The 112,147-nt window shown below is 71.4% G+C and carries 103 protein-coding genes, 1 tRNA gene and 3 pseudogenes; 62 read left to right on the top strand and 45 right to left on the bottom strand.

Annotated features, from left to right (window positions below):
* Positions 1-91: 91 nt before the first annotated feature.
* Entirely contained in the window at positions 92-481 is a 390-nt protein-coding gene (locus AC07DS_RS11765; protein WP_479144290.1) for an STAS domain-containing protein, read from the top strand.
* A gap of 146 nt (positions 482-627) precedes the next feature.
* Complete coding sequence (locus tag AC07DS_RS11770) at positions 628-1,140, top strand: EF-hand domain-containing protein (protein WP_479144292.1); 513 nt, start codon at positions 628-630, stop codon at positions 1,138-1,140.
* Here the strand turns inward: AC07DS_RS11770 and AC07DS_RS11775 are convergent.
* Positions 1,124-2,647 (bottom strand): class I adenylate-forming enzyme family protein, encoded by a 1,524-nt coding sequence (locus AC07DS_RS11775; protein WP_479144294.1) that lies wholly within the window; start codon positions 2,645-2,647, stop codon positions 1,124-1,126. The genes AC07DS_RS11770 and AC07DS_RS11775 overlap by 17 nt on opposite strands.
* Before the next feature lie 37 nt (positions 2,648-2,684).
* On the opposite strand from AC07DS_RS11775, the gene AC07DS_RS11780 reads away from it, so the two are divergent.
* The 4 genes from AC07DS_RS11780 (at position 2,685) to AC07DS_RS11795 (ending at position 6,886) form a co-directional block, all read left to right on the top strand.
* The gene (locus tag AC07DS_RS11780) at positions 2,685-3,929 is read left to right on the top strand and encodes an amidohydrolase family protein (protein WP_479144296.1); all 1,245 of its coding nucleotides are present in this window, start codon (positions 2,685-2,687) and stop codon (positions 3,927-3,929) included.
* Positions 3,929-5,062: an acyl-CoA dehydrogenase family protein gene (locus tag AC07DS_RS11785; RefSeq protein WP_479144298.1), complete on the top strand. Its 1,134-nt coding sequence runs from the start codon at positions 3,929-3,931 to the stop codon at positions 5,060-5,062. The genes AC07DS_RS11780 and AC07DS_RS11785 overlap by 1 nt, the downstream gene beginning before the upstream one ends.
* A 2-nt stretch (positions 5,063-5,064) precedes the next feature.
* On the top strand, positions 5,065-5,937 hold the full coding sequence (locus tag AC07DS_RS11790; protein WP_479144300.1) for an acyl-CoA dehydrogenase family protein: 873 nt from the start codon (positions 5,065-5,067) through the stop codon (positions 5,935-5,937).
* Between the two features lie 484 nt (positions 5,938-6,421).
* Positions 6,422-6,886, top strand: a complete 465-nt coding sequence (locus AC07DS_RS11795) for an ATP-binding protein (protein ID WP_479144302.1) — start codon at positions 6,422-6,424, stop codon at positions 6,884-6,886.
* Between the two features lie 233 nt (positions 6,887-7,119).
* On the opposite strand, the gene AC07DS_RS11800 is transcribed toward AC07DS_RS11795, so the two are convergent.
* Positions 7,120-8,046 (bottom strand): cyclase family protein, encoded by a 927-nt coding sequence (locus AC07DS_RS11800; RefSeq protein WP_479144304.1) that lies wholly within the window; start codon positions 8,044-8,046, stop codon positions 7,120-7,122.
* 86 nt (positions 8,047-8,132) lie between these two features.
* On the opposite strand from AC07DS_RS11800, the gene AC07DS_RS11805 reads away from it, so the two are divergent.
* From AC07DS_RS11805 to AC07DS_RS11820, 4 genes are all read left to right on the top strand, one after another.
* Positions 8,133-9,047, top strand: a complete 915-nt coding sequence (locus tag AC07DS_RS11805; protein ID WP_479144306.1) for an SDR family NAD(P)-dependent oxidoreductase — start codon at positions 8,133-8,135, stop codon at positions 9,045-9,047.
* Between the two features lie 42 nt (positions 9,048-9,089).
* On the top strand, positions 9,090-10,238 hold the full coding sequence (locus AC07DS_RS11810) for an acyl-CoA dehydrogenase family protein (RefSeq protein ID WP_479144308.1): 1,149 nt from the start codon (positions 9,090-9,092) through the stop codon (positions 10,236-10,238).
* The gene (locus AC07DS_RS11815) at positions 10,238-11,287 is read left to right on the top strand and encodes a Zn-dependent alcohol dehydrogenase (protein WP_479144310.1); all 1,050 of its coding nucleotides are present in this window, start codon (positions 10,238-10,240) and stop codon (positions 11,285-11,287) included. Before AC07DS_RS11810 ends, AC07DS_RS11815 begins: the two co-directional genes overlap by 1 nt.
* A gap of 111 nt (positions 11,288-11,398) precedes the next feature.
* Positions 11,399-12,622 (top strand): MFS transporter, encoded by a 1,224-nt coding sequence (locus AC07DS_RS11820; RefSeq protein WP_479144312.1) that lies wholly within the window; start codon positions 11,399-11,401, stop codon positions 12,620-12,622.
* A gap of 40 nt (positions 12,623-12,662) precedes the next feature.
* Here AC07DS_RS11820 and AC07DS_RS11825 read toward each other — a convergent pair whose 3' ends face one another.
* Positions 12,663-13,796 (bottom strand): GlxA family transcriptional regulator, encoded by a 1,134-nt coding sequence (locus AC07DS_RS11825; protein ID WP_479144314.1) that lies wholly within the window; start codon positions 13,794-13,796, stop codon positions 12,663-12,665.
* A gap of 71 nt (positions 13,797-13,867) precedes the next feature.
* On the opposite strand from AC07DS_RS11825, the gene AC07DS_RS11830 reads away from it, so the two are divergent.
* Complete coding sequence (locus AC07DS_RS11830; RefSeq protein WP_479144316.1) at positions 13,868-15,166, top strand: MFS transporter; 1,299 nt, start codon at positions 13,868-13,870, stop codon at positions 15,164-15,166.
* A gap of 13 nt (positions 15,167-15,179) precedes the next feature.
* Here AC07DS_RS11830 and AC07DS_RS11835 read toward each other — a convergent pair whose 3' ends face one another.
* Positions 15,180-15,788 carry a flavin reductase family protein gene (locus AC07DS_RS11835; protein WP_479144318.1) on the bottom strand — a complete coding sequence of 203 codons (609 nt, stop codon included), beginning with the start codon at positions 15,786-15,788 and terminating at the stop codon, positions 15,180-15,182.
* Positions 15,789-15,868: 80 nt separating this feature from the next.
* Between AC07DS_RS11835 and AC07DS_RS11840 the strand changes: the two genes are divergently transcribed.
* Positions 15,869-16,792: a hypothetical protein gene (locus AC07DS_RS11840; protein WP_479144320.1), complete on the top strand. Its 924-nt coding sequence runs from the start codon at positions 15,869-15,871 to the stop codon at positions 16,790-16,792.
* A 3-nt stretch (positions 16,793-16,795) separates the two neighbouring features.
* On the opposite strand, the gene AC07DS_RS11845 is transcribed toward AC07DS_RS11840, so the two are convergent.
* The 3 genes from AC07DS_RS11845 to AC07DS_RS11855 form a co-directional block, all read right to left on the bottom strand.
* Positions 16,796-17,590: an enoyl-CoA hydratase/isomerase family protein gene (locus tag AC07DS_RS11845; RefSeq protein ID WP_479144322.1), complete on the bottom strand. Its 795-nt coding sequence runs from the start codon at positions 17,588-17,590 to the stop codon at positions 16,796-16,798.
* On the bottom strand, positions 17,581-19,800 hold the full coding sequence (locus AC07DS_RS11850; protein WP_479144324.1) for an acetate--CoA ligase family protein: 2,220 nt from the start codon (positions 19,798-19,800) through the stop codon (positions 17,581-17,583). The genes AC07DS_RS11845 and AC07DS_RS11850 overlap by 10 nt, the downstream gene beginning before the upstream one ends.
* Before the next feature lie 95 nt (positions 19,801-19,895).
* A complete protein-coding gene (locus AC07DS_RS11855) occupies positions 19,896-21,083 on the bottom strand; it encodes a flavin-containing monooxygenase (protein ID WP_479144326.1) in 1,188 nt (395 codons plus the stop codon).
* A gap of 251 nt (positions 21,084-21,334) precedes the next feature.
* Here AC07DS_RS11855 and AC07DS_RS11860 point away from each other — a divergent pair, with 251 nt between their 5' ends.
* Genes AC07DS_RS11860 through AC07DS_RS11870 form a run of 3 tightly spaced genes read left to right on the top strand, consistent with a single transcriptional unit; the run spans position 21,335 to position 23,080 of the window.
* Positions 21,335-21,781, top strand: coding sequence for a DoxX family membrane protein (locus AC07DS_RS11860; protein ID WP_479144328.1), 447 nt, complete (start codon positions 21,335-21,337; stop codon positions 21,779-21,781).
* Positions 21,781-22,170, top strand: a complete 390-nt coding sequence (locus AC07DS_RS11865) for a Zn-ribbon domain-containing OB-fold protein (protein WP_479144330.1) — start codon at positions 21,781-21,783, stop codon at positions 22,168-22,170. Before AC07DS_RS11860 ends, AC07DS_RS11865 begins: the two co-directional genes overlap by 1 nt.
* Positions 22,171-22,186: 16 nt before the next feature.
* Positions 22,187-23,080 carry a GNAT family N-acetyltransferase gene (locus tag AC07DS_RS11870; RefSeq protein ID WP_479144332.1) on the top strand — a complete coding sequence of 298 codons (894 nt, stop codon included), beginning with the start codon at positions 22,187-22,189 and terminating at the stop codon, positions 23,078-23,080.
* Here AC07DS_RS11870 and AC07DS_RS11875 read toward each other — a convergent pair.
* Together AC07DS_RS11875 and AC07DS_RS11880 are read right to left on the bottom strand one after the other, a co-directional pair.
* A complete protein-coding gene (locus AC07DS_RS11875) occupies positions 23,049-23,750 on the bottom strand; it encodes a hypothetical protein (RefSeq protein WP_479144334.1) in 702 nt (233 codons plus the stop codon). The two genes, AC07DS_RS11870 and AC07DS_RS11875, sit on opposite strands and share 32 nt — an antisense overlap.
* An 18-nt stretch (positions 23,751-23,768) precedes the next feature.
* Positions 23,769-24,446, bottom strand: a complete 678-nt coding sequence (locus AC07DS_RS11880; protein WP_479144336.1) for a pyridoxine/pyridoxamine 5'-phosphate oxidase — start codon at positions 24,444-24,446, stop codon at positions 23,769-23,771.
* A 121-nt stretch (positions 24,447-24,567) separates the two neighbouring features.
* Between AC07DS_RS11880 and AC07DS_RS11885 the strand changes: the two genes are divergently transcribed.
* The gene (locus AC07DS_RS11885; RefSeq protein ID WP_479144338.1) at positions 24,568-25,566 is read left to right on the top strand and encodes a CorA family divalent cation transporter; all 999 of its coding nucleotides are present in this window, start codon (positions 24,568-24,570) and stop codon (positions 25,564-25,566) included.
* A 9-nt stretch (positions 25,567-25,575) separates the two neighbouring features.
* Here the strand turns inward: AC07DS_RS11885 and AC07DS_RS11890 are convergent, their stop codons facing one another.
* Complete coding sequence (locus AC07DS_RS11890) at positions 25,576-26,742, bottom strand: thiolase C-terminal domain-containing protein (protein WP_479144339.1); 1,167 nt, start codon at positions 26,740-26,742, stop codon at positions 25,576-25,578.
* A 118-nt stretch (positions 26,743-26,860) separates the two neighbouring features.
* On the opposite strand from AC07DS_RS11890, the gene AC07DS_RS11895 reads away from it, so the two are divergent.
* Positions 26,861-28,129, top strand: coding sequence for an acyl-CoA dehydrogenase family protein (locus AC07DS_RS11895; protein WP_479144341.1), 1,269 nt, complete (start codon positions 26,861-26,863; stop codon positions 28,127-28,129).
* Positions 28,129-28,605: a nitroreductase family deazaflavin-dependent oxidoreductase gene (locus AC07DS_RS11900; protein ID WP_479144343.1), complete on the top strand. Its 477-nt coding sequence runs from the start codon at positions 28,129-28,131 to the stop codon at positions 28,603-28,605. Before AC07DS_RS11895 ends, AC07DS_RS11900 begins: the two co-directional genes overlap by 1 nt.
* Positions 28,606-28,608: 3 nt before the next feature.
* Here the strand turns inward: AC07DS_RS11900 and AC07DS_RS11905 are convergent, their stop codons facing one another.
* Positions 28,609-29,229 (bottom strand): LysE family translocator, encoded by a 621-nt coding sequence (locus AC07DS_RS11905; protein WP_479144345.1) that lies wholly within the window; start codon positions 29,227-29,229, stop codon positions 28,609-28,611.
* Between the two features lie 82 nt (positions 29,230-29,311).
* Between AC07DS_RS11905 and AC07DS_RS11910 the strand changes: the two genes are divergently transcribed.
* The 3 genes from AC07DS_RS11910 (at position 29,312) to AC07DS_RS11920 (ending at position 34,449) form a co-directional block, all read left to right on the top strand.
* Complete coding sequence (locus tag AC07DS_RS11910; protein WP_479144347.1) at positions 29,312-29,773, top strand: Lrp/AsnC family transcriptional regulator; 462 nt, start codon at positions 29,312-29,314, stop codon at positions 29,771-29,773.
* A 120-nt stretch (positions 29,774-29,893) separates the two neighbouring features.
* Positions 29,894-30,283 (top strand): CU044_2847 family protein, encoded by a 390-nt coding sequence (locus tag AC07DS_RS11915; protein ID WP_479144349.1) that lies wholly within the window; start codon positions 29,894-29,896, stop codon positions 30,281-30,283.
* Positions 30,283-34,449: a trypsin-like peptidase domain-containing protein gene (locus AC07DS_RS11920; protein ID WP_479144351.1), complete on the top strand. Its 4,167-nt coding sequence runs from the start codon at positions 30,283-30,285 to the stop codon at positions 34,447-34,449. The genes AC07DS_RS11915 and AC07DS_RS11920 overlap by 1 nt, the downstream gene beginning before the upstream one ends.
* 48 nt (positions 34,450-34,497) lie before the next feature.
* On the opposite strand, the gene AC07DS_RS11925 is transcribed toward AC07DS_RS11920, so the two are convergent.
* The gene (locus AC07DS_RS11925) at positions 34,498-35,133 is read right to left on the bottom strand and encodes a TetR family transcriptional regulator (RefSeq protein WP_479144740.1); all 636 of its coding nucleotides are present in this window, start codon (positions 35,131-35,133) and stop codon (positions 34,498-34,500) included.
* A gap of 134 nt (positions 35,134-35,267) precedes the next feature.
* Between AC07DS_RS11925 and kbpA the strand changes: the two genes are divergently transcribed.
* The 3 genes from kbpA (at position 35,268) to AC07DS_RS11940 (ending at position 39,182) form a co-directional block, all read left to right on the top strand.
* A complete protein-coding gene (gene kbpA, locus AC07DS_RS11930; RefSeq protein ID WP_479144353.1) occupies positions 35,268-35,990 on the top strand; it encodes an AfsK-binding protein KbpA in 723 nt (240 codons plus the stop codon).
* 190 nt (positions 35,991-36,180) lie between these two features.
* Positions 36,181-38,523 (top strand): protein serine/threonine kinase AfsK, encoded by a 2,343-nt coding sequence (afsK, locus tag AC07DS_RS11935; protein WP_479144355.1) that lies wholly within the window; start codon positions 36,181-36,183, stop codon positions 38,521-38,523.
* 131 nt (positions 38,524-38,654) lie between these two features.
* Entirely contained in the window at positions 38,655-39,182 is a 528-nt protein-coding gene (locus AC07DS_RS11940) for a hypothetical protein (protein WP_479144357.1), read from the top strand.
* A 4-nt stretch (positions 39,183-39,186) separates the two neighbouring features.
* Here AC07DS_RS11940 and AC07DS_RS11945 read toward each other — a convergent pair whose 3' ends face one another.
* Genes AC07DS_RS11945 through AC07DS_RS11955 form a run of 3 tightly spaced genes read right to left on the bottom strand, consistent with a single transcriptional unit; the run spans position 39,187 to position 41,529 of the window.
* On the bottom strand, positions 39,187-39,963 hold the full coding sequence (locus AC07DS_RS11945) for an enoyl-CoA hydratase/isomerase family protein (protein ID WP_479144359.1): 777 nt from the start codon (positions 39,961-39,963) through the stop codon (positions 39,187-39,189).
* Complete coding sequence (locus tag AC07DS_RS11950; RefSeq protein ID WP_479144361.1) at positions 39,960-40,367, bottom strand: Zn-ribbon domain-containing OB-fold protein; 408 nt, start codon at positions 40,365-40,367, stop codon at positions 39,960-39,962. The genes AC07DS_RS11945 and AC07DS_RS11950 overlap by 4 nt, the downstream gene beginning before the upstream one ends.
* A 7-nt stretch (positions 40,368-40,374) precedes the next feature.
* Positions 40,375-41,529 carry a lipid-transfer protein gene (locus AC07DS_RS11955; protein WP_479144363.1) on the bottom strand — a complete coding sequence of 385 codons (1,155 nt, stop codon included), beginning with the start codon at positions 41,527-41,529 and terminating at the stop codon, positions 40,375-40,377.
* Positions 41,530-41,612: 83 nt separating this feature from the next.
* Here AC07DS_RS11955 and AC07DS_RS11960 point away from each other — a divergent pair, with 83 nt between their 5' ends.
* Positions 41,613-43,205: a FadD3 family acyl-CoA ligase gene (locus AC07DS_RS11960; RefSeq protein WP_479144365.1), complete on the top strand. Its 1,593-nt coding sequence runs from the start codon at positions 41,613-41,615 to the stop codon at positions 43,203-43,205.
* An 89-nt stretch (positions 43,206-43,294) separates the two neighbouring features.
* Here AC07DS_RS11960 and AC07DS_RS11965 read toward each other — a convergent pair whose 3' ends face one another.
* Positions 43,295-43,462 carry a hypothetical protein gene (locus AC07DS_RS11965; RefSeq protein WP_479144367.1) on the bottom strand — a complete coding sequence of 56 codons (168 nt, stop codon included), beginning with the start codon at positions 43,460-43,462 and terminating at the stop codon, positions 43,295-43,297.
* Between the two features lie 203 nt (positions 43,463-43,665).
* On the bottom strand, positions 43,666-46,632 hold the full coding sequence (gene afsR, locus AC07DS_RS11970; RefSeq protein ID WP_479144369.1) for an SARP-family global regulator AfsR: 2,967 nt from the start codon (positions 46,630-46,632) through the stop codon (positions 43,666-43,668).
* Between the two features lie 189 nt (positions 46,633-46,821).
* On the opposite strand from afsR, the gene AC07DS_RS11975 reads away from it, so the two are divergent.
* From AC07DS_RS11975 to AC07DS_RS12000, 6 genes are all read left to right on the top strand, one after another.
* Positions 46,822-48,072, top strand: a complete 1,251-nt coding sequence (locus AC07DS_RS11975) for an amidohydrolase family protein (protein WP_479144370.1) — start codon at positions 46,822-46,824, stop codon at positions 48,070-48,072.
* On the top strand, positions 48,069-48,992 hold the full coding sequence (locus AC07DS_RS11980; protein ID WP_479144372.1) for an LLM class F420-dependent oxidoreductase: 924 nt from the start codon (positions 48,069-48,071) through the stop codon (positions 48,990-48,992). Before AC07DS_RS11975 ends, AC07DS_RS11980 begins: the two co-directional genes overlap by 4 nt.
* A gap of 9 nt (positions 48,993-49,001) precedes the next feature.
* A complete protein-coding gene (locus AC07DS_RS11985; protein WP_336110327.1) occupies positions 49,002-49,772 on the top strand; it encodes an SDR family NAD(P)-dependent oxidoreductase in 771 nt (256 codons plus the stop codon).
* A gap of 86 nt (positions 49,773-49,858) precedes the next feature.
* Positions 49,859-50,977: an LLM class flavin-dependent oxidoreductase gene (locus tag AC07DS_RS11990; protein WP_479144374.1), complete on the top strand. Its 1,119-nt coding sequence runs from the start codon at positions 49,859-49,861 to the stop codon at positions 50,975-50,977.
* Between the two features lie 13 nt (positions 50,978-50,990).
* Positions 50,991-52,721 (top strand): N-acyl-D-amino-acid deacylase family protein, encoded by a 1,731-nt coding sequence (locus AC07DS_RS11995; protein WP_479144376.1) that lies wholly within the window; start codon positions 50,991-50,993, stop codon positions 52,719-52,721.
* The gene (locus tag AC07DS_RS12000; protein ID WP_479144377.1) at positions 52,718-54,169 is read left to right on the top strand and encodes an aldehyde dehydrogenase family protein; all 1,452 of its coding nucleotides are present in this window, start codon (positions 52,718-52,720) and stop codon (positions 54,167-54,169) included. The genes AC07DS_RS11995 and AC07DS_RS12000 overlap by 4 nt, the downstream gene beginning before the upstream one ends.
* Before the next feature lie 6 nt (positions 54,170-54,175).
* On the opposite strand, the gene AC07DS_RS12005 is transcribed toward AC07DS_RS12000, so the two are convergent.
* Positions 54,176-54,574: a nitroreductase/quinone reductase family protein gene (locus AC07DS_RS12005; protein WP_479144379.1), complete on the bottom strand. Its 399-nt coding sequence runs from the start codon at positions 54,572-54,574 to the stop codon at positions 54,176-54,178.
* A 169-nt stretch (positions 54,575-54,743) separates the two neighbouring features.
* On the opposite strand from AC07DS_RS12005, the gene AC07DS_RS12010 reads away from it, so the two are divergent.
* From AC07DS_RS12010 to AC07DS_RS12025, 4 genes are read left to right on the top strand one after another with little or no spacing between them, the layout of a single operon-like run.
* Positions 54,744-55,118 (top strand): hypothetical protein, encoded by a 375-nt coding sequence (locus AC07DS_RS12010; RefSeq protein ID WP_479144381.1) that lies wholly within the window; start codon positions 54,744-54,746, stop codon positions 55,116-55,118.
* Positions 55,119-55,128: 10 nt separating this feature from the next.
* Positions 55,129-56,706, top strand: coding sequence for a peptidoglycan-binding protein (locus AC07DS_RS12015; protein ID WP_479144383.1), 1,578 nt, complete (start codon positions 55,129-55,131; stop codon positions 56,704-56,706).
* Between the two features lie 11 nt (positions 56,707-56,717).
* Positions 56,718-57,209, top strand: a complete 492-nt coding sequence (locus tag AC07DS_RS12020; protein ID WP_479144385.1) for a protease inhibitor I42 family protein — start codon at positions 56,718-56,720, stop codon at positions 57,207-57,209.
* 31 nt (positions 57,210-57,240) lie between these two features.
* Complete coding sequence (locus AC07DS_RS12025; protein ID WP_479144386.1) at positions 57,241-57,639, top strand: hypothetical protein; 399 nt, start codon at positions 57,241-57,243, stop codon at positions 57,637-57,639.
* Here the strand turns inward: AC07DS_RS12025 and AC07DS_RS12030 are convergent.
* Complete coding sequence (locus AC07DS_RS12030; RefSeq protein WP_479144388.1) at positions 57,636-58,940, bottom strand: carotenoid oxygenase family protein; 1,305 nt, start codon at positions 58,938-58,940, stop codon at positions 57,636-57,638. The genes AC07DS_RS12025 and AC07DS_RS12030 overlap by 4 nt on opposite strands.
* Positions 58,937-59,497: a hypothetical protein gene (locus AC07DS_RS12035; protein ID WP_479144389.1), complete on the bottom strand. Its 561-nt coding sequence runs from the start codon at positions 59,495-59,497 to the stop codon at positions 58,937-58,939. Before AC07DS_RS12035 ends, AC07DS_RS12030 begins: the two co-directional genes overlap by 4 nt.
* Positions 59,498-59,616: 119 nt before the next feature.
* Between AC07DS_RS12035 and AC07DS_RS12040 the strand changes: the two genes are divergently transcribed.
* The gene (locus AC07DS_RS12040) at positions 59,617-60,129 is read left to right on the top strand and encodes a PadR family transcriptional regulator (protein WP_479144391.1); all 513 of its coding nucleotides are present in this window, start codon (positions 59,617-59,619) and stop codon (positions 60,127-60,129) included.
* On the opposite strand, the gene AC07DS_RS12045 is transcribed toward AC07DS_RS12040, so the two are convergent.
* Entirely contained in the window at positions 60,122-61,588 is a 1,467-nt protein-coding gene (locus AC07DS_RS12045) for a CehA/McbA family metallohydrolase (RefSeq protein ID WP_479144393.1), read from the bottom strand. The genes AC07DS_RS12040 and AC07DS_RS12045 overlap by 8 nt on opposite strands.
* A gap of 105 nt (positions 61,589-61,693) precedes the next feature.
* Here AC07DS_RS12045 and AC07DS_RS12050 point away from each other — a divergent pair, with 105 nt between their 5' ends.
* From AC07DS_RS12050 to AC07DS_RS12060, 3 genes are read left to right on the top strand one after another with little or no spacing between them, the layout of a single operon-like run.
* The gene (locus AC07DS_RS12050; RefSeq protein WP_479144394.1) at positions 61,694-62,548 is read left to right on the top strand and encodes an LLM class F420-dependent oxidoreductase; all 855 of its coding nucleotides are present in this window, start codon (positions 61,694-61,696) and stop codon (positions 62,546-62,548) included.
* A gap of 40 nt (positions 62,549-62,588) precedes the next feature.
* Entirely contained in the window at positions 62,589-65,174 is a 2,586-nt protein-coding gene (locus tag AC07DS_RS12055) for a bifunctional FO biosynthesis protein CofGH (protein ID WP_479144396.1), read from the top strand.
* Between the two features lie 60 nt (positions 65,175-65,234).
* The gene (locus tag AC07DS_RS12060) at positions 65,235-65,804 is read left to right on the top strand and encodes a hypothetical protein (RefSeq protein WP_479144398.1); all 570 of its coding nucleotides are present in this window, start codon (positions 65,235-65,237) and stop codon (positions 65,802-65,804) included.
* 19 nt (positions 65,805-65,823) lie between these two features.
* Here AC07DS_RS12060 and AC07DS_RS12065 read toward each other — a convergent pair whose 3' ends face one another.
* Positions 65,824-66,360, bottom strand: coding sequence for a DUF2165 domain-containing protein (locus tag AC07DS_RS12065; protein ID WP_479144400.1), 537 nt, complete (start codon positions 66,358-66,360; stop codon positions 65,824-65,826).
* A gap of 82 nt (positions 66,361-66,442) precedes the next feature.
* Here AC07DS_RS12065 and AC07DS_RS12070 point away from each other — a divergent pair, with 82 nt between their 5' ends.
* The 5 genes from AC07DS_RS12070 (at position 66,443) to AC07DS_RS12090 (ending at position 70,993) form a co-directional block, all read left to right on the top strand.
* Positions 66,443-68,968, top strand: coding sequence for a tetratricopeptide repeat protein (locus AC07DS_RS12070; RefSeq protein ID WP_479144402.1), 2,526 nt, complete (start codon positions 66,443-66,445; stop codon positions 68,966-68,968).
* A complete protein-coding gene (locus tag AC07DS_RS12075; protein ID WP_479144742.1) occupies positions 68,958-69,320 on the top strand; it encodes an ATP-binding protein in 363 nt (120 codons plus the stop codon). The genes AC07DS_RS12070 and AC07DS_RS12075 overlap by 11 nt, the downstream gene beginning before the upstream one ends.
* A 228-nt stretch (positions 69,321-69,548) precedes the next feature.
* Positions 69,549-70,343, top strand: a complete 795-nt coding sequence (locus tag AC07DS_RS12080) for a helix-turn-helix domain-containing protein (RefSeq protein ID WP_479144404.1) — start codon at positions 69,549-69,551, stop codon at positions 70,341-70,343.
* A gap of 30 nt (positions 70,344-70,373) precedes the next feature.
* Entirely contained in the window at positions 70,374-70,631 is a 258-nt protein-coding gene (locus tag AC07DS_RS12085) for a hypothetical protein (RefSeq protein ID WP_479144405.1), read from the top strand.
* An 8-nt stretch (positions 70,632-70,639) separates the two neighbouring features.
* Entirely contained in the window at positions 70,640-70,993 is a 354-nt protein-coding gene (locus AC07DS_RS12090) for a DUF6247 family protein (protein ID WP_479144407.1), read from the top strand.
* On the opposite strand, the gene AC07DS_RS12095 is transcribed toward AC07DS_RS12090, so the two are convergent.
* Positions 70,951-71,142 (bottom strand): hypothetical protein, encoded by a 192-nt coding sequence (locus AC07DS_RS12095; RefSeq protein WP_479144408.1) that lies wholly within the window; start codon positions 71,140-71,142, stop codon positions 70,951-70,953. The two genes, AC07DS_RS12090 and AC07DS_RS12095, sit on opposite strands and share 43 nt — an antisense overlap.
* Before the next feature lie 6 nt (positions 71,143-71,148).
* Entirely contained in the window at positions 71,149-72,174 is a 1,026-nt protein-coding gene (locus tag AC07DS_RS12100) for an alpha/beta fold hydrolase (protein WP_479144410.1), read from the bottom strand.
* 106 nt (positions 72,175-72,280) lie between these two features.
* On the opposite strand from AC07DS_RS12100, the gene AC07DS_RS12105 reads away from it, so the two are divergent.
* Both AC07DS_RS12105 and AC07DS_RS12110 read left to right on the top strand, forming a co-directional pair.
* A complete protein-coding gene (locus AC07DS_RS12105; RefSeq protein ID WP_479144412.1) occupies positions 72,281-73,021 on the top strand; it encodes a TetR/AcrR family transcriptional regulator in 741 nt (246 codons plus the stop codon).
* A gap of 95 nt (positions 73,022-73,116) precedes the next feature.
* Entirely contained in the window at positions 73,117-74,232 is a 1,116-nt protein-coding gene (locus AC07DS_RS12110; protein WP_479144414.1) for an ADP-ribosylglycohydrolase family protein, read from the top strand.
* A 12-nt stretch (positions 74,233-74,244) separates the two neighbouring features.
* Here the strand turns inward: AC07DS_RS12110 and AC07DS_RS12115 are convergent, their stop codons facing one another.
* Together AC07DS_RS12115 and AC07DS_RS12120 are read right to left on the bottom strand one after the other, a co-directional pair.
* Positions 74,245-75,804, bottom strand: coding sequence for a sodium:solute symporter family protein (locus AC07DS_RS12115; RefSeq protein WP_479144744.1), 1,560 nt, complete (start codon positions 75,802-75,804; stop codon positions 74,245-74,247).
* A 104-nt stretch (positions 75,805-75,908) separates the two neighbouring features.
* Positions 75,909-76,697 carry an SDR family oxidoreductase gene (locus AC07DS_RS12120; protein ID WP_479144416.1) on the bottom strand — a complete coding sequence of 263 codons (789 nt, stop codon included), beginning with the start codon at positions 76,695-76,697 and terminating at the stop codon, positions 75,909-75,911.
* A 92-nt stretch (positions 76,698-76,789) separates the two neighbouring features.
* Here AC07DS_RS12120 and AC07DS_RS12125 point away from each other — a divergent pair, with 92 nt between their 5' ends.
* Positions 76,790-77,638: a hypothetical protein gene (locus AC07DS_RS12125; protein ID WP_479144418.1), complete on the top strand. Its 849-nt coding sequence runs from the start codon at positions 76,790-76,792 to the stop codon at positions 77,636-77,638.
* 9 nt (positions 77,639-77,647) lie between these two features.
* Here AC07DS_RS12125 and AC07DS_RS12130 read toward each other — a convergent pair whose 3' ends face one another.
* Positions 77,648-79,591, bottom strand: a complete 1,944-nt coding sequence (locus AC07DS_RS12130; RefSeq protein WP_479144420.1) for an MFS transporter — start codon at positions 79,589-79,591, stop codon at positions 77,648-77,650.
* Between the two features lie 186 nt (positions 79,592-79,777).
* Positions 79,778-81,961: a D-alanyl-D-alanine carboxypeptidase gene (locus AC07DS_RS12135; RefSeq protein ID WP_479144421.1), complete on the bottom strand. Its 2,184-nt coding sequence runs from the start codon at positions 81,959-81,961 to the stop codon at positions 79,778-79,780.
* Positions 81,962-82,156: 195 nt separating this feature from the next.
* On the opposite strand from AC07DS_RS12135, the gene AC07DS_RS12140 reads away from it, so the two are divergent.
* The 3 genes from AC07DS_RS12140 (at position 82,157) to AC07DS_RS12150 (ending at position 84,394) form a co-directional block, all read left to right on the top strand.
* Positions 82,157-82,912, top strand: a complete 756-nt coding sequence (locus AC07DS_RS12140) for a GOLPH3/VPS74 family protein (RefSeq protein WP_479144423.1) — start codon at positions 82,157-82,159, stop codon at positions 82,910-82,912.
* Between the two features lie 241 nt (positions 82,913-83,153).
* Positions 83,154-84,011: a helix-turn-helix domain-containing protein gene (locus AC07DS_RS12145; RefSeq protein WP_145876332.1), complete on the top strand. Its 858-nt coding sequence runs from the start codon at positions 83,154-83,156 to the stop codon at positions 84,009-84,011.
* 191 nt (positions 84,012-84,202) lie between these two features.
* Positions 84,203-84,394, top strand: coding sequence for a DUF397 domain-containing protein (locus AC07DS_RS12150; RefSeq protein ID WP_145876334.1), 192 nt, complete (start codon positions 84,203-84,205; stop codon positions 84,392-84,394).
* A 122-nt stretch (positions 84,395-84,516) separates the two neighbouring features.
* On the opposite strand, the gene AC07DS_RS12155 is transcribed toward AC07DS_RS12150, so the two are convergent.
* The 3 genes and pseudogenes from AC07DS_RS12155 to AC07DS_RS12165 form a co-directional block, all read right to left on the bottom strand.
* Entirely contained in the window at positions 84,517-85,383 is an 867-nt protein-coding gene (locus AC07DS_RS12155) for a MerR family transcriptional regulator (protein WP_479144426.1), read from the bottom strand.
* Positions 85,384-85,447: 64 nt separating this feature from the next.
* On the bottom strand, positions 85,448-85,954 hold the full coding sequence (locus AC07DS_RS12160) for a glutathione peroxidase (protein WP_479144428.1): 507 nt from the start codon (positions 85,952-85,954) through the stop codon (positions 85,448-85,450).
* Between the two features lie 73 nt (positions 85,955-86,027).
* Positions 86,028-86,879, bottom strand: a pseudogene (locus tag AC07DS_RS12165) (slipin family protein); the annotation flags it as partial.
* A gap of 223 nt (positions 86,880-87,102) precedes the next feature.
* Between AC07DS_RS12165 and AC07DS_RS12170 the strand changes: the two are divergent.
* A complete protein-coding gene (locus AC07DS_RS12170; RefSeq protein WP_479144429.1) occupies positions 87,103-88,299 on the top strand; it encodes a M23 family metallopeptidase in 1,197 nt (398 codons plus the stop codon).
* Between the two features lie 49 nt (positions 88,300-88,348).
* Here the strand turns inward: AC07DS_RS12170 and AC07DS_RS12175 are convergent, their stop codons facing one another.
* A complete protein-coding gene (locus tag AC07DS_RS12175) occupies positions 88,349-89,416 on the bottom strand; it encodes an alkene reductase (protein WP_479144431.1) in 1,068 nt (355 codons plus the stop codon).
* Positions 89,417-89,629: 213 nt separating this feature from the next.
* On the opposite strand from AC07DS_RS12175, the gene AC07DS_RS12180 reads away from it, so the two are divergent.
* Positions 89,630-90,142: a MarR family winged helix-turn-helix transcriptional regulator gene (locus AC07DS_RS12180; protein ID WP_479144433.1), complete on the top strand. Its 513-nt coding sequence runs from the start codon at positions 89,630-89,632 to the stop codon at positions 90,140-90,142.
* A 68-nt stretch (positions 90,143-90,210) separates the two neighbouring features.
* Here the strand turns inward: AC07DS_RS12180 and AC07DS_RS12185 are convergent, their stop codons facing one another.
* The 5 genes from AC07DS_RS12185 to AC07DS_RS12205 form a co-directional block, all read right to left on the bottom strand.
* Complete coding sequence (locus AC07DS_RS12185; RefSeq protein ID WP_479144435.1) at positions 90,211-90,420, bottom strand: hypothetical protein; 210 nt, start codon at positions 90,418-90,420, stop codon at positions 90,211-90,213.
* Between the two features lie 38 nt (positions 90,421-90,458).
* Positions 90,459-90,962, bottom strand: coding sequence for a hypothetical protein (locus AC07DS_RS12190; RefSeq protein WP_479144436.1), 504 nt, complete (start codon positions 90,960-90,962; stop codon positions 90,459-90,461).
* 661 nt (positions 90,963-91,623) lie between these two features.
* A complete protein-coding gene (locus tag AC07DS_RS12195) occupies positions 91,624-91,926 on the bottom strand; it encodes a DUF4145 domain-containing protein (RefSeq protein WP_479144438.1) in 303 nt (100 codons plus the stop codon).
* A 224-nt stretch (positions 91,927-92,150) separates the two neighbouring features.
* Positions 92,151-92,558, bottom strand: coding sequence for an NUDIX hydrolase (locus AC07DS_RS12200; protein ID WP_479144440.1), 408 nt, complete (start codon positions 92,556-92,558; stop codon positions 92,151-92,153).
* 407 nt (positions 92,559-92,965) lie between these two features.
* Positions 92,966-93,616: a TetR/AcrR family transcriptional regulator gene (locus AC07DS_RS12205; protein ID WP_479144442.1), complete on the bottom strand. Its 651-nt coding sequence runs from the start codon at positions 93,614-93,616 to the stop codon at positions 92,966-92,968.
* A 137-nt stretch (positions 93,617-93,753) separates the two neighbouring features.
* Here AC07DS_RS12205 and AC07DS_RS12210 point away from each other — a divergent pair, with 137 nt between their 5' ends.
* Positions 93,754-94,893 (top strand): FAD-dependent oxidoreductase, encoded by a 1,140-nt coding sequence (locus AC07DS_RS12210; protein ID WP_479144444.1) that lies wholly within the window; start codon positions 93,754-93,756, stop codon positions 94,891-94,893.
* A gap of 378 nt (positions 94,894-95,271) precedes the next feature.
* Here the strand turns inward: AC07DS_RS12210 and AC07DS_RS12215 are convergent, their stop codons facing one another.
* Entirely contained in the window at positions 95,272-95,667 is a 396-nt protein-coding gene (locus tag AC07DS_RS12215; protein WP_479144446.1) for a hypothetical protein, read from the bottom strand.
* Between the two features lie 571 nt (positions 95,668-96,238).
* On the opposite strand from AC07DS_RS12215, the pseudogene AC07DS_RS12220 reads away from it, so the two are divergent.
* From AC07DS_RS12220 to AC07DS_RS12240, 5 genes and pseudogenes are all read left to right on the top strand, one after another.
* Positions 96,239-97,044, top strand: a pseudogene (locus tag AC07DS_RS12220) (tyrosine-type recombinase/integrase); the annotation flags it as partial.
* An 86-nt stretch (positions 97,045-97,130) separates the two neighbouring features.
* Positions 97,131-97,898, top strand: a complete 768-nt coding sequence (locus AC07DS_RS12225) for a class I SAM-dependent methyltransferase (RefSeq protein WP_479144448.1) — start codon at positions 97,131-97,133, stop codon at positions 97,896-97,898.
* A 448-nt stretch (positions 97,899-98,346) separates the two neighbouring features.
* Entirely contained in the window at positions 98,347-98,703 is a 357-nt protein-coding gene (locus AC07DS_RS12230; protein ID WP_479144745.1) for a hypothetical protein, read from the top strand.
* A 533-nt stretch (positions 98,704-99,236) separates the two neighbouring features.
* Positions 99,237-99,455, top strand: a complete 219-nt coding sequence (locus AC07DS_RS12235) for a hypothetical protein (protein ID WP_479144450.1) — start codon at positions 99,237-99,239, stop codon at positions 99,453-99,455.
* Between the two features lie 327 nt (positions 99,456-99,782).
* Complete coding sequence (locus tag AC07DS_RS12240) at positions 99,783-99,992, top strand: hypothetical protein (protein WP_479144452.1); 210 nt, start codon at positions 99,783-99,785, stop codon at positions 99,990-99,992.
* A 973-nt stretch (positions 99,993-100,965) separates the two neighbouring features.
* Here the strand turns inward: AC07DS_RS12240 and AC07DS_RS12245 are convergent.
* Positions 100,966-101,724 (bottom strand): GntR family transcriptional regulator, encoded by a 759-nt coding sequence (locus AC07DS_RS12245; RefSeq protein WP_479144454.1) that lies wholly within the window; start codon positions 101,722-101,724, stop codon positions 100,966-100,968.
* Positions 101,725-101,732: 8 nt separating this feature from the next.
* Here AC07DS_RS12245 and AC07DS_RS12250 point away from each other — a divergent pair.
* Positions 101,733-102,404 (top strand): annotated as a pseudogene (locus AC07DS_RS12250) (tyrosine-type recombinase/integrase); the annotation flags it as partial.
* Positions 102,405-102,494: 90 nt separating this feature from the next.
* Here the strand turns inward: AC07DS_RS12250 and AC07DS_RS12255 are convergent.
* The 4 genes from AC07DS_RS12255 to AC07DS_RS12270 form a co-directional block, all read right to left on the bottom strand.
* Positions 102,495-102,567 (bottom strand) — tRNA-Arg (locus tag AC07DS_RS12255).
* An 87-nt stretch (positions 102,568-102,654) separates the two neighbouring features.
* The gene (locus AC07DS_RS12260) at positions 102,655-104,295 is read right to left on the bottom strand and encodes a glutamate--tRNA ligase (RefSeq protein ID WP_479144456.1); all 1,641 of its coding nucleotides are present in this window, start codon (positions 104,293-104,295) and stop codon (positions 102,655-102,657) included.
* Between the two features lie 171 nt (positions 104,296-104,466).
* Complete coding sequence (locus AC07DS_RS12265) at positions 104,467-106,080, bottom strand: IclR family transcriptional regulator domain-containing protein (RefSeq protein ID WP_479144458.1); 1,614 nt, start codon at positions 106,078-106,080, stop codon at positions 104,467-104,469.
* An 80-nt stretch (positions 106,081-106,160) separates the two neighbouring features.
* Entirely contained in the window at positions 106,161-107,435 is a 1,275-nt protein-coding gene (locus tag AC07DS_RS12270) for a M6 family metalloprotease domain-containing protein (protein WP_479144460.1), read from the bottom strand.
* Between the two features lie 294 nt (positions 107,436-107,729).
* Between AC07DS_RS12270 and AC07DS_RS12275 the strand changes: the two genes are divergently transcribed.
* The gene (locus tag AC07DS_RS12275) at positions 107,730-108,371 is read left to right on the top strand and encodes a TetR/AcrR family transcriptional regulator (RefSeq protein WP_145876398.1); all 642 of its coding nucleotides are present in this window, start codon (positions 107,730-107,732) and stop codon (positions 108,369-108,371) included.
* A 145-nt stretch (positions 108,372-108,516) separates the two neighbouring features.
* Positions 108,517-110,055, top strand: a complete 1,539-nt coding sequence (locus tag AC07DS_RS12280) for an MFS transporter (RefSeq protein ID WP_479144462.1) — start codon at positions 108,517-108,519, stop codon at positions 110,053-110,055.
* Between the two features lie 34 nt (positions 110,056-110,089).
* Here the strand turns inward: AC07DS_RS12280 and AC07DS_RS12285 are convergent, their stop codons facing one another.
* Entirely contained in the window at positions 110,090-110,599 is a 510-nt protein-coding gene (locus AC07DS_RS12285) for a MarR family winged helix-turn-helix transcriptional regulator (protein WP_145876402.1), read from the bottom strand.
* A 146-nt stretch (positions 110,600-110,745) separates the two neighbouring features.
* Here AC07DS_RS12285 and AC07DS_RS12290 point away from each other — a divergent pair, with 146 nt between their 5' ends.
* Positions 110,746-111,534: a dioxygenase family protein gene (locus AC07DS_RS12290; RefSeq protein WP_479144464.1), complete on the top strand. Its 789-nt coding sequence runs from the start codon at positions 110,746-110,748 to the stop codon at positions 111,532-111,534.
* A gap of 30 nt (positions 111,535-111,564) precedes the next feature.
* On the opposite strand, the gene AC07DS_RS12295 is transcribed toward AC07DS_RS12290, so the two are convergent.
* The gene (locus tag AC07DS_RS12295) at positions 111,565-112,083 is read right to left on the bottom strand and encodes an N-acetyltransferase family protein (protein WP_479144466.1); all 519 of its coding nucleotides are present in this window, start codon (positions 112,081-112,083) and stop codon (positions 111,565-111,567) included.
* Between the last annotated feature and the right edge of the window lie 64 nt (positions 112,084-112,147).

The following is a 112,147-nucleotide window of genomic DNA, read 5'->3' on the forward strand; positions in this document are numbered from 1 at the left end:
AGGGAACGGCCGCTGGGCAGCCGCGCGGAGAGAAACGTAGGAACTGCTTCCGTTTCCGGGCGGTTCCGGTAGATCCGGCGAGCGGAGGGGCGTGGCCGTGGCATTCAAGGTGACCAGCACCGAACAGGGTGCACAGGGTGAGTGGGCCGTGCTCCGGGTGTCCGGGGAACTGGACCTGATGACCTCGCCGGTGCTGCGCCAACGGGTCCATGACGTGGTGGCCGAGGGTCACCACGGCCTGATCCTGGACCTCTCCGAGGTCTTCTTCTGCGACTCCAGCGGGGTGGGCGTGCTGATCGCCGCGCGCCGGCTGATCCGCTCCTGCCAGGGCCGGCTGCGGCTGATCCTGCCGGACCGGGGCGCCGACGAGGGCTCGCACGTCAACCGGGTCCTCGGCGCACTCGGCGTCCGCCGCCTCTTCGACGTCCGCCCCGACGTCGAGTCCGCCGTCACCGACGAGGCGGGCCCCCTCTCGGCCTGAACCGCGCCGCGCCGACACCACAAGGTTGTCGCGGAATTCCCCCGGTCTTGGCACAACCCCCGCTTTTCCGTCACCTCACCGCCTCCCGCGACGTACGCTCCCTGCCAGATCCACCCCCACGTCAACGTAAGGCGGCCCGAACAGACATGGTCAGCACCGAGTACGAGCGCAGGATCGCCGCCCGGTTCGCCACCTTCGACCAGGACGGCAACGGCTACATCGACCGCGCGGACTTCAACGCGGCGGCCAAGGCGCTGCTCGCCGAGTTCGACGTCACCGCCCGCTCCGACAGGGGCCAGGCGCTGTACGCCGGCGCGGAGGCCTTCTGGCAGGGCATGGCGGGTATCGCCGACCGCGACGGCGACCAGCGCATCACCCGCGAGGAGTTCGTCACCGGCGCGGTCAAGCGCCTGCGCGACAACCCCGACCGCTTCGCCGAGATCGCCCGCCCGTTCCTGCACGCGGCCCTGGCCGTGGCCGACCCGGACGCGGACGGCCACGCCACCCTCACCGACGCGGCCCGTGTCCTGCGCGTCTTCCACGTACCGGCCGACGTCGCCCGCGCCATTGCCACCGCCCTCGACACGGACGGCGACGGCAGGGTCGGTGAGGCGGAGATCATCCCGGCGTTCGCGCGCTACTTCACCGTTCCGGAGTAGCGGCCGGCGGCTGCGAGAAGCGCTCCCGCAGCCGGTACTTCAGCACCTTCCGCAGTGTCTCGTTGCGCGGAAGGGCGTCCACCACCTCCAGCCGCTCCGGCAGCTTGTGCACGGACAGCCCTTCCGCGCGCAGGTACGAGACGACCGAGGGCAGCGTCAACTTCTCGGCACCAGAAGGCTGTTCGACCACCGCGCAGACCAGTTCCCCCCGCTCCGCGTCCGGCAGGCCGATGACCGCCACGTCCCCCACCGCCGGATGTGCGGCCAGCAGGTCCTCGATCTCCTTGGCCGAGATGTTCTCGCCCTTGCGGATGATCACGTCCTTCAGCCGGCCGGTGAGCACGAGGTGGCCCGAGTCGGTGACGTGGCCGAGGTCGCCGGTGCGCAGGAAGCCCTCCGGGTCGAAGGCCGCGGCCGTCTGGGCGGGGTCCAGGTAGCCCTGGCAGACGGCCTCGCCGCGCAGCCGGACCTCGCCGTCGACGATCCGTATCTCCATGCCCTGCGGCGGGCGGCCCTCGGTCGTCGCGAGGTTCTCGGCGGTGTCCTCGGGGTCGCCCATGGTGATCATCGGGACCTCGGTCATGCCGTAGCCGTGGGTGAGCTGGACGCCCATCTCGCGGACCACGCAGTGGTAGACCTCCGGGGGCTTGGGGGCGCCGCCGCCCGCGAGGAGGCGGAGGGAGGGGATCACCTTCGTGTCCGGCTGTCCGCGCTGCTCGTTCAGGAACATCGAGTAGAACGCCGTCGAGCCGCCGGCCACCGTGACCCCGTGCCGCCGGTACTCCGCCAGTGCGTCCGGCAGGGCGAACTGCTCGAACATCACCGCCGGGAAGCCGTACAGCAGCAGCATGACCGTGTAGTCCGGGCCGGCTATGTGCGCGTACGGGAACGCCATCGAGCCCACGTCGTCCGGGGTGAGACGCAGGGCGTGGGCCAGGCAGGAGCCGCCCGCGATCAGGGAACGGTCCGTGTGCAGGACGCCCTTGGGGTCGGAGGTCGTGCCCGAGGTCCAGTAGATCCAGCGGACCGAAGTGCCCTCGGCGGGGGGTGCGGGGAGGACGGACGGGTCGGCCTCGGGCAGGGTGTCGTACGCCTCGAAGACGCCCTTCGCGCCGAGCCGGCGGGCCATCTCCGTGTGGTCGTGGCCGCGCCAGACGCCCGGTACGGCGAAGAACTCGGCCCTGGACTCGCGCAGGGCGAAGCCGACCTCGCGGTCCCGGTAGAAGGGGATGACCGGGGACTGGACGGCGCCCAGGCGGGCCAGGGCGAAGGAGAGCAGGGCCGTCTCGATGCGCGTGGGCAGTTGCCAGGCGACCACCGTGCCGGGGCGGACGCCCATGCCGTACAGACCCGCCGCCACCCGCTCGGCCCGCTCGCGCAGCCCGCCGAAGGTCAGCCGGCGGTCCTCCTGGAGGAGGACGGGGCGGTCGGGGGTGAGGTCGGCACGGCGCGCGACCAGGTCCCACAGCGTGCGAGAGGAACTCAGTGAGTGCGGGGTCTCGTTCACGTATGCCCCCTGCTTGGCTGACGACTCGTCAGGTGACATGCTATCTGACGGACCATCAGATAAGTACTGTCCGGCGGAGGGGACCATCGTGACCGAACTGCCCCGCATCATCAGCGTCGACGACCACGTGATCGAGCCCGCCCACCTCTTCGAGACCTGGCTGCCGGCGAAGTACCGGGACCGGGGGCCCAAGCCGCTGACCGCCGGCATCGGGGAGCTGGCGTACGTCGGCGGGAAGTACCAGATCACCATGGACCCGGAGGGCCAGCCGACAGACTGGTGGATCTACGAGGACCTGAAGTTCCCGTACAAGCGCAACATCGCCGCCGTCGGCTTCGACCGGGACGAGATGACCCTGGAGGGCATCACCCGGGAGCAGATGCGGCGCGGCTGCTGGGACCCCAAGGCGCGGCTCGAGGACATGGACCTCAACCATGTCGAGGCCAGCCTCTGCTTCCCGACCTTCCCGCGCTTCTGCGGGCAGACCTTCGCCGAGGCGCACGACAAGGAGGTCGCGCTCGCGTGCGTCCGCGCCTACAACGACTGGATGGTGGAGGAGTGGTGCGGGGACAGCGCGGGACGGCTGATCCCGCTGTGCCTCATTCCGCTGTGGGACGTGGGGCTGGCCGTCGCGGAGATCCGGCGCAACGCCGCGCGGGGGGTGCGGGCGGTGACCTTCTCCGAGATCCCCACCTACCTCGGGCTGCCGTCCATCCACTCCGGCTACTGGGACCCGTTCTTCGCGGTGTGCCAGGAGACCGGGACCGTCGTCAACATGCACATCGGCAGCAGCTCGCAGATGCCCGCGGCCTCCCCGGACGCGCCGCCCGCCGTCCAGGCCTCGCTCAGCTTCAACAACGCGATGGCCTCGATGATGGACTATCTCTTCAGCGGGGTGCTGGTGAAGTTCCCGACCCTCAAACTCGCCTACTCCGAGGGACAGATGGGCTGGATCCCGTACGCCCTGGAACGCGCCGACGACGTGTGGGAGGAGCACCGCGCCTGGGGCGGGGTGCGCGATCTGATCCCGGAGCCGCCGTCGACGTACTACTACCGGCAGATGTTCTGCTGCTTCTTCCGCGACAAGCACGGGGTCGCGTCCCTGGACGTCGTCGGCCGCGACAACGCCACCTTCGAGACCGACTACCCGCACGTCGACTCGACCTTCCCGCACACCAAGGAGGTCGCCCTCGACCATGTGAAGGGCCTCGACGACGAGACCGTCCACAAGCTGATGCGGGGCAACGCCATCCGCATGCTGGGCCTGGACCTCGACAACTGATGGACGTCTCGTACACGCTCGAGGAGGAGGAGTTCCGGGCCCGCCTGCGCGAGTGGCTCGCCAAGGTGCTGCCCACCCTGCCGGCCAAGCCGTCCCCGGACGACTGGCCCGGCCGCCGTGCCTACGACCTCGGCTGGCAGCGGATGCTGTACGACGCCGGGTACGCCGACGTCCACTGGGACTCCTCACCGACCATGCGGCTGATCTTCCTGGAGGAGACGGAGAAGGCGGGCGCGCCCTATGTGGGCGCGAACTTCGTCGGGTTGCTCCACGCCGGGCCGACGATCGCCGCCGAGGGTACGCCCGGGCAGCGGGACCGCTGGCTGCCGCCGATCCTGCGCGGGGACGAGGTGTGGTGCCAGGGGTTCAGCGAACCGGACGCCGGGTCCGACCTCGCCGCGCTGCGCACCCGCGCGCGCAGGGACGGCGACGACTACGTGGTGAGCGGGTCCAAGATCTGGACCTCGCACGCCGAGGTGGCCGACTGGTGCGAACTGCTGGTCCGCACGGACCCGGAGGCACCCAGGCACAGGGGCATCACCTGGCTGGCCATGCCGATGGACTCCGAGGGCGTCACCGTACGGCCGCTGCGCACGCTCGCCGGGTCGGCGGAGTTCGCCGAGGTGTTCCTGGACGAGGTACGGGTGCCGGCCGGCAACCGGGTCGGGGCGGAGAACGACGGCTGGCGCGTGACCATGGTGACGCTCTCCTTCGAGCGCGGCACCGCCTTCGTGGGCGAGGTCGTCGCCTGCCGCCGGGTGCTCGGCGAACTCGCCCGCACCGCACGGGAGAACGGCCGCTGGGACGACCCCGTGCTGCGCCGGCGGCTCGGCCGGCTCCATGCCGAGTTCCGGGCGCTGTGGCGGCTGACCCAGTGGAACGTGAGCGAGGCGGAGGCCGGCGGCGGAGTGCCGGGCGTCGGGGGTTCGGTATTCAAACTGAGGTACTCGCACGCCCGTCAGGAGCTGTACGACACCGCCGCCGAGGTGCTCGGCCCGGACTGTCTCGACCTGGACCGGCCCTGGGTCCTCGACCGGCTCTCCTCGCTGTCGTACACCATCGCCGCCGGCACCTCGCAGATCCAGCGCAACATCGTCGCCGAGCGCATCCTCGGCCTGCCGAAGGGACGGTGACCGTGCGCTTCCGACTCACCGAGGAGCAGCGGGCGTTGCGGGCCGGGGTGCGGCAGCTGCTGGAGCGCCGGTTCGGCGCGGACGCGCTGCGGGCGGCGGTGGCCCGGCCCGGACACCTGGACCGGGACCTGTGGCGTGAGCTGGGTGCCGCGGGCCTGTTCGCGCTGCGGGTGCCGGAGGCCCGGGGCGGGGTCGGCCTCGGGCTGCCGGAGGCGGTGCTGGTCTTCGAGGAGACCGGCCGCGCACTGCTGCCGGGGCCGGTGCTGGCCACCCACCTCGCCGCCGGGACCGTACCCGGGGCGGCCGTCGGGGAGACCGTGGTCGCCCGCGTGGACGGCCCCCTGGTGGAGTGGCTGGACGCGGCGGACGCCGTGACCGGGGACGCCTCGGGTGCCGTACCCCTGCGGTCGGTGGACCCGTTGACGCCGCTGCACCGCGTCCCGGGGGGCTGCGTCGGCGTGCCGGACCCGGAGGCCGTGCTCCTCACCGCCGCCGAGCAGCTCGGCACGGCCGCGCGCGCGTGCGAACTGGCCGTGCAACACGCCCGGGCACGGGAGCAGTTCGGGCAGCCGATCGGGGCCTTCCAGGCCGTCAAACACCTGTGCGCAGACCTGCTGGTGCGCGCCGAGACGGCCCGGGTGGCGGTCTACGCGGCCGCCGTGACCGCCGCCCCGGCCGACATCGCCGCCGCCCGGCTGCTCGCCGACGAGGCCGCCGTGCGCGGGGCCCGCGACTGCCTCCAGGTGCACGGCGGCATGGGCTTCACCTGGGAAGCGGAGGTCCATCTGCATCTCAAACGGGCCTGGGCGCGGGCCCATCGTGGCGGGGGGAGCACGGAGAGTGAGGAAGCGTTGGCCGCCGATCTGGTGGCCTGACGGTACGGCGACGCGCTGGGCTGGGCCGTGCGCAAAGTCATGGCCCAAGTTGTCGCGGATCGTGGCGAACCGAAATCACAGAGCGTCGATACCGGGTTGTGTCCATCGTGTGACCCGTCACGTCCTGGAGTCGGAGCCTCACTCCGGTACCTTCTGTGGGATGCGAGTGGCTGCGAGTGCGAGCCGTGCCGGTGACGCCCCCGGGGTGACGCCGAAACAGGCCTGTTCGACTCCCCGCTGCGAGCGTCGCACAGTGTGCCGCACGGGTAATCCTTCGCGCTGGAATATGCCCGAAGCGCTTGTTGGGGTGACTGTACGTCAACCATGCTGTCTCGCAAGGGAGTCACGTTCCGTGATCCTTGCGCTGGCCTTTGTCCTGGCCATGCAGAGAATGGCTACGATCGTGGCCCTGGTCGCGGCGTGTGCGCGGCGCGGGGTCATGTGTCCGCCGGTTCGGATGGTGTGAGCGGTGCAGGTGCTTCAGGTGCAGCTGGAAGTCCGGCCCGACCCCACGGAGGTCGGGCGAGCCCGGAGGTGGGCCCGTTCGCGCCTGGCCGGGTCCGGTATAGAAGCCGACGAGCAGCTCGCCGAGACGCTGATCCTGCTCGTCTCCGAACTCGTCACCAACGCCGTGGTGCACACCGGCCGTCCGGCCGTGCTGCGGCTGTCCCTGCCCCCGGGCACGGTCGAATCCGCCACCGTCCGCCTCGAGGTGGCCGACACCAGCCCCCGCGCGCCTGTCCCGCGCTGCGCCGGCAGCAACGCCACCGGCGGCCGTGGTCTGGCGCTCGTCGACTGCCTCGCCGACCGCTGGGGCTGGAGCCCCGAGGGTGCCGGCAAGAGCATCTGGTGCGAGCTGGACCGCTGCACGCAGCCCCGGGAGGGCGCAGCCGTGGCGTACGGGGGCGGGCTGTCCGCGTACGGGGACCTCGCGTTCGAAGCGGTGTAGGTCCCGGCGCGGCGTGCGCCGGGGGTGCATCCGTGCGCGGCCACCGTGAATCGGGCGTATCCCATGAATCGCCGCATCGGTGTTGACGGCTTGTGACCGTTTGAACACCCTTGTGGGCAACGATTCGCCGCGAGGGGACGGCGAGGGCCCGGATGACGGCGGTCCTCGTCGAGTGTGGGTCGCGCCGGGTGGCGGCGCGTGGTCGAGCAGGGGGGCGCGCCGCCAACCGGGCTTCAGAGAACAGCGATCGGTGCCACGGGTGTCCCCGTCGCGCCGACGAACGGCTCCGGCATCGCCGACAGCAGGAACGCGTACCGGTTCGTTTCTCCACAGGCTGTGGACAACTCTTCGAGATTCCAGTTCTGACCCTGGAGCATCCCCATCTCCACCAGGTCCAGCGCGTGGACCGGCAACCACAGATTCTCGATCTCGGGCGGAAAGATCTCAAAAGTGAGCGTGTCGTTCGCGACCGCGGCCGCGTCGCGCGCGTGGAACCACTCCGGGCAGCGCACCGAGAGCCCCGGCGACGGGTAGCCGTACCCGTGCTTGTCCCCGGCCAGATACACCTGCACCTGCCCGGTCCGCACCAGGACCACGTCCCCGGCCCGCACCCGCACCCCGCCGAACTCCTCGGCCGCCTCCAGGTCTTCCGGCGTGACCGCCCGCCCGCCCGCCAGTCGGTCCATGCCACGCGCGCGCGCCACGTCCAGCAGCACCCCGCGCGAGACGACGTGCCGCGCCTTGTCGATGCCGCTGAACTGCGCGCCGGCGTGCGGGGTGACCGTGTGTGCCGGGCGGCCGTTGTAGAGCTTCCCGGAGTGCGAGACATGGGTCAGCGCGTCCCAGTGGGTGCCCGCCTGCAGCCCCATGGTCACCGCGTCGTCGCTGCAGGCCACCGTGCCCGGCCCGAACAGCTCCTGGTTGATCTGCACCATCGCGTGCAGCGGATTGACCCGCCCCGGAATCATCCCGGTCTGCACGCCGTCCTGCTGGAGCGGGAGGGCGAGGGGGACGCGCCGGCCCGTGCGGACACAGGCGGCGGCCTCGCGGACGACCTCGTCGGTGATCAGGTTCAGGGTGCCGATCTCGTCGTCGGCTCCCCAGCGCCCCCAGTTGTTCACGCGCTTGGCGATCTCGTGGAACTCGGCGGGCAGTGACATCCGATGCCTCCCCGGGGCTTGTGTCCGCACATCTGACGCGCCATAAAATCTAACGGTCCGTCAGAAACCGCGGGAAGGGGCCGGACGTGGGGAACTTCTTGGCAGGCAAGGTGGTCGCCGTGACGGGCGCCGGACGGGGCATCGGTCGCGCGGTCGCACGCGCGGCCGCCGCCGAGGGCGCGAAGGTCGTCGTCAACGACTACGGCGTCTCCATGGACGGGACCTCGCCGACCAGCGAGGTCGCCGAGGCCGTCGTCAAGGAGATCGAGGCGGCCGGGGGCGAGGCGATCGCCGTGGCCGACGACATCTCCACGATGGCGGGCGGGCAGCATGTCGTGGACGCGGCGCTGGCGGCGTACGGCCGCATCGACGGGGTCGTGTGTGTGGCCGGCATCCTGCGTGAGCGGATGCTGTTCAACATGTCCGAGGAAGAGTGGGACCCGGTGGTCGCCACCCATCTCAAGGGCACGTTCACGCTGTTCCGGGCCGCCTCCGCCGTGATGCGCAAGCAGCGGGCGGGGACCTTGATCGGATTCACCAGCGGCAACCACCAGGGCTCCGTCTCCCAGGCCAACTACAGCGCGGCCAAGGGCGGCATCATCTCGCTCGTCCGCAGCGCGGCGCTGGGGCTGCACAAGTACGGGGTGACGGCGAACGCCGTGGCCCCCGTGGCGCGTACGCGGATGTCGGCGAACGTTCCGATGGAGCTGAAGGAGATCGGGGAGCCGGAGGACGTGGCCGCGCTGGTGGTGTACCTGCTGTCCGACGCGGCCAGGGAGCAGGGGGTCACCGGGCAGGTGTACACGATCGCCGGGCCGAAGATCGCGGTGTGGGCGCAGCCCCGGGAACTCCGTTCGGCCTACGGGGAGGGGACCTGGACGCCGGAGCGGATCGCGGAGTTCCTGCCGGGGTCGGTGGGGGTGGATCCGATGCCGATGCTGTCCCAGCTCCAGGCGATGGAAGAAGCGGCGCGGGGCGGGGACCGGCCCAACGCCCAGTAGGCCGGGCGGATGTTGCAGCGACCGGCGTCATGAGGAGGCCCCATGGACTTTGAATTCACCTCCGAGGATGAGGCGTTCCGTACCGAGGCCCGCGACTGGCTTGCGGCGCATGCCGACAGCGCGCAGGACCGTCGTACCTGGGAACGTACTCTCGGGAAAGCCGGCTGGATCGGGATCGGCTGGCCCGAGGGCGGGTACGGCAACCGGACCGCCACCCTCACCCAACAGGTCGCCTGGGCCGAGGAGTACGCCTGGTCGGGTGCGCCCCCGCGGTCGGGGCACATCGGGGAGAACCTGCTCGCCCCCACTCTGATCATCCACGGCTCCGAGGAGCAGAAGAGCCGTTTCCTGCCGCCGGTCGCCGCCGGGGAGGAGCTGTGGTGCCAGGGGTACAGCGAACCGGGCGCGGGCTCGGACCTGGCCGGGGTGCGGACCTCGGCGGTGCGCGAGGGGGCGTCCTACCGGATCACCGGCCAGAAGATCTGGACCTCTCTCGCCCACGAGGCCGACTGGTGCTTCGTGCTGGCCAGGACCGATGCCGGCTCCCGTCGGCACCAGGGCCTCAGCTTCCTGCTCGTCCCCATGGACCAGCCGGGGCGCATCGAGGTGCGGCCGATACGCCAGATGACCGGCACGAGCGAGTTCAACGAGGTCTTCTTCGACGGGGCGCACGCGCGTGCGGAGCACGTCGTCGGGGGAGAGGGCCAGGGCTGGCGGGTGGCGATGAGTCTGCTGGGCTTCGAGCGCGGGGTGTCGACGCTGGCCCAGCAGATCGGATTCGCACAGGAGCTGGGCCGGGTCGTGCGGGCTGCCGTGCGTACCGGAGCCGTCGACGACCCGGTCGTACGGGCCCGGCTCGTGCGGCAGTGGGCCGAGCTGCGGGCCATGCGCTGGAACGCCCTGCGCACCCTCGGCGGCTCCGGTGACGCGGGCGCGCCCAGTGCGGCCAAGCTGCTGTGGGCGAACTGGCACCAGCGGCTGGGGGAGCTGGCGGTGCAGGTGCGCGGTGCGGAGGCTTCCGCGGGGCCCGCGGACTGGGCGCCGGCGGCGCCGTACGAACTCGACCCCGATCAGCATCTGTTCCTCTTCTCCCGGGCCGACACCATCTACGGCGGCTCGGACCAGGTCCAGCGCACGATCATCGCCGAGCGGGTGCTCGGTCTGCCGAGAGAGCCGAAGGGGGCCGTGTGATGCGCGGTGTGGTGTTCGACGGCAAGCAGGTGCAGGTGGTGGACGATCTGGCGGTACGGGAGCCAGGGCCGGGCGAGGTGCTGGTGGCGATCTCGGCGGCCGGGCTGTGCCACAGCGACCTTTCGGTGGTGGACGGCACCATCCCCTTCCCGGTGCCGGTGGTGCTGGGCCATGAGGGCGCGGGCGTGGTGGAGTCGGTCGGCGCGGGCGTCTCGCACGTCGTGCCCGGTGACCATGTGGCCCTGTCCACGCTCGCCAACTGCGGGACGTGCCCGGAGTGCGACCGGGGGCGCCCGACGATGTGCCGCCAGGCGATCGGCCGCCCGGGCCGGCCCTTCAGCCGCGGGGACCGGCCCGTCCACCAGTTCGCCTGCAACTCGGCCTTCGCGGAACGGACGGTCGTCAAAGCGGTCCAGGCGGTCCCCGTTCCGAAGGACATCCCGCTGTCGTCGGCCGCGCTGATCGGCTGCGGGGTGCTGACCGGGGTCGGCGCGGTCCTGAACCGGGCCCGGGTGGACCGCGGGGACACCGTGGTCGTCATCGGCACGGGCGGTGTCGGCCTGAACGTCCTGCAGGGCGCGCGTCTGGCCGGGGCTGTGCGGATCGTGGCCGTGGACGCCAACCCGGCGAAGGAGGCGGCGGCCCGGCAGTTCGGCGCGACCGACTTCCTGACCTCGGCCGAGGGCGTGCGGGACCTCCTGCCGACGGGCGCCGACCACGTCTTCGAGTGCGTGGGCCGGGTGGAGCTGATCCGCCAGGCGATCGACCTCCTCGACCGCCACGGCCAGGCCGTCCTGCTCGGCATGCCCCGGGCGACCGCGGAGGCGTCCTTCGTCGTCTCCTCGATGTTCCTCGACAAGGCCATCCTGGGCTGCCGTTACGGCTCCTCGCGCCCCCAGCGGGACATCCCCCTGTACGCCGAGCTGTACCGCCAAGGACGGCTGCTGCTGGACGAGCTGGTGACGGCGACCTATCCGGTGGAGGACTTCGAGAAGGCGCGGGCGGACGCGGAGGCGGGGCGGGTGGCACGTGGGGTGCTGACGTTCTGAGCGCTCCCGTCCCAGCTCCGTGAGAGCTGCGTGCGCTGCGTCGGCGCGAGTTGTCCACAGGCGGCGGGAAATGCCGGGGCGATTGTCCGTGCCGCCCCCTACCGTCGTCGCATGAGCTACCGCGATGTCGTCTCTCGACCGGTCCTGACCTGGGCCTCGGTGGCCGTCGGCGCCCGTATGCCGGTGGCCATGGCGCCGCTCGCCCTGGTCTTCCTGGTCCGCGAACGCCCGGGCGGCTACCCGCTGGGCGCCGCGCTCGCCGCGGTCTACGTCCTCGGCGAGATCCTCGGCGCTCCCGTCCTCGGCATGCGCCTGAACCCGCGGCGGGCCCGCCCCCATCTGGCCGTGGGCCTCGCCCTGGGCGCCGTCGGGTTCGCCGGGCCCGGCGCGCTGCCGGGCGCGCACCCCGTGATACTCGGGATGTTCGCGTTCCTCGCCGGTGCCGCCCCGGCGGCTTCCTCCGGGGGCCTGCGGGCCCTGCTGACTTCGCTGGTGCCCGGGCACGCGGCCGCGCAGGCGCTCTCGGTGGAGTCGATGCTGACGTCCGGCATCTGGGCGTTGTCCCCGGCCGCGGTCACCGGACTCGCGCTCGGCGTCGCTCCCGGCGTGCCGCTGCTGCTCGCGGCCGCTCTGATGGGGGCCTCGGTGGCGGGCCTGTGGCTGCTGCCCGAGGGCTGGCAGGCGCAGGAGCGGGCCGGGGGGACGTCGAAGTTCCGCGTCCTGGCCGGGGCCTGGCCGGCCTACGTCACCGGCGCCGCCGGCCTCTCCCTGCTCGCCCTCGCCGAACTCGTCCTGCCGGCCCTGCTCGAACAGCGCGGCATCGCCGTCGGCTGGGCCGGCCCGCTGCTCCTCGGCATGTCGGCGGCCGCGGGGGTGGGCGCGTTCCTGTACGGGCTGCGGTCCTGGCCGGGACGCCTGGCCACCCGCAGCGTGGCGCTGCTGTGCGCGATGTCGGCGGCGGTGACCGGGGTCGCGCTGATACCGGGCGCAGCCGGCATGGCGGCCGCCCTGGCCGTGGCGGGGCTGCTCCAGTCCGCGGCGATGCTCACCCGGAACCTGTCCCTGCGGGAGGCACTCCCGCAGGATGCGCTGGCCGCGGGCTACTCGGTCATGTACGCGGCCGTGGGCGCGGGATACGCGGCCACGGGTTCCCTGGCGGGTGTTCTGCTGCAGCTGGCGGCCCCCTCCACGGCGGTCCTGGCCGGCGTGGGGCTGACGCTGGTCCTCACCGGGACCGGCTGGTGGGGGGAGAGACACAGGGAGCGGTCCCGGGGCCGGAGTGAAGCCGAGGCGGCCGACGCAAGCACCCGCAGCAGGATGCCCACGGCCCCGTGAGAGCGGTACTCCGATCTGCTCCGGTCTCCGTTCCGGTCCGTCATCGCGGTCTCTCCGCCCCGTCGTCGACCCCCGCCCGGAACGTCCGCCGATAGGCCGTCGGGGTCACCCCGAGGGCCTGCTGCAGATGCTGGCGCATCGACTGGGCCGTGCCGAAGCCCGCGTCGCGGGCCACCTGGTCGACCGAGAGGACGGTGGACTCCAGGAGGTGGCGGGCGCGTTCGACGCGCTGCTGGGTGAGCCACTGGCCGGGGCTGATGCCGACCTCCTCGCGGAAGCGGCGGGTGAAGGTGCGGACCGACATGGCCTCCTGCTCGGCCATGTCCCGCAGCTGGATCGGCTCGTGCAGACGGCCGAGGGCCCAGGCGCGGGCCGCGGTGGTGGTGGCGAGCTGGGGGTCGGGGACGGGGCGGTGGATGTACTGGGCCTGGCCGCCGTCGCGGTGGGGCGGGACGACCGTACGGCGGGCCACTTCGTTGGCGACGGCCGTGCCGTGGTCGCGGCGCACCATGTGGAGGCACAGGTCGATCCCGGCGGCCACACCGGCCGAGGTCAGCACGTCCCCGTCGTCGATGAACAGGACGTCCGCGTCCACCCTGATCCGCGGGAACATGCGCTGGAAGTGTTCGGCGTCCGCCCAGTGGGTCGTCGCCGGGCGGCCGTCCAGACGGCCGGCGGCGGCGAGGACGTAGACGCCGGTGCAGATGGAGGCGAGGCGGGTGCCGGGTCTGATGCGGGCGAAGGCGGCGGTCAGCTCCTCGGTCAGCCTGCCCTCGTCGTAGACCGGGCCGAGTTCGTAGGACGCCGGGACGATCACCGTGTCGGCCGTCTCCAGTGCCTCCGGGCCGTGCGGGACGTGCACCGTGAAGTCGGCGTCCGTCTCGACCGGGCCGGGCGGCCGGACCGAGCAGGTCACGACCTCGTACAGGTACCGGCCCTCGGCGTCCCGCGGGCGGCCGAAGATCCGGTGCGGGATGCCCAGCTCGAAGGGGAGCAGGCCGTCCAGTGCGAGGACGGCGATCCGGTGCGGGCGGAACTCCTGGCCGGCAGCCGCGACCTGTTCTTTCGCGACCTGTTCCTTCGCGACCTGTTCCTTCGCGACCTCTTCCTTCGCGACCGGTTCCGTCGCGGGCCGGTCTGCCGTGGCCCGGTCCGCCACGATCCGATTCTCCATGGCCCGATCCTAACGAATGCTGGCTTTCGGGCCACTCGATGTGCGGGGTCCGAGACAGGACCCTCTATGACGTGACTCAGACAACCGAAGCCGCAGCTCCCGTCCAGGTCCCGCCCGCCCGGCGCCGTGTGCACCGGGCCTGGTTCGTCGCCGCCGTCACGTTCGTCACGATCATCGGCGCGGCCGCCTTCCGTTCCCTGCCCGGCCTGCTCATCGACCCCCTGCACCAGGACTTCGGCTGGTCGCGCGGCACGATCGGCGCGGCCGTCTCGATCAACCTCGCGCTGTACGGGCTCACCGCGCCCTTCGCCGCCGCGCTGATGGACCGCTTCGGCATCCGCAAGGTGGTCGCCGTGGCGCTGACGGTGATCGCGCTCGGCTCGGGCCTCACCGTGTGGATGACGGCGGCCTGGCAGCTGCTGCTGTGCTGGGGACTGCTCGTGGGCCTCGGCTCCGGTTCGATGGCCCTGGCCTTCGCCGCGACGGTCACCAACCGCTGGTTCACCGAGCGGCGCGGGCTGGTCAGCGGCATCCTCACCGCCGCCTCCGCGTCCGGCCAGCTGATCTTCCTGCCGCTGCTGTCGTGGATGGTCGAGTCCTACGACTGGCGTCCGGCCGCCGTCACGGTCGCGCTCGCGGCGCTCGCCGTCGTCCCGTTCGTATGGCTCCTGCTGCGCGACCACCCGGCCGACGTGGGTCTGAAGCCTTACGGGGCCCAGGAGTTCGTGCCGAAGCCGGCGCCGGTCACCGGGGCCGCCCGCCGCACGCTGGGGATCCTCGGCTCGGCCGTGCGCACCGGTCCGTTCTGGCTGCTCGCCGGCACCTTCGCGATCTGCGGCGCCTCCACCAACGGCCTGATCCAGACGCACTTCGTGCCCGCCGCCCACGACCACGGCATGCCCGTCACGGCGGCGGCCTCGCTGCTCGCGGTCATCGGTGTGTTCGACGTCGTCGGCACGATCGCCTCCGGCTGGTTCACCGACCGCTTCGAACCGCGCCGCCTGCTGGCCGTCTACTACGCCCTGCGGGGCATCTCGCTCCTCTTCCTCCCCATGCTGCTGGGGCCGTCCGTCCACCCCCCGATGGTCTTCTTCATCATCTTCTACGGCCTCGACTGGGTGGCCACCGTCCCGCCCACCCTGGCCCTGTGCCGGGAGCACTACGGCGAGGACAGCGCCATCGTCTTCGGCTGGGTGCTCGCCTCCCACCAGGTGGGCGCGGCCCTCATAGCCTTCCTCGGCGGCGTCGCCCGCGACGTCTTCGGCACCTACGACATGGTCTGGTACGCCTCCGGCACCCTGTGCGCGGCGGCGGCCCTGATGGCCCTGGTGATCAGGCGCACGGCTGCTCCCGCGCTCGCGCCGGCGTGAGCGCCGGAAGGGGTCAGCTCCCTTCCAGCCGCCCGAACCGCCCCCGGTGGAAGATCAGCGGCTCCCCCTGACCGTCTGTCCCGAGGGCGAGCACCCGGCCCACGACGATGAGGTGGTCGCCTCCGGTGTGCACCGTGTGGATCGTGCAGTCGATCCAGGCCACAGCGTCGGCGAGGCGCGGGGAGCCCGAGACGGGGGCCGGGCTGTGGGCCACCCCCGCGAACTTGTCGGCGCCGCTCACCGCGAAGGCGCGGCACAGTTCGCCCTGGCCGGCGCCGAGGACGTTGACGCAGAAGGCTCCCGCGCCGGCGATGCGGGGCCAGGTCGTGGAGGTGCGGCCGACCATGAAGCAGATCAGGGGCGGGTCCAGGGAGAGGGAGGAGAAGGACTGGCAGGCGAAGCCCGCGGGGGAGGCCGAGCCCTCGGCGGCAGGGGCCGTGATCACGGTCACCCCGGTCGCGAAGCTGCCCAGCACGCGCCGGAACTCCGCCGGGTCCACCGGTGCCCGCTCGCCCTCGCGGACGCACCGCAACTCCGGGCGCGGCAGCGCCTCCACGGGCCCCGGTGCCGGAGCCGAACCGAGGTAACGGACGGCGGCGGCCGCCGCCCCTGCATGTCCCATCACCCTTCCATTGAAGCTGACGGTGCGTCAGATGGGAAGGGGTCGGCAGGTGGCCGAAAACGTACCCGTACGCTGCGCCCATGGGGTGGGAGAACGCGCGTGGAACGCAGCCGAGTGCCGGGCCGACCTGGGCGGCCGATGATCTGAGCGCGGCGGCTGCCCTCGGGGGCGGCCAGCTGCCGGCGGCCGGACTGCTGTGGTGGATCTACGACACCACTGTCCAGGACAGCTACGGGGCCGGGCTGGGCGGGGCCCTCGGCGCGCTGTGCTTCCTCCTCTTCGCGCCGCTGCTGCTGCCGGTCCTCGGTGTGCTGTCGACGTTCGTGCTGACCCTGCCCTCGGTGGTGCTCGCCCGGCTCGCGGGCCGGCACCTCCCCGGCCCGGGGTGGGTCTGGCACGTGGTGGCCCCGGTCGGCCCCGCCCTCTTCTGGGGCGAGCCGGCCGCCGCGCTCTTCGGGTGGCCGCTCGGCGCCACGGTCGCCTGCCTGGCCGCCCTCGGGCTCCTGCCCACCCTCTGGGTCGGCCTCGTCCGCAGGCGGGGCTGGCGTCCGGCGGGCGTGTGGTGGCGGGCCGCGATCGGCTCGGTCGTCCTCTTCGTGCTGGCCTTCGGCGGCGGGGTGCTCGCCACCGAGACCGGCCTGATCCAGGAGTACGAGCCCCCGAAGCTGACCCCCGCCCAGCTGGCCGGGGTCTGGCGCGGCGACGGCGGGGCCGAGCTGCGGCTGCGCCCGGACGGCAGCGCCGAGGCCGTCGAGCTGCCCACGCAGCCCCCCTTCGGCGACGGCAGCTTCCGGGACCACGTCGTGTGCCGGGGAAGCGGCTCCTGGAAGCCCGACGACTCGGGCGACACCGGCCGGGACGGCGTGCTGCTCGAGCTCGACGCCGACTGCGGCGAGGACACCCACTGGTCGATCGGCGGCAGCGAGGACAGCCCCGAACTGTTCGTCCTGTTCGGCGACCCGGACGGGGGCGAACTGCGGATTCTGAAGCCCGCCGGGGACTGAGCCTCACCGCCCCCGGAACTCCGGGCTCCGCCGTTCCGTGAACGCCCGCAGACCCTCCCCGGCGTCCTCGGTCGTCATGTTGATCTCCTGCGCGGCCGCCTCGGCGGCGAAGGCGGTGGCCCGGTCGACGTCCAGGGAGGCGTTCACCAGCTGCTTGGTCAGGGCGAGGGAGCGGGTCGGGGCGGCCGCCAGGCGGGTGGCCCACTCACGGACGGTCTTCTCCAGCTCGCCGTCCGGGACGACCCGGTTGACCAGACCCAGCCGTTCGGCGTCCGCCGCCGACAGGGCGTCCCCGAAGAACATCAGCTCCTTGGCCCGGTGCGGTCCGACCAGCCGGGGCAGGAGATAGGCACCGCCGCCGTCGGGTACGAGTCCGCGCCGGACGAACACCTCGATGAAGCGGGCCGATTCGGCCGCCAGGACCAGGTCGCAGGCCAGGGCCAGGTGCGCGCCGAGCCCGGCCGCGGTGCCGTTCACGGCGGCGATCACCGGCTTCTCGCAGTCCAGTACGGCCGAGACGAGCCGCTGGGCGCCCAGGCGCAGGACTCGGGACACGTCACCGGGGATGCGCGGCCCGGCGCCCCCCGAGCCGCCCCGCAGGTCCGCTCCCGCACAGAATCCCCGGCCGGTGCCGGTGAGGACGACGGCTCGTACACCGGGGTCCGCCGAGGCGTCCTCCAGCAGTCCGATCAGGCGGTCCCGCATGGCGGGTGTGAGCGCGTTGAGGGCCTCGGGGCGGTCGAGGGTGATGTGCGAGACCTGCTCCCGGACGTCGTGCCCGAGGTCGCTCACCGGCACACCACCAGCGCGTCCAGCGCCACCGCGCCCTGCCCGCGGGGCAGCACCATCAGCGGGTTGATGTCCAGCTCGGCCAGCTGCTCGCCGAGTTCGAGGGCCATGCGCTGGACCCGCATGACCACCTCCACCAGCGCGTCGAGGTCGGCCGGCGGGCGGCCCCGGACCCCGTCCAGCAGGGCCCGTCCGCGCAGTTCGGCGAGCATGTCCCGGGCCTGCTCCTCGCCGAACGGCGGCACCCGTACGGCGGCGTCGCGCAGCACCTCGACCAGCACCCCGCCGAGCCCCACGGTCACGGTCGGCCCGAACAGCTCGTCGTGGGTCACCCCGACGACCATCTCGACGCCCTGCTCGACCATCTGGCACACCAGGACCCCGTCCAGCGTGACGCCCTCGTAGCGGGCGATGTCGGTCAGCTCGCGGTAGGCGTCCCGGACCTGGCTGGCCGAGGTGAGGCCGATCTTCACCAGGCCCAGTTCGGTCTTGTGCGCGATCTGCCCGCCGGACGCCTTCATCACCACCGGGTAGCCGACCTGCCCGGCCGCGCGGACGGCGGCCGCCGCGCTGGTCACCAGCTGTTCGCGCGGCACCCTGATGCCGTAGGCGCGCAGCAGCTGCTTGGCCGCGTGCTCGCTGAGCTGCTGCCCGGGCCGCAGCAGGGCTTCGGTCTTGCGGAAGGAGGGGGAGGGGACGCGCGGCGCCTCGTCGAAGGGGGAGCGGTAGTCGCTGACGAAGCGGTGGTGGTCGAGCCAGGCGCGGACGGCGGTGAGGCAGTTGCCGACCGTGCGGAAGGTGGCCACACGGGAGGAGCCGAGCAGGACCTCCCGGTACGCCGGCTCCGTGCCGACCGGCGACCCCCACACCACGCACACCAGCTTGTCCGTCTCCTCCGCGGCCTCGACCAGGTCGCGTACGAGCTTGTCGCTGAGGGGCGGGAAGGGGCCGGTGACCGGGCAGATCAGGACCCCGACCTCCGGGTCGGCGAGGATCGCGTCGATGATCTTCCGGCCGCGCCAGTCGCCCACCGGATGCCCGCCGTTGTCCACCGGGTTGGCCACGCTCAGGTACTCCGGGATCCACTGGTGCAGCTCGGCCTGCCGCTCCTGCGACAGCCCCGGCAGCCGCAGCCCGATCCCGGCGGCCAGGTCGGCGACGTGGGCACCCGTGCCGCCGGAGATGGAGTAGACGACGACGCCGTCGGCCCGCGGGGCCCGCGCCCGGGCCAGCAGGGCGGCCGTGTCCTGGAGTTCGTCGAGGCCGTCGACGCGGATGACGCCGTACTGCCGCATCGCCGCGTCCACCACGTCGTCGGCGCCGGTGAGCTTGCCGGTGTGGGAGGCGGCCGTACGGGCCCCCGCCTCCGTGCGGCCCACCTTCACCGCGACCACCGGCACCCGGCGGCGGGCGGCGCGGTCGGCGGCCAGCAGGAAGGCGCGGCCGTCCTTGAGGCCCTCGACGTAGCAGGCGATGGCGCCGACCTCGGGCTGCTCGGCGAAGTAGGAGATGAAGTCGGCGCTCTCCAGGTCGGCCTCGTTGCCGGTCGGCGCCCAGTGGGAGAGCCGGACGCCCAGCTCCTGCAGGGCGAAGACGGGCCGGCCCTGATGCCCGGACTGGGTGATCAGCGCGATGGCCGGCCCCTCCAGATCGTCCCGGAAGCGCTCGAAGGCGTTGAGGTTGGTGTTCGGCCCGAGCAGCCGCAGCCCCGAGTGCCGTACGGCCTGCGCGAGCCGTTCCTGCGCCTCGGCCCCCGCCTCACCGGTCTCCGCGAACCCGGAGGCGAAGGCGACCGCGAACTTCACCTTCGTCTCGGCGAGTTCCTCGATCACCGGCAGCGGGTCGGCCATCAGCAGCACCGCCAGGTCGACCTGTTCCGGCAGGTCGGCGACGGAGGCGGAGCACGGGATGCCGAACACGGACGGCCGGGTCGGATGCACCGGGTGCACCCGGGCTCCCACCCGCTCGGCCCAGCTCAGCAGTTGCCGGGTGATCCCGGTGTTCGGCCGCCCCTCGGCGTCCGAGGCGCCGATGACGGCGACCGACCCGGGCCGGAAGAGCCGCGCGAGATCCGGTACGTCCGCGTACAGCGGCCGCCCGCCGACGTCGAGGTCGTCGACCTGATCGTGGACGACGGGTCCGGTCCGCTGCTCACCGCAGGCGATGACCCGGGCCCGGCGGGAGTCGGTGGTGAGGGTGCCGTGGGTTGATCCAAGCATCGTTCCGCCCGCTCCTGTGAGACAACCACATCAACTGACGCTCTGTCAGATTACTTGAACTGACGGAGTGTCAGGAATGGGTCGGAGCGGCAAAGTTACTGTCCGGTGCGGAACTCCTTGGTCACACCCTTCGCGATCTTCTCGGCGTCCAGCGCCAGTTCGCGGAACATCCCGCTGATCGGGTTGGTGAACCCGGTGAAGTACAGCCCGGGCGCCCGGGCGGGCGCGCGACCGCCGTGCACCGCCGGTCTGCCCCGGTCGTCCAGTACCCCGAGATGTCCGACCAGCCCCTCCAGCGCCCGCCGGTACCCGGTCGCGGCGATCACGGCGTCCGGCTCGACGCGGGTGCCGTCGGCGAGGACCACCTTCCCGTCCTCGAAGGACTCGACGGCGGCCACGATCTCCACCTTCCCCTTCCGCACGGCGTCGATCAGGCCGACGTCCTGGACCGGGACGGCGCCCTGCCTGACCCTGCTGTACAGACCGGTGTCCGGGCGGGGCAGGCCGTGGGCGGACAGGTCAGGGACGCCGATCCTGGCCTGGATCCGGCACACCTGGTCCACGAACCGCACCGGCAGCCGCCGTACCAGCACGCCCGAGTACTGCGCGGGCCAGCCGAGGGTGGTGCGGCGCACGATGTGCGGAACGGTCCGCACGGCCAGCCGCACCCGCCCGGCCCCGCCCTCCAGCAGGTCCACGGCGATCTCGGCACCGGTGTTGCCGACGCCGACGACCAGCACGTCCCGGCCCGCGTACGGTTCGGCGTTCCGGTACCGGCCGGCGTGCAGGAACTCCCCGCCGTACCCCTCGAGGCCCGGCCACTCGGGCACGCGCGGGGTGTGGTTGTAGCCGGTGGCGACGACCACCGCGCTGCCGGTCAGCTCCCGTCCGCCGGAGGCGTGCAGCAGCCAACCCGTCCCGTCGGCGGACCGCTCGACGCGGAACACCTCCACGCCGGTGACGATCTCCAGCTCGTGGTGCTCGGCGTACTTCTCCAGGTAACGCACCACGTTGTCCCGCGACACCCAGCGGCCGAACCTCCGCGGTATCGCGAGCCCGGGCAGGGCGGACAGCCGGCGGGTGGTGTGCAGATGGAGCCGGTCGTAGTGGCGCCGCCAGGAGGCGCCCACCTCGTCGGCCTTCTCCAGCACCACGGCCCGTACGCCCCGGGCCCGCAGCGCGTACGCGGCGGCGAGTCCGCCGGGACCGGCGCCGATGACGTACACGGGACGGTCGGCGGGGGTCGCCGAGAGGTGCGCGGGGGAGGGACGGGAGACGGCCATGAGCGGGAGCGTAATCACCCACCCCGTTGATGGGTCTCGGTCAAGACCGGAATTGGTTGCGGATTGATCACATCGGTGGGAGATGTGGGTGGGACAGGTGGCGTAGGCATTCCGGATGGGCGGAAGTGGTGCACGGACACCGCGGTCCGCCACCGGGCATTCACAGGGCGCCGGCGGTCCCGCGGCGAACGCACGGCGAATCGACTGCAGCCCCCTCGGCATTCCCCGCCATCTGACGTACCGTCAGATCCATGGACTCGATCTGGCTCGACGGCGCGGAGTGGCTCGCGGTGCTGCGCATAGGCCTCGGCCTGTGGTGGCTGGAGAGCTGGCGGCACAAGGACAAGAAGACGTGGTTCGAGGGCGGCGGTATCGCCTGGGCGGCAGGCGTCGCGGAGAAGCACCGCTGGGCCCCGGTGCGGGCGGGCTTCGAGACGGTGGTGACACCCCGGCCGAAGCAGATGGCCTACGTGGTGGCCTACGCCGAACTCGCCCTGGGACTCGGCCTGATCCTGGGCTTCCTGACCCCGGTGGCCCTGCTGGGCGGCCTGGCCCTGAACGTCCTCTACTTCGTCCTCATGATCCACGACTGGGCGGAGCAGGGGCAGAACTCGATGATGGCGCTGATCTCGCTGGCCGGCTTCTTCGGCATGGCGGGGCAGACGTGGTCGGTGGACGCGGCGCTGGGGTGGTTCTGATGAGCCCGGCCCGTTTCGACGAGCCGGAGACCGACTCCTTCACGCGCCCCTACTGGGCGGCGGCGGAGGAGGGGCGGCTGCTGATCCGCCGCTGCGCCACCTGCGGCCGGGCCCACCACTACCCCCGCGAGTTCTGCCCGCACTGCTGGAGCGAGGACGTCACCTGGGAGGAGGCGAGCGGCCGGGCGACCCTCTACACCTGGTCCACGGTCCACCGCAACGACCTCCCGCCCTTCGGCGACCGCACCCCGTACGTCGCCGCCGTGGTGGACCTGGCGGAGGGCCCGCGGATGATGACGGAGCTGGTGGAGAGCGGGGACATGGCCGCCGGGATGCCCCTGCGGGTGACGTTCAGGGAGGGAAAACCGGTGTTCAGGCCGGCCGGCTGAGCGCAACCATGCAGGGATGCATCCGGACGCCTGGCACCTGACCCACGACCTGGACGACTTCCTCACCCGCGCCGACGGCTTCCTGCGCTCCCGGCCGGCCCTGCACACCGTGCAGCTGACGGTCACGGACGCGCTGCGCAGCCGGGGGCCGGGGACCTTCGGAGAGGAGGCGCCGCTCTTCGGGACGCTCGGCGACGAGAGCGGCGGGGTCCGGGCAACCCTCCTGCACACCCCGCCCTACCCGGTCAGGGCCACCCTGCTCGGCGCGGCGCAGGCCGATGCGCTGGCGGCCCGGCTGCTGGACCTCGGCCGCCCGGTCGCCGGCATCTTTGCCGAACGCGACACGGCGGCCGCCTTCGCGGCGGCCTGGCAGCGGCGCACCGGCACGGAGGGTGAGATCCACCAGCGCCAACGGCTCTACCGGCTGGCGGAGTCGAACCCACCGGAGCGGCTGCCCGAGGGGCGCCCCAGGGTGGCCGGCCCGGCCGACCGGGACCTGTTGATGCGCTGGTACGGCGAGTTCACGGCAGCGGCCGGCGTGCACGCCGGGCAGGGCGCGGGCGAGTGGGCCGACGCGCGCCTCGCTCACGGCGGCCTCACCCTCTGGGAAACCCCCGACGGCACCCCCGTCGCCATGGCCGGGGTGACACGGGCGACGGCGGGCCAGGTGCGGGTGCAGACGGTGTACACACCGGCGCACCTGCGCGGCCGTGGCTACGCGAGCGCGGTGACCGCCGAGGTCAGCCGGGTGGCCCTGGAGTCCGGGACGCGGGAGATCCTCCTCTTCACGGACCTCGCGAACCCCACCAGCAACGCGCTGTACCAGCGGATCGGTTACCGGGCAGTGGCGGACTTCGCGGTGTGGGAACTCGCGGACCTCAGGCCCGGCCGCCCGCCGGGCGCACACTGATCGACCACGGCCCGTCCGACCGGGCGTACAGCAGGCAGGGGCCGGACAGGGGGACCTCGCCGCTCCACGGGCCCACGTGGTTCGCCAGCTGGTCGAGGAAGCCGGAGCCGTCGGGCTCGAAGACGTCGGCGAGGAAGTAGCCGCCGTCTGCGGAGCGCGGAGTTCCCGTGTGACGCAGCTGGGCGACGGCCGGACCGCCCTCGTGGCGCAGGACGTCCGAGGCCTCGCGCTCGGCGTGTCCGCCGAGCACGACGGCGTCGGCGAGGCCGGTGACCTCGACCGTCCACGGGCCGTCCGCCTGGATCCGCAGCGCACGCACCGGACGGTCGTCGGCGTTGATCAGTGCCCGGCAGGCGAAGGGCCCGTCGGTGTAGACGAGTTGGCTGCCGGAGCGCATCCGGTCGTCCAGCGCGTCCACCACGAAGTGGCCCGGACCGTGGTGCGTGATGCCGACGATCACCGGCTCGGCGCCGGTGGCCGGCTCCACCACGCGGCTCCCGTCGCCGGACACCCGGTGCAACACCGGCCCGCCCGCCCTGAGCAGCGCCGGCGCCGCCATGGGCGCGACCGGGGCCGGTCCCGCGGTCTTGGCCACACCGCTCAGGGCCACCGGCCCCGCTCCCGGCACCTCCGGCGGGTGCGGCCCGCGGCCCCGCCTCAGCCACTTCATGTCGTCCCCCTCAGCCCCTTACGGCCACAACAGATGCCTCGACCAGCCGGAGGCGTCCGAGGTCTTGGTGCGACGGTAAGTCAGACGCACGTGTCTGCGGGCCGCGTCTCCCTGGAAGAACTCCACTTCCTGCGGCCGCAGGCGGTACAGCGTCCAGGTCCCGGACGGCTCCGCCGGGTTGTGCCGGGCCCGCTCCCAGGCGGCCTCCGACGCCTGCCGCAGCTCGTCCAGCGAGGACAGCTCCTCGCTCTGCCGCCCGGTGAGCGCCGCCGCCAGGGCCCCGGTCGAGCGGGCGTGCAGGTCTGCCTGGCTCTCCTGCGACGGCGCCGACGTCACCGGACCCCGTACCCGCACCTGCCGCCCCAGCACCGGCCAGTAGAAGGCCAGCGCCGCGTACGGGTGGGCGCTCAGGGCCCGGCCCTTGCGGCTCGTGACGTGCGTCGCGAAGGACCAGCCCTCCGCGTCCGCCCCGTGCAGCATCACGATCCGTACGTCCGGAAGACCGTCCTCGTCCGTCGTCGCCAGCGCCATGGTGTGCGGCTCCGGCTGACCGGCCTCCACCGCCTCCGCGAACCACGTCGTGAACAGCTGCAGCGGTGCCGAAGGCGCCTCGTCCGGGTCGAAGGGCCGTAGCTCGGTCTCCTCGGGTGACCACACCCGCAGGGACCGCAGCAGCCCGTGAAGATCCGTTTCCATGTCCACGAGTATGGCGCCGGGCCCTCGTTCCTGTACGCCGTCCGGACTGCCCCCGCATGCGGGTGAACCGGTGTGTGCGCAGGCTGGGAGCTGCGGGCTCCGGGACCGGCGGTGAGGGGCGATGATCGTAACGGTGGTGTCGATGCCGGAGGGGGGCGTCACGCGTACGGACGTGGCGGAGGCACGGGAGCGGCTCGCCACGGCCGGATTCCTGCTCGTCGACGTCGAGCTGACCGAGGAGCCGCCGACCGTGGTGCCGCCGGTCTCGCACCAGCTCGGCCTGGAAGCCGAGGGTCTGACCTGGCTCGGCAGGGAGGGCGTACCCGCGCGGGCCGAGTTCCTCGGGGACCGGGCCGCTTTCGTCGTGCCCGTGGTCGAGGGGAACGAGGTCGGTCATGTCCATACCCTGGTGACCGAGCGGTATCTCCTCACGGTGCACCGAGGGCAGGCCGGCCTGAGGGAGAGCGTCATCGGGCAGCTGCGGAGCGAACACCCTTCCGACACGGTGGCCGTGCTCTTCCTGCTGCTCGAGGAGGCCCTGGCGACCTACCGCCGGTCCGCCGTGCGGGACCTGCTGCTGGTGGAGGACCTGGAGGACGAGATGTTCATGGGGCGACGCCCCGACCAGATCTACCGGCTGTCACAGCTGCGACGGCACTCCGCCCTCCTGCACCGCACGCTCCTGCCCTACCTCCAGGTGATGGACGAGATGTTCACCCGGAGGATGATGAGCCGCGACTTCCCCGAGGAGCGCCAGCGGCTCGCCCAGGAGTTCCAGCACACGGCGACGCTCGTGCACACGGACATCGAGTCCCTGCAGGACGCCTCCAGGCGGGCCTTCTCCAGCTACTCCACCCTCGTCTCCGGTGAGCAGAACGCCGTGATCAACCGGCTCGCCATCGTGTCGGTGATCTTCCTGCCGCTGTCGTTCCTGACGGGGTTCTTCGGCATGAACTTCACCTATCTGACCGACGAGTTGGAGAGCAGGGCCGTCTTCTGGCTGCTCGCCATCGGGCTGCAGGTCGTCGTCGTGTTCGTCGCGCTCTACGTCCTGCACCGCACCCGCATCTGGCGCAGACTGCGCGAGGAGGAGGGTGAGGGGGGTGCGGACGACCGCTGAGCCGGTCCGTCACCGGCCCAGCACCACCGTCCCCGAGGAGCAGAACCAGCCCCCCGTGCCGGACGCGACACCGAGGTACGGCAACTCTCCGTCCGGCCGCCGCACTTGGCGCTCGCCTGCCTCCCCGCGCAGCTGCCGTACCGCCTCCACCAGCAGGAACAGCCCGCGCATACCGGGGTGTTGGGCCGACAGACCGCCCCCGTCCGTGTTCACCGGGAGTTCCCCGGAGACCAGCAGCCGGCCCTTCTCCACGAACGCCCCGCCCTCGCCCTTCGCGCAGAAGCCCAGGTCCTCCAGGGTCACCAGGGTCATGTAGGTGAAGGCGTCGTAGATCTCGGCGAAGTCGATCTCGGCGGGGCGCACCCCGGCCCGCTCGAAGGCGAGCCTGCCGCTCACCGCCGCAGGGGAGACCGTGAAGTCCGGCCACTCGGACATCGTGGCGTGGGAGACGTGCTCGCCGGTGCCGAGGATCCAGACGGGGGCCGTACGGCAGTCCCGCAGGTACTCCTCGGCCACCAGCAGGACCGCCGCCCCGCCGTCCGAGCGGATGCAGCAGTGCAGCTTGGTGAAGGGGTCGGCGACCATCGGGCCGGACAGGACGTCGTCGACCGTGATCGGGTCCCGGAACATCGCCTCGGGGTTCAGGGCGGCGTTGGCGCGGGCCTGGACCGCCACCTGGGCCAGCTGCTCGATCGTCGTGCCGTGCTCGATCATGTGCCGGCGGGCCGCCATCGCGTACTTGGCGATCAGCGTGTGGCCGTAGGGGACCTCGAACTGGAGCGGGCCGCGTGCGCCGAACGACAGGTTTCCCGTCCTGCGGCCGGCCCTGATGTCCGAGCGCGCCGTCGAGCCGTAGACCAGCAGGACGGCGTTCGCGTGGCCGGCCGCTATCGCGTCCGCCGCGTGGGCCGCCATGACCTCCCAGGTCGAGCCGCCGACGGAGGTGGAGTCCACCCAGGTGGGGCGCAGGCCCAGATACTCGGCCACCTCCACCGGGGCCAGCGTGCCGAGGCCCGCCGAGGCGAAGCCGTCCACCAGGGTGCGGTCCAGGCCCGCGTCCGCGAGGGCGCGGCGGGCCGCCTGGGCGTGCAGGGCGTACGGGGTCGTGCCGTCCACGCGGCCGCAGTCGGAGAGGGCCACCCCGGCCACGGCGACTTTCCGGTTCCCGGGTCTCATAAATCTGACGGTACATCAGATCTGCTGGCCCGCGGCAGGTGTCGCGCCTCTGGGCTTCGCCTCCCGCCCGGCCTAATATGACGCACCGTCAGATCAGGTCGGAGGGATCGGATCAGCCATGGACACGCGTCTCACCGCCGAGCAGGACGAGATCCGCCGGGCCCTGCGTGAACTGCTCAACAAGCACGGTGGCGCCGAGGCGCTGCGGGCCGCCGTCGACAGTCCGGCCGGGTACGACCCCGCTCTGTGGTCCGCCCTCGCCGGCCGGCTCGGCCTGCCCGGGCTCGCCCTCCCCGAGGCCTACGGCGGCGTCGGCTGCTCGGCCACCGAACTCGCCCTCGCCTGCGAGGAGACGGGGCGGACGCTCGTCCCCTCCCCGCTGCTGGCCACCTCCGTCCTCGTGGCCCCGCTGATCCTCGCCCTCGGCACCGAGGAGCAACGCACCGCTGTGCTGCCCCGCCTCGCCGCCGGCACCCTCACCGCCGCCCTCTGCGTCCCCGGCCCCGCCCTCACCGCCGCCCTGGCCCTGACCGGCGGCAGCGACGGCCAGTGGGCCGGCGGCGGCCGGGCGGGCGGCGTGCAGGCCCGGCAGGGCGGGGACGGGTGGCGGCTGTACGGACAGGTCGACCAGGTGCTGGACGGGCACAGCGCCGGGCTGCTCGTCGTCGCCGCGCACACCGGCGGGTACGCGCGGTCCCGGACCCTGCTGTTCCTGGTCGCGGGGGACGCCGTGGGGGTCGTACGGGCCCGGCAGACCGCGCTCGACGCCACCCGGCCGCAGGGACGGATCCAGCTCCGGGACGTGCCGGCCGAGTTGCTGGGACAGGCCGACCAGGACGTGCTTCCCGCCCTCGCCGGACTCGGCGACACCGTCGCCGCCGTGCTCGCCGCCGAGGCGGTGGGCGCCGCCGACCGGGCGCTGGAGCGGACCGTGGAGTACGTGGGGCGGCGGGAGCAGTTCGGGCGGGCCATCGGCTCCTTCCAGGCGGTCAAGCACCGGCTGGCGGACGTGTACGTGGGCGTGCAGGCCGCCCGCTCGGCCGCGTACTACGCCGCCTGGGCGACGGCGAACGAATCAGCAGGTGCGGCGCGATGGGGGTGCCCCCAGGCGTCCAGCACCGGGGGAGCCTCGCCGGAAGGGTGGTGGCGGGAGACGGGTGGGCACCTGGGCGGGCTCGCGCTCGCGCAGGCACTGGAAGCGCTGCGGAGTGCGGCCGGGGAGGCGATCCAGCTGCACGGCGGGATCGGGTTCACCTGGGAGCACGAGGCCCACCTGTACTTCAAACGGGCGGCCGGGGACGAGCTGCTCTTCGGGCCCGTGCACCGGCTGCGGGACCGGGCCGCCGAGGAGGCCGGGCTGTTCGTGCGCGGGGAGGTGGCGGTCTGATGGCCGGCGTCGGCGTGCGGTTCGTGCAGAAGGTGTCCGCCACCCGGGCCTTCGCGAAGGTCGCCCCGCACGTGGTCCCGGCCCTCGACCGGGCCGTGCACCGGCTCACCCGGGGAAGGGTGCTGCTCAGCGCGCAGCTGCTGCCCGGCGTGATCCTCACCTCGACGGGAGCGAGGAGCGGGCTGCCGCGCCGGACCCCGCTGGCCTGCATGCCGGAGGAGGACGGGCACGGCTGGCTCCTCGTCGGCTCCAACTTCGGCCGGACCGGCCATCCCGCCTGGACCCACAACCTGCTCGCCCGTCCGGACGCCTCGATCAGCTGGAAGGGCCGGGACATCCTGGTCACGGCCCGGCTGCTGGAGGGGGAGGAGCGGGCCGCCGCCTGGAAGGCGCTGCTGGCGTTCTGGCCGCCGTACGCCACCTACCAGGCGCGGGTGGAGCGGGAGATCAGGATCTTCCGGCTCCTGAGAAAGTGATCGTCAGAGCGTGGCCAGGCGTTCCACCAGCAGGAACGCGCCGATTCCGAGCATCGCCGCGCCCGACGTGCGGGTGACCGCGCGGGCCGCGGCCGGCCGGGCCGCCAGCAGGACGCGGGCCAGGGCGCCGACGCTGAGGTACACGGCCGCGCAGCACGCCATGTGCAACAGGCCGAGGGACGCGGTCTGGGCGGGTATGGGCAGGTGGGCGCCGCGGAGAGTGAGGAACTGGGGAAGCACGGAGAGGTAGAGCAGCAGGCCCTTGGGGTTCAGCCCGCTGATCGTGGCACCCCGCAGGAACAGGCGCCGGTCGGGGCCCGGGGCCTCGTCCGCCGCCCCCGGGACGGCCGGGCGGCGCAGCACTCCCCAGCCCAGCCACAGGAGATATCCGGCGCCCGCCACCGTCAGTGCCGTGAGCAGCCGGGGCGAGCCCGCGACCAGGACCGCGAGACCCGCCGTCGCCAGGACCGTGTGCAGGGCGTAGCCGGAGACCAGGCCCGCCACCGCACGCGGCACCGAGCGGCCGCGCAGGGCGGTCGCGATGACGAACGCCCAGTCCGCGCCCGGTACACACACCAGCAGCAGGTCCACGGCGAGGAAGGAGAAGAGCAGTCCCGAGTCCATGCTGGGGACATTAGGCGTGAATGGCCCGAAAGTGTTCCTGAAATTTGCCCATGATCGTGAGTTCTGGGCAATTATCTTCTTCATGGACGACGTAGACCGGAAAATCCTTGCCGAACTGCAGCAGGACGGGCGGCTGACCGTGACCGAGCTGGCCGCCCGGGTGCGCCTGAGCGTCTCGCCCTGCCACCGGCGGCTGCGCGAGCTGGAGCGCTCCGGTGCCATCCAGGGCTACCGGGCGGTGGTGGACGCGGCCGCGCTCGGGCTCAACTTCGAGGCGCTGGTCTTCGTCTCCATGCGGCAGGAGGACCGGGAGACGGTCGTCGAGTTCGAGCGGGCGGTCAGCGAGCTGGAGCACGTCCTGGACGCCCAGCGGCTGTTCGGCGAGCCCGACTATCTGCTCCGGGTGGCCACCGCCGACCTCGCCGCCTTCCAGCGGCTGTACGACGAGCGGCTCGCGACCCTGCCCGGGGTGCAGCGGCTGACCTCGACGCTGGTGATGAAGCACGTGGTGCAGGACCGGCCGCTGCCCGCGACACGGGGGTAGCCCGGCGGGCGCCCGCTGTCTCAAATGCGTTGTGCGGACAGGGTGTTGCCCCCTGCGGGGCGGGAGCGGCCTGTGGTACACCGAGAACGCGATCAGTGGTTGCGGGAGACGGGGGCGGACATGAACGACATGTACATTCCGGTCGAAGTGGGCGGTGTCCGGATCCTGGTGGAGGCCACCGATGTGCGGCTGCCGGGAACGGAGCAGACGGCCGCGTGGCCGGGGAACCTCACCGGACGCGTCCAGGACGCCTTCGAGCAGGCGCAGTCGACGATCGTGGAGGTCGCGACCTCCACGGCGGCGGCCCTGCGCCGGGCGGGCCGGGCGGCCGGGCCGGACGCCCTGGAGGTGGAGTTCGGGGTGAAGTTCTCCGCCAAGGGCGACATCATCGTGGCCGGCGCGAGCGGCGAGGTCACCCTCAGGGTGAAGCTGACGTACGACGGGAGGGGAGCCCAGGCGGCCGACGAGGACGAAGCCGGTGACGAGGGAGCCGACGACGAGGCGTCCTGATGCCTGCACCCGCCGCGTCCCCCGCGTCCCCCGCGTCCCCCGCGTCCCCCGCGTCCTCCTCGTCCTCCTCCGGCGTCCCCGGATATCTGGGCAGCGTCCTGCACTCCGACGCCGACGAACCGGTGGGCACCTGCTTCCAGCTCTCGCCCGGCGTCCTCGCCACCGCCTGCCACGTCCTGGAGAGGCTCGGTCTCGCGGTCCCGGGCGCGCAGGTGCGCTTCGCCCCGCTGGCGGGCGGCCCGGCGGGCACGGCCACGGTCGAACGGGTGGACCCGGCACACGATCTGGCCGTTCTGCGCACCGACAGCCCCCTTCCGGCGTCCGTGACCCGCGCCATGCCGACGGAGACCGTGGAACCCGGCACCGAGCTGGTCATCGAGGGCTTCGGGGTGGTCCCCGGCTACGACGACCGGCACACCTACCAGTACCTGAGGGCCGACGGACGCTGGGAGCACACGACCGAGCGGGACGACGGCGTCCGGCTCGGCCGCCTCCGCGCCAAGGACCTGCTGAGCGGCATGAGCGGCGCCCCCGTCCGCCGTACCTCCGACGACGCCGTCGTCGGCGTGGTCAGCGCCCGCTACAACAGCACCGACGGCTGGCTGCGCGACTCGGTGTGGACGGCCAGGACCGAGGATCTCGCCGCGCTCGCCCCGCGGGAGCTGTCCTGGTTCTCCCCGCACCTGCGCACGCACGGGCAGGTACTGCGGGACCTCGACGACAAGGAGCAGTACCTCACGGCGGAGCGGCTGGAGTTCGTCAGTCCGGGGGCGGGCAGCGGCGCCGCTCCGGTCCGGCTGCTGGACCGGCTCGACGCGCAGTACGAGCCCGGCGGGTACGCGGAGCCGCGGCGCGGGGTGCTGCTGGAGGGCGTGGCCGGAGCCGGGAAGACCCGTACCTGCTTCGAGGTGGCGACGCTGGCCGGACAGGAACCGGCGGGCACCTGGCTCGTCCTGCACGTGACACCCGGGTCCGCGGTGACCGCCGAGCACCTCGTACAGGCGGCCCTGGCGCACGCGCCGGTCGCGGACGCGGCCCGGGTCCTGCTCGTCCTCGACTATCTGGACAGCTACTCGCAGCTGGGGCTGACGGAGCTGGGCCGGGAACTGCAGACCCTCGACCCGGAGGGACGGGTGGCCTGTCTGGCCTCCGCCCGGCCCGGTGCGCTCCAGATGTCGGAGGTGCAGGGCGTCTTCGCTCGGGTGCCCTTGGAGGACGGGGAGGAATACCGGGGCCGGGTGGCCGCGGCGATCTTCCAGAAGGTCGCCCGGGAGGCCTGGCGGCGGTGGGGCGAGGAGGAGCTGGTGGCCGCGTGCAGCGACCGGCCGGTCCTCGCCCTGCTGATCGCGCGGGCGCTGGAGGAGCAGGCCCGGTCCGGGCAGGACGCCCCCGACCTCTCCGACCTGCGCCGGGGCAGCCACTTCGACTGGCTGCGACGGCGACTCGAACGTGACTTCGGCGTCCCGACCGCCGCGGACGGCGAGGCGGGCCTGTCCCGTCCACGCGTGGCGCTGCTGGCCTCCACGGTGGCCCTGCTGGCCTGCCCGCAGGACCGTTCCGCCGCCGTGCGGGAGGCCGTGGACCGGGCCCTCGACCAGCGCGCCGACAGCGACTTCGGGCTCCGAGGCGGTGATGTGCTCGCCCTGCTGCGCGACCAGGGCTGGCTGGTGGGCGGCGCCGACCGGCTCGAACTGGTCCACGACATCGTCGCGGACGGCCTGCTCGACGCCACACTGGTCCCCGGGCAGACCGTCCAGAGCGGCACCGCCGAGGAACTCCTGGACGCGCTGCTCGACCGCGGCCCGACCTTCACCCAGGCCGTACGGCACCTCTCCCGCTGGACCACCGACCAGGACGCGGCCCGGCAGGCCAGGATCGAGGACGCGTGCGCCCGCTGGCTGCAGGTGCGGGCCGACCCGATCGGGAAGCTGCTCGCCGCCGACGCACTCGGCGAGACCGCGTTCGACCTGATGGCCCGCACCCCCTGGCAGGCCGGGATGCTCCGGCTCTGGGACGAGCTGGTCGGACCCTGGCTGGACCAGATCGAGCGTGAGCGGCCCCGTGCCCTGCCCGCCGTACTCGCCCAGGCCGTGGACAGCATCGCCGGACCGCTGCCGCAGCAGCTGCTCGGCAGCGCCCTGACCTGCCTGGAATCACGTCGCCACGCCCCCGAGACGGGCCTGCTCCTGCAGGCCCTGCTGTACGCCGAGGGCCTGGCGCCGGACCGGCTGGACGTGGTCGCCGACCGCGCCCTGGCCTGGGTACGGCGCCACCAGGGTGAACGGCGCGCCGTCCAGCTGCTGGCCGCCGCCCTCGGCCGCCCCGAGCTGACGCCCGGGACCGCCCGGCGGCTGGTGGAGGCGGCCCGGGAGTGGATACGCCGCAACCCGGGGCACTCGGCCGGCTCCGTGGTGCTCGGCCCGCTGCTCGACCGCGACGATCTCGGACCCCACGCCAAGTCCGTGCTCGACGCCGCGCTGACCTGGGTCGTCCGGCAGAACGGCAACCCCGGCGTCTCGTTCGTCCTGCCGCGCCTGCTGCGGCGCACGGATCTCGGGGGACACCGGGACCGCGCGGTCGGCCAGGCCCTGAAGTGGCTGCGCGATCACCGCGAGCGCCCGCAGGCCTCCTTCGTGCTGCGCCCCCTGCTGCGCTTCGACCTCACCGAGGAGGAGGCCCAGCAGGCCGTCGGACACGCGAACAAATGGCTGACCCGCAACGCCGGGGAACCGCAGGAGTTCGTCCTCGGCGCCCTGGTGCGCTGGGACGGCCCGGCCGCCGAACGCGTCGGCAGGCTGCTCCGAGAGCAGCCGGTGACCGAGTCGCAGCAGCATCTGCTGGCCGACCTCCTGCGCGGCGATCTGCCGCGGCCGCTCCTCCAGGATGTCGTCGACGCGACCCTGCGCTGGCTGCGGATCCACGGCCAGGGGCCGGATTCCGCGCTGCTGCACTGGCTGCTGCGCCGGCTCCCGCCGGGCGGCGAGGCCTGGGCCGAGGCGTCCGAGCGGGCCGTGCGGTGGCTGAAGCGGTACGGCACCGCCGCCGAGGCCAGCTTCCTGCTGGACGACCTCCTCACCGCCGAGCCAGGCCGCGCGGACACCACCCGTCTCGCCCTGGACTGGCTGGCCCGGCCCGGCACCGATCCGTACGCCAGCTACGTCCTGAGGCCCCTGCTGCTGCACCACAACGGCCTCCCCGAGGACCAGGCCGGGCAGGCGGTGGACCGCGCCCTGGCCTGGCTGGTGGGGCAGGCCGAGAGCGACGAGGCGAGGTTCGTCATCGAGCCGCTGCTCATCCTGCAGGCCCTCGGCCCGGACGAGGCCACCGCCACCCTGCGGGCCACCACCCGGTGGCTCCGGGACCATGCGACGAGCCCCGGCGCCGACCGGGTGCTGGGCCCGCTGCTGACCCGCGCCGACGTGGTGGGCGACCTACGCGCCGTGACCGAGGCCCTGGCGGTGGCCTGGCTCGAACACCACCCGGAGGCCGACGGCGGCATCGCCCTGCCGGCGATGCTGCTGGCCCGGCCGGGCCCCGCCCCGGAGCTCGCGGCCCGGCTCGTCCCGTACGTGGTGAACCGGACAGGGAAGGGCCGTACGGCCGCCTCCCACCTCATCGGTCTGCTGCGCTCGGTGCCGGCCGGCGCGCGGCAGCGGGCGGCGCTGATCGACCACACGCTGACCTGGCTGGACCGCTTCGGCCCGCCCGGCACGGGCAACCCGAGCGCGGTGTACGCGCACCTGCTGGCCCAGCGCGACCTCACCGAGGAACAACTGGCCCGCGCGGCCGAGCTCTTCCTGGCCTGGCTGGACCACCGGGCGACCGGCTCGGTGGTGGGACGCCCGCTGGCCGAGCTGCTCCGGCACACCGGACCAGCCCCCTGGCGGGCGGCCGCCGTGACCCGTGCGCTCGCCTGGCTGGCCGAGAACGCCTCCCGGCCCATCGCGGCCGAGGTGCTCCTCGCCCTGCTGGGCGACCCGGAGCCGCCCCTGGACCGCCGGGCCGAGGTGCTCGGGTACGCACACGAGTGGCTGACGGGCAACGGGCCCGGGCACTGGAGCTGGGCGGAACTCGCCGAAGCCGTCGGCTGGGTGGAGGGCACCGGGGCGGCCCCGGGCGGCCCACCCGGCCCCGAAGAGAAAGCAGGCGGTGGTCCACTCGGGTGAACCACCGCCTGCCAGACAGGACTTGGGACCTGGAAAAATGGCCGCGTGCTACTTCGTCGGCTTCTTGCCTGTCACACCGAGGTGCACCAACAGCGCCAGGTTCGGCTTGAGTTCGGCCTGCTTGACGCCCCAGGTCTGGAAGCCCTTCTGGTGCGCGGCCACGGCCGCGAGCATCGCGACCAGCGAGCCGGCCACCGCGGCCGGGTTCACGTCCTTGTCGATCCTGCCCTTGGACTGGAGTTCCGTGATGGAGTCGACCAGGGAGTTGTTCACCGAGTTCAGGATCTTCATCCGGATCTTGTAGAACCGTTTGTCCCCTTCGGCGGCGCCGAGGTCGACCACGCGCAGGATCGCGTCGTTCTTCCGCCAGAACTCGAGGAACCCGTCCACGAGTTCCTGCGCGGTCTGCCACCCCGCCTTGCCGGCCCAGCTCCGGCCCGCCAGCAGCTCGGTCAACCCGACGCCCTCGGCGGCCATTTGGTCCGCGATCTCCAGGACGGCACCTTCGACGTCCGGGAAGTACTGGTAGAAGGTCGCGGGCGAAGTGCCCGCCTTCCGGGCGACATCGATGACCTTGACGTCCCGGTAGGGGGAGGAGCTGAGCATCTCGCTGAGGCAGTCGAGCAGCTTCTGCCGGGTCGCCTGCCCACGCCGGCCGGCCACGCGGCCGTCGACGGTACGCACTTGTCCTGTCATGCCGTCAGCTTACCGAGGGGTGATCGGAGCGCTATTCGGCCGACTGCAAATGGGGTGCACGGGTGCATCGGGGGTGGTGTGGCTGGTCTGCGGGGTGCGCGCGGCACGGTTACTTTGGCGACATGGCCGAAAACAGGGCATCGGTGTACGGAGAGGGCGTCCCCTGCTGGGTGGACGCCCGGCTTTCCGACGTCGAGGCGGGCAAGCGGTTCTACGGTGAGCTTTTCGGGTGGACCTTCGAGGACGCTCTAGGCTCCTCCGTGTGGGCCCTGCTGGGCGGCGAGCCCGTCGCCTCGCTCGCCCCCAAGATGGACGGGCGGATGCCCACCGTCTGGACGGTGTCCTTCGCCACTCCGGACGCCCAGGCCCTCGGCCGGCGGATCGTCGCGGCGGGCGGGCAGGTGGTCATGGCCCCCTTCCCGGTGGGCGACCTGGGCGTCGCCGCCCTCGCCGCCGACCCCCAGGGCGCCGTGTTCGGCCTGTGGCAGTCCGCGAGCCACCCCGGCTTCGGGCGGCGGCACGAGCCGAACACCTTCGTCTGGGTCGAGCTCTACACCCGCGACACCGCCGCCGCGAACACCTTCTACGGCGGCCTCTTCCACGACGCCCTGTTCGGTGCCGACGCCGAGCCCGACTTCGGCCGCGCCGACGTCGCGGACGTCTTCCCGGCCGAGATGCCGTCGCACTTCGTCACCCACTTCCGGGTCACGGACCTGGAGGACGCCGTCGGGGCCGTACAGCGGCTCGGCGGGCGGGTGCAGGCTCCACCCTTCGAGACGTCGTACGGACGAGTGGCCGTCGTCACCGACAATCAGGGGGCGTCGTTCGCGGTACTGCAGCGGTGAGGCAGGCACCACGACGATGAAATGACCGTATTCGGCATGAGACACCCCGATTCGTCACCGGGTTCGCAACCAGCCTCCCGGCCAGGAAGAATCAGGGTGCGTGCCGCCATGGCGGTGCGGTGGTGAGACGCTGCACTTCGGTCGCGTACATATGTGGGTGGCGCGGCTCGTACGGGGAGGTGGCAGGCAAGTGGTGGATCAGCTGACACAGCACGATCCGCGGCGGATCGGGCCGTTCGAGGTGCTGGGCCGGCTGGGTGCCGGCGGCATGGGGCTGGTCTATCTGGCACGCTCGGCGTCCGGCCGGCGCGTGGCGATCAAGACGGTCCGCACCGAGCTGGCCGAGGACCAGCTCTTCCGGGTCCGCTTCACCCGTGAGGTGGAGGCGGCCCGGGCGGTATCCGGCTTCTACACGGCTGCCGTGGTCGACGCCGATCCGCGCGCCGCCGTGCCCTGGCTCGCCACGGCCTACGTCCCCGCGCCCTCCCTCGAGGAGATAGTGAACGACTGCGGGCCGCTCCCGGCCCAGGCGGTGCGCTGGCTCGCGGCGGGCGTGGCGGAGGCCCTGCAGTCCATCCACGGTGCCGGCCTGGTCCACCGCGACCTGAAGCCGTCCAACGTCCTGGTGGTCGAGGACGGCCCCCGGGTGATCGACTTCGGCATCGCCTCCGGCGTCTCGAACACCCGTTTGACGATGACGAACGTCGCCGTCGGCACCCCCGCCTACATGTCGCCCGAGCAGGCCAAGGACTCGCGCAGCGTCACCGGCGCCAGCGACGTCTTCTCGCTCGGCTCCATGCTGGTCTTCGCGGCCACCGGTCACCCGCCCTTCCACGGCGCCAACCCGGTCGAGACCGTCTTCATGCTGCTGCGCGAGGGCCCGGACCTCACCGGCCTGCCCGACGAGCTGCGCCCCCTCATCGAGGTCTGTATGCAGATGGAGGCAGCCGGCCGCCCCTCCCCTGCCGACCTCCAGGCCCAGCTCGCCCCGCACCTGTTCGGCTCCGGTTCCGACGACAGCGGCACCGCCTCCGCCTGGCTGCCGGAGAAGGCCGTCGCCCTCATCGAGACCCGCCGCGGCGGACGCCCTGCCGCCAAGCCCGCCCCCACCTCGCCCGGCCCGCGCAGCGGCGGGCGGGGGGCCGTACCCCCGCCGCCGTCCTACGACCCCGCCGTCCGGGCCCCCGCGCCGGTCGGCGCGGCGGGCGCGCCCGACACCGGCCCGGTCCGGCTGGCCGGCGCCCCGGTGCCCATCGGCCCCGGCCCCCGGGTCGCCGACGCCCGCGCCGCCGCCGTCAAGGCGCCCCCGCCGGAGGCCGGCCTGGTCGCCAGCTGGTCCCGCCCCCGCCCCGGCGTCAACGGCGCCGACCCCGCCGTACCGCCCGCGCCCCCGGAGACCACGTCCGGCTGGCGCCCCTGGCGGTTCCGCATGTCCAACGACGTCTGGGGCACCCCCACCGTCGACGGCGACCTCGTCTACGTCACCTCCTTCGAGGTGCACGCCCTGGACGTGGGCACCGGCCGCCGCCGCTTCAAGACGCGGGACGTCGCCTGGTCGATGGCTGTCGCGGACGGCCGTATCCACGCCTCCGACGGCCCCACCCTGTTCGCCCTGGACGCCCGCGAGGGCGCCGACCTGTGGCGGCTGTCCACGGACGCCTGGGTGTACTCCCTGCACGCCGACCGGGGCACGGTCGTCACCGGCACCCGCGGTGGCGGCGTCCAGGCCTGGGAGGCCTCCGGCGGCCAGAAGCTGTGGGAGATCTCCGGCTGCCAGACCGACTTCGAGTCCCCCGAGGCGGGCCCCGCCGTCCACGACGGCACCGTCTACGTCTGGCAGGACGCCCGGCTGCGTGCCCTGGAGGCCCGCACCGGCGAGGAGCGCTGGTCGTACCCCATCGGCGACGCGGCCTCCTGCGGCGGCGTCCCGGTCCGCATCACCCCGGCCCCCGACGGCTACGTCTACGTCTCCGCCGGCACCCGTGTCCTCGCCATCGACGTGGCGAGCGGCATGGTGCGCTGGCACTTCGAGTCCCCGGCGGTCTTCCTCTGCCCGCCCGCCTTCGCCCCGGGCCCTGCCGTCACCGGCGGCGGCATCTACCTCGCCGACTACCTGGGCACGGTCTACGCCCTGGACGCCACCGACGGCCGCGACCGCTGGCGCATCGCCACCGAGGCCCGCTCCTCCGTCGAACCGGTCCTGGTCGCCGCCGGCCATGTCCACGTCGGCAGCGGCAAGGGCCTGTACACCCTGGACGCGGTCACCGGCACCCCCAAGTGGCGCTTCCAGGCCGGCGGCGACGTCGTGGGCGCCCCCTCCGTCGCCGAGGGCCGCATCCACTTCGGTTCCACCGACCATCTGCTGTACACGCTGAAGGCCGACGACGGCCGGCTCCGCTGGAAGCTCGCCACCGGCGGCGAGATCACCGGCTCGCCCGTGGTCAAGGACGGGGTGGTGTACGCGTGCAGCAAGGACCGCTGCGTGTACGCGCTCGACGCGGAGAAGGGGACGGGGACCGCGCGCACCAGCTGAATCGGGCCGGGGTGACGGCCGTCGCACCGGCTGCACGGAAGGGGTCCGGACGGCGGCCGTCTCACGAGGGACGCTACCCCGGGTGCAGAAGCACTGCCACGCGGTGATCGCTCCGCCGTTAGGGTGACCGCATGAAAATGCGGGGGCGCACACTCAAGTTCACGGCCGTGCTCATGTTCGTGGTCCTCGCCCTGACGGGGTTCTCGTCGGGGCACGGCCGCAGCCGCGGCCATCACTACAAGAGCGGCCACAGCAGCGGGGGCGGCCACAGCAGTGGCGGGGGCGGCTGCAGCAGCTCGCACCAGGACCACGACGACGAGGACAACGACTCCTACGACAGCTCGTACAACGACTCGGACGACACCTCGGACGGCGGCGGCAGCGGCTATCTGGAGGACGCCACGGTCAAGCTCGTCGGCTGCGCGACCAGGAAGAAGCCGTACGCGACGGTCGAGGTCACCAACCCGAACGACACGGGTGCCACCTTCTCGGTGACGGTCTACTACAAGGACCGGCGCTCCAAGTACATCGACTACGACGACCTGGACGTCACCGTCCCCGCCCACGGCAGGAAGACCGCCCGGATCCCGTTCAACAAGGCCTACTTCGCGCGCCTCGACCACTGCGAGCCCCAGGCGAACGCCACCGTCGTGAGCTGACGGCTCACCGCGTCCGGAACCCTCCCCGGCGCCGCCCCTCGAACAGCGCGGCCTGCCGCTCGGCCGGCAGACTGCCGAGGGCGATGAGGTGCGGCGCCTGCGCGAACGCCTGCGCACGGCCCGCCTCCCCGGCCGCCCACAGGGCCCGTACCGTCCCCTGCACGCCCTCCGCCGGATACCCGGCGATGACGGTGGCGCAGCGTACGGCCGCCTCCAACGCCTCGCCCGGCTCGGTCAGTTCCGACACGAGCCCGATCTCGTGGGCCCGCCGCGCGGAGATCCGCTCGGCGGTCCCCATGAGCATCATCCGGGCCACCTCCCCGTACGGCATCCGCGCGGCCATCAGCACGGACTCGTAGGCGCTGACCATCCCGTACGTCGTGTGCGGATCGAAGAAGGCCGCCGTCGTGTCCGCGACGACGAACTCGCTCTCGCCCAGCAGATAGAAGGCCCCGCCGCAGGCCATGCCCCGCACCGCGGCCACCACCGGCTTCCACAGGTCGTTCGCCTTCGGCCCGATCCGCAGCAGCGGATCGTCCTGCATGTACGGCGACGAGGGCTGCGGCACGGCGAAGTCCCGGTCGATGCCCGTGCAGAAGGCGCGTTCCCCGGCCCCGGTCAGGACGACGGCGCGCACGGTGTCGTCGAACCGCAACTCCTTCCACAGGGCTGCGAGTTCCTCCACCATGTCCGCGTCGACGGCGTTGAGCCGCTCGGGCCGGTCCAGCGTGACGACGGCGACGCCGGTGTCCTTGTCCGCGGAGAACCGGAGGGTGTTCACGCCGGCACCCACTGCGGGAACCCGTCGCAGAACACGACCTGGACCCGGCCGCCGATCCGGATGCGCCGAGGATCGAGGGAGTTGAGGGGAGCGCCGGCACGGCTCACCAGATTCCCCACGAGCCGTATCCGGGGTGCGTCCTCCAGCTCCACGACGACCACGTTGTACGGCGCCTGCTCCGCGTACTCGGGCAGCAGCGGCGGATGCGGCAGGACGTACGACCACACGCGCCCGCGCCCCGACACCGCCCGCCACTCGCTCGTGAAGGACTGGCAGTGCGGGCAGCACGGCCGGGGCGGGAACCGGAACTCGCCGCACTCGCCGCACGCCTGGACACGCAGCTCGCCACGGGCGGCGTACTCCCAGAAGGGCGCGCCGTCGGTGTCGGTGACGGGGGTCAGCATGGCTGTCTCAACTCCTCAGCAGCAGGGCGGAGGTGGGGACACCCTCGCCGGCGGTGACCAGACAGGTGGCGGCCCCGGGAACCTGCGCGGTACTGGTGCCGCGCAGCTGCTTCACCCCTTCGTTGATGAGGTTGAAGCCGTGCACATAGGCCTCGGAGAGTCCGCCGCCCCCGGTGTTGAGGGGCAGCCGCCCCCCGATCTCCAGGGCGCCCTGCTCGGTGAAGGCGCCGCCCTCGCCCCGCCCGCAGAAGCCGTACCCCTCCAGGGAGAGCGGTATCAGGGCCGTGAAGGCGTCGTAGATCTGCGCCACGTCCACGTCCTCGGGCGTGAAGTCGGCGTGCTTCCACAGATGCCGGGCGGCGCTCCAGGCCGGGCCGGTGAGCGGGTCGTCGTTCCAGTAGTTGACCATTCCGTGGTGCTGGGCGGGCAGTCCCTGGGCGGCGGAGTGGACGTAGACGGGCTTCTTGGCGCAGTCCCGGGCGCGCTCCCTGCTGACGACGACACAGGCCAGTGCGCCGTCCGTCTCCAGACAGTTGTCGAAGAGGCACAGGGGCTCACTGATCCAGCGGGAGGTCATGTACATCTCGCGGGTCAGCGGCCGTTCGTACATCACCGCCGCCGGGTTCTGGTTGGCCCGGTTCCGGCAGGCGAGGGCGACGTTGAAGAAATGATCCCGGGTCGCGCCGAACTCGTGCATGTAGCGGCGCGCGAGCATGGCGATCTCGTCGGCGGGCCGGAGCAGCCCGAAGGGCCGGGTCCACTGGGCGGGCGTGGGCAGCTGGACGGCGGTGTTGGTCCAGGGCCGGGGCCCGCTGCCCCGCTTCCGCGACCGCCAGGCCACACCCACGGAAGCCTGCCCGGACGCGATGGCGGAGGCCAGATGGGCCACCGTCGCACAGGACCCCCCGCCCCCGTACCCGACCTTGCCGAAGAAGGTGAGGTCCCCGAAGCCGACCGCCTTGGCCAGCTCCACCTCGTCCGTCTCCTCCATGGTGTAGGAGGCGAGGGCGTCGACCTCGCCGGGCGCGATCCCGGCGTCCTCCAGGGCGGCGAGCACGGCCCGGCAGGCGAGCGTCTTCTCGTCCTCCGGGAGTTGTCTGGCGAAGGCGGTCTGCCCGATTCCGACGATGGCGGTGGCATCTCTGAGCCCCGTTCCTGCCATGGTGCACCCACCCTTCCTCTGCTGACAGCCCGTCAGGTTACAGCTAATCTGACGGTCAGTCAGCTACAGCGCAGGGGGCTGCTATGAGTGACTGGGGCACCATCCCGGGTCTGGTGCGATGGTCGGCCGAGCGGTACGCGGACACCGAGGCGGTGGTCGAGGGCCGTACGAGGATCACGTACGCGCAACTCGGCGCCCGTGTGGAGCGCGCGGCGGCGGCCTGTCTGGCGAGCGGGGTGCGGGTCGGCGACCGGGTGGCGGTCTGGGCCCCCAACTCCCTCGACTGGATCGTCTCGGCCCTGGGCGCGGTGTCGGCGGGCGCGGTCCTGGTCCCGCTCAACACCCGCTTCAAGGGCACGGAGGCGGCGGACGTGCTGCGCCGCAGCGGGGCCCGCCTGCTGTTCGTGACGGGCACGTTCCTGGGCACGTCGTACGTGGCGTCGCTGCGGCGGGCGGCGGGGACGTCCGACGGCACCGGCCGTCCGCTGCCGGGACTGCCGGCACTGGAACAGGTGGTGGTACTCGCGGACGACGCCCCCCAGGACTTCCGCACCTGGAAGGACTTCCTGGCGGCGGGCGAGGGCGTGGGCGGACCCGAAGTGCGCGCCCGCGCACTCGACCTGGACGGCACCAGCCTCTCGGACATCATCTTCACCTCGGGGACGACGGGCCGCCCCAAGGGCGCGATGATCACCCACGAGCAGACGCTGACGGCGTACGAGATCTGGGCGGACCTGGCCGGCCTGCGCACCACCGACCGCTACCTGATCGTCAACCCCTTCTTCCACACCTTCGGCTACAAGGCCGGGGTGATCGCCTGTCTGATGCGCGGGGCGACGATGATCCCGCAGCCGGTGTTCAACGTGGACACGGCGCTGGCGAACATCGCCGCGGAACGGGTGTCGGTCCTCCCGGGCCCGCCCACCCTCCACCAGTCCCTCCTGGACCACCCGTCCCGGGACACCCACGACCTTTCGGCACTGAGGCTCGTGGTGACCGGGGCGGCGGTGGTGCCGCTGCGCCTGGTGGAACGCCTGCGCGGCGAACTGGGCGTGGGGACCGTCCTCACGGCGTACGGCCTCTCGGAGGCGAGCGGCATCGTCACGATGTGCCGCCGCGGCGACGACCCGTCGGTGATCGCGTCCACCTCGGGCCGCGCGATCCCCGGTACGGAAGTGCACGTGGTCGACGCGGGAGGCTCACCGGTACCGCCGGGCACACCCGGAGAGATCCGGGTCCGGGGCTTCAACGTCATGCGGGGCTACTACGAGGACCCGGCGGCCACGGCGGAGACGATCTCCCCGGACGGCTGGCTGAGCACGGGCGACATCGGCGTCCTCGACCGCTCCGGCAACCTCCGCATCACGGACCGCCTCAAGGACATGTTCATAGTCGGCGGCTTCAACGCGTACCCGGCGGAGATAGAGCAACTCCTGGGCCTCCACCCGGACGTGGCCGACGTGGCGGTCATCGGCGTACCGGACGCCCGCCTGGGCGAGGTCGGCAGGGCATACGTCGTCCGCCACCCGGGCGCGGTACTCACCGCGGACGACCTGATCGCCTGGTCCCGCCGCGAGATGGCCAACTACAAGGTGCCGAGAACGGTGGAGTTCATGGGCGAGCTTCCGCGGAATGCGAGCGGGAAGGTGGTGAAGGGGGAGCTGCGCGGGCGGTGAAGCCACCACCACGCGCCCGGACACACCTCGGCCGCGACGGCTCCCCCTCCGCGCCGCCGCGGCCGTTCCCCGTCCGGTGAAAGGTCTGATCAGGCCTTCTCGTCGGTGGCGTGGGTGTTGTCCGGAGTCGCCACGCCGGTGTCCTCGCCCGCCGCCAGAGTGACCGGCTTCATCGGCTCGCTGGTGGCGTGCGTGTTCAGCGTGGTCACCTCGGCGGCCGAGGTCTCCGGCTGCGTCGTCTTCTTGGCGTCGCTCATGACTGCTCCCCTGATGCTCTGTGCGGTGGGTCGGAAAGGCCCGCCCGGCTGCTCCCCCTGGTGCGGCCGAGCGGGCACTTATGGGCCGGTACACCTTAAGGTGCGCCCATATGACGTCCCGTCTGCCCCCCGACGCGACGGATCGACACCACTGAGAGTGCCGTGCGGCGATAAACGAACGATGAACGTGCAGGACCCTGCTCTCAGAGCACTGCGCGTGCCTCGAGCAGAGCCCTCACCTCATCGGCCTCCGGTGCACCCAGCGCCTCGAAGATGCTCAGAGCCTCCTGCAGGCAGACCTGCGCACGACCGCTCTGCCCGATGCCGCTCAGCGCCCGGCCGAGTGCCGTGAGCACGTTGCCGCGCCGCCACTCGCCGCCGATTCCGCGAAGGAGGGTCAGCGCCGACTCCGCGTTGGTGGCGGCCTGTGCGAGTCGCCGGGCGGCGAGGTCGACCTCCGCGAGACGGAAGAGGGTCATGCCCTCCCACAGCCGCTGCCGGCTGTCGCGGAACACGGCACGGGCCTCCTCCAGGCGCTCGGCGGCCAGATCGAGCTGGCCGCTCTGGGTGAGCGCGAGCCCCAGCGCGTAGCGGCCGTTGGCGCCCTTGAACGCGTGGCCCATGTCGTCGTACATGTCCGTACCCTGCTGGGCCAGGGACACCGCACTCGCGGTACGGCCCGTCGCCAGGTGTATCCGCGAGAGGTTGCACAGGGCGCTGGCCTCACCGGGCCGGTCTCCGGCGGAACGGAAGCTCTCGATGGCCCGCGTCAGGTGACTCTCGCCGACGTCGTACCGGCTCTGGTACAGGGCGATGACCCCGAGCATGTTGGACGCCCAGCACTGGGGAAGCGGATCACCCGCCAGCTCGGCCAGCCGCACGGCCTCGGCGGCTTCCTGGTCCGCCAGTTCGAAGCGGCCGGACATGTGGTGGCCGTTGGCCAGGGTGACCAGGGCGCGGGCCTCCGCGCGCTCGTCACGGCAGCTCTGTGCGGCGGCACGGACCGCGGTTCCGGTTGCCTCGTACTCCTTGGAGTTGGCTCCCGATTCGGCGAGGTCGATGGCCGCCCACAAAAGGTCCACGGCCCGCCTCAGCTGATCGGGCCGGGTCGACTGACGTACGCACGCGAGCAGGCAGATCGCCTCGCAGTACAGCCAGTCCTGGGCCCGGTGCCGCTCCTCGAACACCAACCCCGGATACTCGGTCGGCTCCAGGTGGTCCACCAGCCGGTCTCCCGGGCGCTCGATCGCGTAGACCCCTGCCGCCGTGGCCAGGTAGAAGTCCAGCAGGCGCGACATCGCAGCCTCCCGCTCGCTCGGCGGCTGCTCGTCCCGCTCCGCGCAGGCTCGCGCGTAGAGCCGTACCAGGTCGTGGAAGCGGTAGCGGCCCGGTGCCGCCGACTCCAGCAGGGACGTGTCCACCAGGGACTCCAGCAGGTCCTCGGTGTCCTCCGGGTGGAGGTCGAGGATCGCGGCCGCGGCGGCCAGGGACATGTCCGGGCCGTCGGCCAGGCCCAGCAGGCGGAACGCGCGGGCCTGGGCCGGCTCCAGCTGGCCGTACCCCAGCTCGAAGGTGGCCTTCACCGCCAGGTCCCCGGCCTGCAGCTCGTCGAGCCGGCGCCGCTCGTCCGCGAGTTTGGCCGCCAGGACCGAGACCGTCCAGGTGCGGCGGGCCGCCAGGCGGGAGGCCGCGATGCGGATCGCGAGGGGGAGGAAGCCGCAGGCGGCCACCACGTCCAGTGCGGCCTCGCGCTCGGCCGCCACACGCTCCTCGCCCACGATCTTCGTGAACAGGGCCAGCGCCTCGTCGGGGGACATGACGTCCAGGTCCACCAGGTGGGCGCCCGCCAGGTCCAGCATCCGTACCCGGGAGGTCACGATCGCCGCGCAGCCCTCCGTGCCGGGCAGCAGCGGTCGTACCTGGGCCGCGTCCTTCGCGTTGTCCAGCAGGACCAGGACCCGGCGGCCGTCCAGGACCGAGCGGTACAGGGCCGCGCGCTCCTCCAGGGAGTCGGGGATCGCCGAGTCCGCCGTGCCCAGCGCGCGGAGGAAGGAGCCGAGGACCGTCTCCGGTTCCGCCGGGCGGGGGCCCGCGCCCTGCAGGTCCACGTACAGCTGTCCGTCGGGGAAGGCAGGCCGCGCCCGGTGGGCGACATGCACGGCCAGCGTGGTCTTCCCCACGCCCCCGATCCCGGCGAGCGCCGAGACCGCCATCACGCTGCTCTCCGCCTCGGACGCCGACGCCAGTACCTCGCTCAGCTCGGACACGAAGGCCGAGCGGCCCGTGAAGTCCGGGACGGAGGCGGGGAGCTGGGCCGGGCGGACCGGGACCACGGCGGGTTCGGCGGCCGGGGTGGAGGGCTCCGCGAGGGCCTCGTCGGCCTGGAGGATGCGCTGTTGCAGTTCGCGCAGGCCGGGCCGCGGGTCCACGCCCAGCTCCTCCGCGAGGAGGCGCCGCGTGTCCGCGTAGACCGCGAGGGCCTCCGCCTGGCGGCCGCTGCGGTAGAGGGCCAGCATCAGCAGTTCGCGCAGGCGCTCACGGAGCGGGTGGGCCGCCGTCAGGGCCGTCAGTTCCGAGACCGCCTCCGCGTGGCAGCCCTGCTCCAGGTCCATGTCCAGGCGGGACTCCAGGAGCTGCAGGCGCCATTCCTCCAGGCGGACCCGCTGGGCGTCGGCGTAGGGGCCCGGCACGCCGGCCAGCGGCTCGCCGTCCCACAGGGCCAGGGCCCGGTTCAGCACCTCGCGCGCCTGACGCAGATCCCCGGCGCTGCGCGCCTTCTCCGCCTCCGTCGCGAGGTCCTGCGCCACCGCCACGTCCAGGGCGCCCTCGCCGAGGCCCCGTACCGCGTAGCCGCCGGACTCGCTCGCCAGGACCCCGGGGTCCAGGATCTTGCGCAGCCGGGAGGCGTACGTCCGCAGCGCCGCCAGCGCCTGCGACGGTGGTTCGGCGCCCCAGAGCGCGTCGATCAGCTCCGCCGCGGTCGCCGTACGGCCCTCGCGCAGCAGCAGGGCGGCCAGCAGGGCGCGCTGCTGAGGGGAACCGGTGTTCAGCGTCTCCTCGCCGAGCCAGGCCCGCACCGGACCGAGCACGCTGAAGCGCAACGCCGCCGGCGCCGCGATGGCCGCGGAGCCGGGACGTCGCTGCTCAGGCACTCGCGGCCGACCGTCCATGCGTTCGCCCCCCTAGGCATCACGAACAACCCCGTCAGTTTGCCTTGTTCGGGGCGGTTCCGTCAGCCGGGGGAGACGCCGATCACAGGCCGGTACGCCGCAGTACACAAGGCCCTCACAAGGTCTTCGCACACAGTAGGCCGGACTCACCAGCTGACGGACCGTCAGATCGGCGCTACCGTGAGCGCCATGGACACCCAGGACGCCCAGAACATCCCGAGTGACTTTCCGCGGATCATCTCCGTCGACGACCACACCGTGGAGCCTGCGCATGTCTGGCAGGACCGGCTGCCGAAGAAGTACCTGGACACCGGGCCACGGACGGTCCGCGCACCCCTGAAGGAAATGACCTTCCTGGGTGGGCGGTTCAAGCCCGTCATGGGTGAGCCGGGCGACGAAGGCCCCGTCGGCGACTGGTGGGTCTACGAGGATCTGCACCGGCCGCTGACCCGGCTGGACACCGCCGTCGGGTACGACCGGGACGAGATCAAGCTCGAAGTCATCACCTACGAGCAGATGCGACCCGGGTCGTACGACGTCACGCAGCGGCTCGCCGACATGGACGTCAACCACGTCCAGTCCGCCCTGTGCTTCCCGACCTTCCCGCGCTTCTGCGGCCAGACCTTCACCGAGGCCCGGGACCGCGACCTCGCCCTGCTCTGCGTCCGCGCCTACAACGACTGGATGGTGGAGGAGTGGTGCGGGCCGGCCGCGCGGGGGCGGCTCATACCGCTCACCCTCATCCCCCTGTGGGACCCGCACCTGGCCGCCGAGGAGGTCCGGCGCAACGCCGCCCGCGGCGTCCGGGCCGTCGCCTTCTCCGAGATACCCCCGTACCTGGGCCTGCCGTCGATCCACGGCGACGACTGGGACCCGTTCCTCGCGGCCTGCGACGAGACCGGCACGGTCGTCTCGATGCACATCGGCTCCAGCAGCCGGATGCCGTCCACCTCCGAGGACGCCCCGCCCGCCGTCGGCTCCACCATCACCTTCGCCAACTGCTGCTTCTCGATGGTGGACTGGCTGATGAGCGGCAAGTTCGAACGCTTCCCGAACCTGAAGGTGATGTACGCGGAAGGCCAGATCGGCTGGATCCCGTACATCCTGGAGCGCGCAGACGTGGTGTGGGAGGAGAACCGCGGCTGGGGCGGCGTCGCCGACAGGGTCCACCGGCCCCCGTCCGAGTCCTTCGCCGGCCACGTCTACGGCTGCTTCTTCGACGACGCCTTCGGGCTGCGCAACCTCGACTCCATAGGTGTCGGCAACGTCCTGTACGAGACCGACTACCCCCACTCCGACTCCACCTGGCCCAAGTCCCGCGAGGTCGGCGAGGCCCAGATGGGGCACCTGCCGGCGGACGTCGTCGAGCGGATCGTCCGGGGGAACGCGATCGAGCTGCTGGGGCTGACGGCGGACGGGCTGTGGGAGGGGTCCGCGTGAGTCTGGCCTACGGCATCCAGCTGCCCGTCCAGTCCCAGAGCACCCTCTACACGGAGGGCTGGGAGGCCGCCGCCGGGCCCGCCGACCTGGTCGAGATCGCGCGGGCCGTGGACCGGGCCGGGTTCGACTACCTCGCCTGCTGCGACCACGTGGCCATCCCGCGCCGGCTGGCCACGGCGATGAGCACGGTCTGGTACGACCCGGTCGCCACCCTCGCCCATCTGGCCGCGGTGACCGGGCGGGTCCGGCTGCTCAGCCATGTGGCCGTCGTGGGCCTTCGGCACCCGCTGCTCAGTGCCAAGCAGTACGCGACCCTCGACCATCTCTCCGGCGGCCGGCTGATCCTCGGTGTGGGCGCCGGGCATGTACGCGAGGAGTTCGAGGTCCTCCAGGTGGACTTCGAGCGGCGCGGAGCCGTGCTGGACGAGGCGATCGACGCGCTGCGGGCCGCCCTCGGGCCCGAGGAGTTCCCCGAGCACCACGGCAAGCTGTACGACTTCGCCGACCTGGGCCAGCGGCCCCGGCCCGCGCAGGAGCAGGTCCCGGTCTGGATCGGGGGCTCCTCGACCGCCGCCGTCCGCCGGGCCGCGCTGAAGGGCGACGGCTGGCTGCCGCAGGGGGACCCGCGCGACCGGCTGCCCGGGCAGATCGCGCGGCTGCGGCAGCTGCGCGAGGAGCACGGCATCGAGACGCCCTGCACCATCGGCGCCATCACCGAGCCGCTGTACCTCGGCCGGGCCGACTGGCACGTCGGGCGGCGCACCCTCACCGGGACGCCGGAGGAGATCGCCGAGTCGCTGCGGGCGTACCGCGCGCTGGGCGTGCACCAGATCCAGGTGCGGTTCCGCAGCCGGAGCCGCAGCGAACTCATCGACCAGATCGGCGTGTTCGGGGCGGAGGTCGCGCCCCGGCTGGACTGAGGAGCGGACATGGGCAAGCTGGACGGGCGGGTCGTCATCATCACCGGGGCGGCACGCGGACAGGGCGAACAGGAGGCGCGGCTCTTCCGGGCGGAGGGCGCGCGGGTGGTCGTCGCGGATGTGCTGGACGACCAGGGGGAGGCCCTGGCCAAGGAGATAGGGGCCCTCTACGTCCATCTCGACGTGGGTGCGGAGGAGGGCTGGCGGGAGGCCGTCGCCGCCGTCAAGCAGGCGTACGGGCGCATCGACGGGCTGGTCAACAACGCGGGCATCCTGCGCTTCAACGCGCTGGTGGACACTCCGCTGGACGAGTTCATGCAGGTCGTGCAGGTCAACCAGGTCGGCTGCTTCCTCGGCATGAAGGCCGTCGCGCCAGAGATGACGGACGGCGGGACCATCGTCAACACCGCGTCCTACACCGCGCTCACCGGGATGGCGGCCGTGGGGACGTACGCGGCCACCAAGCACGCCGTGCTCGGGCTGACCCGGGTGGCCGCGCTGGAGCTGGCGGGCCGGCGCATCCGGGTCAACGCCGTCTGCCCGGGTGCCATCGACACCGCGATGTCGAACCCGGCCCGGCTGGACCCGGACGCGGACCCGGCGGAGATGAGCCGGGCCCTGGACGAGCTGTACCGCAAGCTCGTGCCGCTCGGCCGGGTCGGGCAGCCGGAGGAGGTGGCCCGGCTGGCCCTCTTCCTCACCTCGGACGACTCGTCCTACATCACCGGGCAGCCGTTCGTGATCGACGGGGGCTGGCTGGCCGGGGTCAATGTCATCTGACAGTCCGTCACCTATTGACGAATCTGACGCTACGTCAGAAAGTTCGTAGCACTCGTGAGAACCTGAACCGGGGAAGGTGAACCGCCGTGGAATTCGGGCTCTTTGTACAGGGATACGTAGGCAAGCGCGCCGAGACCGACCCGCTGGCCGAGCACAAGGCACTGATGGAGGAGACCGAGTACGTCATCCAGGCGGACAAGTCCGGCTTCAAGTACGCCTGGGCCTCGGAGCACCACTTCCTGGAGGAGTACTCGCATCTCTCCGCCAACGACGTCTTCCTCGGCTATCTCGCCCACGCGACCGGGCGCATCCACCTGGGCTCCGGGATCTTCAACCCGCTCGCCCAGGTCAACCATCCGGTGAAGGTGGCCGAGAAGGTCGCCATGCTGGACCACCTCAGCGAGGGCCGCTTCGAGTTCGGCAGCGGGCGGGGCGCCGGCAGCCACGAGATCCTCGGCTTCCTGCCCGGCATCACCGACATGAACTACACGAAGGAGATCTGGGAGGAGACCATCGCCGAGTTCCCGAAGATGTGGCTCCAGGACGAGTACGCGGGCTTCCAGGGCAAGCACTGGCAGCTGCCCCCGCGCAAGGTGCTCCCCAAGCCGTACGGGAAGTCGCATCCGGCGATGTGGTACGCGGCCGGGTCGCCGCCCTCGTACGCCATGGCCGCGAAGAAGGGGCTCGGCGTGCTGGGCTTCAGCATCCAGAAGGTCTCCGACATGGAGTGGGTGCTGGAGCAGTACAAGACGGCGGTCGTGAACGCGGAGCCCGTCGGGGACTTCGTCAACGACAACGTGATGGTGACGACCACGGCGATCTGTGCGCCCACGCACGCCGAGGCGATCGACATCGCGGTGAACGGCGGGCTGCACTATCTGCCCTCGCTGGTCTTCCGCTACCACGACACGTTCCCGCGGCCCGAGGGCTTCCCGGTGTGGCCGGAGACGCTGCCCCGGTACACGCCGGAGTTCGTGGAACTGCTCATCGAGGAGGAGCTGCTGATCTGCGGGGACCCGGACGAGGTGCTGCGGCAGTGCAAGCGGTGGGAGCAGGCGGGTGCGGACCAGCTGAGCTTCGGGTTGCCGGTGGGGGTGCCGAAGGAGGAGACGCTGCAGACGATCCGGCTGATCGGCGAGCACGTGATTCCGAAGATCGACACGGATCCGGTGCACCGGACTTCGCGGTTCCGTCAGGCCGTGTGAGGGGGCTCCTGGCATGCTGGACCACCTCATCAGGGCGGTGACCGTCGTCGACGGCACGGGTGCCCCCGCCTTCACCGCCGACGTCGGCATACGCGGCGGACGTATAGCCGTCGTCGGCAAGGCCACCGAAGGCGCCCGCACCACCGAGGACGCGCACGGTCTCGTCCTCGCCCCCGGGTTCGTGGACCCCCACACCCACTACGACGCCCAGCTCTTCTGGGACCCGTACGCCACGCCCTCGCTCAACCACGGAGTGACGACCGTGGCCGCGGGGAACTGCGGGTTCACGCTCGCGCCGCTGCATCCCGACCGCCCCGAGGACGCCGACTACACCCGGCGGATGATGTCCAAGGTGGAGGGGATGTCCCTGGTGGCGCTGGAGGAGGGCGCGCCGTGGAGCTGGAGCGGCTTCGGGGAGTATCTGGACGCTCTGGAGGGGCGGATCGCGGTCAACGCCGGGTTCATGGTGGGGCATTGCGCGCTCCGGCGGTATGTGATGGGTCCGGAGGCGGTCGGCGGGCAGCCGAGCGCGGAGCAGCTGGAGCAGATGCTGCGGCTGTTCCACGAGGCCATGGACGCGGGGGCCTGGGGGCTGTCCACCACCCAGTCCAGTACGCACTCCGACGGTGACGGGCAGCCCGTGGCCTCCCGGCACGCGCGGCCGGCGGAGCTGCTGGCGCTGGCCCGGGCCGTCGGGGAGCACGAGGGCACCCAGATCGAGGCGATCGTGGCCGGCTGTCTGGACCAGTTCAGCGATGCCGAGATCGATCTGTTCGTCGAGATGAGTGCGGTGGCAGGACGGCCCCTGAACTGGAACGTCCTGACCGTCGACGCGGCCGTCCCGGAGCGGGTGCCCCGGCAGCTCAGTGCCAGTGAGCGGGCACGGAAGGCCGGGGGGCGGGTCGTCGCGCTCACCATGCCGATCCTGACCCCGATGAACATGTCCCTGGGCACCTTCTGCGCCCTGAACCTCATCCCGGGGTGGGGGCCGATCCTGGGCCTGCCGGTGCCGGAGAGGATCGCCAGGCTGCGGGACCCCGAGGTCAGGAAGGAGATGCTGCGGCGGGCCGAGTCGAAGGAGGCGGGTGTCTTCCGGCGGCTGGCGAACTTCGGGCGGTACGTCATCGGGGACACCTACAGCGAGGCCAACCGCGGGCTGACGGGGCGGGTGGTGCGGGACATCGCCGCCGAGCGCGGGCAGGAACCCTTCACCTGCCTGGTGGAGATCTGCGCCGCCGACGAACTCCGCACGGTCCTGTGGCCGATGCCCACCGACAACGACCCCGCCTCCTGGGCCCTGCGCGCCGAGACCTGGCAGCACGAGGACGTGCTGCTCGGCGGCTCGGACGCGGGCGCGCACCTGGACCGGATGTGCGGGGCGCCGTACACCACCCGGTTCCTCGGGGACTGTCTGCGCGGCCGGAAGCTGGTCGGTCTGGAGCAGGCGGTGAAGATGCTCACCGACGATCCGGCGCGACTGTTCGGGCTGCGGGAGCGGGGCCGGGTCCGGGAGGGCTGGCATGCGGACCTGGTGCTGTTCGACCCGGAGCGGATCGACGCCGGGCAGGCCACCCTGGTGCACGACCTGCCGGGTGACAGCCCGCGGCTGGAATCCCGCGCGCTCGGGATACGGGCCGTGTGGGTCAACGGGGTCGAGGCGATCCGGGACGACGTGGTGAGCGGCGCCGTGCCGGGCCGGGTGCTGCGGTCCGGGCGGGACACCGGGACGGTGAGCACCAGGTGAGTGAGGAGCAGCGGCTGTTCGTCGGCGGGCAGTGGGTGGAGCCGGACGCCGGCTACTACCCGGTGGTCGACCCGGCCACAGAGGAGACCGTGGGGCAGGCACCGGAGGCCTCGGTGGAGCAGGTGCGGGAAGCCTGCGCCGCGGCCCGGGAGGCCTTCGGGGCCTGGTCGCGGACCGGCCCGGGGGAGCGGGCCGCGGTGCTCGGACGGGCCGCGGAGATCATCCGCGGCCGGCTCGGTCCGTACGCCGAGCTGGCGCGGGCCGAGACCGGGGCGACGACCGGGACGGCCCGGGCGATGCAGGTCGGGGTGGCAGCCGCCCGCTTCCGCCGGTACGCCACCGTGGAGCCGGCCGAGTGGGCGATCGCCCCGCAGATCAACGAGGCCGGGCCCATGGGCAGGGCGGGGGTGATGGGGGCGCTGGCGGTGCGCCAGCCCGTCGGCGTGGTCACCTGCATCACCTCGTACAACAACCCGTGGGCCAACCCGGCGGGCAAGGTCGCCCCGGCCCTGGCCATGGGCAACACGGTAGTCGTGAAGCCGGCCCCGCAGGACCCGCTGTCCGTCTACCGGATGGCCGAGGCGCTCGAGGAGGCGGGCGCACCGGCGGGTGTGGTGAACGTGGTCTCCGGGCGGGCCACGGACGTCGGTGCGGCCGCGGTCGCGTCGCCCGACGTCGACATGGTGAGCTTCACCGGCTCCACGGCCGTCGGCCGGCGCATCGCCGAGGTGTGCGGGCGGGACATGAGGCGCCAGCTGATGGAGCTGGGCGGGAAGGGGGCGGCCCTCGTCTTCGACGATGCCGACCTCACGTCGGCGGTGGCCGGGATCGGGACGACGTTCTCCTTCTACAGCGGGCAGATCTGTACGGCGCCGACCCGGGTGCTGGCCCAGCGCGGGGTGTACGAGCGGCTGGTGGAGCAACTCGCCGCCTATGCCCGCCGGTTGAAGATCGGCGACCCGAGGGAGACCGGCACGGTCGTGGGGCCGCTGATCTCCGCCGAGCACCGGGCGCGGGTGGAGTCGTATGTGGAGCTGGGCCGCAAGGAGGGCGCGACGGTGGTCGTCGGCGGCGAACGCCCCGCGCCGGAGCGGGGTTTCTATGTCGCTCCCGCTCTGCTGGCCGACTGCGCGAACGACATGCGGGTGGCGCGGGAGGAGATCTTCGGGCCCGTGGTGGCGGTCGTCCCGTTCGACGACGAGGACGAGGGCGTGGACCTCGCCAACGACTCCGACTACGGCCTCATCGACTACGTCTGGTCGGGCGACGTGGCCCGCGCCTTCCGCGTGGCCCGGCAGCTGCGGGCCGGCGGCGTCGGCATCAACACGGTCGGCCGCAACATGGAGGCGCCCTTCGGCGGCTTCAAGAAGAGCGGGGTCGGCCGGGACGTGGGCTCCTACGCCCTGCACGCCTACAGCGAGGTGCAGGCGATCGTGTGGCCGGGGTGAGCGGGCTCAGTCCGTGAGATCCACCCGCACCGTCAGCAGGTCGGTGCCGAACGCCCGTACGACCGCACTGTTGAAGCGGGGCAGGGCGCGCAGCCGTGCCACGGCGTCGTCCTCCGGCAGGAGGTGGGCGGTGCCGCGGTGCCAGCGGCCGCCGATGCGGACGCGGACCTTCGGGTCGGTCTGGATGTTGCGCACGTACTGCGACTTGAACCCGAACTCCGAGACGATCCAGAAGGAGTCGCCGTCCCGGCGTCCGCCCACCGGCGTGGGCCGGGGGAGGCCGGAGACGCGGCCGGTGGTCTCCAGAATCGTCTGGGCCGGGATGCGCCGGTTGAGCGGGTTGGCCACGTGACGCTGGAAGCGGGTGACGATCCGGTGCTTGAGGCCGGCGGCCTTGCGTGACATCTCTCGGGCTCTCCTGTTCTTGTGCTCTCCTGCCGGAACGGTATCCGGACGCATGCCTCGCGCGGGTGCCGCGGCAGCTCTGCGGAGGGCGTGTGATTCGTGGACAGGCCTGCGAATGGCGCGTGTTAGCCTCCCTCGCGATCGTGATCGATTGCAACGGGGGGCAGTGATGGGCACGTCTTCGGACGGCTACCAGGTCAAGTCCGGCATGACCGACCAGGCCGGCGAACTGGACGGCGCGGGCACGAACACTGGGAAGATCGCCACGGCGATCGACCCCATGGCCTGCTACGCGCAGGACGCGCTCGGGGGTTCCGACTCCGGGCCGGCGTTCGACGCGTACGCCGCGGCCTGGGAGGCGGAGTCCAAGACGCTCACGGACGCACTGCACGAACTCGCGGACAAGATCCGTGCGTCCAAGGGCGCCTACGGCGGCAGCGACCACCTCGTCTCGACGCAGGCCGCCCATGTCCGTGTCGGTGACGGCACCGTCGGCACGATGCCCGCGCACGCCGAGCGTCCCTCGGCCCTCTCGAGTTACTGAGGACCGCCCGATGACGGAATCCACCACCGACCGCCGCAAGCGGCTGGCCGGACTGAGCGACGACATCGCCTCGGCCGGCAGCAAGAACGACCTGATCGACGCGATCGACTCCGCGCTCGGCGTGTCCGCCCCGGTGGGCGACCCGGCCACGCTGGAGACACTGGGCAAGCGCTACCGGGGCCACGCCGACGACGCCCTCGGCGTCTCCGAGCGGGTCGACAAGGTGGCACGCAAGGGCCTGCCGGAGGTGTGGGTCGGCGACACCAGCGTCCTCGCCTCCGACGCGGTCTCCGCCGCCTCGCGGTCCGCCGTGCAGATGTCCGAGGCGCTCCGGGGCGGCGGCAACGCCCTGCTGAACCTGGCCGACTGGCTCAAGGTCGCCCAGAAGGACGACGGCGACGGCCGCGCCAAGCTGCGCGAGGCACGCGGCATGCTGGGCGGCAAGGACGGCTTCTTCGACGACTGGTACGAGGACGACGACGAGGAGTCGGCACGGCTGAAGGCCCGCTCCGTGGCCTCCTCCGGCATCCGGCTGCTCCACCAGGCCGCCGTCACCGCCGACGACGCCGCGCGCCATGCCGCCCGCGACCTGAACAAGTGGGCCGCCGAGGCCCGCGCCGGCAAGCTGAACACCGACGAACTGTCCGCGGTCGACCGGCTGATGCTGGCCGACACCAGCAACGCGGGCGGCGATCCCGAGCTGAACGAGATCCTCACGGCGAACGACCTGGAGCGGTCCGGGCGCGCCATGGAGAAGCTGTCCCCGGCGGACCGGTCCCGGATGGAGCTCCTCCTGGCGGACGCGAAGACGCCGCAGGAGAAGGCGTACCTGATGAAGGCCCTCGCCGCGGGCAACTCCGTCGACGAGGTCGACACCTTCGCGAAGAAGATCCACGGCAAGGACCCGGTGTGGCTGCAGCAGCACCTGGCGCCGGTGACGACGGGCTCCGAACCGTCGACCAAGGACCAGGAGCGCCAGGCCTTCAAGGGCAAGCTGTGGGACCAGGACGGCGAGACCTGCGTGCCCTCCTCCACGGTCACCGCGCGTGCCATCGTGGATCCCGTGTACGCACTGGAGCTGACCGGCGGCCCCGACGGCACGGACGACGACCCGGATCACTTCCGCAAGCGCCTGACCGACGAACAGCTGCGCCTGCACGAGGAGGGCGACGGCGACAACTCCGGCTGGTGGTGGGACGAGCACCCGTCCGGCATGGACAAGGACGGGCAGGTGGAGATCTCCAACAAGGAGCTCAGCCCGCACACAGGCGATCACTACGAGGCCCAGAACATGGGCGGCGAGGACGACCGGCGCAACGTCCTGCCCGACATCGAGAAGTCCGTCGCCGAGGGCAAGCCCGTCCCCATCAACATCGAGCGGTACGACGAGAACAACGACCGGCACGGCCACAGCATGATGATCATCGGCCAGGAGGGGGACAAGCTCCAGATCTACAACCCCTGGGGCGTCACCACCTGGGTCAGCGAGGACGACTTCATCAAGGGAGACCTCAGCGCGGCCGCGGACGACCGCTACTCGGCCGCGCACAAGGGCAACGTCGACACCGTCTACATCCAGCAGAGCTGAGCAACGTGAACATGCGCACCGTAATGACCTCCCTGACCGCCACCGCAGCCGCGGTCCTCGTCCTGTCCGGCTGCGGCGGCCAGGGGGGAGCCGACGAGTACGGCACCAAGGAGCGCGGGGCCGTCAAGGTCGGCGCGGGGGACGAGTTCACCCTGAAGGTGCCGGCGAATCCCGCGCTCGGGCAGAACTGGTATCTGGCCGAGCCCCGGCCGGACAAGGACATCCTGAAGTACCGGGGCAAGCGGGAGGAGGAGAGCGGTGGCGACTCCACCGGTTCCGGCGACGGCACCCAGTACTTCGACTTCACGGCGCTCAAGTCCGGCAAGACCACGGTGAAGCTCCTGCACTGCCCCATGGCAAGCTGCCACAGCGGCACCGAGTCGGCGGCTCCGTTCCCGAACGCGACGGCCCCCGGCACGACCACGATGAGTCCGTTCCCGACGGCCACCGGCACCCCCGACGACCTGCCCGCGTTCTTCGTCTACACGATCACGGTCCGCTGACCCACCCACCCGATAACCGGAAGCGTTCCCCATGCCCTCCGCACCCCGCACCGACGACGAGGTCCTCGCCGCCACCGACGTGGCCGTGCTGCTCCGCTACGGCCTCACCCAGGACGCCTTCCGGACCGCCCTGTTCGGTGACGGCGCCGTCGCGGGCGCCGTCACCCTGGACCGGCTCGGCGTGGTGCCGCGCTCGGTGGCCTACGTCGCCGAGATCGTCCGCGCCGGCGGCCTGCGCTACGCCGCACAGCTGCCCGAGCCGCTGCCCTCGCGCGAGGCGTCCGCGCTGCTGCTCGACTGGCTGGAGACCGCCGCGCAGGCCGCGGACACGCCGGACGGCGAGACGCGCACCGCCCGCTGGCTGGACGCGGTCGCCGAGATCATCGGCCTGCGCCGCGCCGCCCGCGCCCGCGGCGAGCACACCTCCTAGATCCGGTCGCCCAGCCAGTTGCCGTGGAAGCCGAACGGGACGCGAGCGGGCAGACGGACCGTGGCGACCGGGTCGGCGGCCAGGTCACCGGCATCCAGGACGACCAGGTCGCTGCGGTCGGTGGTGGCGTCGTGGACGTACGTCATGAGCCAGCCGGGGCCGCCGGGCCTGTCGTCGGCCGGGGCGAACGCCGCCTCGCCGGGGGTGCGGCCGGGGCCGAAGTCGTGCGTGGTGACGGAGCCGGTCGTCAGGTCGTAGCGGACCAGTGAGGTGCCACTGGTCATGTGCCCGTAGGGGGAGTCGAGGCCGGTGAGGCGGTCGTCGACGCGCGGGAACTCGCCCGGACGGTCGTCGACCTGCTCCTCGCGCACCGTCCCGCGGACCGGGTCGACGGTCCACTTCCACAGCACCGCCTGCTGCGACGCGGTGCTGCCGTCGGCGGTGCGGCGGTACATCTCCGGGTAGCGCATGACGTGCAGGACGACGGTGCCGTCCGGCGCGTCGTGGGCGTTGAGCGAGTGGAAGACGTAGCAGGGGTCCACGGCGAACCAGCGGACCTCGCCGTACGGGTCGTCGCGGCGCAGGAGGCCGAGCCGGGCGCCGTATCCGTCGTCCCACCGGTAGGGCATCGTCCCGCCGGTCAGGGCGAGTTCGATGTCGAAGACGACGGGCAGGTCCATGAAGACGACGTGCTCGGCGGTGAGCGCGAAGTCGTGCAGCATCGTCGGGCCCGGCACCTCGACGGGCCTGCTGACCACCAGCTCGCCCGTGGCGTCGGCCCGGTGATAGGTGAGGTGGGTGGACTCCACCATGCCGTAACCGAAGAAGTGCAGCTCCCCGGTGACCGGGCAGGTCTTCGGGTGGGCCGTCATCGCGGTGCCCAGCCGGCCGTCGAAGTCGTAGGGGCCCTTGGTGTCGAGGTCGCAGGTCAGCTCGTAGGGCAGGGCCGACTCGACCAGGGCGAGGGTGCGGCCGGCGTGCCGGACCACATGGGTGTTGGCCGGGCCGGAGGTGAGGTCCCGGCGGCCCTGGTCGTCGTACATCCGCGCCCCGTCGGTGAACCGGGTCGTGCGCACCCACCGGTTGCGGTAGGAGACGGCCCGCCCGCCGTCGAGGCGGACGCCGTGCACCATGCCGTCGCCGAAGAACCAGTGCCCGGAGGCGGCGTCGGCCGGGTTCGGGCCGTTGCGCAGGTACCAGCCGGCCAGCTCGGGCGGGATCGTGCCGGTCACCGGCAGGTCGTGCGCGGTGAGTTCCTCGGTGACCGGGGCGTAGTTGCCGCTGAGGTGCTTCGGGTTCACCGGGCCACCTGCCCGGCCTTGGCCTGGACGTGGGCGACGTAGCGGACGGTGAAGACCATCGGGACGGCGAAGCCGGCGATCTGGATCACAGTTGCGGCGGTGGAGTGGGCGTGACCGGCGTGGGCCACCAGGGCGAGGGCGGCGGCGGTGGCCACGAAGGCGGCGGTCCAGACGGCGGTGATGACGACGTTGGTCCGGATGAACGGCTTCAGACCCCAGACCTCGGGCGGGGTGGTGCGCTTGGCGATGCCCAGGGTGAACGGCCGCCCGATGGCCAGCGAGACGCCGGCGATGAGGGCGAGGGTGCCGGAGGAGAGCGACGCGGAGTAGTCGTGCACGCCCGAGTGCGGGTCGGCGAAGGCGATGGCCGCGAGAGCGGCGAAGAAGACCGCCGAGCCGGATTCGATGATGAGTGCGTCAAATCCGGTGCCGGACTTCCTCTCGTTCGCGATGATCGCGACGGCGACCAGCAGTGCGGCCAGTGCGCCCCACTGCCAGTCCCCGGAGGGGAAGACGGCGAAGACGATCCACGGCAGGAACGTGCGCAGGTACGACATTGGTTTCCCCGTTTTTTCGATGCGGTCTTGGTCTGGTGCGGTCTTGCTTCCTGGTCTGACATGTCAAAAGTAGAATGTCGGCACGTGACATGTCAAGAGTGGAAGGTAAGCTGGGGGACATGAGCCTCAAACACGCACTGCTCGGCCTGCTCTCGGAGCGCCCCGCCAGCGGGTACGACCTGCTGAAGCGCTTCGAGACCTCGCTGGCCAACGTCTGGCCGGCCACGCAGAGCCAGATCTACACCGAGCTGACCAAGCTGGCGGGCTCCGGACTGATCACGGTGGCCGCCGAGGGGCCGCGCGGCCGCAAGGAGTACACGCTGGCCGACGAGGGCCTGGCCGAGCTGCGGCACTGGCTGACCGAGACCAGGCCCCAGCGCAACACCCGTAGCGATCTGCTCCTGCGCGTCTTCTTCCTGGGCGTGCTGAGCCCCGAGCAGGCCCGCACCTATCTGACCGAGCTGGTCGAGATGTCCGCGCGCGAGCACGAGCAGCTGGAACAGCTCGACGCGGCCATCGACTGGGACGACGACAACCTCTCGGTCTACGGCCGCATCGCCCTGGAGTACGGCCTGCGCTTCAACGCGATGCGCCGGGAGTGGGCCGAGTGGGCCGCCGGCCAGATCAAGTAGTGCCGAGGAAGACGGGGTTGGTGAAGGCGGCCATCGCCCCCGGCAGCGGACCGAGGGCCGTCTCGTGGCGCAACTCGGCCCGCACGTAGGCCGCTCGGGCCGGTGTCGTACGCCATTCGACCACGCCCTCCCCGGTCACCGGCAGCGGCTCACCGGTCAGCAGCGTGCCCTGGTCGGTGACGAAGCGGACGGAGCAGCGCGGGGCGCCGGAGACCTCCAGGCGGACGGTCACCGGGGTGTCGTCCGGCACGTCGAGCCGCTCGCCTATGCCCGCCTCCCGGCCGGCACCCGCGGCGGTGAAGGCGAGCGCCACGTGCTGCGACTCGGCCACGTACGAACGGCCCGCGCGCAGGCCCTGCTGGATCGCCGCACGCGTGAGGTCCTCGGCGAGGACGACCGTCTGGGGCATGCCGACCGCGTCCGGGTCGCGATGGGCGTCGCTGTTGCCCATGGCCGGCAGCCACGCCCGCCCCTCCCGTACGCAGGCGACGAGCCGGGCGTCCCAGGCGGCCAGGGTCACCTCGTCGTCGGGCGTGTACGGCCCGTTCCACACCTCGACCGCGTCCGCCTCCCCGAACCCGAACCGCCAGCCGCACCCGACGCACGTGGCGTGCGGATGGGCCGGCACGACCAGCCCGCCGGCCTCCCGGACGCGCCGCGCGAAGTGCCCGAAGCGCCCGTCCCGGGCCCGGTACCGCCAGTCCACGAAGGTGCCCGGCTCGGTCCCGAGGGCCAGTACGTGCCCGTTCCGCGTGGTGACCTCCTCGCCCAGCATGACCAGCAGGTCGTCGCCCGCCACGTCGGCCCAATGGGCATGGGAGGACGTCGTGTTGTGCTCGGAGCTGTTGATGAAGTCCAGCCCCGCCGCCCGGGCCAGCGCCCCGATCTCGGCCGGGGTGCGGCGCCCGTCGGAGTGCCAGGAGTGAAGATGACAGTCGCCGCGGTACCAGGCCCGCCCCCGTCCCCGGGCGCGGGACGGCGGGTGGACCGGCCGGGGCGTCTCGCCGGGCTCCCCTTCCGTGAGGGTGACCGTCACCTCGTACGACAGCCCCTGCGGCGCCACCGTGTACGGCCCGAGCACGATGTACCAGGTCCCGGGATGCAGCGCCCCGGGGAGATAGCCGGGCGTCGCCTCGTCCGCCCGCACGAAGAACTCCGTACGGGCCCCGCCCGACCACCCCCGAAACCCCCGCCCGCCCAGCTCGGTACCGCGCACGTCGAAGAGCCCGATGTCGAGGGCGTTGCCGGGGGTGCCGGCCGGAACGGCGGGCCGATCGTAGGTGTAGGAAACGTGCAGCTCTCTTGTCCCGGGGCCGACTTCGAAGGGGAGGTAGACGTAATCGGGCGAGCCGGGAGCGATGGTGCCGCGCAACGTCGTCACACCCTCAACGTAAGCCAACTCCAGGGGCGCGGGCAGTATCAATTTGCGACTCCGCCGCGTGGGCGCGACAAGCCACATCACACCCGCACCCGCCGACGAAGACCGACCAGTCCCCGCAACGGGCGCCCCGAATCCCGACCACTCGGCATGGACATATGGGACAGCACCCGGTACAGATGCCCCATGCGCATCGCCGTCACGATCTTCCTCACGGACGAGACAGTCACCCCCACGCGCCTGGCCCGCGAACTGGAATCCCGGGGATTCAGCGGCCTGTACCTGCCCGAGCACACCCACATCCCCGTCGAGCGGACCACCCCCTACCCCGTCGGCGGCGACCTGCCCCGCGAGTACGGCCGCACCCTCGACCCCTTCGTCGCCCTGGGCCAGGCCGCGGCCGTCACCGAGCGGCTGGCGCTGGGCACGGGGATCACGCTGGTCGCCCAGCACGACCCGATCGGCCTGGCCAAGCAGATCGCCACCCTCGACCACCTCTCCGGCGGCCGCTTCACCCTCGGCCTCGGCTTCGGCTGGAACGTCGAGGAGGCCGCCGACCACGGTGTGGAGTGGCGCGGCCGCCGGGAGCTGGTCCGGGACCGGATGGGCCTGATGCGGGCGCTGTGGTCCGAGGAACCGGCGGGGTACGAGGGGGAGTTCGGCAGCGTGCGGCCGAGCTTCGCGTTCCCCAAGCCGGCGCAGAAGCCGCGCGGGCCGGTCGTCGGCCCCCGCACGCTCGTCGGCGGGGCGGCGGGGCCCAAGCTGTTCGCGCACATCGCCGAGTACGCGGACGGCTGGCTGCCGATCGGCGGCCGCGGGCTCGGCGAGTCGCTGCCCGTGCTGCGGTCCGTCTGGACGGACGCCGGCCGCGACCCGGCCGCCCTCCAGGTGGTCCCGTACGCCGTCCACCCCACCCCCGGCAAGCTCGCCCACTACGCGGAGCTGGGAATCGGGGAGACGGTCGTCCAACTGCCCCCGGCGGGTGAGGCGGAGGTGCTGCGGGTGCTCGACGACTACGCGGGTTTCCTGGAGCCTCGATGAGACCCCATTGGCGTGATCAGCCCGAACGTATGCTCAAGGAATGACGACTTCCGCGACCTCCGGGACCGGCCCGACCGAGAACTCCATGCGTCGCGCCCTCAAACGTGCCCGGGACGGCGTCGCCCTCGACGTCTCCGAGGCGGCGGTGCTCCTCCAGGCCCGCGGCGAGGCCCTCACCGACCTCGTCGCGTCCGCAGCCCGGGTGCGTGACGCGGGCCTTCAGGCGGCGGGCCGGCCCGGTGTCATCACCTACTCGAAGAGCGTCTTCATCCCCCTGACCCGGCTGTGCCGGGACAAGTGTCACTACTGCACCTTCGTCACCGTCCCGGGCAAGCTGCGCCGGGCGGGCCACGGGATGTTCATGTCCCCCGACGAGGTGCTCGACGTCGCCCGCAAGGGTGCCGCCCTCGGCTGCAAGGAAGCCCTGATCACGCTCGGCGACAAGCCGGAAGACCGCTGGCCGGAAGCGCGCGAGTGGCTGGACGCGCACGGCTACGACGACACCATCGCCTACGTCCGCGCCATCTCCGTCCGGATCCTGGAGGAGACGGGCCTGCTGCCCCATCTCAACCCGGGCGTGATGACGTGGACGGACTTCCAGCGGCTGAAGCCCGTGGCCCCCTCCATGGGCATGATGCTGGAGACGACGGCCACCCGGCTCTGGTCCGAGCCCGGCGGCCCGCACCACGGCTCCCCGGACAAGGAACCGGCCGTACGACTGCGGGTGCTGGAGGACGCGGGCCGCTCCTCGGTGCCCTTCACCTCCGGCCTGCTGATCGGCATCGGCGAGACGTACGAGGAGCGCGCGGAGTCCCTGTTCGCGCTGCGGAAGGTCTCGCGGGCCTACCACGGCATCCAGGAGCTGATCATCCAGAACTTCCGCGCCAAGCCGGACACGGCGATGCGCGGCATGCCGGACGCCGAACTGGACGACCTGGTCGCCACGGTGGCGGTGGCCCGGCACATCATGGGCCCGAGCGCCTGCCTCCAGGCCCCGCCGAACCTGGTGGACGCCGAGTACGAGCGGCTGATCGGCGCCGGTATCGACGACTGGGGCGGGGTGTCCCCGCTCACCATCGACCACGTCAACCCGGAACGCCCCTGGCCGTTGATCGAGGAACTCACCGAGCGTTCCCGCGCCGCCGGCTTCGAGCTGCGCGAACGCCTGTGCGTGTACCCCGAGTTCGTCCGCCGCGGCGAGCCCTGGCTGGACCCGCGCCTGCGCCCGCACGTGGCCGCGCTCGCCGACCCGGAGACCGGCCTGGCGCTGCCGGACGCGGTGGTCGAGGGACGTCCGTGGCAGGAGCCGGAGGAGGCCTTCGTGCCCAGCGGCCGCACGGACCTGCACCGCACGATCGACACCGAGGGCCGGACGGCCGACCGGCGCGACGACTTCGACGAGGTGTACGGCGACTGGGAGGCGCTGCGCGAGGCGGCGGCTCCCGGCATGGCGCCGGAGCGCATCGACACGGACGTACGGCAGGCGCTGCGTACGGCCGCCGACGACCCGACCCGGCTGACCGACGCCGAGGCCCTGGCCCTGTTCCACGCGGACGGCCCGGCGCTGGACGCGCTGTGCCGGGTGGCGGACGACGTGCGCAGATCGGCGGTGGGCGACGACGTGACGTACATCGTCACCCGCAACATCAACTTCACCAACGTCTGTTACACCGGCTGCCGCTTCTGTGCCTTCGCGCAGCGCAGGACGGACGCGGACGCGTACACGCTGTCGCTGGAGCAGGTGGCGGACCGGGCCCAGCAGGCGTGGGACGTGGGCGCGGTCGAGGTGTGCATGCAGGGCGGTATCCACCCCGACCTGCCCGGCACGGCGTACTTCGACATCGCGAAGGCGGTGAAGGAGCGGGTCCCCGGCATGCATGTGCACGCCTTCTCGCCGATGGAGGTGGTGAACGGAGCGACCCGCACCGGCATGTCGATCCGGGAGTGGCTGTCCGCCGCCAAGGAGGCCGGTCTCGACTCCATCCCCGGTACGGCGGCGGAGATCCTGGACGACGAGGTCCGCTGGGTGCTGACCAAGGGCAAGCTGCCGGCGGCCACGTGGATCGAGGTGATCACGACCGCCCACGAGCTGGGCATCCGCTCCTCCTCGACGATGATGTACGGGCACGTGGACCAGCCCCGCCACTGGCTCGGCCACCTGCGCACACTGGCCGGGATCCAGCAGCGGACGGGCGGCTTCACCGAGTTCGTGACGCTCCCCTTCATCCACACCAACGCGCCGGTGTACCTGGCGGGCATCGCGCGCCCCGGCCCGACCACGCGGGACAACCGGGCGGTGGCGGCGATGGCCAGGCTCCTTCTCCACCCCTACATCCCCAACATCCAGACAAGTTGGGTCAAACTGGGCGCGGAGGGTGCGGCGGAGATGCTCCGCTCCGGGGCGAACGACCTGGGCGGCACGCTGATGGAGGAGACGATCTCCCGCATGGCGGGCTCGTCGTACGGCTCGTACAAGTCGATCCGGGACCTGGTGGCCGTGGCCGAGGCGGCCGGCCGGCCGGCGAAGCCCCGCACCACGCTCTACGGACAGGTCCCGGACGAGCGCCGGCGTGCGGCCGAGGCCTCCGACGGGCACCTGCCGGATCTGCTGCCCGTCCTGGACTGAGTACGATGATCCGACCCCTGTGCTGAGAGGGGGGACCCGTAGCGGAGGAGATGCGTACCCGTGGCTGCCCGACTGCCCTCGTGGGCCTGGGTCTCCGGTCTGACGGCGGGGGCGACCGCGGCCGTCGTCTTCCTGGCCGTGCAGGCGGAACACGGGCCGCATCCCACGGCCGCGAAGGCCAGGCCCAGCGCGTCGGCGTCGGCGTCGGCGGGCGCCCACGCGCCCGCCAAGCCGAAGCCGTCGGGACCGCCCGCGCTGCCGGAGGAGTCCGGCACGGGCCGCCGGATCGTGTACTCGCTCGGCGAGAAGCGGGTGTGGCTCGTCGACGCGACCGGCAATGCCGGCCGCACCTTCTCGGTGTGGCCGGGCACGGTGAGCCCGCAGCCCGGCCGCTACTCGGTCACTCTGCGCATCCAGTCCCTCAAGGGCTCGGACGGCGTCGAGATCGAGCACATCATGTACTTCACCAAGGTGTCGGGCGTGAACATAGCCTTCTCCAACGCCCTCGACGGCGCCTCGCCGCCGCCCGCGAACGGCAAGAAGCTGGGCGGCATCCGTATGCACAAGGAAGACGGCGCCGCCCTGTGGGCCTACGGGGATCAGGGCACGACGGTGACAGTCGTCAAATAGCGCCACATGGCGCCCCGCTTCAGACGGCGTCGCGCTGCCCGCGGTCCGGCAGCAGGTTGACGATCAGGGCGACCCCGGTGAGCACGAGCACCCGGGACGCCGCGTCCAGCCCGTTCCAGGTCTTCGACTGCCACATCGAGAACCACTCACCACCGATCGCGATGAACCCGGCACCGAAGAGCAGCACCAGCATCAGCAGCCCGTAGGTGGAGAACCGCCGGGCCCGCCCGAAGTCCCGCCGCGCCCACAGCCAGGTGCCCGAGATCAGCACGAGTGCGGCGACGGTCTCCCACGCGATGATCGCGACGTACGCGGTGTCCTGAAGCGCGGTGCTCGTGATCGCCCGCCACATCAGGTTGTCGTCCTTGAAGGTCGTGTCCATCGCCAGGACATGCCGCACGAACTGCTGGTTCGTCCCGAAGTCGGTGATGTTGCCGAGCGCGACGAGGGCGATGTACAGGGCGAGTATGCCGGTGAGCACACCGGAAGCCAGGGCGACAGCGCCACCAGAGGTGCGGCTGGTGTCGGTGGTGGAGGTGGTGGGGGTGGTGGTCATGGCTGGATTCTCCCTGACGAACACCGCCTTCTCCCACGCGCATTGAGCCAGAATCAAGGGGGGCCACGGGGAGGGTGTGCGGATGTCGCAGGCACGACCGTCGATGCAGGAGCTGATCGGGCGGCGCAGGCGGGCGGGGTTCATCGGCCGGAGTGACGAACGGGCGGCATTCCGCGAGAACCTGGACCTTCCGCCCGAGGACGAACGCCACCGCTTCCTCTTCCACGTGCACGGCAACGCCGGTGTCGGAAAGACGTTCCTGGTGCGCGAGCTGGAGCAGATCGCGCGGGAGCGGGGAGCGCTGACGGCGTACGTCGACGAGGGCGCGGGGAGCGTGCCGGAGGCGATGGCGTCCATCAGCCGTGAATTCCTGCGACAGGGCCGGGAGTTCAAGAAGCTCGACAAGGCGTTGGGTGCGTACCGGGAACGGCGGCACGAGGCCGAAGTGGTGATGGCAGGGCTGGAGCCGGAGCCGGAGAGCCCGTCGGCGGTGACGGCGACGGCGGTACGGGCAGGGCTGGCCGGCCTCGGCATGCTGCCGGGAGCGGGTCCTTTCGTGGGCGCGGTCGACCCGGCTCAACTGGCTCGGCACGCCGACAGGTTGCGGCGGGGCCTCAGCGCCCGGTTCGGCAACCAGGACGACGTGCAGCTGGTGCTGTCACCCGAGCGGGAGCTGACACCCAGACTGCTCGACGAGCTGGCCACGGTGGCGGCCTCGGTGCCGTGGATCGTCCTGTTCTTCGACACGTACGAGAGGATCGGGCCGTTCGTCGACAGCTGGCTGCACGAGCTGATGACGACGGACCGACACGGGGCGCTGCCCGCCAATGTGGTCGTGGTAACGGCCGGCCAGCGCCCCTTCGACACGGCCCGCTGGGGCGGCTTCGCGGACTTCATGACGTACGTGCCGCTCGGGCCGTTCACGGAGGCGGAGGCCCGGGGACTGCTGGCGGACCGGGGTGTGCGGGACGAGCCGGTCGTAGCGGAGGTCCTGCGGTTGACGGGCGGGCTGCCGGTGCTCGTCTCCACCCTCGCGGAGGCGAGGCCCGTCGATCCGGGCGACGTGGGGGATCCGAGCGCGGACGCCGTGGAGCGGTTTCTGAAGTGGGAGCGGGATCCCGTGCGGCGGGGGGTGGCTCTGGCCTGTGCGGCGCCCCGGCGACTCGACGCGGACGTGTTCCGGGCCGTGGTGGAGTGCGACGAGGCGACGAGGACATCAGCCGCTGCCGCGGCGGGCGACGCGCTGTACGGGTGGCTGAGGGGACTGCCGTTCGTCGACGGGCGCGGCGAGGGGGTCCGGTACCACGACGTCGTACGGGCGCCGATGCTGCGGCTGCAGCGGGCGCGGTCGCCCCGGGGATGGGGGGAGCTGCAGCGACGGCTGGCGGGGGTGTTCGAACAGTGGCGGGGTGAGCTCGAAGGGGCGCGGGACAGCGAGGAGCTGTGGGCGGACAAGGAGTGGCGGGAGCTGCGGCTGGCCGAGTCGTATCACCGGCTGTGCGCGGGGGACCGGGAGGCGTTGCCGAGCGTACTGCGGGAGTTCGTTCACGCCTGCGCCGCCGGTGACGCCACCGCCCAGCGGTGGGCGCGGGCCCTCGCGGACGCGGGCGAGGACGCCGACGCGGGGTCCGTGGCTCGCTGGGGAGGCGATCTGACGCAGGCCCTCGAGAACGGCGGAGTGGCCGCCGCACTCGGGTGGCTGCTGAATCGAGCGGCGCTCGACGAGCCGGACCGGGCGCTCGCCCACGTGGCGCGGGGCAACGCGCTGCGGCGCGGCGGGGCGTACGGAGAGGCACTGGCCGCATTCGAGAGGGCCCTCGCGCTGGATCCCGGGCTGGCGCGGGCCTACCGCGGCCGGGCCCTGACCCACGGCGAGCTGGGGGACTACGAGGCGGCACTCGCGGACATGGAAGAGGCCGTGGCGCTCGCGCCGGACGACCCGTGGAGTCACGCGGTGCGCGGCGAGTACCACCGCATGCTGCGCGACCACGACGAGGCGATCCGGCATCTGGACGAGGCGATCCGGCTCGACCCGACCAGCGACTTCGCCTGGGCGTCCCGAGGCGCCACCTGGCTCGCCCGCGGGGAACTCGACAACGCCCTCGCCAATCTGAACCACGCCCTGGAACTCAACCCGGACTACGCGTGGGCGCTCGCCCGCCGGGCCCGCGTATGGCGCGCCCGCGCCGAGCCCGCCCGTCAGCTCGCCGACCTCGACCGTGCCCTCGCCCTCCAGCCGGACTGGGCCTGGGGCCGCTGCGAACGCGGTGACGCCCTCCGCGTGGCCGGGCGCGACGAGGAAGCCCTCGCCGACTACGACCGTGCGCTCGCCCTCGACCCCGAGTACGCATCGGCGTACGCGAGCCGGGGGGTGTCGTTGTCCAACCTCGGCCGTCACACGGAGGCGCTGGCTGACCTGGACCGTGCCGTCCAGCTGCGGCCGGAGTACCCCTGGGCGGAGTGCCGGCGGGGGATCGTCCTCCTCGAACTGGGCTCCCCCGATGCGGCTCTGGCCGCCCTGGACAAGGCGAAGGCTCTGTCACCGCACGACGAGTGGATCCTCGAGTGGCACGGCAGGGCGCTGGCTGCCCTCAGCGATCGGCCGTGAACGCCAGGAACTCCGTCCAGGTGGCGTCCTTGAAGGTGAGTCGGGCACCTTCGAGGAGGCGGCGCAGGTGGTGGCGGAGCTGGCCGCAAACGCCGTACTGCACGGGCGGGTCAGGGGACGGGACTTCCGGCTCGGGCTGAAGCTGTACGACGACGGCACGCTCCGTATCGAGGTGACCGACGCCCGGGGTGACCGGATCCCGGCCGGCCCGGATCCGGCGGACGGTGAGTCGGAGACCGGCCGGGGATTGCTGATCGTTGCGGCCTGCGCCCACCGTTGGGGCGTGGATGAAGCCCCAGCCAACGCCAAGACCGTCTGGGCCGAACTCGCGCCGGGACGCGACGGGCCATGACCCGGCGGCACCCGACGCCAAAAGACCTAAAGAACCGGGGAAAGAACCGAACCCACCCCCACCGCCCCCGTCGATCACCCGCCGGAGTGAATATGCCCAACGCAACTGGCGCGGCGGGGCAGTTGTGGTGCAGCGTCAGCGACAACAAGTCCACACATGCTTCGGCCCTCGCCGGGACGGCAATCCCAGTGCGAGGGCCTGATCACCTAGGAAGTAAGCCCCTTCCCGATGACTGACAAGCAGCCTAGCGCGCACGCGCCCGCCAAGACCCGGCCTTCGCACTCCGGCGTCACCCATGTGAAGGAACGCCTCGACGGCAACTTCACCGTCATCAGCAATGAACTGCTCCAGCACCCGGAGTTGTCCTCCACGGCGAAGGGCATCGGGGGCTACATCCAATCGCTGCCCGAGGGCGCCCCGGTCGGCATCAAGGCGTTGGCGGAGCAGTTGCCCGAGGGGGAGATCAGGATCGCCTCGGCCCTGCGCGAGTTGGAGAAGTACGGGTTCTACTCACGCCCCAAGGAGCGTCTTTCATCGGGCCAGGTCGTGACCCGCACGATCTGGTACAACAGGCCGCGTCTCGCGGTGGCGGAAGCCGCCCGGGCCCCTGAGGAGTCGGCTGCCGTCCCTGCCCCGCTCAAGGCTCCGGCGCCGCGCCGCAAGGCCGCCGAACTGCTCGCCGGACTTCGCGCGCACGATTCCCGCCTGCTCCTCACCGAACGCGACGTACACCGTCTGGCCCCGTCCGTCACCGAGTGGCTGGACAGAGGCGTGCCCCCCACAGCCGTCGTACGCACCCTCACGACAGGTCTCCCTCAGGACCCGATCAAGCACCCGGCGGCCCTCCTGGCCCACCGCCTCACCACCCAACTGCCCCCGAACCTGCCCGATGCTCCGCCCCCGAGCGTCATGCCACCTCGCCCGGACCCGCTCCAGACCTGCGACGGCTGCGATCGGGCCTTCCGGGCCCCGCAGCCAGGGCGCTGCCGCGACTGCCGGGCGCCGTCCGAGCAAGCGGCCTGACCCGCCGCGCTCCCTCAGGAGAGGAATCCGATGACCTACCAGTACCGGCCGACGGACTACAGGTACCGGCCCATGCCCAAGGCACGCATCTTCGCGGGGCACGACGACCTTGCCCAGCACCCGGAGTTGTCCCTCATGGCGATCGGCGTCGGGGTCCACCTCCGGATGCTGCCCGAAGGGGCCCCGACCAGCGTCCAGGCGCTGGCCTCGCAGCTCCGGGACAGCGAGTTCGAGATCGCCGCCGCCCTGCAGGAGCTGAAAGACCACGGCTTCCTCCCCAAGGCCTGACGGCTCCCATGCCCGAGCTGACGCCGGACGCGTTGCGCGCGGCGGTCGCGTGCATGGCTCCGAGTCGGGTTCCGGCGCTGACGCAGCACCTCTTCGAAGCCGCGACCAACGCCCAGCAGACCCGGGATCTTGCGCCGCTGCGCGCCTTCGTTCACTCCTGGGCCGTGTTCGTGGCGATCGAACGGCACCCCGAACGTGCCGCCCGGTTGAGAGAGCTGGAGCGGATCGTGGATGCGGGGGAGCAGGACCCGACAGGAGCCATTGCGGAGATCCTCGCGATCCGTGAGGCGGCCGAGGCGGAGGCCGGGCTGTGCGCGGCTCACCGCTCCGCAGCCGGGACGAGTCCCGGCGTGAACCTGTAGGAGATCGACTCCATCAGCGGCTTGCGCTTGGTGTTGTGGCAGGCCGCGATGCGCCACGCGCCGTCGCTCTCGCGGACCAGGGTGTACGTCTGGATCTTGGTGAGCTGTGCGGCCGCTTGCCCTTGTAGGTGTCGCCGCGCCTGCGGCACGGCGCTTCAGCGCTCCGCCGCGTCCCCCGTCACCACGGGCCGCACCTTGCGCAGCATCAGGTCCAGGAACTGGTCCGGGTGCCGGAAGGACGCGAAGTGGCTCGCCTCCTTGATGAGGGCGAAGTCCTTCACGGGGGCCGTGACCTCCTCGTGGAAGCGGCGGGCCGGCTCCGGTGGGGTCAGGACGTCGCTGTCACCCTGGAAGAGGAAGAAGGGGAGGCGGAAGGACGTGCCCTCGGCCCGTTCGTCGACCGTCATCGCCTGCGGGCCCAGCTGCTCGGAGAAGTTCATGCCCTTCAGGTACGAGCGCAGCCCGCGCAGGTTGTGGAACGGGGAGAACCAGAGCGAGCGCATCACCACCGTCTTCATCGTGTCGTAGGTCAGCGGGTCGGTGGTGACGACGATCTTCGCGTACTCCGCCCACTCGTGCGCGGACCAGGCCGTGCGGTCCGGGCCCATCGCCACCACCTTCGCCAGCTCCTTCTTCTTGCCCGCCTTCTCCAGCCGGGCCAGCAGTGCCTCGTACGACGAGGTGTCGCGGCCGCCGCCGATGATGTTCTGGTCGGTGCCGACGTACGCCGAGTACAGCTCCGGGTGGTTGCGGGCCAGTCGCAGACCGGTGACCGTGCCGAAGCTGTTGGCGACGAGGAGGAGCTTGGCGACGCCCAGGCGGGCGCGGACGTGTTCCGTCACCTCCAGGGCGTCGGCGTAGAGGCGGTCGAGCGTCATCTCGCCCTGGCCGGCCTGGCCGCCCGCCGTGAACGTCCGGCCCGCACCCCGCATGTCCCAGCGCACGATCGTGAAGTGCCGCTCCCAGGCGCGGGTGCGCGGGGTGAAGATCAGGTTGGAGGCGCCGGGGCCGCCGTGGATCTCCAGGATCACGGGGTTCGACAGGTCCTCGCCGCGGATGGAGATCCACTGGTCGATGCCGCCGATGCGGACGTACGCCCCCTCGTCGATGCCGTTCGGTGCGGTGATGCGCAGCTTCTTCGCGAGCGACCTGCGCTTGAGGGCCCGGTAGGTGAGCAGCATGAGTGTTCCCCTTAAACTGTTTATGCCGTCAGCAGTTGAGTTTACGGTATATACAGTTGGTGGGTGGAGTCAACGGGCTTCGTCCGGACCGAAGGGGAGGGACCGCATGGCCGCCCGGAACAAGGAGCAGGACAAGCCGCGTGATCCGCGGGCGAGCCTCGCGCTGCTGTGGGGCGAGCAGGAGCAGCCCACCCGCGGGCCCAAGCCGAAGCTGTCCCCGCAGCGGATCGCCGCGGCCGCCGTCGAACTGGCCGATGGGGAAGGGCTGGACGCCGTCTCGATGAGCAAGGTGGCCGGCGGGTTCGGTGTCTCGGGGATGGCGCTGTACCGGTACGTCCCCGGCAAGACCGAACTCGTCGAGCTGATGGTGGAGGCGGTGCTCGCCGAGGGCCCGGATCTGTCGGGTGTGCCGGGCGGTGACTGGCGGGCGGGGGTGCGCGAGTGGGTGCGGCAGTGTGCGCGGGTCTACTCCGACCACCCCTGGCTGCTCTCCGCCGTCGCGATGCGTCGCCAGGTCATGGGGCCCAGGCAGCTGGGCTGGCTGGATGCGGCGCTCGCAGCCCTCGAACCGACCGGCCTCGGCGCCGCCCAGCGGCACCAGGTGTTCCTGCTCCTCGTCGGACTCGTGCGCAACCTCGCCCAGCAGATCTCCGACCACGACGAGGAGCAGGACCGGGAGTGGGACCGGCTCACCGGCGAACTCCTCGCCCGGCACGCGGACCGCTTCCCGGCCCTCACCAGGGCGATCGCCGAGGGCGCCTTCGACCCGGCCGGTGTCGATCCGCTCGACTTCGGCCTCGACCGGATTCTGGACGGGGTCGAAGCGCTCATGGCTGTACGGGAATGACCGTGCGGGCACGATTTGCCCCCGTGAACCGATCGTCCCAGGTCGATTACAGTGCTGAGCGTCGTACGTACGGACGGTGCCGTGAGGAGGTCTGAGTGAGTACGACGTCCGTTGCCGTCTGGGGCCGCGTGGAGCAGCAGGACTTCCGCAGCCGGGTGCGCGGCACCCTGCTCGGTGTGGCCGTCGGCGACGCGCTCGGCGGGCCTGCCGACGCGCTCGCCCTGGACGAGATCCGTTCCGTGTACGGCGGGGAAGGACTGCTCGACCTGGCCTTCGGGCAGGGGCGGCGCGGTACCGTCACGCACCACACCCAGCTCACCCTCTTCACGGTGGACGGGCTGATCCGCGCCCAGGTGCGCCGCGACACCGGTGCCTGGCATCCGCCGACCGATCTGCACCGGGCGTATCTGCGGTGGGCGGCCACCCAGCGGGACTGGGGGCCCGACGAGCGCCGCAAGGACGACGGCTGGCTGGCGCGGGAGGAGTGGCTGTACGCCCGGCGGGACCCGACCCGGGCCCTGCTCGGGGGACTCGGCGACGAGGCCATGGGCACGCTGGAGGCCCCGAAGAACCCCGGTGAACTGGGCCCGGAGGCCGTGGCCCGCTCCGGCCCCTTCGGTCTCCTGGTCGGCTGGGAACCCCAACTGGTCATCCAGCTGGCCGTGGAGTGCGCCGCCCAGACCCACGGCCACCCCATCGCCTACCTCTCGGCGGGCGCGTACGCCGTCATCGTGCACGCGCTGGCCCGCGGGGAGAGCCTGGACGGCGCCGTGCAGCGGGCCCTCGCCCTGCTCGCCGCCCGCCCCGGTCACCAGCCCGTCTCCGACGCTCTCCAGCACGCGCTCGGCGCGGTACGGCAGGGGCTGCCCGGTCCGTCCCGGGTGGAGGAACTGGCCGGCGACGGCACGGCCGACGGTCTGCTGGCCGCGTCCGTGTACTGCGCGCTGGTGGGAGAGGACGTGCGTCACGGCCTCTGCCTCGCGGTGAACCAGAGCGGCCCCTCCGCCGCGGCGGGCGCCCTCACCGGCGGGCTCCTCGGCGCCCTCCACGGCGAAACGGCCCTCCCCCCGGCCTGGCTGACCGAGCTGGAGGGCCGTCCGACGATCCTGGAACTCGCCGACGACTTCGCGATGGAGATGACCCAGGGGCCCGCGCTGCACGGCCCCGCGGGGTCGTCCCCGGGGTGGCTGGCCCGATACCCGCGGGCCTGAGCCGGGTGTCCGCTACGGCGCTCCCACCACGTCGTCCCCCGCGCCCGCCGGCACCGGGACCGCCGCCGTGCCGTCCCCGTCCGTGTTGAGCTTCTCGATGACCGCCAGGCGCTCGGGGGTGTCCTCGGGCTTCAGGTAGCCGATGAGGACGTACAGGACCAGGGAGACCGCCAGCGGGATCGAGACCTGGTACTGGAGCGGGACTCCGCCGTCGACGTTCCAGTTGATCGGGTAGTTGACCAGCCAGAAGGCCAGCAGGCCCGCCGCCCAGCTGGTGAGTGCCGCCGTCGGGCCGGAGCGGCGGAACGTGCGCAGCAGACCCAGCATCATCGGGATCGCGATCGGGCCCATGAGACCGGCGACCCACTTGATGACGACCGTGATGATGTCCTTGAAGGCGGGGGAGTTGACCTGCGTCGCGACCGTCATGGACAGACCGAGGAAGACGACGGTCGTCACCCGGGCCGCGATCAGGCCCGAACGCTGCGTCCACGACCGCGCCTTCGCCGACACCACCGGTGCCACGTCGCGCGTGAACACCGCGGCGATCGCGTTCGCGTCCGAGGAGCACATGGCCATCGTGTGCGAGAAGAAACCGACGATGACGAGACCCAACAGGCCGTGCGGCAGCAGCTGTTCGGTCATCAGGGCGTAGGAGTCCGAGCCGTCCGGCTTCTGCGCGTGGACGAGCAGCGGGGACATCCACATGGGGAAGAAGAGGACGACCGGCCAGACCAGCCACAGGATCGACGACAGGCGTGCCGAGCGCTCCGCCTCGTGCGCGCTGCCCGTGGCCATGTAGCGCTGGGCCTGGTTGAGCATGCCGCCGTTGTACTCGAAGAGCTTGATGAACAGGAACGCGAGCAGGAAGACTGTGCCGTACGGGCCGACCAGCGGCTTGCCGTGGCCGTGCAGCGCGGGCTCGTCCCAGGCGCCGAGGAAGCCGATGTTCTTGTCGTTCAGCTTCAGCACGACCGCGACGAACATCGATATGCCGGCCAGCAACTGGATGACGAACTGGCCGAGTTCGGTCAGCGCGTCCGCCCACAGGCCGCCGATCGTGCAGTAGACGGCGGTGATCGCGCCGGTGATGAGGATGCCCTGGTTCAGCGACACCCCCGTGAACACCGACAACAGGGTCGCGATCGCCGCCCACTTGGCGCCCACGTCCACGATCTTCAGCAGCATGCCCGACCAGGCGAGCGCCTGCTGCGTGGGCAGGTTGTAGCGGCTCTTCAGGTACTCCAGCGGGGACGCCACATGGAGCCGGGACCGCAGCCGGTTGATGCGCGGCGCGAACAGCTTGGAGCCGATGGCGATGCCGAGCGCTATCGGGAAGGACCAGGTGATGAAGGAGGTGACGCCGTAGGTGTAGGCGATCCCCGCGTACCCCGTGAACATCACCGCGCTGTAGCCCGACATGTGGTGCGAGATGCCGGACAGCCACCAGGGCATCTTGCCGCCGGCCGTGAAGAAGTCGCTGACGTTGTCGACGCGCTTGTGCGACCAGACGCCGATCGCGACCATCACTCCGAAGTAGCCGATCAGTACGGCCCAGTCGAGACTGTTCATGTGCTCGATCGTGGGTGCGGTCACGTGAACACGACAAGCAACAGTAAGGTCAAGTCGGAGTAAAGATGTTCGGTGAGGTGACTGACGTTCATCTATATGAACGGCTATCGCATCAGCTCCCCCGCGTTGACCAGCAACGACTGTCCCGTGACGGCCCTCGCCCGGTCCGAGGCCAGGAACACCGCCGCGTCGGCCACGTCCCCGTCCGTCGCCAGCTCCGGCAGCGCCATCCGCTCCGTCAGCCGCCCGAGCACCTCCGCCTCCGGCACCCCTTCCGTATGCGCGGTGAACCGGACGTACGCCTGCACCGGCGGCCCCCACATCCAGCCCGGCAGTACCGTGTTGACCCGGATCCGATCCGGTCCCAGCTCCCGCGCCAGTGAGTACATCGCGCTGGTCAGCGCCCCCTTCGAGGCGGCGTACGCGGCCTGCTTCACCTGTGAGGGTGCGGCGACCGCCGACTGCGTCCCGACGAAGACGACCGATCCGCCGCCCGCCGCCCTCAGAGCCGGCAGGCACGCCCGTGTCATCCGCAGCGTCCCCAGCAGGTTCACGTCGATGACCGACTGCCAGGTCGCGAAGTCCGCGTCCTCGACCCCGCCGAAGTAGGAGTCCCAGGCGGCCACGTGTACCACGGCGTGGACGGCCCCGAAGCGGTCCCGCGCCAGTGCGGCCAGCGCCTCGCACTGCCCCTCGTCGGTGATGTCGGTCGCCCGGTACGCCGTGTGCCCGCCGGCCGGATCGATCTCGGCCGCGCTCTTGGCGAGGTTCGTCTCGGTGCGCGCCCCCAGTACCGCGTTCCCGCCGTCCCGTACGACGGCCGCCGCGACCTGATGGCCGAGCCCGGCCCCGACCCCCGAGACGACGACGGTCTTGCCTGCGAGCAGTGACATGGCGGACCTCCAGCTGTCCTGGCTCTGGCGCATCATCTGACGGAGCGTCAGAGTATGGGCGAGTGGAGGAGGACGGAAGGGGAGGAGCGTTCATGTCCGAGGAGACCGACACCCGTAGTGAGACGTACGCCGAACTGGCCGCCGTGGGCCCCTACGGCGTCCGCCCCGGCCACGCCCTGATCACCATGGTCGAGCCGCATCCCGGCCACGAGTACGCCTACAACCGCTGGTACGAGGACGACCACTACTACGCCGGCGCCATGGCCATGCCCTGGATGTACGCCGGCCGCCGCTGGGTCGCCACCCGCGATCTGCAGCTCCTGCGCTACCCGGAGAAGTCGGCCGTCGCCGAGCCCGTCACGGCCGGCTGCTACATCTCCACGTACTGGATCACCGACGGCCGCTACGACGACCACATGAAGTGGACCGTCGCCATCAACAAGCGCCTCAACCGCGACGCCCGCGTCCACCACGCCCGCACCCACGTCTTCACGGCCTTCCAGGACCACGAGACGACGGTCTACCGGGACGGCGCGGCGGGCCCCCGGGACTTCCACGCCCTCGACCATCCGTACGCGGGCCTGGTGGCCGGGGTGATCGACGCGGAGTCGGCGGAGCAGCGGGCGCGGCTCGTCGAGTGGCTGACCGCCCGCCATCTGCCCCGCCGTCTGGCGGGGTCCCCGGCCGCGATGGTGACAGTGTTCCGGCCCACGCCCCTGCCCGGCGACCGTATGACCTACGTGAAACAGGTCGAGGGCGTCGACACCCGCCTGACCCTTCTCTGGTTCCTGGAGAAGGACCCGCGGGAGTGCTGGGAGGAGCACTTCACGGGGTGGGACGAGCAGGTGGCGGAGTCAGGCCTGGGCCGGGTCGAACTGATGGCCCCGTTCATCCCCACGATCCCGGGCACGGACCGGTACGTCGCGGAGCTTCGCGGCTGACAGCCGGGCTCACTTCAGCTCGTCGGGGCAGGGAGTACCCCGCGGCAGCTGATACGGCGCGGCCAGGTGGTACGTCCCGGCCTTCGGCGCGAGCAGCGTCGTCCACTTGTCGCCCTTGGAGTCCTCCGGCGACTCCATCAGGCACCCGTTGACGTTGTCGTACGTCAAGCCGTCGGAGGCCTTCTGCGGCGGCTTCAGGCTCTTGCCCTGCCCGTCGACGATGCTCAGCCACGGCGAGTACGGGATCTTGATCAGGATCCGGCCCGGCTTGTGCACCTGCAGCGTCCACTCGCCCTGCTCGGCCCGGTCCACCACCGTGTTCGGCTCGGCGAGCGACGTCGGATCGGTCACCCGGAACAGCTGCCAGTTGGCGTCGCCCCAGATCTGCTTCAGGTACGGCATCCCGCGCTGCAGCAGCTGCCGCTCGCGCACGCCGCCGTCGCCGTCCGGATTGTCCTTGGGCAGCACGACGAAGTGCACGGCCCACCGCTGGAGCCACTCGTGGTAGTTCGCCGAGTTGAGCGTGTCGTCGTAGAAGAGCGGGTTGCGCTCCATGTCGGCCTGCCGGTTCCAGCCGCGGGCCAGGTTGACGTAGGGCGCGAGCGCGGAGGCCTCGCGGTGCGAGCGCGCCGGGACCACCTCGACCCTGCCCTTCTCCGCGCCGACGTTCTGGAGCTGGTTGACCAGGGGCGCCAGCTCACGGGCCCAGGACGCGGCAGGGGTCGTGTGGATGATGTCGTCGACCGTCTTGAAGCCGATCCAGCCGACGAAGCCCAGGAACGCCACCACGGCCACGTACCACTTGCGTGAGCGCGGCACCGTGTACGGCAGGGCGGCGATCAGTGCCGCACCCGCGAACAGCATCGGCAGCCGCGAGATGTTCGAGCCGATCTGCGAGTTGATCAGCCAGACCAGGACGACGCCGAGGCTGTAGACGGCGGCCGTCAGCCGTACCGTGATCCACTCCTTGGGGACGAGGAACAGGCACAGCAGGCCGTACGCCAGGGGCATGATCACCGAGCCGAAGATCATCGGCTGGGTGCCCGAGAACGGGAACAGCCACGCCGAGACGGCGACCACCGCCGTGGGCGCGAGCCCCAGCGCCCACGCGCCGGGCCGCCGCTTCTGCAGGAACAGCGCGGCGGCGACCAGGCCCACGAACAGCCCCGCGACCGGCGAGGCCATCGTGGCGAGCGCCGCCAGTGGGGCGGCGACCAGGGCCTTCGCCCAGCGTTTGTACCGCCACCGGTAGGGCCAGCAGAAGACGGCCGCGACCGCGCCGAGCGCGAACATCGTGCCGAGCCCGAAGGTCACCCGTCCGGACACCGCGTTGCAGAGCAGCGCGAAGACCCCGGCCATCGCGGCCCACAGCGGGTTCTTCACCGCCCGGCTGCGGATCAGCACGAGCGTCAGCAGGCCCGCCGAGACCGTCCCGGCGATCATCATCGTCGTACGGACGCCGAGGATCGACATCAGATACGGCGACACCACGCTGTACGAGACCGGGTGCATGCCCCCGTACCAGGCGAGGTTGTACGCCGAGTCCGGGTGCCGGCCGACGAACTCCGCCCAGGCGTCCTGGGCCGCGAGGTCGCCGCCGCTGTTCGCGAACGTGAAGAACCAGACGATGTGCAGGAGGCCGGCGAGAGCCGTGACCGACAGCACGGGGTGCAGCAGGAGCCGCTGCCGCAGGGGCTCGGCAGCGACGAGGAGCCGGGCGAGCCGGCCCTGACGTGCGGTCGTGCGGCCGTACGGTCGGTCGTCCGTACGGCCGCCTGTCCGCTCGTCCGCGTGGCTGTCCGTGTGGTTGTCCCTGTGGCTGTCGGTGCGGTCCACGCGATGACCGTCCGTGTCGGCGCGACCGTCCGTGTCAGCCGTGGACAGGCGTATTCGAGGGCCGGAACCCGGGTCCGGGTCGGCGTCGTCCGCGCGTGTCGGCTCGGTTGTGGCCACCTGAAGGCACTCCCCGTGTCCCGTCTTCTGTTCTCGGCCGTGTCCCTCGGTGTTACCGGCCGCTTCTCGTCCAGTTCGCGGCCCCGTCCCATGGACCGGCGAGCTGCCCCGTTTCGTGACGCTAGCACGCACCCCGCCGCGGGGCTCCGTCGGCGGGGTGGGGGAGTGGTGAAGCGGGGCCGCGGCTCAGCGCAGGCGGGTCAGCTTGTCCGTGAAGCCGGGTTCGGTCAGATCCTTCTGCAGTGCCACCGGGACCGTCACCGCACCGGCCGAACCGTCACCCACGGTGAGCGTGCCGACCTTGGTGCCGGCCTTCGCCGTGTGCGGTACGGCGTCCGAGGTGAAGGACAGCTTCACCTTCAGACCGGCCCAGCCCGCCGCCGTGACGTCCTTCGTCGCCACGATCGGCGTCCGGCCGCCGAGGCCGTCGTCGACGTAACCGACGACATCGCCCTTCTTCAGGATCGTCGCCGACTTCAGAGCACCCTGCGCGGCCCGGATCAGCTTGTCGCCCGCGTCCAGGACGCCGCTGATGATGGTGTTGTCGGAACCGCCGGCGGGCTGGCGCATCGCGGCCCCGATGACGGTGCGGGTCTCGCCGCCGACCTGCTGCTTCGCCGCGAAGACGAGGTTGCCGAGGGCCGAGGTGGTGGTGCCGGTCTTGATGCCGACGACGTTGTTGTAGCCGACCAGCCGGTTGTAGTTGTTGTGCTTGACGCCCTTGTAGTCGACATAGGACATCATCGCGGCGACCTCGCGGAACGCGGGCTGCTCCATCGCCTTCTTGGCCAGCTTGACCTGGTCCACGGCCGTGCTGACCGTCGAGTCCGTCAGGCCCGAGGGGTCGGTGTACGTGGTGTTGGTCATGCCGAGCTTCTTGGCGGCGGCGTTCATCTTCGTCACGAACGCCTTCTCCGAGCCGGAGTCCCAGCGGGCGAGCAGCCGGGCCACGTTGTTGGCGGAGGGCAGGAGGATCGCCTCCAGGGCCTCGCGCTCGGAGATGCTGTCACCGGCGGTGACCGGGACGGTGGACTCGTGGCCGGCGTCCGACTGCTCCTCGGCGGCCTTGTCGATCTTGATCTTCGGGCCGTCCTCGCCGCTCTTGAGCGGGCGGTCGCGCAGGATCAGGTACGCCGTCATGACCTTCGCGACGCTCGCGATCGGTACGGGCTTCTGGGCGCCGGAGGAGCCGAACGAGCCGATGCCCTGGACGTCGAGGGCGGCCTGGCCGCTGGACGGCCACGGGATGTCGGCCTTGCCGCCTTCGAAGGTGTACGTGTCCTTCGCGGTGAGGGCGAGGGTGGGCTGGGGGAGCGGGCGGAAGGCCTGTACGACCGCAAAGACGATCGCCAGGAGGAGGGCCAGCGGGGTCCAGATCTTGACCCGGCGGACCAGTGTGCGGACCGGGGTCTCCGGGGGCGGGGGCGTGTTCGTCAGCTCGGCCAGCAGGTCCAGCGGGGGCTTGGGCGGGAGGGGCTGCTGGGTGGTGCGCTCGGGGCCGACCTGGGGGAGGGCGGTGGTGGGCGCGGAGGTGTCGTTCTTGAGCGGGACGAACTTGCTGCCGCCGAGCTTGAGGGTGGTGGTGGGCTGGTCCACCTGGGGCTTCTTGGGCTTGACGGCCTTTATGAGGGTGGTCGGCTGGTCGACACCCTTCGCCGCGGCGGGCTTGGCCGGGGCGGGCTTGGCGTCGGCGGGCTCCGCCTTGCCCTCGGGCTCGGCGTCGGCCTTCGGCTCGTCCTCGGGCTCGGCGTCGGCCTTCGCCTCGGCTTCGCCTTCGGCGGTCTTGTTGCCACCCGCACCACCCGTGCGGGTCTCGTCGTCGGCTGCGGGTGCCTCCTGCGGGGCGTCCTCGCCGTCGGCGGCCTCCGCCTTGTCCTCGGGTTCGGCGTCGGCCTTCGGCTCGTCCTCGGGCTCGGCGTCGGCCTCGGCAGCGGGCGTCGCCTCGTCCTCGGGCTCGGGCTCGGCCTTCGGCTCGTCCTCGGGTTCGGCGTCGGCGTCGGCCTCCGCCTCGGGCTCTGCGGTGTCGGCCGGTTCCGACTTCGTGTCAGCCTTCGCGTCCGGCTTCGACTTGGAGTCGGTTTCGGTGGGACCGGGGTCCTCGGGGGTTTTCGGGTCCTCGGCCGAGCGGACCCAGGCCGAGACGGCCTCGCGGAGGTCGGAGTCGTCGTCCTCGGCTCCGGCGGCGACCTTCACGTCCCGCACCGAGAGGACCTTCGTCGCCGTGTCCGTCCTGGCGGCGCCGGAGGAATCCTTTTCGCGGGAGACCGCGAGACGCGGATCGCGGGCTTCGGGAACCGAACCCCCGCTCCCCGACGTCGGTTCCGCCGACGACTCGTGCTGCTTCGACCTGTCGGGGGACTCGCCCGCCACCGATGCCTCCTAGTGCGCCGCACGCCCACTCGCGCGCCCTGTCCGAACCATGTACCAGTGTCCTGTGTGAGGGCTTGGCCCCTGTGGTAGACGAGAACGACATACCTACCGGTTCCCTCACGAACCGGTCACGCACCCTCGACAGACCAATGTGAGAGGGGTCACCCTGTCTTTCATCCACGCGGGGAGGCATGGATGGGCAGGAGCCGCAGAACAATTCCGGAGGAGCTTCTGCTGCTGGCACTGGACCCGGCCACGGGTACCACTGCACAGCCGCAGTCGCTCGACCTCGGTCTGGCCGGAGCACAGCTAGTGGAGCTGGCGCTGGCCGGACGGATAGCCCCAGACGGGGATCGTATCGCCGTGGTGGTACCACGGCCGACTGGAGATCCGACTTTGGACTCTGCATTGGAGTTGCTGCGAAGGCGTGGCGCTCCCGTGCGTGCCGTCCATTGGATCGGCGGGCCCCGGCTGGGGCTGCGTCAGATCTACCTCTCGCATCTCGAACGGTGCGGCATGGTTGCCGCCGTGCCGGGGCAGATGTGCGGGGTACTGCCGACGACTCGCTACCAGGCGACGGACACCGACATCAGCCGGGAGATCCGTGCTCGGCTGGATTCCGCGATCCGCACCGGCGTACCGCCGGACCCGCGGACCGCGGCGCTCGCCGCCCTGGCCCACGCCGTCGGACTCGGCAAGCACCTGTACCCGGGGAATGAGGGCCGCTCCTCACGCTCCCGGTTGCGGGACCTGATCCGGCACGACCCCATGGGCGGGCTGGTCGCGCATGCCGTGATGGACGTACAGAACGGCGCCGCGGCCCAGCCGCGGCGTGGACCGGCCACGGCCGGCCGGCAGGCGGGGCACGGAGCCAGGACCGCGGCGGAACCCGCACGCGGGGTTCCGATGCAGCCCAGCCGCGGGTCCATGGCACGCGCCGTGGCCCACTGAGCCGCACCGCCGGTCCCCAAATCCCGGTACGGGAGCCGCTGGTTCGAGCGGGGCGGAGAGATCCTCGTGGTCTCTCCGCCCCGCTCGACCGCGTCCGGACCCGAAAATCCGTGCCCGAACTGACGCGTACGCGCCGCATATCCACCGTTTCCCAGCGGTAGAAAGCACCTTGGTGGCAGTCTGCTCAACAGCAGATACGCAAAGTGTTAGGTACAGGCAGGCAGCCGGAGGTGCACGTCCCGTGGCGTCCAGTGTCAATCCCACCGTCAGACGACGCCGGCTGGGCCAGGAGCTGCGCAGGCTCCGTGAGCTCAAGGGCATGACGGCCGAAGAAGTGGCGGAGCGGCTGCTCGTGTCACAGTCGAAGATCAGCCGGCTGGAGAACGGCCGCAGAAGCATCAGTCAGCGTGACGTGCGCGATCTGTGCGGGGTGTACGAGGTCGAGGACCAGCGGATCGTCGACTCCCTGATGGAGATGGCCCGGGACTCGCGGCAACAGGGCTGGTGGCACACGTTCGGGGACATCCCGTACAGCGTGTACATCGGCCTGGAGACCGACGCCGAGTCGCTGCGGGTGTACGAACCCCAGCTGGTGACCGGTCTGTTGCAGACCCGCGCCTACGCGGAGGCCCTGGTGCAGGGCGCGTTGCCGGAGACGTCGACGGCGGAGATCGAGAAGCGCGTGCAGGTGCGCATGCGCCGACAGGAACGTATCACCGCCGAGGGCGCCGCCCTTCGGCTGTGGGTGGTGCTGGACGAGGCGGCGCTGCGCCGCGTCGTGGGCAGCAAGCTGGTGATGCGTGAGCAGCTGGAGCACCTGATCGAGATGTCCCAGCTGCCGCACGTCACCGTGCAGGTGCTGCCCTTCGAGGTGGGCGCGCACCCGGGGCTCAACGGGCAGTACGCGATCCTGGAGTTCACGGACGCGGCCGACTCCAGCGTGGTGTACCTGGAGGGCGTGACCAGCGACCTCTACCTGGAGAAGGCGCAGGACGTGCAGAAGTACGCCGTGATGTACGAGCATCTGCGGGCACAGTCCCTCAATGTGGAGCAATCCCGGCAATACATCTCCGACGTGGCGAAAACCTACGCCGATTGAGCCCTGCTCCACAGGAAGTGCCGGATCGTACACCGTCGTTACGATTCAGCGGAAGGCTCACTTGGAATATGCCATCCGCTTGAGTGAACGACTACTCCTGCAGAGGCGGTTGCCCGGTAGCGTCGATCACGCCAATCAGACGACAAGGTTGGCGTGAACCGCACCACCAGCAACTCGCAACAGGAGTGGACATGGCACTGATTCAGGGCGCTTCGGAGACGTGGATGAAGTCCTCCTATTCCGCGGGCAACGGCGCCTGCGTCGAGGTCAAGTCGCCCACCACCGCGGAGCTCGCCGTACGCGACTCCAAGGTCACCCAGGGCCCGATCCTGGCCTTCCCCGCCGACGCGTGGAACGCCTTCGTGGCCTCGGTCAAGGCGTAGGGAGCCCTCTCTGACGTTCCCCGCAGACACGTCCGACGACAACTGCACACGCGTCAACCCGCAGAGCCCTCTCGACGAGTCGCCGTCCTTGCCGAGGGGGCTCGGCCAGGCCCGGCCCGGGGTTACTTCACCGGGAACGCCACATCGCACACCGGGTCCCCGGGCCCGGCCGCGTCCCAGTCCGCGAAGTACACCTCGCGGCAGGGGCCGGCCATCTCCAGGCCTTCCCCGGCCAGCCACTGCTCCACCGCCCCGAAGGCGGCCAGGATCTGCGGATGGGCCACCTGGGCCTTGGCGATCCGGGTGTAGGCCAGCCGGGCCGCCGGCTCCACCCGTACCCGGGTCGCCCCGGCCCGGCCGTGCGCCTCCACCCACGCCCGGGCCGCCGCCTCGTCCGCCACCGGCACACATGACTCGGCGGGCCCGTCGCTCTCCATCGACACCTCGGAGTGGTAGACGACGAACGGCTCACCCGCCACGCCCCCGCACTCCCGCGCGGCCTGCAGCAGCCGGTCCAGCGATGCGCCGATCCAGGCCGGCAGCTCGTCCGCGAGCGTGTGCCGCGTCTCGGTGATCACCACCCGCGCGGGCACGTCCACCGTCTCGACCACGAACTTGTCGTACATCTCGGAGCTCCTCCCCGACAGTCGTCCACGGAGGTACTCGGCGAGGGTGCGCTGCCCGGCCACCCGGGTCTCCACGTCCGCCCAGTAGGCGGCCAGCAGGTCCGCGGCCGCGGTGCCCTGCGCCCCGACCACCTCGGCGATCCGGGCGAGCGGCATGTCCAGCTGCCGCAGCAGGGCCACCAGACGGGCGCGTTCCACCTGGTCGGCGCGGTAGTAGCGGTAACCGCTCGCCTCGTCGACATGCGCCGGGGCGAGCAGCCCGAGGCGGTCGTACAGCCGCAGCGCCTTGGCCGAGAGCCGGGCCCGCGCGGCGAACGCGCCGATGGTCAGCAGCTCCTCGTTCACGATGTCATCCTCCGTCACCGGGCGGTTCCTCCCGCCCGGTGACAGGGACACTCGGCCCTGCCCCTGGGGCAAGGTCAACCCATCAGCCCAGCTGGCCCTCGATGGCCGCCACGACCTCCGCGGCCTCCGGCTCGGTCTGCGGCGAGAAGCGCGCGACGACCTGCCCGTCCCGGCCGATGAGGAACTTCTCGAAGTTCCAGCGGATGTCCCCGCTGTGCCCCTCGGTGTCGGCGAAGCCCACCAGACGCTCGTACAGTGCGTGCCGGCTCTCCCCGTTCACCTCGACCTTCTCGGTCAGCGGGAAGGACACGCCGTACGTCGCGGAGCAGAACTCGGCGATCTCCTCGGCGGTGCCGGGCTCCTGTCCGAGGAACTGGTTGCAGGGCACCCCCAGCACGGTGAAGCCCTGCTCGGCGTACCGCTCCTGCAGCCGCTCGAGGCCCGTGTACTGCGGGGTCAGGCCGCACTTGGAGGCCACGTTCACGATGAGAACGCTCTTGCCGGCGTACTGCGGCAGGTTCGCGGAGCCGCCCTTGAGGGCCCCGATCTCGGTGTCCAGTACGGAGCCATTGTGGTCGTTGGTCGTCATGAACGGATGCTAACTCCGACGGGTCGCCTCCCCCCGTCCAGGTGCCGAGGGGGAGGCGAGCCCACCCGTGCTACGGCTGGTCGGCGCTCTGCTCCGGCTGCTGGGCCGGAACGCTCTCCTGCGCCTGCTGCGCCGGGACGCTCTTCGCGTCGAGGCCGGCACCGATGTGCTGTGCGGCCCGGTCGAAGTACCGCAGCAGCTCCACGGGGAACGGCATCACGAGCGTGGAGTTCTTCTCGGCGGCGACCTCGACGACCGTCTGGAGCAGCCGCAGCTGCATGGCCTCGGGCGTGTCCGACATGATCCGCGACGCGTTGGCGAGCTGCTGGGCCGCCTGGAACTCGCCGTCCGCGGTGATGACCCGGGCCCGCCGCTCCCGCTCCGCCTCGGCCTGCCGCGACATGGACCGCTTCAGCGACTCGGGCAGCTGTACGTCCTTGATCTCGACGCGGTCGATGTGGATGCCCCACCCGGCGGCCGGGCTGTCGATCATCAGGGCGAGCCCCTCGTGCAGCCGCTCCCGGTCGCTCAGCAGATCGTCCAGGTCGCTCTTGCCGATGATGGACCGCAGGGAGGACTGGGCGACCTGCCCGACGGCGAAGTGGTAGTCCTGCACCTCGATGGCCGCCCGCAGCGGGTCGGTCACCCGGAAGTAGACGACGGCGTCGACCTTCACCGACACGTTGTCCTTGGTGATGCCCTCCTGAGTGGGCACCGGCATGGTCACGATCTGCACATTCACCTTGCGCATCCGGTCGGCGAACGGGATCAGGAAGGTGATGCCCGGCTGCCGGTGGGCAGGCAGCGCCTTGCCCCAGCGGAACACCACTCCGCGCTCCACCTGGTTGACCACCCGCATGCCGCTCTTCAGCACGAGCAGTACGAACGCGGCCACGACGACCACTGCGACGACGGTGCCTTCCATGGCACTCCATTCTCCGACGCGACTTCCGTCCGGTTCCGGACAACGGGGATGACATCACGGCGGGCGTCCATGGATGCGTGCCGGGTGTCAGGGATCCGTAAAGAAACCGATGCGGGATCGCAGGACCGGGCGACGAACCCGGGCCCGCCCTTGATCGTCTTCCAGTCGGCCGCGAGACGTACCGTGCGGCCGACCGCTGCCAGATCTGCGACCGGGGGCCCACATGCACGATCCGACGTCCGAGGCCGAGCCCTCGTCCCCCGCGCCACCGCCGGAGGCCGACATCCTGGTCCGCTTCCTCACGGCGGACCCGGCCGGGAGGGTCCGGCTCGCGCCGGGCGTCGCGGAAGCGGTCGGCGCCTCCCGCATGGAGGAGATCGTGCAGGGCACCCTCGCCCGCACCGGAACCCCCGTCGCCGTCACGGACAGCCCCGACGGCCTGATCGTCACCGGCCCGCAGGGCAGCGTCCGCGCCTGGGCCCACCAGACCCCCGACGGCGAGAGGATCACCGGCCTGCTCCTGGAGGGAGTGGGCTACGAGCCCCCGTCCCGCCGCCGCCTGCTCCCTGTGCCCGCGACCTGGCTGACGCTGGTCCTCCTGGTCACCCTCTGGAACATCGGCACGCTCTGGACGGCCGCGGACCGCACCTCATGGTGCGCCGGCCTGGCCGGCCTCGCGGCCTTCTTCGTCTTCATCGAGGGCTGCGGCGCCCCCGCCCAGCAGCCGCGCCTCCACCGCCGTGCGGCCGAGGCGACCGCCCTCACCGCCCTCGTCTCGGCCTACCGCCTCCCCGGCCTCCCGGGCGGTCACCCCTCCCTGGACCTCGCCGTGTCCCTGACCGCCCTCACGGGCGCCGTGTTCCTGGTGACCAGAGGCCGCCTCCACCACTGGCGCACCCCCGTCTCCCAGCCCCTCCTCTTCCCTCTGGAGGGCACCTGGTACGTCATCCAGGGCGGCGGCCGCCCCCTCAACCACCACGCCCGAGTCCCGGAACAGCGCGCCGCCCTGGACCTGGTCTCCCTGGGCCCGCACGGCACCCGTACCCGCCCCGGACGAGACCTCACCGACTACGCCGCGTACGGCCGCCCCGTCCGCTCCCCCTGCCGCGGCCGCGTGATCTCGGCGGCGACGACGATCGCCGACCAGCGCCCGGGCGAGATCCGCTACCAACCCCTCTACGGCAACCACGTCTTCATCGACACAGGCCGCGAGATCGTCAAGCTGGCGCACCTGCGCCCGGGTTCGGTGGCGGTCAGCCCGGGTGACATGGTCGAACCGGGCGACCTCCTCGGCGAGGTCGGCAACAGCGGCAACTCCACCGAGCCCCACCTCCACTTCCACGCCGAGCGCGACGGCGTCGGTCTGGACCTGCGGTTCACCGATGTCGGGGGTCGGCTGTACCGGGGCCGCAGGATCTGAGGACCCGGCCGGGGCCGCCTGGACGAACCCCGGCCGGCAGGGGGACCGGTCAGCCCAGGGCGGGGTAGTCGGTGTAACCGCGGTGGTCGCCGCCGTAGAAGGTGGCCGGGTCCGGGGTGTTGAACGGACCGCCGGCGGCCAGGCGCCGGGGCAGGTCGGGGTTGGCCAGGAACAGCGCCCCGTAGGCCACCATGTCCGCGATCCCGTCCTCCAGCAGCTTCAGCTCGTCGGGGCCGGTGACGTCGGGGTGCGTGAACGGGTTCAGGACGAAGGTGCCGGGCCAGGCCCTGCGCAGCACCGTGGTCAGGCCACGGTCCGGTCCCTCCATCAGGTGCAGATAGGCGAGTTCCAGGCCGGCGAGCCGGTCGAGCAGGGCGGGGTAGACCTCGGCCGGGTTGTCCTCGGACATGTCGTTGAACGGGTTTCCGGGCGAGATCCGCAGCCCGACCCGGTGGCCGCCGATCGCCTCGGCCACGGCCGTGACGACCTCGACGGCGAAGCGGATCCGGCCCTCGGTGCCACCGCCCCAGGCGTCGGTGCGCCGGTTGCTGCCGGACGCGAGGAACTGGTGGATCAGGTAGCCGTTGGCACCGTGGATCTCCACGCCGTCGAACCCGGCCTCGACCGCGCCCCGGGCCGCGTCGGCGAAGTCGTCGACGGTCTGCCGGATCTCCGCCTCGCTCAGCTCCTTCGGCGTCACGAACTCCTGTGGACCCTCGTGGGTGTAGACCTGCCCCTTGGCGGCCACCGCCGACGGCCCCACCGGCACCAGACCGTCGGGCAGGAGCTTCGGGTGGCCGATCCGCCCGGTGTGCATCAGCTGCGCGAAGATCACGCCGCCCTCGCGGTGCACGGCATCGGTGACCGTCCGCCATGCCCGCACCTGCCCGGCCGTGTGCAGGCCGGGGGTGTCGGGGTAGCCCTGGCCGACCGGCGAGGGCTGGATGCCCTCCGTGACGATCAGCCCGGCGCCGGCGCGCTGCGCGTAGTACGTCGCCATCAGCTCGGTCGGCTCGGCGCCGGGCCCGTAGGCGCGGCTGCGGGTCATCGGGGCCATCACGACGCGGTTCACCAGGCGCTTGCCGCCCAGGACGATCGGTTCGAAAGCAGTGGTCATGGTCTCTTCCTCGGGAAGCGGTACTCGATTTACCTGTCCGAACAGGTAAATCGACTGAACCCATTCCCGAGGTCAAATGTGATGTGCATCACGCACAGTGACCTGCCTATATCTGCTCCGAAGCAAGAAGGGACGATCGAGGGGCCTCCCCGGAGATAGAATTGGCTGCTCGGCCAGGCAGGCGGGGAAGCGAAACGGAGAAGGAAGAGGGAGATGGAGAGAGAGATGGCGCAGTCCAAGCCGGAGCCCACCGTCCCGGTGCCGGCCGCGGCCGGCGGCGGACCGGTCAGTCACGCGATCTTCCGCCTGGCCCGTCTGCACCGCATGTTCGCGGGACAGCTGCTGCGCCGCACCGGCCTGCATCCCGGTCAGGAGCTGGTGATGATGCACCTGTGGGAACTCGGCCCCCAGCGCCAGGCCGACCTGGTGCGGCTGCTGGACTCCGACGCCGCCACCATGACCCGCACCGTCAAGCGCCTCGAGCAGGCCGGCTTCGTGCGCCGAAGCCCCTCGCCGACCGACAGGCGCGCGTCCCTCATCGAACCCACGGCGGCCAGCCAGGCCCTGCGCCACGAGGTCGAGCAGATGTGGAGCCGGCTGGAGGACCTGGTGACCGCGGACCTCTCTCCCGGCGAACGGACCGCGGCCCTGCTCACCCTGGAGCGCCTGGAACACAACCTCGCACGGGCTGCCGCCGATCCGACGGACGCGGAGGCGGAGCGCTGACGGCGGCCGACACGTCGGCTGCCATTTGATCGCCTGTCAGCGGACGGGCAATGGGCAAGGCGCGGCCCTCAGGTAATGCTTTCCGAGTGCCCGTCAGGGAAGACGCACGTGGGGCCGCGGTAGGGGCCGCCCGGGTTGACCGTTCCGCCCTGGGCCGTGCACTGATCGGACGAGATGGCCGGATGCGTCGCTGCCTGAGCGGTGGCGGCGCCGATGGCGCTCACGCCGACGAGGGTTGCTGCGGCGAGGGCGAGCCCCAGCAGTCGTCGTATACGCATGGCTTTCTCCTCTCGCGTGCCAGTCGCCGAGACACGCTCTAGTCCCCGCAGAACTTCTTCTCCGCCGCGGCCGCGCCGTCCTTGAACCCTTGCCGGAAGTTCTCGTTGACCGTGACGCCCTGCAGTTGCCGCACGTCGCAGTCACTCTTCATGGCCGCGTAACCCGCCTTGTAGCCTGCCGCGTACTGCTCCTGGGCGCTCTGGCGTGCCCCTTGCTCGGCCGTGCCGCACCTGGCCGCGGGGCCGCCGACCTGCCGGGCGGTGATGGTGCCGCGGGCATGAGTGATCGTCGCGGTGAAGTTCCCGCCGGCGTCCGTCCGCACGGTGCCCTGGGCCCCGTGCGCGGACTCGATGAAAACGGCCTTGTTCGGCTGGAAGTCCTCGCCGATGACCTTCAGGATCGCCCGACCGTCGGCCCGCGAGACAGCGCAGGTGGGCGACGCCGCCGCGGCCGGCGAGGCGGCAAGCTCCACCGCCCCTGCTGCCAACGACGACACCACCAGGGGGACCAGCACCGCCAGGCGTACGCGTCGAGCGTTCATGGGAGGGCTCCTACGTGGCTAGCCCCCCTTCAGCCTCTGCCCTCCAGCGTCTCTCCGACGGTAAGGGGTGTCAAAAGGGGGACAGATCCCAGCGGTTGATCGGAATTTCGTACCCGGGGTCACCTGTGGATGTCAGAGACATTCCGGGCCGGTCGCTTCCGAGCCCAGGGGAGGCGGCAGGGGGTGGGGACCTTCCATCCGTGCATGAGGGCGAGCGTGACGCATCTGGCGCCCCGGCGGTCGTAGCCCGTCGCTTCCCTGATCTCGGTGATCGCTTCCTGCCACTTCCTTTGCCCGATCAGCTGTCGTGCTCGCTCCTGCGTGAGCCTTGGGACGGGGATCCGGAGGGCGCGGATGATGTCCGCATCCCAGCGTTGCCGGCGCGCACGTCGGGTTCGTACCCAAGTTTCCAGGGACGATTTCATTGCTTCCCTCTGTAGCGTGAACGGTGGTCTCACAGACTGACTGACGTGCTGTGGCAGCAGTTCGCTCGCCGCTGACGACGAGTGGGACCAGACTGGCGCTGTCGTCACGGACGACCTCTTCGTCCCGGAGCAACTCGGGTGAGGCCTCGACCTGGGACTGGCGCGCCTCTCGCCTCTTGTGATGGTCCGGAGACGCCCGCACTTGTCCGTCGCTGTACGTCGGCGTTGCCGCGCAGTCAGACACTCAAGCGACGTGGGGATGCTTGAGCCGACTCTGGGGCGAGTGCTTCCGGCGCTGCCTGTGCCCGGTCAAAGAGTGGGCCCTCGATCCTTCCGATGTCGCGGAGTTCCTGCAGGGCTCTCATGAGGACCTTCGCGGGCACGCCCTGATCAGCGCAGACGCCCTCAAGCGTTCGGCGAACCATGACGGCGGCGGCTATGCAGGCCCCGGCAGAGAAGCACGTCCTGGCCTCTTCGTAGGCTCGTTGAAGGTCGCCAGGAACCCTTCGACGAGTACACCGCGTCTGCAGTTGCTGCACCGGACTAGGTGCAGGCCCCGGAAACGGACGGATCGCCGTCCGTCAGAGCACCCACGACACTGCCCGTCGCTCGCAACTGACAGTGTCCACAGATGACGGAGCACTGAGTCCCAATACGACCGTCAATAACCATTGCTCCAGATTGACTTGGGTGCGTCCTCGGCGAGTTGACGCCACAGGCCCGAGGGCGACGGAGTTTCAATGACCGAGTCAAGGTGACGGGATCAGGGAAGCCGCCCAGCCTCGTGAAGCGCGTCGAAAGCCACCTCGTCGACGGCCGAGACTCGGTCCCGATCGGCATAGCGGAACCACGCCTTCTCGGCAATCTCCCTCGATGGGGTCAGCTCACCGCGGTGATCAGCGGTGTAACAGATCATCCGGAAAGGGCCGTGATCGGGATGGCCCTCGCCGATCTCGAAAGTGCCGAAGTGCACCATGGAGCCGGGGTCGATCGCCGCCTGCAGTTCCTCGTCGATCTCCCGCACCAGGGTCGCGCCGTCGGACTCGCCCGGCTCACGATGACCGCCCGGGAAGTAGAAACGATCTCTGCCATGACTACGCGTTACCAACACCCGGTCGTCCCGAACCAGGATCCACGCCACCTTCTCCGGCACGTCGCTGCCGTTCGCCATGGCTCGGGACCGTATCGGAGGGCATCGTCTGCGTCAGCACCATCCAGCCTCAGCCACGCTGCCGGCGATGTCCGTATGAGGAAGCCGCGCCGGCGAAAGCGTAGCGGTGCGCCTGGGGAACGACCGCTTCGTCCCGAAGCAACTTGAGTGGGTGTCTGTCCTTGAGCCAGTGCGCTCCTCACCTGCGCCGACGGTCCGCACCCGTCCGCCGTTGTCCGTCGGCATGGTCACGCAGTCGGGCACTCGCCCCTGCTCCTGTTCCAGTGTGGGAAACATCGGTGCGGGAGCGCGGACGGCCGGTCCACGTACAGGTCCCGTGCGGTTCCAGTGACGCGTTGAGCGAGAGCCCCTGCTCCAGCCGCGTGTAGTAGGACCTCGGTGAACGCGACGCGCGGCCGTTCGCTGCCCTATGCGGTGGGGGAGGGGGCGGCTGGTCTGCCGGGTTCGGGGTCACCTTGGGCGACGGTGGTCGTCCAGCCCTGGTCGAGCAGGAGACAGGCCTGGTCGATGGCGGCGGTGGGATCGGGGCAGGAGTCGGCGAACGCGAGGGTTTCGAGGGTGAACCGGGCGTAGGCGGCGCAGATGAGGTCGCCGGGCGGCCGGCCGGTCTGGTCGGCGAGAGCGCGGGCCAGGGCGTGTTCGTGGCGCAGCCACATCGTGCGGGAGTACTCGCGCAGGGCCGGGGTTTCCTGGATGAGCCGCTGGAAGCCGGCGAATCGGGGGTCTCGGGTGTGGGACGAGTCGGCGAAGCCGGTGAGGTAGGCGCGCAGAGCGTGGGGGACGGTCTGGCCTGGCGGCCGGTCGGTGACCGCGCGGACCAGGGCGGCCTCGTGGCGGGCGTCCTCGTCGAAGACCAGGGCCTCTTTGCCTTGGGGGAAGTGGTTGAACAGGGTCGACACCGACACGTCCGCGACCTCGGCGATCTCGCGGACGCCCACCTGCTCGTAGCCGCGTTCCAGGAACAGCCGCAGCGCGGTGTCGGCGATCGCCTGGCGGGTGGCGGCCTTCTTGCGTTCGCGCCGCCCGCCCGTTCCTGCGCGGTCGATCGTCTCTGCCATGTCTTCAACCCTACCCGGCATACGACAAACTTGGAACGGTTGTATGTTTGGAACTGTTGCAGAACAATATGGGCGGTGCCGGACAGGTCCGCGGCACAGGGTCGCGGCCGTGATCCGGCGCCGGCGAAGGGAACACCATGAACTCCATAGCACCCGCCCAGGCCAGGATCAGCGTCATCGGCGCCGGACCCGGCGGGCTGACCTGCGCCCGCATCCTCCAGCAGCGCGGCATCGCGGTCACCGTCTACGACCGAGCCCCGGGCCGCGATGACCGCAACCAGGGCGGAACCCTCGACCTGCATGCCGACAACGGCCAGATCGCCCTGCGTGAAGCCGGCCTGCTCGAGGAGTTCTTCAAGCTGGCCCGCCCCGAAGGGCAGGAGATGCGCCAGCTGGACCCGAGCGGCACGATCAAGTTCCACAAGGTCCCGGAGGCCGACGAGCTCTTCAAGCCGGAAATCGACCGCGGCCAGCTGCGCGACCTGCTGCTGGACTCCCTACGACCGGGAACCGTGCGCTGGGGCCGCGCCCTCGGCACGATCAGCGGGCCCGCCGACGGGCCGCGGCAACTGCACTTCACCGACGGCACGACCATCGAGACCGATCTGGTCATCGGTGCCGACGGCGCCTTCTCCCGGGTGCGCCCGGCCGTGTCCCCCGCCGTCCCCGAGTACACCGGGGTGGGCTTCCTGGAGGCCTGGTTCTCCGACGTCGAGAACCGGCACCCCGACATTGCCGAGCTGGTCGGGCTCGGCGGTGCCGCCGCAGCCGACGGCGACCGCGGCCTGTTCGCCCAGCGCAACAGCGGAGACCACATCCGCGTCTACCTCATCCAGCGGGTCCCGGTCGACTGGATCAGCACGAGCGGCCTGACCGTCGACAACACCGACGCCATCCGCGCCCTGCTCCTCGACAGGTACGCCCACTGGTCGCCCCGCCTGCGCCAGATGATCACGGACAACGACGGCCCCTACGTCGACCGCCCGATCTTCGCCCTGCCCGTCCCGCACACCTGGGAGCGCAACCCGACCGTGACCCTGCTCGGCGACGCCGCCCACCTCATGCCCCCGCTCGGCGTCGGCGTCAACCTCGCCATGCTCGACGCCGCCGAACTCGCCCTCGCCCTCGCCGACTCCACCACCGTCGACGACGCCATCCGCACCTACGAGGAGACCATGCTCCCCCGCTCGACCGAGACGGCCAAGATGCTCGAAGGCGGCGCCGAGCACCTGCTGTCCCCCGGCATCCCCGACTTCGGCGACGACGGCGCAGTTTGAATCCGTGGAACGAGCGCAAGCCTGTCTAAAACCGCCCTTAAAACCCCCGCCATTTCGTTCCCAGGATGTTCCCATCGGGTACGCAAAAGACCCTCCGTGGTGTCCCCGGAGGGTCCATGCGGCCTCTGACCAGGTGTTTCTCTGTGCCCCCGGCAGGATTCGAACCTGCGACACCCGCTTTAGGAGTTCGGTCCAAGCCCCGCCCGGCGGCGTCAGCGCATGATTGGGGCGGACGCGCCAGGCCGTGCATGGGTGCCCGCGTCCGGCGCTGTTGATGTCACCCGTGGATGTCAGCTGGAGCTAGCGCTTCTTGCGAATCTTGCGCTTCTTCCGAGACGTGGCGATCACGTAGTCGGTGCGCGGCCAGGACCACTCGGATCAGCCTTCCTTCCGGCTGAATTCGTTCGTGCACCCCCCAGAAGTCACGTCCCGAGTGAAGCAGGCGACGAAGGAATCCGGGGAGCCGTAGAAGGCCAATTTCATGTCCTCGCAGTCCACGCCGTCGAAGGTGACCGTGCCATATGTGGGAGACCAGGTTCCATGTTGCCGTTCGGTGAACCCGGAGCACCCAGAGTCGACGACGTCCGAGACCTTGTCCAAGCCCTTGGCCGTGAACGTGCCGTCGTCCTTGAACTCAACTGTCGCCCCGGTCCAGTCCGACCACACGCCCGTCAGCTGATCAACGGTGTTGACCTCGACTGGGTAGTCGGAACAGGAGGCCAACAGGAATGTCACCGCACATCCCAACGCAGCGCCCATGAATGCACGTCGCATGCGCTGATGCTGGTTGCCAGCCATACGACCCTGCCTCTCGTGTCTCGCACATGCCCGGTAGCGACGCCTCAAGGGAGCGGCCGACATCATCTTGAACGTGTTCAAATCCTGGTGTCAATGGGGAAGGGGCGCGCTTCGCGATTACGGTCCGTGCGCCTGCACCTTTCGCTGACCTGGGTCGGAGCCTTGCTGTGACTCTCCATGGTTCCCCCGAGCTTCCCGACGGATCGGGCACGCGAGGAGCACGCACCCCAGCCAAAGCCTGCCCCGCTGTCCTCCCGTCTGCCGTCGACCCACACGTATGTGTCTGCTCGGCTCTACCTGGGTCGATGACAACCCCCATCGCATTTCACATCCGACCGGCAGCCGCAGAACTGGCCCCCTCCATCCCGGAGCCTGAGCGCCCCCGCCGGAGGCATCTGCTCTGGCGGGAGGCTGACCGCCAGAGCCCACTGGTCGGATGGTCCACGTGATGCGGATGCTGTCCTGGGCCGTGACGGTGACCGTGCAGGGCTCGGATCGCAGCAGTGCGTGCCGTGTTGCTATGCGGCCCTGGTACAGCCAGGCCCATACCTTCGACAAGTACGAGGCGCACGTCCGGCTCTACCTGGTGCCCCTCATCGGTGCCAAGCGGCTCGAATCCCTCGGCGCCGCCGACGTCCGCCGGTTCCTCGTCCGCCTGGAGCAGGACACCACCTCGGCAACGGCCAAGGAATCGCACCGAGTTCTTCGCTCCGCGCTGTCCTCCGCATGCCGCGAAGAACTGATCACGCGCAACGTGGCCAAGCTCGTTGAGCCGCCCCGCACGGATACACCCGAACTGCACCCCTGGACCCTGGACGAGACGCTCGACTTCCTCGCTGCTTCCCGGAAGGACCCGCTCTACGCGGCTTTCGTCCTCGCCATCGCCATGGGCCTGCGCCGTGGAGAGATCGTCGGCCTTCGCTGGTCGGACGTCGATCTCGACAACCGCGTCCTGTACGTCCGCCACCAGGTTCAGCGTCGTCGTGGCGTCCTGCGCTGGCACCGCATGCGGCAGGCGGCCACTCGCGCCAAGGCAGGGGAGAGGTGGCAGGACTCGACTACGTCTTCGCCACCCGCACCGGCCGCCCCGTCGAGCCGCGCAACCTCTATCGCTCCTTCACCCGCGTCGCCGAGTCCGCCGGCCTCCGCGTGATCCGGCTGCACGACGCCCGCCACGGCACGGCCACCCTTCTCACGGCGGCCGGAGTCCCGCCCCGCGTCGTGATGGAGATCCTGGGCCACTCCCAGATCAGCATCACCATGGATGTCTACACGCACGTCGTGCAGGACACCCAGCGTGAGGCCATGAGCCACATGGACCGGCTGCTCAGGAAACGTCCCCGTCGCCAGTGACCACCGGCGTTAGCCGCGTCCAGGGCCTCGGACCGTGATCGATCCGGGGCCCTTGCGCTGGGGCTTACGCACCGTAGCCTCGGGTCATGTCCGAGACCTCGGTGGCACATTTCTATGACGAGCTGGCTGATGACTACCACCTGATCTACGCAGACTGGGACGCAGGCATTCGTCGGCAGGGAGATGCCCTGGACGGCCTGATAGGCCAGGGCAACGCGTCAGTGCTCGACTGCTCCTGTGGCATCGGCACGCAGGCCATCGGTCTGGCGCTGCGCGGGCACCGCGTCACCGGTACGGACCTCAGCGTTCGTGCCGCCGCCCGCGCTGCCCGTGAGGCCGCCCACCGCAACGTGACGCTGCGCACGGCTGCCGCAGACATGCGACGCCTGCCGTTTCCCGACGGCCGGTTCGACACCGTCGTCTGCGCCGACAACGCCCTGCCCCACCTGCTGACGGAGCAGGACGTCCACGCCGCCCTGGCGGAGATGCGCCGCGTGCTGCTTCCCGCCGGCCTGCTGCTGCTCAGCACGCGCCCCTACGACGACCTGCTGCGTGACCGACCCGCTTCAGCGCCTCCACAGGTCCACCAGCCGATTGACGGGGGAGAACGGACCGTCACGTTCCAGCTCTGGCACTGGCACGAGGACGGCGAACACTACGACGTGGAGCACTTCCAACTGCTGCCGACCGGCGGAGATTGGCGCGTCAAGGTCCGTCGGACCGTCTACTGGGCGCTCGGCCGGGACCGGCTCGTCGGCCTCGTGACCGACGCAGGGTTTGTGGACCCCGAGTGGCTGATGCCGCACGAGACGGGCTTCTTCCAGCCGCTGCTCGTGGCGCGCGTCGGCAAGTAGGTGATTCCACCGCCCTGCCGACCGTTTGCCACGATGCTCAGGGGGCGTCCCAGTCGCCGGTGACCGCCCCCGTTGATGTCAAACCTGGATGTCAAAGGCCCCGGACCATGATCGGTCCGGGGCCTTTTCCCTTGTGCCCCCGGCAGGATTCGAACCTGCGACACCCGCTTTAGGAGCGAGGTGAGGCGAGTGCCGTTCTGACCTGCGAACTGTCCACTTGGGCGGACCGAGGGTCAGCCACCCACCAGCCACCGTCGTTCCCCGTAGCTCCCCGCTGGATCTGGCACGGGTGTGGCACGGGGAACTTCTGATCCGTAGCTATAGCCGGATCGGTCAGTGACGGCCATTCCGACCGTTGGGCGAGCCTGGAGGGATGCCACCGTGCAGGGGCGGTTGCTGGGGTTGCGGTACCTGGCTGCTGTACCGCAGGATCCAGACGGGGGTGACCATGGAACGGCATGTGCTGGAATCGCTGTTGGCCGGTGATGACGAGGCGTCTGTGATAGCTCTGGCCACCCTCCGCAGCGGCGCCACCTACTGGGTGGCAGACCGGGCACAACCCGCTGGCGTACATGCCGGAGTCTTCAAGGGCCGACTTCAGCGCATGCGGATGCACGGACTCGAACCTCTTGGGCTGGAACGAGCGGTGCAGCTCGTCAGTGAACATGGCAGGCCCGTGCGTACAGGGCTGATCGATACCGCCGATCGGACATGGACCACGCTGCTCTTCCTCACCGAGGACGGCAGCGCACTAGTGGCCTGCGCCGGCTGGCCGCTGCCGCTTGTCAAGAAGCCACCGCTTTAGGAGAGAGGCTGGGGCGTCGGGCCGGTGACCTGCCGCTTCGCCGGCCGAGCTAACGGGCGCGGGTGCACCCGCTGGCAACCCTTGTTGACCGCTGCTGACCCCTGCTTCTGGCACGGCTGTGGCGCGGCGACCTCTTCGTCCCGAAGCAACTTGAGCAGGCGCTCCAACTTGGGCCAGAGCACTGCTCAACTGCGGCGATCGTCCATTGGCGTCCGTGGGTGTCTGCCGCTGTGCGGGGGCGTTGTCACGCAGTTAGACACTCACCCCACAGCTCCGGAGGGTCCGGCAACTGCCTCGGAGATCTGGCGCGCCAACTCCTCGACGACTTGGGGTACTACGCGTTGGGCTCCCTGAGACCACCCATCCGGCCGGGGTGGTCTCTTCGTTCTAGGGCCTGCCCGGCCGGGTCGCGTCACCGACCCCGCACCCGCCAGCCGTGTCACCCGAATGGCGCAACGTGACGTGCCACCCACATGGGTGAAAGTCACGCTGGCTAGTGCCCCAACTGAGGCAATCCGCGAAAGGGGAACCAAATGCGCAGTCGACGAATCCTCGCCGCCGTCATCGCCACGGCAGCCCTCGCCGGACTCGGCCTCACAGGCGCCGCCACCGCCACCGCCGACACACCCAGCCCCACCCCTCACTTCAACTACGTCAGCCCTGCTAAGTGCAGGGAGGGCGGCGGAGAGCCCTATCTGCACAACACCGTCAAATGCACGGGCGGTACATACGACGGGTACACCATCGACTAAACCCCACAAAGCGCCCCGCAGCCACGCGCCGCGGGGCGCTCCTGCGCGAGCGTAGCCGGGAGAGTCGCAGGGACTGTGCCGTCCCGTCGGGCACGCTAGGTCCGAGTCGGCCCGGAAGCACGCGGCGGGCGGGAGCTCCCGCCCGCCGTCGCGCGCGAGCGCAATGGGTGGTCTCTTCGTTCTAGGGCCTGCCCGGCCGGGTCGCGTCACCGACCCCGCACCCGCCAGCCGTGTCACCCGAATGGCGCAACGTGACGTGCCACCCACATGGGTGAAAGTCACGCTGGCTAGTGCCCCAACTGAGGCAATCCGCGAAAGGGGAACCAAATGCGCAGTCGACGAATCCTCGCCGCCGTCATCGCCACGGCAGCCCTCGCCGGACTCGGCCTCACAGGCGCCGCCACCGCCACCGCCGCCGCACCCAGCCCCACCCCTGGTCAACGGTGGGTCACCTCTGACCAGTGCAGGGAGGGCGGCGGAACGGTAGAGGGCTTCGACTGCAAGGGCGGTACATACGACGGCCTGGGGATCGACTAAACCCCACAGGGCGCCCCGCAGCCACGCGCCGCGGGGCGCTCCTGCGCGAGCGTAACCGGGAGAGTCGCAGGGACTGTGCCGACCCGTCGAGCACGCTAGGTCCGAGTCGGCCCGGAAGCACGCGGCGGGCGGGAGTTCCCGAACGCAGTCGCGCGCGAGCGCAGCGAGCTGCCAAGGTTTGCGCGGCCGTAACCCGCACCTTTGGGACGAGCTGACGGAGCACTTCGGCTTGAGTCACCCCTACGACGTGGATGCAATGGCGGACCGCCTCACCGCCTGGTGGACGTCGATCCGCACTTCGGCTGCGGGGCGGCGGTCGTAGTGGGCTCGTGCTCCGGGGGATGCGGTGAGGGCGGCGAAGGCCCGGATGTAAGGATTCCCGGAGGACACCGAGGAAAGCTGACTTTCTAACCTCCACAGCCCGAGTCCCCGCCGCTGTGCCAGGCATTCACGGCGCCATCAACCCGCGTCCGATGTGCCAAACCGGCCCCGGACACACCTGCACGTCTCGCGCCGGCCTTCACCCACCACTTTCCCTAGCTCCCATCCCGTACGCCGTCGACCCACACACCGTGGAGCGGGCGTGGTTCCTGGCGTCCAGGTGGAGCGCGCCACTGTACGAACGACCTGGACGCCAGGGGCCGCGTCTGCTCGGCTCTGCCTGGGTCGATGGTGTGCGGGATGGGAGCTCCCAGCATCCGCCACGACGGACCCGCAGTCGGCGACGGCGCCCCCTCCTCCCGGTGCCGGCCGATCCCCCGCCGGAGGCACTGTTCTGGCCGTGGCCGCCCTATGCGGTGATCGCCTCATGGCCACCGGCCCTATCCACCAGTGGGCGCGCGTCGGCGCAGCGCGGGCGGAGCGGGCCGAAGGCAGGAGCGGCGCCCGCAGCGGAGCCGGGAAGCGCGCCCGGCGGAGCGGAGCGCAGCCGGGGCTTGATGAGGTAGAGAAACCTGTAACGGGACCGCCGCTCTCAGGCGTCGAAGTCGTACTCCAGGATGTAGGAGGCCGAGTCAAGAACCATCTCGTTGATCTCGACAGGGCGCCCCTCGTCGGCGAAAGCTGTCCGGCAAATGAGGATCACAGGTGTGCCCATCGACAGACTGAGTTGTGAGGCCTCTTCCTGAGAGGGCATCCGCGAACGGATCTCCTCACGGAAGTGCACTGGGTTGTAACCGAGTTCGGCGAGCCGCGCGTACGTGCCACCAGGCCCCGTGTCCTTCCGGGTAATGGCTGATCCCTCGACAAGAGAAGCGGGCAGGTACGACGTAGCGACGAGAACCGGCTTGCCGTCGAGGACGAACCGGCGACGCCTCACACAGACGCGCTCCGCCTCCTCCAGCTCCAGCACAGGTGCGACATGATCGGGAGCTTCCTCCTCGGTGACCTGCACCTGGTCCACCGTCAGGTTCCGCTCCTCGAGGTCTGCCGACCACACGGACTTCCCTGGTCCCCACTGCTGCTGAGAGAGCCGCTGGATGCCCTTCCGCCTCAAGGGTTGGAAGTCGCGGACAAAGACTCCGGCGCCCTTCCGGGCCTCGACGATGCCTTCACTCTGGAGCACACCGAGTGCCTGTCGCGCGGCCATGCGCGCCACCTCGTACTGCGCCATGAGGTCGTTCTCACCGGGCAGTCGGTCCCCCGGCCCATACCTGCCCGCGCGGATCGCCTCCTTCAACTCGTTGGCGATTCGCTGGTATTTCGGCTGGCGGCCGTTGCCTTCAGTGGCCATTGCTCGGTGACGAGTTGATCCGACGCAACCCGTGCCGGATCAAGGGGGCGGACCGCTACGACGTACCGGAACGGCCAGTCCTCACCGTGGCGGAGGTGTACGCCGTGGCTGAGGCGATCGCCCCGCGCTACAGGCTGCTCGTTCTCCTGGCCGCCTTCGCTGGGCTCCGCTTCGGGGAGCTGGCGTCGCTCCGCCGGCGGGACGTGAACTTGGCCGGTGCTGTGGTCGTGGTCCAGCGCTCGCAGGCAGAGATGCAGACAGGATCGCTCTTCGACAAGGCGCCGAAGTCCAACGCCGGTGTTCGCCCCGTGGCCTTTCCGAGTGAACTCCTGCCGGACGTGACGCAGCACCTCGACGCCTACGCAGGTCCCGGCCGTGACGGTCACGTCTTCCTTGGCCCTAGGGGCGGTCGGCTGCGGCGGAGCAACTTCCGGGACGACTGGATCAGGGCCAGGACCCTGGCAGGCATCACGGCAGACGTTCACTTCCACGATCTTCGACACACCGGGAACACTCTCGCCGCGTCCGGTGCGAGTCTGCGTGAGCTGATGACCCGGATGGGGCACAGCACACCTCGCGCGGCGCTGATCTACCAGCACATGGTCAACGGCCGTGACCGGGAGATCGCCGATCGGCTCGGCTCGATGATCCGCAAAGAGCGGGGTGACGCGGACTCCTAGCGGACCTTGTGGCACGGGTGTGGCACGGCCGTGATCACAGCAAAGGGCCAGTTCGAGAGGATCATGCCTCTGAACTGGCCCTTTGTCTTGTGCCCCCGGCAGGATTCGAACCTGCGACACCCGCTTTAGGAGAGCGGTGCTCTATCCCCTGAGCTACGAAGGCGAGGATCTGCACCGACAGTGTAGCGGCTGCCGTCGTGGGAGGTTCGAGCGTTTGCGGTGGCAGGCGGGTGGGGGTGGCCGGAGAGGGCTACTCGGCCAGTGCGGACACGCGGCGGAGTACCTCGTCGCGGCCCAGCGTGCGGGCCACGGCGAAGAGGTCCGGGCTGCGGGTCGAGCCGGTCAGGGCCACCCGGATCAGCTGGGAGGCCTCGCGGATCGAGCCGGGGTAGGCGTCCGGGTTCTTCTTGTGCTCCTTGGGCGAGGGGGCGAAGCCGTGCTTGGCGGCGAGCGTCCGGATCTGGTCGAACCAGGCCTGGGGGTCGTCCAGTTCCGCGTACTGCGCCGCGAAGTCCCGCGCGAAGGCGCGGACCAGGTCCTCGTCGAGGCCGCCGAGACGCTCGTCCCCGGCGGCGACGAGCGTGAACAGCTGCGGGAAGAAGAAGCCGTAGGCGTCGCGGAAGTCCGACCACTTGCGGAGATCCTTGCGGGGGTTGTCCACGCCCACCCGCTCCACGTCCACGGCTGCCAGTGCGAGTGCCCGCTCGGCGTCCAGCACCGGCACGAGGTCGGGGTCGTGGGACAGGGCCCACTCGCGTACGGCGGTGAGGATCTGCTCGCTGCTCAGCGTGGCGATGTGGTCCGCGCTGATGCCCTCCAGCTTCACCAGGTCGACCAGCGGACCCGCCACCCCGCAGTCCTCGAGCCTGATGGGCTCCTGAAGGGCCTGGGCGAGGGGGAGTTCGGCCAGCCGGCCGTTCGCGAGACCGCGGAGGTAGTAGAGCACCGGCTCGGCCGGGTAGCCCTCGCCGAGATAGAAGTCGACCGTGGACTCGGGGTCCTTGCGCTTGGAGAGCTTCCGTTTGCCGCCCTTGATCTGCTTCATCAGCGGCGCGATGTGCGCGTACACGGGCGGTTCGAAGCCGAGCGCCTCGAAGAGCTGGAGGTGCACGGGAACGGAGGAGATCCACTCCTCGCCCCTGATGACGAGGTCGACCCGCATCAGGTGGTCGTCCACGACGTGCGCGAAGTGGTACGTGGGCAACCGCACCGCGCTGTCCGAGGATTTGAGGATCACCACGTCGTTGCGGTTGTCCTCGTGCTCCAGGCGTCCGCGGATGGCGTCCGTGAAGGACCGGCGGGCACCGCGCAGGGCGGGCGAGCGGAAACGCACCACGTAGGGCGCGCCCTCGGCGAGCCTGGCCGCGACCTCGCCGGAGTCGGCGTCCCGCCAGATCGCCCAGTCGCCGTAGTAGCCCGTCGGCACCTTGGCGTCCTCCTGGCGCTGCCGGATGCCGGCCAGTTCCTCCTGGGTCGCGAAGCAGAGATAGGCCTGTCCGGTCCGCAGCAGCGCACGCACGTAACTGAGGTAGATCTCCTGGCGTGCCGACTGGAGGTAGGGGCCGTAGTCGCCGACGGCCGTGGCGTTGTCGGCGGGCAGGGCGAAGTAGTCGAACGCCCGGTTGAACTGCTCGATCGCGCCCTCGACCTGGCGCGACTGGTCGGTGTCCTCGATGCGGAGCAGGTACGTGCCACCGGTGCGGTGCGCGACGGCCTGGTTGATCAGGCCCGCGTAGATCCCGCCGATGTGGACGAAGCCGGTCGGCGACGGCGCCAGCCGGGTGACCTGCGCGCCGGCGGGCAGGTCGCGGGCCGGGTAGCGCTGCTCCCAGTGCGCGGGCTCCGGAAGGTCCGCGGGGAACAGTGCGTCGATGGTGCTGGCGTCGAGCATGGAGGGTCTCGGTTTCCGAACTGGAAGGGGCGTGGAAAGGGTCTGGAAAGGGCGCAGTTGGGGCGTGGAGAGGCTTGGAAGGATGTTTGTCCAGGCTACCAACGGGCCTGTTCGGCCTTCGGCGGGGCGATGTCGGCCGAGGGGGCGTCAGGCCGGTGCTCGGGCCGGCGCTCAGGCCGGCGGGACCCGCGTGAAGCGGGACGCGGTGTGCAGGTCCGACCGGATGCGGTCGGCGGTCGCGCGGAGGGCGGGGAGGAGGTCGTCGACGCACTCCTCAAGGGTGCGGCGGGCCGGATGAGTGGCCACGTTCACCGCGGCGACGGCCCGGCCCGTGCGGTCCCGTACGGGTACGGCCATCGACCGCAGACCCGACTCCAGCTCCTCGTCGACGAGTGCGTAGCCCTGCGCACGGACCTCGGCGAGGGCGGGGGACAGGGGCTCGGCGCCGTCCGCGAGGAGGACGCGGCCCAGGGAGGTCGGCGCGGCCGGCAGCCGGGTGCCCACCGTGACGTCCACGGTCAGCACCCGGTTCGCGCCCGCCCCGGCCGTGTACTGGATCTCCGCATCCGCGCCCGGCACCAGGACCGCCAGCGCCGTCGGCTCGTGCAACCGGTCGGTGAGGGCCCGCAGATGGGGCTCGGCGAGGCGGGGGAGCGTGGTGCGGGACAGCGGCGGGAAGCCCAGGTCGAGGACGCGGGGCGTGAGGGTGAAGGCGCGGTCGGGGCCCGCGGACACCAGGCCCAGGTGCTCGTACGTGATCAGCGCCCGCCGGGCCGTGGCGCGCGTCAGGCCGGTCGCCCGGGCCACCTCGGTCAGCGGCAGCGCGGAGCGGTCCGCGCCGAACGCGGTCAGCACGGTCAGGCCCCGGGCCAGGGACTCGACGAACTCCCGGCCCAGTTCGTGCTTGGACGCCGTCGTCCAGGTCGCCAGGCCCGAGGGCGGCGGGCCGGGCTGCGGCCGCGGTGCCTCGCGCAGGTCGGCCTCCATCGCCGCCACCGCCGTACGCAGCCGGGGAAGCAGGGAGGTGCGCAGGCCGGCCGCCGAGTGGCGGCTGGTGTGGCTGACCACGCTCGCCACGCACGCCACCCGGCCGGTGTCCGGCTCCCGTACCGGTACGGACACCGCGACCAGGCCCGGTTCGATCAGCTGGTCGTCCAGTGCCCAGCCGTGCCGGCGGGCCCGTTCCGCCCGCCGTTCGAAGTCGTCCGCGGCGGATGCCGGCCGGGGCGGTACGGCGGGGAAGGAGGCGTCCCCCGGGTCCTCGGCCCGCCGGGCCCGCCACCGCTGCCAGTCCGCGTCCGTCCAGTCGGCCGCGAACAGCGGTCCGGGCGCGGTGCGTTCGGCCGGCAGCAGGTCGCCGATGCGGAAGCTCACGGACATCGCGCGGCGGCGGGTGGCCTGGTGGATGAAGCGGATGCCGTCCAGGTCGGCCACCGCGAGCGACACCGACTCGTCCAGTTCGTCGGCCAGGGCGTCCGCGCGCGCGCCGAGCAGCGCGGGCAGGCGCAGGGCGGCCAGGTAGGCGTTGCCCAGCTCCATCACACGGGGGGCGAGGACGACGTCCCGGCCGTCGAGGCGGACGTACCCCATGCGGGCCAGGGTGGCGGTGATCCGGTCGACCGTGGACCGGGCGAGCCCGGTGGCCCGCTCCAGCGCGCTCGGGCTCAGCGTGCCGCCCGCCTCGGTCAGCCGCCGCAGCACGGCGATCCCGCGGATCAACGGCGCGACCGCCTCGGCCGGCACCCCGGCGCGGGCCTCGGCATCCAGTGCGGTGTTCGCGGGCATCAACTCTCCGATACGGCATCCAGGCACGCCTACGGTAGACCCGCCCGCGCGGCGGCCGCCCCGCCTGTGCCCCGGTCCCGCTAGCTCCGTGTGATCCGCACCTTGTAGTTCCCGGAATCGTCCGCCCCCAGCACCTCGATCGTGATGCCGTGGCGTGGGTCCTTGAAGGACTCGCCGGTGGTGAAGGGGGCGTCGGACAGTTCCGCCTGGACGTTGGGGCTGCGGGTGCAGCCGCCGCTGCCGCGGTGGGCGTCGTACACGGTGACCGGGCCGCGTCCGGTGTCCACGGTGGCGTCGACCTTGTAGACGAGGATGCCCGGCTTGCACACCGCCTCGTCGTTGCCGCCCGGGGCGCGCAGCTCCAGCGCGTACGTCGTCCGCGCGTCGAGCGGCACGAGGACCAGCTTCCCGCCGCCCTCCTTGTACAGCGGTGTCAGCGTGTAGTCGACGGTGCCCGGGCCGGCCGCGCAGCCGACCTGGTTGCCGTCCAGCCAGCCCAGCTTCCACTTGTGCCAGCCGAGCAGGTCGTTGTTGGCCCCCCAGTCCTCGCTCATGATGTCCCAGTGCCCGACGGTGCCCCCGCCCTCCTGGGTGTAGAGGTCGGGCAGTCCGAAGGTGTGGCCGTTCTCGTGCGGCAGGACGCGGTAGCCGGTGCGGGAGTAGGAGCCGGAGCCGTCGTCCTGGCGGGAGTAGACGAAGGACGCGTTGGCGATGGGGACGCCGTCGGCGACCGGGGCGTCGGCGTTGCCGGCGAAGGTCACGGACAGCACCGTGTCCAGGGCGGAGGGGCCGGCGTTCGGGGTGACCAGCACGTTCAGCAGGTTGTACGAGCGGAAGTCCACCTCGGGATCGGCGGCGGCGACGATGTCCTGCACCAGCTGCCGGTAGCCGGGGTCGAAGGGCGCTCCGCGCTCTATGCCGTATTCCTTGAAGGGCTTCGGCATCCGCAGCCAGGACGTGATCGGGGTCTCGGGGTGGTAGTCGAGCCGGCCGTACGACGCCGCGTGGAACCATTCCTGGGTCTGCGGGAAGAACTCGTGGAAGCGGTCGAGCGCGCTGCCCTGCCCGGGCGCGTCGGAGAAGTCGACCATCAGGGTCAGCGCGTGGACCGTGCCGGTGGAGCGGGAGTAACCGGCCGCGGTGGGCAGGCCCTCGGTCATCTGGATGTCCAGGCCGCTGTGGATCAGACACGGCGAGAGGGTGGAGCGGGCCAGGCCTATCGGCCCGGCGGTGGTGGGCGCCGCCAGGTGACCGGTCCCGGCCGAGGTGCTGACCGCGAGGGTCAGGACGGTCACGGCGACGAGGGCGGCCACGCGGCGCGGGCGTATGCGGCGGCGGGGCGAGTGCGGCTGCATGCATGGACCTTCCGCTCCACGGCAGCCGCCGGTCGCCGGCTGCACCCTTGCGCTCACCCTGTGTCGATGGGGTGGGGGGCGCGCGCTGGGGGAGACCGATCGTGGGAAATCCCCGCGCGGGCGGGTGGGAACCGTGCCCGGCAAGTGTGGTTCAGGTCACAGGAATTCCTTTCGGGGTCGGGAAATAACCGGGGAGCCCTTCCCCGTTTAGACCTGTGTCCGAGCGAAGCGGGGAGTCCTTCCCCGGATCGCCCGGCGAACCCGGACCACCGTCAACGACTCAGGGAGCACGCCGTGCAGACCGCAACCCCGACCCGCAAGGTGACCCGGCCGCGAGCCGACGCCCTGCGCAACCGGGAGCGGATCGTCACCGCCGCCCGGGAGATGTTCGTCGAGCACGGCCCGGACGTGCCGCTGGACGAGATCGCCCGCCGGGCCGGCGTCGGCAATGCCACCCTGTACCGCAACTTCCCGGACCGTGACGCCCTCGTCCGCGAGGTCGTCTGCTCCGTCATGGACCGCACGGCCGAAGCGGCCGAGCAGGCCCTCGCGGAGACCGGGGACGCCTTCGCCGCCCTGGAGCACTTCGTGCACGCCGCTGCCGACGAGCGGATCAGCGCGCTGTGCCCCATGGTCTCCAGCACCTTCGACAAGGACCACCCCGATCTGGTGGCGTCCCGGGAACGGGTCGAGCAGCTGATCGAGGAGGTCATGGGCCGGGCCAAGGAGGCGGGCCAGCTCCGCGCCGACGTGGGCGTCGGCGACGTGATGATCGCCGCCGCCCAGCTCAGCCGGCCGCCGGCCGGCACCGACTGCCTGAGCAGCGACCGCTTCGTCCACCGCCATCTGCAGCTGTTCCTGGACGGGCTGCGGGCCCCCGCCCGCTCGGCCCTGCCGGGGACGGCCGTGACCATCAAGGAGCTGCGCCGGTGCTGAGCGATTAGTTCCGGCCGCGCCGGCGGTCTCCCTCACACCAGCACCCCGGTCGTCGGCGACGACGAGCCGGCCCTCAGCACGCCACGCCCGACAGTTTTCCGTTTTCTGATTTTTTCCGTCACGAAGTCCCGAAGTGGGTATCCCCATGTCCGAAACAGCCCTCAAGGCTCCCGGCGCCGCTGCATCGAGCGGTGACGCCAACCGCTGGAAGGCGCTCGTCTTCATCGCGCTCGCCCAGCTGATGGTCGTCCTCGACGCCACCATCGTGAACATCGCCCTGCCCTCCGCCCAGCAGGACCTCGGCATATCCGACGGCAACCGGCAGTGGGTCGTCACCGCCTACGCCCTCGCCTTCGGTGGTCTGCTGCTCTTCGGCGGCCGCATCGCCGACCTGTGGGGCCGCAAGCGCGCCTTCGTCCTCGGCCTGACCGGCTTCGCCGCCGCCTCCGTGCTCGGCGGTGTCGCCACCACCGGCGCGATGATGTTCGGCGCCCGCGCGCTCCAGGGTGTCTTCGGCGCCCTGCTCGCCCCGGCCGCGCTGTCCCTGCTCGCCGTGATGTTCACGGACGCCAAGGAGCGCGCCAAGGCGTTCGGCATCTACGGCGCGATCGCCGGTGGCGGTGGCGCCGTCGGTCTGATCCTCGGCGGCTTCCTCACCGAGTACCTGGACTGGCGCTGGACCTTCTTCGTGAACGTCCCGTTCGCCGTCGCCGCCGCGCTCGGCGCCAACTTCGTCATCCGTGAGCCGGAGGGCGGCCGCAACCGCTCCCCGCTCGACATCCCCGGCGTGATCCTGTCCACCCTCGGCCTCGTCGCCCTCGTCTACGGCTTCACCCGTGCCGAGTCCGACGGCTGGAGCGACGCCGTGACCATCTCGATGTTCGTCGCGTCCGTGGTGCTGCTGACCGCCTTCGCGCTGGTCGAGTCCCGGGTCAAGGCCCCGCTGCTGCCGCTGCGCGTCGTCACCGACCGCAACCGCGGCGGGATCTACCTCTCCCTGGGCCTCGCGATCATCGGCATGTTCGGCCTGTTCCTCTTCCTGACCTACTACCTGCAGGTCGTGAAGGGCTACTCGCCGGTCAAGACCGGCTTCGCGTTCCTGCCGATGATCGCGGGCATGATCACCGGCTCCACCCAGATCGGCACCCGCCTGATGACCCGGGTCCCGGCCCGCTTCCTGATGGGCCCGGGCTTCCTGGTCGCCGGTCTCGGCATGCTGCTGCTGACCCAGCTGGAGGTCGACTCCTCCTACACCACGCTGCTGCTGCCCGCGATGCTGCTGCTCGGCCTCGGCATGGGTACGGCGTTCATGCCGGCCATGTCCCTGGCCACCTCGGGCGTCGAGCCCCGGGACGCCGGTGTCGCCTCCGCGATGGTCAACACCTCGCAGCAGGTGGGCGGCGCGATCGGCACCGCCCTGCTGAACACGATCGCCGCGTCCGCGACGACCTCGTACGTCAAGGACCACATCGCCGGTGCGGCCTCCAAGCCGCAGCAGCAGCTGGTCCAGCTGGAGGGCATGGTGCACGGCTACAGCGCGGCGATCTGGTTCGCCGTCGGCATCCTGGGCCTCGCGTCGCTGATCGCCTTCACCTTCGTCAACGCCGGCCGCCCGGGCACCACCACGGTGGCCTCCGGCGAGGGCGCCGAGGACGAGGTGCCGGTGCCGGTGGTCGCCCACTGAGCGCCCGTACGGTGAACCGGTCGGCTCGGCCGGACTAGCGGAGCCAGGGCAGGTCCGCACCCGCTTCGTTGGGCTGAAGGCCCTCGGCGACGATCTCCATGATCTCGCCGAGGGTCTTCTGCTGTTCCGGGGTCAGCCGCTCGAACAGCGCCTGCCGTACGGCGGTCACATGGCCCGGCGCGGTCCGGCGCAGCACCTCGGTGCCCTCGTCGGTGAGCACCGCGAACTGGCCGCGCTTGTCGGAGGGGCAGTCCTCACGGCGGACCCAGCCGTTCTTCTCCAGGCGCGCGATGGCGTGCGACAGCCGGGAACGGGTGATCTTCGCCTTCATCGCCAGCTCGGTCATCCGCAGCCGGCGGCGCGGCGCCTCGGCGAGGCTGACGAGCAGGCCGTAGTAGATGTGCGGCATGCCCGCGTCCCGCTGCAGCTGCCGGTCGAGGTGGTCCTCCAGCAGGGTGGTGGCGTGCAGATAGGCGCGCCAGACGCGCTGCTCCTCGTCGGTCAGCCAGCGGTGCCGGCCGGCGGAGTCCGTTGCCGTGTTCATGCATTCCACTGTACGGGGCATCTCCTTGAAACTTGAACAAGTCAGGCGTACTCTGTCGCCAAGAGCTTGAGAGTTAAAACATCTGGCCCGCAGTACTGGGACCGCACCAACAGCAGTACCCGACCGACGCATTGGGAGCCGCCGTCATGTCCGCCACCCAGGAGCGCATGCCCGCCCTGTATCTCAGCCATGGCGCCCCGCCGCTCGCCGACGACCCGGTCTGGCCCGGCCAGCTCGCCGCCTGGTCCGCGGACCTGCCGCGCCCCAAGGCGATCCTCATGGTCTCCGCGCATTGGGAGGAGGCCCCCCTCGCCCTCGGCGCGACCGAGACCATCCCGCTCGTCTACGACTTCTGGGGCTTCCCCGAGCACTACTACCGGGTCCGGTACGCCGCCCCCGGCGCGCCCGGACTTGCCGAGTCCGTCCGCAAGCTGCTGCGCGCCCCCGGCACCCCCGTCCAGGACATCCCCGACCGCGGCCTCGACCACGGTGCCTACGTCCCCCTCGTCGAGATGTTCCCGGCCGCCGACATCCCCGTCCTGCAGGTCTCCCTGCCCACCCTCGATCCCCGGCGTCTCATGGACATCGGCCGCAGGCTCGCCCCGCTGCGCGACGAGGGCGTGCTGATCGTCGGCTCCGGCTTCTTCACCCACAACCTGGCCGCCCTGCGCCACACGGGCGGGGGCGTGCCGAGCTGGTCCTCCGAGTTCGACGACTGGGGCCGGCGGGTCCTGGAGACCCGTGACTGGGACGCGCTGCTGGACTTCCTCCACAAGGCCCCGGCCGGCCGCTACGCCCACCCGCGCACCGAGCACTTCGCCCCGCTCTTCGTCACCATGGGCGCGGCGGAGGCGGGCGGCGAGCTGGACGCGCAGAAGTCGGTGATCGACGGGTTCTGGATGGGAATGGCGAAGCGGTCGGTGCAGTTCGGCTGATCCGGAGGTTCTTCCGGCGGTCCGGCCGGCCTAGAGGTCCTTCTCGTACCAGGCCACGTCCCAGTAGCGGCCGAACTTGCGCCCGACCTCCCGGTAGGTTCCGACGTACCGGAAGCCGAAGCGTGTGTGCAGCCGCTCGGAGGCCTCGTTGGGCTGGGCGATGCCGGCGTAGGCGCGGTGGATGTCCTCGTCGGCCAGGGCCTTGAAGAGGGTGTCGTAGAGCAGGGTGCCGATCCCGCGGCGGCCGGCGTCCGGAGCGACGTACACCGAAGTCTCCACGGATGTCGCGTACGCGGGCTTCGCCCGGTAAGGGCTGGATGTGGCGTACCCAAGAATCCGCCGACTTCGTCCGTCCGTGGCAACCATCAGGCGGTACGGCCCGTCTTCCGGGTGGGAGAGCAGCCAAGGGCGGCGCTCCTCCGGCGCGAAGATCACTGTGTCGAACGTGATGGGTGTCTCGCGTACGTAGTGGTTGTAGATGTCCGTGAGGGCTTCGAGGTCGCTCTCGACTCCCGGTCTGACCTGCACTTCTGCATACGCCGACGGCATCCGTCCTCCCTGTGGTCGGACAGGGTACTGCAAGATCAGAAAAATTGAGGGTCGGGTTGGGAAT

The organism is Streptomyces sp. NPDC044064 (assembly GCF_056434245.1).

Coding starts and splice junctions, on each gene's coding strand:
- AC07DS_RS11770 (WP_479144292.1), top strand. CDS start 628: ATGGTCAGCACCGAGTACGAGCGCAGGATCGCCGCCCGGTTCGCCACC.
- AC07DS_RS11780 (WP_479144296.1), top strand. CDS start 2,685: ATGCTATCTGACGGACCATCAGATAAGTACTGTCCGGCGGAGGGGACC.
- AC07DS_RS11785 (WP_479144298.1), top strand. CDS start 3,929: ATGGACGTCTCGTACACGCTCGAGGAGGAGGAGTTCCGGGCCCGCCTG.
- AC07DS_RS11800 (WP_479144304.1), bottom strand. CDS start 8,046: ATGTCACTGCCCGCCGAGTTCCACGAGATCGCCAAGCGCGTGAACAAC.
- AC07DS_RS11810 (WP_479144308.1), top strand. CDS start 9,090: ATGGACTTTGAATTCACCTCCGAGGATGAGGCGTTCCGTACCGAGGCC.
- AC07DS_RS11815 (WP_479144310.1), top strand. CDS start 10,238: ATGCGCGGTGTGGTGTTCGACGGCAAGCAGGTGCAGGTGGTGGACGAT.
- AC07DS_RS11820 (WP_479144312.1), top strand. CDS start 11,399: ATGAGCTACCGCGATGTCGTCTCTCGACCGGTCCTGACCTGGGCCTCG.
- AC07DS_RS11825 (WP_479144314.1), bottom strand. CDS start 13,796: ATGGAGAATCGGATCGTGGCGGACCGGGCCACGGCAGACCGGCCCGCG.
- AC07DS_RS11835 (WP_479144318.1), bottom strand. CDS start 15,788: ATGGGACATGCAGGGGCGGCGGCCGCCGCCGTCCGTTACCTCGGTTCG.
- AC07DS_RS11840 (WP_479144320.1), top strand. CDS start 15,869: ATGGGGTGGGAGAACGCGCGTGGAACGCAGCCGAGTGCCGGGCCGACC.
- AC07DS_RS11850 (WP_479144324.1), bottom strand. CDS start 19,800: ATGCTTGGATCAACCCACGGCACCCTCACCACCGACTCCCGCCGGGCC.
- AC07DS_RS11855 (WP_479144326.1), bottom strand. CDS start 21,083: ATGGCCGTCTCCCGTCCCTCCCCCGCGCACCTCTCGGCGACCCCCGCC.
- AC07DS_RS11860 (WP_479144328.1), top strand. CDS start 21,335: ATGGACTCGATCTGGCTCGACGGCGCGGAGTGGCTCGCGGTGCTGCGC.
- AC07DS_RS11865 (WP_479144330.1), top strand. CDS start 21,781: ATGAGCCCGGCCCGTTTCGACGAGCCGGAGACCGACTCCTTCACGCGC.
- AC07DS_RS11870 (WP_479144332.1), top strand. CDS start 22,187: ATGCATCCGGACGCCTGGCACCTGACCCACGACCTGGACGACTTCCTC.
- AC07DS_RS11875 (WP_479144334.1), bottom strand. CDS start 23,750: ATGAAGTGGCTGAGGCGGGGCCGCGGGCCGCACCCGCCGGAGGTGCCG.
- AC07DS_RS11880 (WP_479144336.1), bottom strand. CDS start 24,446: ATGGAAACGGATCTTCACGGGCTGCTGCGGTCCCTGCGGGTGTGGTCA.
- AC07DS_RS11885 (WP_479144338.1), top strand. CDS start 24,568: ATGATCGTAACGGTGGTGTCGATGCCGGAGGGGGGCGTCACGCGTACG.
- AC07DS_RS11890 (WP_479144339.1), bottom strand. CDS start 26,742: ATGAGACCCGGGAACCGGAAAGTCGCCGTGGCCGGGGTGGCCCTCTCC.
- AC07DS_RS11895 (WP_479144341.1), top strand. CDS start 26,861: ATGGACACGCGTCTCACCGCCGAGCAGGACGAGATCCGCCGGGCCCTG.
- AC07DS_RS11900 (WP_479144343.1), top strand. CDS start 28,129: ATGGCCGGCGTCGGCGTGCGGTTCGTGCAGAAGGTGTCCGCCACCCGG.
- AC07DS_RS11905 (WP_479144345.1), bottom strand. CDS start 29,229: ATGGACTCGGGACTGCTCTTCTCCTTCCTCGCCGTGGACCTGCTGCTG.
- AC07DS_RS11910 (WP_479144347.1), top strand. CDS start 29,312: ATGGACGACGTAGACCGGAAAATCCTTGCCGAACTGCAGCAGGACGGG.
- AC07DS_RS11915 (WP_479144349.1), top strand. CDS start 29,894: ATGAACGACATGTACATTCCGGTCGAAGTGGGCGGTGTCCGGATCCTG.
- AC07DS_RS11920 (WP_479144351.1), top strand. CDS start 30,283: ATGCCTGCACCCGCCGCGTCCCCCGCGTCCCCCGCGTCCCCCGCGTCC.
- kbpA (WP_479144353.1), top strand. CDS start 35,268: ATGGCCGAAAACAGGGCATCGGTGTACGGAGAGGGCGTCCCCTGCTGG.
- AC07DS_RS11940 (WP_479144357.1), top strand. CDS start 38,655: ATGAAAATGCGGGGGCGCACACTCAAGTTCACGGCCGTGCTCATGTTC.
- AC07DS_RS11950 (WP_479144361.1), bottom strand. CDS start 40,367: ATGCTGACCCCCGTCACCGACACCGACGGCGCGCCCTTCTGGGAGTAC.
- AC07DS_RS11955 (WP_479144363.1), bottom strand. CDS start 41,529: ATGGCAGGAACGGGGCTCAGAGATGCCACCGCCATCGTCGGAATCGGG.
- AC07DS_RS11960 (WP_479144365.1), top strand. CDS start 41,613: ATGAGTGACTGGGGCACCATCCCGGGTCTGGTGCGATGGTCGGCCGAG.
- AC07DS_RS11965 (WP_479144367.1), bottom strand. CDS start 43,462: ATGAGCGACGCCAAGAAGACGACGCAGCCGGAGACCTCGGCCGCCGAG.
- afsR (WP_479144369.1), bottom strand. CDS start 46,632: ATGGACGGTCGGCCGCGAGTGCCTGAGCAGCGACGTCCCGGCTCCGCG.
- AC07DS_RS11975 (WP_479144370.1), top strand. CDS start 46,822: ATGGACACCCAGGACGCCCAGAACATCCCGAGTGACTTTCCGCGGATC.
- AC07DS_RS11985 (WP_336110327.1), top strand. CDS start 49,002: ATGGGCAAGCTGGACGGGCGGGTCGTCATCATCACCGGGGCGGCACGC.
- AC07DS_RS11995 (WP_479144376.1), top strand. CDS start 50,991: ATGCTGGACCACCTCATCAGGGCGGTGACCGTCGTCGACGGCACGGGT.
- AC07DS_RS12005 (WP_479144379.1), bottom strand. CDS start 54,574: ATGTCACGCAAGGCCGCCGGCCTCAAGCACCGGATCGTCACCCGCTTC.
- AC07DS_RS12010 (WP_479144381.1), top strand. CDS start 54,744: ATGGGCACGTCTTCGGACGGCTACCAGGTCAAGTCCGGCATGACCGAC.
- AC07DS_RS12015 (WP_479144383.1), top strand. CDS start 55,129: ATGACGGAATCCACCACCGACCGCCGCAAGCGGCTGGCCGGACTGAGC.
- AC07DS_RS12020 (WP_479144385.1), top strand. CDS start 56,718: ATGCGCACCGTAATGACCTCCCTGACCGCCACCGCAGCCGCGGTCCTC.
- AC07DS_RS12025 (WP_479144386.1), top strand. CDS start 57,241: ATGCCCTCCGCACCCCGCACCGACGACGAGGTCCTCGCCGCCACCGAC.
- AC07DS_RS12035 (WP_479144389.1), bottom strand. CDS start 59,497: ATGTCGTACCTGCGCACGTTCCTGCCGTGGATCGTCTTCGCCGTCTTC.
- AC07DS_RS12040 (WP_479144391.1), top strand. CDS start 59,617: ATGAGCCTCAAACACGCACTGCTCGGCCTGCTCTCGGAGCGCCCCGCC.
- AC07DS_RS12045 (WP_479144393.1), bottom strand. CDS start 61,588: ATGTGGCTTGTCGCGCCCACGCGGCGGAGTCGCAAATTGATACTGCCC.
- AC07DS_RS12050 (WP_479144394.1), top strand. CDS start 61,694: ATGCGCATCGCCGTCACGATCTTCCTCACGGACGAGACAGTCACCCCC.
- AC07DS_RS12055 (WP_479144396.1), top strand. CDS start 62,589: ATGACGACTTCCGCGACCTCCGGGACCGGCCCGACCGAGAACTCCATG.
- AC07DS_RS12065 (WP_479144400.1), bottom strand. CDS start 66,360: ATGACCACCACCCCCACCACCTCCACCACCGACACCAGCCGCACCTCT.
- AC07DS_RS12070 (WP_479144402.1), top strand. CDS start 66,443: ATGTCGCAGGCACGACCGTCGATGCAGGAGCTGATCGGGCGGCGCAGG.
- AC07DS_RS12080 (WP_479144404.1), top strand. CDS start 69,549: ATGACTGACAAGCAGCCTAGCGCGCACGCGCCCGCCAAGACCCGGCCT.
- AC07DS_RS12085 (WP_479144405.1), top strand. CDS start 70,374: ATGACCTACCAGTACCGGCCGACGGACTACAGGTACCGGCCCATGCCC.
- AC07DS_RS12090 (WP_479144407.1), top strand. CDS start 70,640: ATGCCCGAGCTGACGCCGGACGCGTTGCGCGCGGCGGTCGCGTGCATG.
- AC07DS_RS12100 (WP_479144410.1), bottom strand. CDS start 72,174: ATGCTGCTCACCTACCGGGCCCTCAAGCGCAGGTCGCTCGCGAAGAAG.
- AC07DS_RS12105 (WP_479144412.1), top strand. CDS start 72,281: ATGGCCGCCCGGAACAAGGAGCAGGACAAGCCGCGTGATCCGCGGGCG.
- AC07DS_RS12115 (WP_479144744.1), bottom strand. CDS start 75,804: ATGAACAGTCTCGACTGGGCCGTACTGATCGGCTACTTCGGAGTGATG.
- AC07DS_RS12120 (WP_479144416.1), bottom strand. CDS start 76,697: ATGTCACTGCTCGCAGGCAAGACCGTCGTCGTCTCGGGGGTCGGGGCC.
- AC07DS_RS12125 (WP_479144418.1), top strand. CDS start 76,790: ATGTCCGAGGAGACCGACACCCGTAGTGAGACGTACGCCGAACTGGCC.
- AC07DS_RS12140 (WP_479144423.1), top strand. CDS start 82,157: ATGGGCAGGAGCCGCAGAACAATTCCGGAGGAGCTTCTGCTGCTGGCA.
- AC07DS_RS12150 (WP_145876334.1), top strand. CDS start 84,203: ATGGCACTGATTCAGGGCGCTTCGGAGACGTGGATGAAGTCCTCCTAT.
- AC07DS_RS12160 (WP_479144428.1), bottom strand. CDS start 85,954: ATGACGACCAACGACCACAATGGCTCCGTACTGGACACCGAGATCGGG.
- AC07DS_RS12170 (WP_479144429.1), top strand. CDS start 87,103: ATGCACGATCCGACGTCCGAGGCCGAGCCCTCGTCCCCCGCGCCACCG.
- AC07DS_RS12175 (WP_479144431.1), bottom strand. CDS start 89,416: ATGACCACTGCTTTCGAACCGATCGTCCTGGGCGGCAAGCGCCTGGTG.
- AC07DS_RS12180 (WP_479144433.1), top strand. CDS start 89,630: ATGGAGAGAGAGATGGCGCAGTCCAAGCCGGAGCCCACCGTCCCGGTG.
- AC07DS_RS12185 (WP_479144435.1), bottom strand. CDS start 90,420: ATGCGTATACGACGACTGCTGGGGCTCGCCCTCGCCGCAGCAACCCTC.
- AC07DS_RS12190 (WP_479144436.1), bottom strand. CDS start 90,962: ATGAACGCTCGACGCGTACGCCTGGCGGTGCTGGTCCCCCTGGTGGTG.
- AC07DS_RS12200 (WP_479144440.1), bottom strand. CDS start 92,558: ATGGCGAACGGCAGCGACGTGCCGGAGAAGGTGGCGTGGATCCTGGTT.
- AC07DS_RS12205 (WP_479144442.1), bottom strand. CDS start 93,616: ATGGCAGAGACGATCGACCGCGCAGGAACGGGCGGGCGGCGCGAACGC.
- AC07DS_RS12210 (WP_479144444.1), top strand. CDS start 93,754: ATGAACTCCATAGCACCCGCCCAGGCCAGGATCAGCGTCATCGGCGCC.
- AC07DS_RS12215 (WP_479144446.1), bottom strand. CDS start 95,667: ATGCGACGTGCATTCATGGGCGCTGCGTTGGGATGTGCGGTGACATTC.
- AC07DS_RS12225 (WP_479144448.1), top strand. CDS start 97,131: ATGTCCGAGACCTCGGTGGCACATTTCTATGACGAGCTGGCTGATGAC.
- AC07DS_RS12230 (WP_479144745.1), top strand. CDS start 98,347: ATGGAACGGCATGTGCTGGAATCGCTGTTGGCCGGTGATGACGAGGCG.
- AC07DS_RS12235 (WP_479144450.1), top strand. CDS start 99,237: ATGCGCAGTCGACGAATCCTCGCCGCCGTCATCGCCACGGCAGCCCTC.
- AC07DS_RS12240 (WP_479144452.1), top strand. CDS start 99,783: ATGCGCAGTCGACGAATCCTCGCCGCCGTCATCGCCACGGCAGCCCTC.
- AC07DS_RS12245 (WP_479144454.1), bottom strand. CDS start 101,724: ATGGCCACTGAAGGCAACGGCCGCCAGCCGAAATACCAGCGAATCGCC.
- AC07DS_RS12260 (WP_479144456.1), bottom strand. CDS start 104,295: ATGCTCGACGCCAGCACCATCGACGCACTGTTCCCCGCGGACCTTCCG.
- AC07DS_RS12265 (WP_479144458.1), bottom strand. CDS start 106,080: ATGCCCGCGAACACCGCACTGGATGCCGAGGCCCGCGCCGGGGTGCCG.
- AC07DS_RS12270 (WP_479144460.1), bottom strand. CDS start 107,435: ATGCAGCCGCACTCGCCCCGCCGCCGCATACGCCCGCGCCGCGTGGCC.
- AC07DS_RS12280 (WP_479144462.1), top strand. CDS start 108,517: ATGTCCGAAACAGCCCTCAAGGCTCCCGGCGCCGCTGCATCGAGCGGT.
- AC07DS_RS12285 (WP_145876402.1), bottom strand. CDS start 110,599: ATGAACACGGCAACGGACTCCGCCGGCCGGCACCGCTGGCTGACCGAC.
- AC07DS_RS12290 (WP_479144464.1), top strand. CDS start 110,746: ATGTCCGCCACCCAGGAGCGCATGCCCGCCCTGTATCTCAGCCATGGC.
- AC07DS_RS12295 (WP_479144466.1), bottom strand. CDS start 112,083: ATGCCGTCGGCGTATGCAGAAGTGCAGGTCAGACCGGGAGTCGAGAGC.